At 40.1% G+C, this 115,343-nt stretch carries 91 protein-coding genes (1 of these 91 running past the window's edge); 47 read left to right on the top strand and 44 right to left on the bottom strand.

Translation table 11 applies throughout. The features are described 5' to 3' along the window. The 5 genes from RT138_RS16160 to RT138_RS16140 form a co-directional block, all read right to left on the bottom strand. Positions 1-1,848 carry the 5' portion of a bifunctional aldolase/short-chain dehydrogenase gene (locus RT138_RS16160; RefSeq protein WP_313191499.1) on the bottom strand. The gene continues 261 nt to the left of window position 1, outside the view, so 1,848 of the gene's 2,109 nt are visible here — the first part of the coding sequence; it begins with the start codon at positions 1,846-1,848; its stop codon lies beyond the left edge, outside the window. 20 nt (positions 1,849-1,868) lie between these two features. After that, positions 1,869-2,942 carry an L-rhamnose/proton symporter RhaT gene (rhaT, locus tag RT138_RS16155; RefSeq protein WP_313191498.1) on the bottom strand — a complete coding sequence of 358 codons (1,074 nt, stop codon included), beginning with the start codon at positions 2,940-2,942 and terminating at the stop codon, positions 1,869-1,871. Between the two features lie 578 nt (positions 2,943-3,520). Further along, positions 3,521-4,150: a 3-oxoacid CoA-transferase subunit B gene (locus tag RT138_RS16150; RefSeq protein ID WP_185213420.1), complete on the bottom strand. Its 630-nt coding sequence runs from the start codon at positions 4,148-4,150 to the stop codon at positions 3,521-3,523. 3 nt (positions 4,151-4,153) lie between these two features. Continuing rightward, positions 4,154-5,332, bottom strand: a complete 1,179-nt coding sequence (locus RT138_RS16145) for a thiolase family protein (RefSeq protein ID WP_313191497.1) — start codon at positions 5,330-5,332, stop codon at positions 4,154-4,156. Continuing rightward, positions 5,325-6,047, bottom strand: coding sequence for a CoA transferase subunit A (locus RT138_RS16140; RefSeq protein ID WP_313191496.1), 723 nt, complete (start codon positions 6,045-6,047; stop codon positions 5,325-5,327). The genes RT138_RS16145 and RT138_RS16140 overlap by 8 nt, the downstream gene beginning before the upstream one ends. Positions 6,048-6,503: 456 nt before the next feature. Between RT138_RS16140 and RT138_RS16135 the strand changes: the two genes are divergently transcribed. From RT138_RS16135 to RT138_RS16125, 3 genes are all read left to right on the top strand, one after another. Beyond that, the gene (locus RT138_RS16135) at positions 6,504-7,091 is read left to right on the top strand and encodes a hypothetical protein (RefSeq protein WP_313191495.1); all 588 of its coding nucleotides are present in this window, start codon (positions 6,504-6,506) and stop codon (positions 7,089-7,091) included. Positions 7,092-7,271: 180 nt separating this feature from the next. Continuing rightward, entirely contained in the window at positions 7,272-8,186 is a 915-nt protein-coding gene (locus RT138_RS16130; RefSeq protein WP_313191494.1) for a hypothetical protein, read from the top strand. Then, on the top strand, positions 8,183-8,860 hold the full coding sequence (locus RT138_RS16125; protein WP_313191493.1) for an ATP-binding cassette domain-containing protein: 678 nt from the start codon (positions 8,183-8,185) through the stop codon (positions 8,858-8,860). The genes RT138_RS16130 and RT138_RS16125 overlap by 4 nt, the downstream gene beginning before the upstream one ends. A gap of 1,486 nt (positions 8,861-10,346) precedes the next feature. Here the strand turns inward: RT138_RS16125 and RT138_RS16120 are convergent. Beyond that, positions 10,347-12,128 (bottom strand): M14 family metallopeptidase, encoded by a 1,782-nt coding sequence (locus RT138_RS16120; protein ID WP_313191492.1) that lies wholly within the window; start codon positions 12,126-12,128, stop codon positions 10,347-10,349. 13 nt (positions 12,129-12,141) lie between these two features. Continuing rightward, positions 12,142-13,764: a M14 family zinc carboxypeptidase gene (locus tag RT138_RS16115; RefSeq protein WP_313191491.1), complete on the bottom strand. Its 1,623-nt coding sequence runs from the start codon at positions 13,762-13,764 to the stop codon at positions 12,142-12,144. 555 nt (positions 13,765-14,319) lie between these two features. On the opposite strand from RT138_RS16115, the gene RT138_RS16110 reads away from it, so the two are divergent. Further along, a complete protein-coding gene (locus RT138_RS16110; RefSeq protein WP_313191490.1) occupies positions 14,320-16,785 on the top strand; it encodes an FtsX-like permease family protein in 2,466 nt (821 codons plus the stop codon). Positions 16,786-17,118: 333 nt separating this feature from the next. Here the strand turns inward: RT138_RS16110 and RT138_RS16105 are convergent, their stop codons facing one another. The 7 genes from RT138_RS16105 to RT138_RS16075 all read right to left on the bottom strand — a co-directional run bounded on the left by RT138_RS16105 (position 17,119) and on the right by RT138_RS16075 (position 23,886). Next, the gene (locus RT138_RS16105) at positions 17,119-17,931 is read right to left on the bottom strand and encodes a siderophore-interacting protein (protein ID WP_313191489.1); all 813 of its coding nucleotides are present in this window, start codon (positions 17,929-17,931) and stop codon (positions 17,119-17,121) included. A 6-nt stretch (positions 17,932-17,937) separates the two neighbouring features. Then, complete coding sequence (locus RT138_RS16100) at positions 17,938-18,882, bottom strand: ABC transporter substrate-binding protein (protein ID WP_313191488.1); 945 nt, start codon at positions 18,880-18,882, stop codon at positions 17,938-17,940. Between the two features lie 10 nt (positions 18,883-18,892). Further along, complete coding sequence (locus tag RT138_RS16095) at positions 18,893-19,675, bottom strand: ABC transporter ATP-binding protein (RefSeq protein ID WP_313191487.1); 783 nt, start codon at positions 19,673-19,675, stop codon at positions 18,893-18,895. Beyond that, positions 19,648-20,601, bottom strand: coding sequence for an iron chelate uptake ABC transporter family permease subunit (locus RT138_RS16090; protein WP_313191486.1), 954 nt, complete (start codon positions 20,599-20,601; stop codon positions 19,648-19,650). The genes RT138_RS16095 and RT138_RS16090 overlap by 28 nt, the downstream gene beginning before the upstream one ends. Before the next feature lie 4 nt (positions 20,602-20,605). Further along, entirely contained in the window at positions 20,606-21,595 is a 990-nt protein-coding gene (locus RT138_RS16085) for an iron chelate uptake ABC transporter family permease subunit (protein ID WP_313191485.1), read from the bottom strand. A gap of 93 nt (positions 21,596-21,688) precedes the next feature. Further along, positions 21,689-22,735 (bottom strand): YncE family protein, encoded by a 1,047-nt coding sequence (locus RT138_RS16080; protein ID WP_313191484.1) that lies wholly within the window; start codon positions 22,733-22,735, stop codon positions 21,689-21,691. A 2-nt stretch (positions 22,736-22,737) separates the two neighbouring features. Then, the gene (locus RT138_RS16075) at positions 22,738-23,886 is read right to left on the bottom strand and encodes an alpha/beta hydrolase-fold protein (protein WP_313191483.1); all 1,149 of its coding nucleotides are present in this window, start codon (positions 23,884-23,886) and stop codon (positions 22,738-22,740) included. 133 nt (positions 23,887-24,019) lie between these two features. Here RT138_RS16075 and RT138_RS16070 point away from each other — a divergent pair, with 133 nt between their 5' ends. The 18 genes from RT138_RS16070 (at position 24,020) to RT138_RS15985 (ending at position 45,750) form a co-directional block, all read left to right on the top strand. Then, on the top strand, positions 24,020-26,416 hold the full coding sequence (locus tag RT138_RS16070) for a TonB-dependent receptor (RefSeq protein WP_313191482.1): 2,397 nt from the start codon (positions 24,020-24,022) through the stop codon (positions 26,414-26,416). Between the two features lie 20 nt (positions 26,417-26,436). After that, on the top strand, positions 26,437-27,696 hold the full coding sequence (locus tag RT138_RS16065) for a hypothetical protein (protein ID WP_313191481.1): 1,260 nt from the start codon (positions 26,437-26,439) through the stop codon (positions 27,694-27,696). A gap of 198 nt (positions 27,697-27,894) precedes the next feature. Continuing rightward, positions 27,895-29,397 carry a F0F1 ATP synthase subunit beta gene (gene atpD / locus RT138_RS16060; RefSeq protein ID WP_185213404.1) on the top strand — a complete coding sequence of 501 codons (1,503 nt, stop codon included), beginning with the start codon at positions 27,895-27,897 and terminating at the stop codon, positions 29,395-29,397. A 150-nt stretch (positions 29,398-29,547) separates the two neighbouring features. Further along, a complete protein-coding gene (atpC, locus tag RT138_RS16055; protein WP_094257803.1) occupies positions 29,548-29,796 on the top strand; it encodes an ATP synthase F1 subunit epsilon in 249 nt (82 codons plus the stop codon). A gap of 369 nt (positions 29,797-30,165) precedes the next feature. Next, entirely contained in the window at positions 30,166-31,056 is an 891-nt protein-coding gene (locus tag RT138_RS16050) for a branched-chain amino acid transaminase (RefSeq protein ID WP_313191480.1), read from the top strand. Continuing rightward, positions 31,040-32,740, top strand: coding sequence for a dihydroxy-acid dehydratase (gene ilvD / locus RT138_RS16045; protein WP_313191479.1), 1,701 nt, complete (start codon positions 31,040-31,042; stop codon positions 32,738-32,740). Before RT138_RS16050 ends, ilvD begins: the two co-directional genes overlap by 17 nt. Before the next feature lie 171 nt (positions 32,741-32,911). Next, on the top strand, positions 32,912-34,654 hold the full coding sequence (gene ilvB / locus RT138_RS16040) for a biosynthetic-type acetolactate synthase large subunit (RefSeq protein WP_313191478.1): 1,743 nt from the start codon (positions 32,912-32,914) through the stop codon (positions 34,652-34,654). A gap of 2 nt (positions 34,655-34,656) precedes the next feature. Continuing rightward, entirely contained in the window at positions 34,657-35,247 is a 591-nt protein-coding gene (ilvN, locus tag RT138_RS16035) for an acetolactate synthase small subunit (protein ID WP_313191477.1), read from the top strand. Positions 35,248-35,258: 11 nt separating this feature from the next. After that, positions 35,259-35,630 carry a glyoxalase superfamily protein gene (locus RT138_RS16030; RefSeq protein ID WP_313191476.1) on the top strand — a complete coding sequence of 124 codons (372 nt, stop codon included), beginning with the start codon at positions 35,259-35,261 and terminating at the stop codon, positions 35,628-35,630. A 5-nt stretch (positions 35,631-35,635) separates the two neighbouring features. Next, positions 35,636-36,106, top strand: a complete 471-nt coding sequence (locus RT138_RS16025; protein WP_313191475.1) for a DinB family protein — start codon at positions 35,636-35,638, stop codon at positions 36,104-36,106. A gap of 42 nt (positions 36,107-36,148) precedes the next feature. After that, entirely contained in the window at positions 36,149-37,630 is a 1,482-nt protein-coding gene (gene ilvC / locus RT138_RS16020) for a ketol-acid reductoisomerase (RefSeq protein WP_313191474.1), read from the top strand. Positions 37,631-37,726: 96 nt separating this feature from the next. Continuing rightward, complete coding sequence (leuC, locus tag RT138_RS16015) at positions 37,727-39,124, top strand: 3-isopropylmalate dehydratase large subunit (protein ID WP_313191473.1); 1,398 nt, start codon at positions 37,727-37,729, stop codon at positions 39,122-39,124. A 12-nt stretch (positions 39,125-39,136) separates the two neighbouring features. Beyond that, entirely contained in the window at positions 39,137-39,721 is a 585-nt protein-coding gene (leuD, locus tag RT138_RS16010) for a 3-isopropylmalate dehydratase small subunit (protein WP_313191472.1), read from the top strand. 11 nt (positions 39,722-39,732) lie between these two features. After that, positions 39,733-41,184 carry an ATP-binding cassette domain-containing protein gene (locus RT138_RS16005; protein WP_313191471.1) on the top strand — a complete coding sequence of 484 codons (1,452 nt, stop codon included), beginning with the start codon at positions 39,733-39,735 and terminating at the stop codon, positions 41,182-41,184. Between the two features lie 3 nt (positions 41,185-41,187). Further along, positions 41,188-42,261, top strand: coding sequence for a 3-isopropylmalate dehydrogenase (gene leuB / locus RT138_RS16000; protein WP_093100274.1), 1,074 nt, complete (start codon positions 41,188-41,190; stop codon positions 42,259-42,261). 34 nt (positions 42,262-42,295) lie between these two features. Continuing rightward, positions 42,296-43,456, top strand: coding sequence for a 2-isopropylmalate synthase (locus RT138_RS15995; RefSeq protein ID WP_313191470.1), 1,161 nt, complete (start codon positions 42,296-42,298; stop codon positions 43,454-43,456). Positions 43,457-43,511: 55 nt separating this feature from the next. Next, the gene (gene ilvA, locus RT138_RS15990; protein WP_313191469.1) at positions 43,512-44,765 is read left to right on the top strand and encodes a threonine ammonia-lyase IlvA; all 1,254 of its coding nucleotides are present in this window, start codon (positions 43,512-43,514) and stop codon (positions 44,763-44,765) included. Between the two features lie 463 nt (positions 44,766-45,228). Further along, positions 45,229-45,750 (top strand): DUF2911 domain-containing protein, encoded by a 522-nt coding sequence (locus RT138_RS15985; protein WP_313191468.1) that lies wholly within the window; start codon positions 45,229-45,231, stop codon positions 45,748-45,750. Between the two features lie 182 nt (positions 45,751-45,932). On the opposite strand, the gene RT138_RS15980 is transcribed toward RT138_RS15985, so the two are convergent. Next, complete coding sequence (locus RT138_RS15980) at positions 45,933-48,329, bottom strand: prolyl oligopeptidase family serine peptidase (protein ID WP_313191467.1); 2,397 nt, start codon at positions 48,327-48,329, stop codon at positions 45,933-45,935. 470 nt (positions 48,330-48,799) lie between these two features. Between RT138_RS15980 and RT138_RS15975 the strand changes: the two genes are divergently transcribed. The 4 genes from RT138_RS15975 to nrdF all read left to right on the top strand — a co-directional run bounded on the left by RT138_RS15975 (position 48,800) and on the right by nrdF (position 52,616). Beyond that, the gene (locus tag RT138_RS15975) at positions 48,800-49,033 is read left to right on the top strand and encodes a glutaredoxin family protein (protein WP_313191466.1); all 234 of its coding nucleotides are present in this window, start codon (positions 48,800-48,802) and stop codon (positions 49,031-49,033) included. A 21-nt stretch (positions 49,034-49,054) separates the two neighbouring features. Then, a complete protein-coding gene (nrdI, locus tag RT138_RS15970; protein WP_313191465.1) occupies positions 49,055-49,462 on the top strand; it encodes a class Ib ribonucleoside-diphosphate reductase assembly flavoprotein NrdI in 408 nt (135 codons plus the stop codon). Then, the gene (nrdE, locus tag RT138_RS15965; RefSeq protein WP_313191464.1) at positions 49,422-51,527 is read left to right on the top strand and encodes a class 1b ribonucleoside-diphosphate reductase subunit alpha; all 2,106 of its coding nucleotides are present in this window, start codon (positions 49,422-49,424) and stop codon (positions 51,525-51,527) included. The genes nrdI and nrdE overlap by 41 nt, the downstream gene beginning before the upstream one ends. A 102-nt stretch (positions 51,528-51,629) precedes the next feature. Further along, positions 51,630-52,616, top strand: a complete 987-nt coding sequence (gene nrdF, locus RT138_RS15960) for a class 1b ribonucleoside-diphosphate reductase subunit beta (RefSeq protein ID WP_185213387.1) — start codon at positions 51,630-51,632, stop codon at positions 52,614-52,616. Between the two features lie 259 nt (positions 52,617-52,875). Here the strand turns inward: nrdF and RT138_RS15955 are convergent, their stop codons facing one another. The 6 genes from RT138_RS15955 to RT138_RS15930 form a co-directional block, all read right to left on the bottom strand. Next, a complete protein-coding gene (locus tag RT138_RS15955; RefSeq protein WP_313191463.1) occupies positions 52,876-54,510 on the bottom strand; it encodes a RagB/SusD family nutrient uptake outer membrane protein in 1,635 nt (544 codons plus the stop codon). Between the two features lie 11 nt (positions 54,511-54,521). Beyond that, the gene (locus tag RT138_RS15950) at positions 54,522-57,545 is read right to left on the bottom strand and encodes a TonB-dependent receptor (protein ID WP_313191462.1); all 3,024 of its coding nucleotides are present in this window, start codon (positions 57,543-57,545) and stop codon (positions 54,522-54,524) included. A 262-nt stretch (positions 57,546-57,807) separates the two neighbouring features. After that, positions 57,808-58,986, bottom strand: a complete 1,179-nt coding sequence (locus tag RT138_RS15945; protein WP_313191461.1) for a glycoside hydrolase family 76 protein — start codon at positions 58,984-58,986, stop codon at positions 57,808-57,810. 137 nt (positions 58,987-59,123) lie between these two features. Next, positions 59,124-60,839: a GMC family oxidoreductase gene (locus RT138_RS15940; RefSeq protein ID WP_313191460.1), complete on the bottom strand. Its 1,716-nt coding sequence runs from the start codon at positions 60,837-60,839 to the stop codon at positions 59,124-59,126. Positions 60,840-60,842: 3 nt separating this feature from the next. Then, positions 60,843-61,322, bottom strand: a complete 480-nt coding sequence (locus RT138_RS15935) for a gluconate 2-dehydrogenase subunit 3 family protein (RefSeq protein WP_313191459.1) — start codon at positions 61,320-61,322, stop codon at positions 60,843-60,845. 51 nt (positions 61,323-61,373) lie between these two features. Then, on the bottom strand, positions 61,374-62,033 hold the full coding sequence (locus RT138_RS15930; RefSeq protein ID WP_313191458.1) for an HAD family phosphatase: 660 nt from the start codon (positions 62,031-62,033) through the stop codon (positions 61,374-61,376). A 363-nt stretch (positions 62,034-62,396) separates the two neighbouring features. Between RT138_RS15930 and RT138_RS15925 the strand changes: the two genes are divergently transcribed. Genes RT138_RS15925 through RT138_RS15910 form a run of 4 tightly spaced genes read left to right on the top strand, consistent with a single transcriptional unit; the run spans position 62,397 to position 66,706 of the window. Beyond that, positions 62,397-63,008, top strand: coding sequence for a fumarylacetoacetate hydrolase family protein (locus tag RT138_RS15925; protein WP_313191457.1), 612 nt, complete (start codon positions 62,397-62,399; stop codon positions 63,006-63,008). Between the two features lies 1 nt (position 63,009). Beyond that, positions 63,010-64,731 (top strand): M23 family metallopeptidase, encoded by a 1,722-nt coding sequence (locus tag RT138_RS15920; RefSeq protein WP_313191456.1) that lies wholly within the window; start codon positions 63,010-63,012, stop codon positions 64,729-64,731. 11 nt (positions 64,732-64,742) lie between these two features. Then, the gene (bcp, locus tag RT138_RS15915; protein WP_313191455.1) at positions 64,743-65,207 is read left to right on the top strand and encodes a thioredoxin-dependent thiol peroxidase; all 465 of its coding nucleotides are present in this window, start codon (positions 64,743-64,745) and stop codon (positions 65,205-65,207) included. Between the two features lie 29 nt (positions 65,208-65,236). Further along, a complete protein-coding gene (locus tag RT138_RS15910) occupies positions 65,237-66,706 on the top strand; it encodes a glycine--tRNA ligase (RefSeq protein WP_185213377.1) in 1,470 nt (489 codons plus the stop codon). Between the two features lie 85 nt (positions 66,707-66,791). On the opposite strand, the gene RT138_RS15905 is transcribed toward RT138_RS15910, so the two are convergent. From RT138_RS15905 to RT138_RS15890, 4 genes are all read right to left on the bottom strand, one after another. Beyond that, positions 66,792-67,745, bottom strand: coding sequence for a hypothetical protein (locus RT138_RS15905; RefSeq protein ID WP_313191454.1), 954 nt, complete (start codon positions 67,743-67,745; stop codon positions 66,792-66,794). Positions 67,746-67,980: 235 nt separating this feature from the next. Beyond that, positions 67,981-69,465 carry a hypothetical protein gene (locus RT138_RS15900; protein WP_313191453.1) on the bottom strand — a complete coding sequence of 495 codons (1,485 nt, stop codon included), beginning with the start codon at positions 69,463-69,465 and terminating at the stop codon, positions 67,981-67,983. Between the two features lie 164 nt (positions 69,466-69,629). Next, the gene (locus RT138_RS15895) at positions 69,630-71,954 is read right to left on the bottom strand and encodes a glycoside hydrolase family 95 protein (RefSeq protein WP_313191452.1); all 2,325 of its coding nucleotides are present in this window, start codon (positions 71,952-71,954) and stop codon (positions 69,630-69,632) included. Positions 71,955-71,957: 3 nt separating this feature from the next. Continuing rightward, a complete protein-coding gene (locus RT138_RS15890; RefSeq protein WP_313191451.1) occupies positions 71,958-73,862 on the bottom strand; it encodes an alpha-L-fucosidase in 1,905 nt (634 codons plus the stop codon). Positions 73,863-74,172: 310 nt separating this feature from the next. Between RT138_RS15890 and RT138_RS15885 the strand changes: the two genes are divergently transcribed. After that, positions 74,173-75,345 carry an aminotransferase class I/II-fold pyridoxal phosphate-dependent enzyme gene (locus RT138_RS15885; RefSeq protein ID WP_313191450.1) on the top strand — a complete coding sequence of 391 codons (1,173 nt, stop codon included), beginning with the start codon at positions 74,173-74,175 and terminating at the stop codon, positions 75,343-75,345. Between the two features lie 139 nt (positions 75,346-75,484). Here RT138_RS15885 and tpx read toward each other — a convergent pair whose 3' ends face one another. Then, the gene (gene tpx / locus RT138_RS15880) at positions 75,485-75,982 is read right to left on the bottom strand and encodes a thiol peroxidase (RefSeq protein WP_185213371.1); all 498 of its coding nucleotides are present in this window, start codon (positions 75,980-75,982) and stop codon (positions 75,485-75,487) included. A 194-nt stretch (positions 75,983-76,176) separates the two neighbouring features. Here tpx and RT138_RS15875 point away from each other — a divergent pair, with 194 nt between their 5' ends. The 3 genes from RT138_RS15875 to RT138_RS15865 all read left to right on the top strand — a co-directional run bounded on the left by RT138_RS15875 (position 76,177) and on the right by RT138_RS15865 (position 79,293). Further along, positions 76,177-77,397, top strand: coding sequence for an outer membrane protein transport protein (locus RT138_RS15875; protein ID WP_313191449.1), 1,221 nt, complete (start codon positions 76,177-76,179; stop codon positions 77,395-77,397). A gap of 19 nt (positions 77,398-77,416) precedes the next feature. Continuing rightward, positions 77,417-78,718, top strand: a complete 1,302-nt coding sequence (locus tag RT138_RS15870; protein WP_313191448.1) for an SGNH/GDSL hydrolase family protein — start codon at positions 77,417-77,419, stop codon at positions 78,716-78,718. A 158-nt stretch (positions 78,719-78,876) separates the two neighbouring features. After that, a complete protein-coding gene (locus tag RT138_RS15865; RefSeq protein WP_313191447.1) occupies positions 78,877-79,293 on the top strand; it encodes an OsmC family protein in 417 nt (138 codons plus the stop codon). Positions 79,294-79,299: 6 nt separating this feature from the next. Here the strand turns inward: RT138_RS15865 and RT138_RS15860 are convergent, their stop codons facing one another. From RT138_RS15860 to RT138_RS15835, 6 genes are all read right to left on the bottom strand, one after another. Beyond that, complete coding sequence (locus RT138_RS15860; RefSeq protein ID WP_313191446.1) at positions 79,300-80,310, bottom strand: LacI family DNA-binding transcriptional regulator; 1,011 nt, start codon at positions 80,308-80,310, stop codon at positions 79,300-79,302. A gap of 31 nt (positions 80,311-80,341) precedes the next feature. Beyond that, complete coding sequence (locus RT138_RS15855) at positions 80,342-81,775, bottom strand: S41 family peptidase (protein WP_313191445.1); 1,434 nt, start codon at positions 81,773-81,775, stop codon at positions 80,342-80,344. A gap of 70 nt (positions 81,776-81,845) precedes the next feature. Further along, the gene (locus RT138_RS15850) at positions 81,846-83,339 is read right to left on the bottom strand and encodes a S41 family peptidase (RefSeq protein ID WP_313191444.1); all 1,494 of its coding nucleotides are present in this window, start codon (positions 83,337-83,339) and stop codon (positions 81,846-81,848) included. After that, a complete protein-coding gene (locus RT138_RS15845; protein WP_313191443.1) occupies positions 83,336-83,896 on the bottom strand; it encodes an HAD hydrolase-like protein in 561 nt (186 codons plus the stop codon). Before RT138_RS15845 ends, RT138_RS15850 begins: the two co-directional genes overlap by 4 nt. Before the next feature lies 1 nt (position 83,897). After that, positions 83,898-84,365 carry a hypothetical protein gene (locus tag RT138_RS15840; protein ID WP_313191442.1) on the bottom strand — a complete coding sequence of 156 codons (468 nt, stop codon included), beginning with the start codon at positions 84,363-84,365 and terminating at the stop codon, positions 83,898-83,900. A gap of 1 nt (position 84,366) precedes the next feature. After that, complete coding sequence (locus RT138_RS15835) at positions 84,367-85,017, bottom strand: ABC transporter ATP-binding protein (protein WP_373865682.1); 651 nt, start codon at positions 85,015-85,017, stop codon at positions 84,367-84,369. A gap of 147 nt (positions 85,018-85,164) precedes the next feature. Between RT138_RS15835 and sucC the strand changes: the two genes are divergently transcribed. The 3 genes from sucC to RT138_RS15820 all read left to right on the top strand — a co-directional run bounded on the left by sucC (position 85,165) and on the right by RT138_RS15820 (position 88,841). Then, positions 85,165-86,364, top strand: a complete 1,200-nt coding sequence (gene sucC, locus RT138_RS15830; protein WP_313191441.1) for an ADP-forming succinate--CoA ligase subunit beta — start codon at positions 85,165-85,167, stop codon at positions 86,362-86,364. A 281-nt stretch (positions 86,365-86,645) separates the two neighbouring features. Then, positions 86,646-87,959, top strand: coding sequence for a glutamate-1-semialdehyde 2,1-aminomutase (gene hemL / locus RT138_RS15825; protein ID WP_313191440.1), 1,314 nt, complete (start codon positions 86,646-86,648; stop codon positions 87,957-87,959). Between the two features lie 69 nt (positions 87,960-88,028). After that, positions 88,029-88,841: a hypothetical protein gene (locus RT138_RS15820; RefSeq protein WP_185213482.1), complete on the top strand. Its 813-nt coding sequence runs from the start codon at positions 88,029-88,031 to the stop codon at positions 88,839-88,841. A 55-nt stretch (positions 88,842-88,896) separates the two neighbouring features. Here the strand turns inward: RT138_RS15820 and RT138_RS15815 are convergent, their stop codons facing one another. The 5 genes from RT138_RS15815 to RT138_RS15795 all read right to left on the bottom strand — a co-directional run bounded on the left by RT138_RS15815 (position 88,897) and on the right by RT138_RS15795 (position 94,679). Continuing rightward, positions 88,897-89,478, bottom strand: coding sequence for a hypothetical protein (locus tag RT138_RS15815; protein WP_313191439.1), 582 nt, complete (start codon positions 89,476-89,478; stop codon positions 88,897-88,899). 24 nt (positions 89,479-89,502) lie between these two features. Beyond that, complete coding sequence (locus RT138_RS15810) at positions 89,503-90,144, bottom strand: response regulator transcription factor (RefSeq protein WP_313191438.1); 642 nt, start codon at positions 90,142-90,144, stop codon at positions 89,503-89,505. Between the two features lie 4 nt (positions 90,145-90,148). Next, complete coding sequence (locus tag RT138_RS15805) at positions 90,149-92,089, bottom strand: ATP-binding protein (protein WP_313191437.1); 1,941 nt, start codon at positions 92,087-92,089, stop codon at positions 90,149-90,151. A gap of 61 nt (positions 92,090-92,150) precedes the next feature. Beyond that, positions 92,151-93,113, bottom strand: coding sequence for a hypothetical protein (locus tag RT138_RS15800; protein WP_313191436.1), 963 nt, complete (start codon positions 93,111-93,113; stop codon positions 92,151-92,153). A gap of 6 nt (positions 93,114-93,119) precedes the next feature. Further along, positions 93,120-94,679, bottom strand: coding sequence for an OmpA family protein (locus tag RT138_RS15795; RefSeq protein WP_313191435.1), 1,560 nt, complete (start codon positions 94,677-94,679; stop codon positions 93,120-93,122). Between RT138_RS15795 and RT138_RS15790 the strand changes: the two genes are divergently transcribed. From RT138_RS15790 to RT138_RS15780, 3 genes are read left to right on the top strand one after another with little or no spacing between them, the layout of a single operon-like run. Next, on the top strand, positions 94,660-95,544 hold the full coding sequence (locus tag RT138_RS15790) for a hypothetical protein (protein ID WP_313191434.1): 885 nt from the start codon (positions 94,660-94,662) through the stop codon (positions 95,542-95,544). The two genes, RT138_RS15795 and RT138_RS15790, sit on opposite strands and share 20 nt — an antisense overlap. 5 nt (positions 95,545-95,549) lie before the next feature. Further along, positions 95,550-96,863 carry a hypothetical protein gene (locus tag RT138_RS15785; protein ID WP_313191433.1) on the top strand — a complete coding sequence of 438 codons (1,314 nt, stop codon included), beginning with the start codon at positions 95,550-95,552 and terminating at the stop codon, positions 96,861-96,863. 29 nt (positions 96,864-96,892) lie between these two features. Further along, positions 96,893-97,465 (top strand): hypothetical protein, encoded by a 573-nt coding sequence (locus RT138_RS15780; RefSeq protein WP_313191432.1) that lies wholly within the window; start codon positions 96,893-96,895, stop codon positions 97,463-97,465. A gap of 275 nt (positions 97,466-97,740) precedes the next feature. On the opposite strand, the gene argC is transcribed toward RT138_RS15780, so the two are convergent. The 3 genes from argC to RT138_RS15765 all read right to left on the bottom strand — a co-directional run bounded on the left by argC (position 97,741) and on the right by RT138_RS15765 (position 100,802). Continuing rightward, positions 97,741-98,760 carry an N-acetyl-gamma-glutamyl-phosphate reductase gene (gene argC, locus RT138_RS15775; RefSeq protein WP_313191431.1) on the bottom strand — a complete coding sequence of 340 codons (1,020 nt, stop codon included), beginning with the start codon at positions 98,758-98,760 and terminating at the stop codon, positions 97,741-97,743. A gap of 96 nt (positions 98,761-98,856) precedes the next feature. Next, positions 98,857-100,044: an argininosuccinate synthase gene (argG, locus tag RT138_RS15770; RefSeq protein ID WP_185213358.1), complete on the bottom strand. Its 1,188-nt coding sequence runs from the start codon at positions 100,042-100,044 to the stop codon at positions 98,857-98,859. Between the two features lie 41 nt (positions 100,045-100,085). Further along, the gene (locus tag RT138_RS15765) at positions 100,086-100,802 is read right to left on the bottom strand and encodes a GNAT family N-acetyltransferase (protein ID WP_185213357.1); all 717 of its coding nucleotides are present in this window, start codon (positions 100,800-100,802) and stop codon (positions 100,086-100,088) included. A 506-nt stretch (positions 100,803-101,308) separates the two neighbouring features. On the opposite strand from RT138_RS15765, the gene RT138_RS15760 reads away from it, so the two are divergent. Continuing rightward, complete coding sequence (locus RT138_RS15760; RefSeq protein WP_185213356.1) at positions 101,309-101,557, top strand: hypothetical protein; 249 nt, start codon at positions 101,309-101,311, stop codon at positions 101,555-101,557. 73 nt (positions 101,558-101,630) lie between these two features. On the opposite strand, the gene RT138_RS15755 is transcribed toward RT138_RS15760, so the two are convergent. Continuing rightward, the gene (locus RT138_RS15755) at positions 101,631-103,787 is read right to left on the bottom strand and encodes a S9 family peptidase (RefSeq protein WP_313191430.1); all 2,157 of its coding nucleotides are present in this window, start codon (positions 103,785-103,787) and stop codon (positions 101,631-101,633) included. Between the two features lie 124 nt (positions 103,788-103,911). Between RT138_RS15755 and RT138_RS15750 the strand changes: the two genes are divergently transcribed. From RT138_RS15750 to RT138_RS15735, 4 genes are all read left to right on the top strand, one after another. Beyond that, positions 103,912-105,537 carry a S8 family peptidase gene (locus tag RT138_RS15750; protein ID WP_313191429.1) on the top strand — a complete coding sequence of 542 codons (1,626 nt, stop codon included), beginning with the start codon at positions 103,912-103,914 and terminating at the stop codon, positions 105,535-105,537. Positions 105,538-105,889: 352 nt separating this feature from the next. Further along, positions 105,890-106,552 carry an endonuclease III gene (nth, locus tag RT138_RS15745; protein WP_313191428.1) on the top strand — a complete coding sequence of 221 codons (663 nt, stop codon included), beginning with the start codon at positions 105,890-105,892 and terminating at the stop codon, positions 106,550-106,552. Between the two features lie 138 nt (positions 106,553-106,690). Then, a complete protein-coding gene (recA, locus tag RT138_RS15740) occupies positions 106,691-107,716 on the top strand; it encodes a recombinase RecA (RefSeq protein WP_185213351.1) in 1,026 nt (341 codons plus the stop codon). A gap of 198 nt (positions 107,717-107,914) precedes the next feature. Further along, complete coding sequence (locus RT138_RS15735) at positions 107,915-109,102, top strand: metallophosphoesterase (RefSeq protein ID WP_313191427.1); 1,188 nt, start codon at positions 107,915-107,917, stop codon at positions 109,100-109,102. Positions 109,103-109,227: 125 nt separating this feature from the next. Here RT138_RS15735 and RT138_RS15730 read toward each other — a convergent pair whose 3' ends face one another. Together RT138_RS15730 and RT138_RS15725 are read right to left on the bottom strand one after the other, a co-directional pair. Beyond that, a complete protein-coding gene (locus tag RT138_RS15730; protein WP_313191426.1) occupies positions 109,228-109,926 on the bottom strand; it encodes an ABC transporter ATP-binding protein in 699 nt (232 codons plus the stop codon). Positions 109,927-109,951: 25 nt separating this feature from the next. Next, positions 109,952-111,430 (bottom strand): DUF5687 family protein, encoded by a 1,479-nt coding sequence (locus tag RT138_RS15725; protein ID WP_313191425.1) that lies wholly within the window; start codon positions 111,428-111,430, stop codon positions 109,952-109,954. Positions 111,431-111,636: 206 nt separating this feature from the next. Between RT138_RS15725 and RT138_RS15720 the strand changes: the two genes are divergently transcribed. Both RT138_RS15720 and RT138_RS15715 read left to right on the top strand, forming a co-directional pair. Beyond that, positions 111,637-111,786 carry a hypothetical protein gene (locus RT138_RS15720; protein ID WP_313191424.1) on the top strand — a complete coding sequence of 50 codons (150 nt, stop codon included), beginning with the start codon at positions 111,637-111,639 and terminating at the stop codon, positions 111,784-111,786. Positions 111,787-111,996: 210 nt separating this feature from the next. After that, positions 111,997-112,656: a hypothetical protein gene (locus RT138_RS15715; protein WP_313191423.1), complete on the top strand. Its 660-nt coding sequence runs from the start codon at positions 111,997-111,999 to the stop codon at positions 112,654-112,656. Here the strand turns inward: RT138_RS15715 and pruA are convergent. Next, positions 112,651-114,288: an L-glutamate gamma-semialdehyde dehydrogenase gene (pruA, locus tag RT138_RS15710; RefSeq protein WP_185213346.1), complete on the bottom strand. Its 1,638-nt coding sequence runs from the start codon at positions 114,286-114,288 to the stop codon at positions 112,651-112,653. The two genes, RT138_RS15715 and pruA, sit on opposite strands and share 6 nt — an antisense overlap. Between the last annotated feature and the right edge of the window lie 1,055 nt (positions 114,289-115,343).

Below are 115,343 nucleotides of genomic sequence, written 5' to 3'. Positions count from 1 at the left end.
CCTGATCTTGTCCGGACCTAACTCAGCGGCATTTAAGCGGCTAAGGTGTAACTGGCTGGCCTTGGCACTGCCGTATCCGGCATTGTTTGGACCACTCACCAGCGCATTCTTGCTCACGATATTGAGGATATCCCCACCTATTCCTTGAGCCTTCATGACATGTACCGCTTGTTGGGTGACATAAAACTGCCCCTTCACCAACACATCGTATAATAGATCAAGATCCTTGCTGCTATGGTCCTCAATGGTTTTTGAGATCGACAGCCCGGCATTGTTCACTACGATGTCGATACCTGCGTAATTCAAACATGCTTTTTCAAATGCGACTTTGATCTGCTCTTCATTGGTTACATCTAAAGGTACAGAGACTACATTATCATTTCCAAAGGCAGCTTCAAATTCTTTTTTGGCACCGGCCAATCGTTCCGCATTTAAGTCATTCAGTACAATGACAGCACCTTCTTCAGCAAATTTCTTGGCGATAGCCTTGCCTATTCCGCCCGCACTACCTGTAACCAATGCAATCCTTCCCGATAAGGCTTTCGGTTTTGGCATACGCTGTAATTTTGCTTCCTCAAGCAACCAATATTCAATATTGAAAGCTTCTTGTCTAGGCAAGGATGTATATTCACTTACCGCTTCAGAACCTTTCATCACATTGATCGCATTGGTATAGAACTCTGCAGCTACCCTTGCAGTTTGTTTGTCTTTCGCAAAGGCAAACATCCCTACACCAGGATAAATGATGATTACCGGATTTCTATCCCTGATCGCTGGGCTGTTCGGATGTTTACAAGTTTCATAATATTCCGTGTACATGGCCCTATAATCCTCAAACAGGGGAGCAAGCTTCTCCTTCAATGCTTTAACATCATTCAGGTCTTCATCTTTGTCCAGGTTCAGGATCAATGGCTGTATCTTGGTTCTCAAGAAATGATCTGGACAGCTGGTACCTAATGGTGCCAATTTCTCCAGATCATTGGAGTTGATGTATTCCAGTACACGGTGGTCATCTGTGAAATGACCAATCATGTGGCGTTCACTGGAACAGAACCCTCTTAAAATAGGCGCTATTTTAGCCGCCTGTACCTGTCTTCCTTTGGGATCCAGACTTTCTACTTTCTGCCCTCCAAATATTGCTCTGTTCTTACCATAGTTTTCTTCCAGGTAATTCGCACAAGCCTCAATCACATCCAAGGAATTGATATAGCAATCCTTTGCATTGTCGCCCCAGGTAAAAAGACCATGGGAACCCAACATGATGCCACGGATACCCGGATTTTCTTCCAGACATTCACGCAATTGCAACCCTAGGTCAAAGCCTGGCTTTTGCCAATCCACCCAACCAATCGTCCCGTTAAAGAGCTCTTGCGTAATTTTCTCGCCATCCTTGGCTGCCGCGATGGCAATCGCTGCATCGGGGTGAAGGTGATCAATATGTTTGAATGGTAAAAATCCATGCAATGGGGTATCGATTGAAGGTGCTTTCGACGCTAGATCAAAAATGCAGTGATTGAACAGTTCAACCATCTCATCTTCATGTTCTATCCCTCGGTACACTTTTTCAAGATCCCGTAGCCTATCTACATATAAAGCAGCTAGTCCGGACTTCTTCAATGTTCCTATATCCCCTCCTGAGCCTTTGATCCACATTACCTCTACTTCCTCTCCGGTCAAGGGGTCTTTATCCATTACTTTGCAGGAGGTATTTCCTCCGCCATAATTGGTAATCCTTAGATCCGATCCTAAAATGTTAGAACGGTATAATAACAGAGCTACCTCATCACCCGCAAGCTGTTGAGCGTACTCATCATCCCATAAATAATTAACGTGTTTGTATGTTCTCACAGTTATATATATTTAGTTTATTATTCTAATGTTTTCGCAAATCCCACTATGCATATCGACAGAATGATAGTGGCTATTCCAGCAATGATCGCTGTATATGTTGGTTTACTAACTCCTTTCCATTCCTTGAGGGCAACTCCCCAAGCATTGGATATCAAAATGATAAAGGCCATGTGCAGGATCCATGAACTCGCACCATTGCCCAATCTACTTTCGCCCATCCCATAGAAAAAGAACTGCAGGTACCAAGTCGTCCCAGCTATGGCACAGAGCAAAAAGTTTTTTCCAATTGGCGTATCTCTTTTCGTATAATCTACAAACGAATGGTTCTTGATCAATAGGTACAGACACCATAAAAAATTTGTGCTGAATCCACCCCAGAGGATTACGATATAGGTTACATTGTTTTGGTATAAAAACTCCCCTTGACCTGGATGGGCAGACTTCCATAAACTATTGGCGACTTCTGCCATGGGTTTGCCTGATTCTATTCCAAAATTAAAACAGGCACTCAAAACCCCAGATACGATAGCAACAATGATCCCCAATCCAAAATTATAGTCTGCCTTCGATTCAGACCCCAAGTCTCCCAAACTTCTTTCCTTTAATACTCCTGCCTTCCCACATAAATAGATCCCAACCACACAGACCAACAGTCCAACCATCACACAGATTCCAGCGTTCTCCGTAAAGAAATAATCAATGCCATGCTTTCCCTCGTTCCTGTTGAAGAAATAATATATGGCCGGCATCAAGGATCCAAAGACCATGCTCAGTCCCAGGATCACACTGCTCCCCAAGGAAACCCCTAAATATCTCACTCCTAGACCATAGGTCAACCCTCCTATTCCCCAGAGTATGCCAAACAGAAAAGTATATCCTAAAATATGGTTTCCTGTATTGCTGATGATATCCCAAAAATTAGGGATAGTCAGCCATGCCGCAATCGGAGGAACAATGATCCAAGAGAACAAACCACCTAAAATCCACATTGCCTCCCAGGACCAGCCCTTTACTTTCTTAAACGGAACGTAAAAACTACCAGACGCAAAGCCACCAATAAAATGAAATATTACTCCTGCTAATGCATTCATACGTGATCAAAAAGTGATTTAGGTTTTTAAGTTATTCCGAAGATATTTTATTTCTTTCATTCAACTGTTATGCACTGTCATGCTGTATGTAACTTAAGTCACATATCTTCACTGAAACTTTAAAGAAAAGATTAAAAAGGTTAATATTCTTTCAGCTTTTGTACTGTAAAAACATTTTAGACAATAATCATAATACAGCAGCCAATCTATCTAATAACAAATTAAATGATATAATCTTAATCGAAATTGGGAGGAGTCAGTTACGTACGTTTTGAACCAGGATTCCCCTCGACTTCGCTCGGGGTACAGGGTGAGAGGATGGACCAAGATCATGTTTTGAACCAGGATTCCCCTCGACTTCGACCGGGGTACAGGGTGAGAGGATGGACCAAGATCAGACCGTCTGCCGAAAGGCATGAAACGTATTGGAATATTGCAGAAATATGTTTTTACTGATTTAACATTTTGCATTGCGAACAGTTCCTGAACCTTCGGTCCAAGATGACAGGAACTTTAAAAAAACAGACACAAGACCTTAGCGTGCTGAACGGTCTATTGTCTTGTGTCTTTGTATTATGCTAATAAAAAAGTTTCCCTGCGGTACTTTGTTTTACCATATCCAAAGATACGCCATCATGGAGCTCAAGTACCTTAAATCCGCCAGTTGGCAACACTTCAAATACGCCTAATTCCGTTACGATCTTCTTAACGCATTTCACACCGGTCAAGGGCAATGTACAACTCGGCAGCAGTTTAGACTCGCCGGCTTTGTTGACATGTTGCATGGCCACAATGATATTTTCAGCACTTGCCACTAGATCCATGGCTCCGCCCATGCCTTTTACCATTTTACCGGGAATCTTCCAGTTGGCGATATCACCATTCTCCGAAACCTCCATGGCGCCTAGGATGGTAAGGTCAATCTTTCGGGAACGGATCATTCCAAAGCTCATGGCCGAATCAAAGAAGGCTGAGCCTGGTAAGGTCGTGATGGTCTGTTTTCCGGCATTGATATAGTCTGCATCTTCTTCACCTTCAAAAGGGAAAGGTCCCATACCCAACAAACCATTTTCACTTTGCAGAACTACATTGATATTGTCGGGGATATAATTGGCAACCAAGGTTGGGATTCCAATCCCCAGGTTGACATAATAGCCGTCCTTTATCTCCTTAGCAATTCGTTTTGCTATTCCAAACTTGTCCAACATAGGTTAAATCTTTTTGAGGATCATGGCACTTGCCCCACCGCCTCCATTACAGATTGCGGCAAGTCCTAGCTGACCATTTTCCTGATGTAAAACACTGGTTAAAGTCACGATGATCCGAGCACCGGAACAACCCAATGGATGCCCAAGTGAAACCGCTCCACCGTAAACATTCATCTGGTCTTCGGAAATGTCCAATAGCTTGGCATTGGCCAAGGCAACAACCGAGAAGGCCTCGTTGAATTCAAAATAATCGATATCATCTACTGTCAGCCCAACCTTTTGCAAAACCTTCTGGGTAGCGGCGGTTGGTGTGGTAGTAAACCATTCCGGAGATTGTTCCGCATCTGCATAGGCAATCACCTCTGCTAGGGGCTTAACGCCAAGCTCATTTACCTTTTCTTCACTCATCAAGATTACCGCAGCAGCGCCATCGCTTAATGTCGATGCATTGGCAGCCGTAATCGTTCCATCCGTTTTAAAGGAGGCCTTCAATTGACTGACCTTTTCAAAGTTGATATTCTTGAATTCCTCATCCTCATCAACCATGACCGAACCCTTTCTAGATTTTACCTCTACAGGAACCACTTCATTCTTGAATTTCCCCGTCTCCCAGGCAATCTTGCTTCGGGTATAGGATTGAATGGCATATTCATCTTGATCCGCCCTACTGATCTCATATTTTTCCGCACAGAGTTCACCACAATTCCCCATGGCTTTATCCGAATAGACATCCGTTAGTCCATCTTTTTGGATGCCGTCGGTTAATTTCTGATCGCCATATTTAGCACCCCATCTAGCTGCTGTATCATAAAAAGGAACTTGGCTCATATTCTCCATTCCTCCAGCAATCACCACTTGGGCATCACCCAATAGAATTTGCTGCACACCAATTGAAATTGCTTTCATCCCACTTGCACAGACCTTATTGATGGTTGTTGCTGGCACGTGGTCGGGTATACCGGCAAATTTTGAAGCTTGCCTGGCAGGTGCCTGTCCCAGATTTGCCTGGAGTACGGAACCCATATAGACTTCATCCACATGGTGCTTCTCCAATTTAATTTCGTCCATAACAGCTTTGATGACCGTAGCCCCCAACTCGGTGGAGGAAACAGTGGCCAAGGATGACCCGAAACTTCCCATTGCTGTTCTTTTGGCAGCAACGATATATACTTTTTTACGCATTATCTTCTCTATTTCTTACTGTTCTTTGTTCAATTCTTTTTTCATACTTCGCACCTTGGAATATCTTGTTCACAAAGATGCCAGGAGTATGGATATGGTTTGGATCCAACTCGCCTACTTCCACTAATTCCTCCACTTCTGCGATGGTGATCTTACCACACATGGCGACTGCATGGTTAAAATTCTGCGCCGTACCACGATAAACCAAGTTGCCCGCGGTATCTCCTTTCCATGCTTTGACCAAAGCATAGTCAGGTTCAAAAGCATATTCCATTAGATAATCTTTCTCCACCCCATGGAAGGTAAACCTTCTTACTTCTTTTACCTCTGCTACTTCAGTCCCCACACCTGCAGGGGTATAAATAACGGGCAGTCCGTAACCACCAGCCATTAATCGCGTGGCCAAAGTTCCCTGTGGAACCAAGTCTACTTCCAGCTCCCCACTCAACATCTGTCTTTCAAATTCAGCATTTTCACCGACATAGGATGCGATCATCTTCTTGATCTGCTTGTTCTGAAGCAGGAGGCCCAAACCGAAATCATCCACTCCAGCATTGTTACTGATGCAAGTAAGGTCTTTGACCCGCTTTTCCAACAAAGCCGAAATCAGGTTCTCAGGAATCCCACACAGCCCAAATCCACCTAAGGAAATCGTCATGCCATCCTGAATCCCCTCAATAGCCTGCTGTGCATTAGATACTGTTTTATTAATCATATCTGTACATTGCGTTATTTTCCCTTTCGGGAATGAATAAATCTTTTAGAGCTTAGGACAACCAAATAATCATCTTAAAATCAATGAGTTGATAAAATATTTTTTGGTATAATATTTATTTATGTCCTGAAGTTTATAATCATGATAAATTTAACGAAATTATCTTAAACCTCTAATTATTAAGAACTTTTACAATTCTATAAACCAGAATTGGGTATTATTCAATACTTAGCAGTAAACAAGAAGGTATTTTACAAATGATGAAACAGTTTCAGGTATTGGATTAGATATTACAAAATACCCATTCCAATTTAATCGGAAAGATAAATAATTATTAACCTAAAGTTAATCAAATAGATAGATTAGTGTATTCTTGAATCAATTTTTAGAATTTCTTTTGTAATTCTAATTAAATTGCTAAACTTGACTCTTAAAGCAAGAAATATACCATATACTATGCGATTATTATCACTCTTTTTAATGTTTTGGGCATTTAGTTCACCCCTATTTGGACAAACCCTGCAACAAAAACTAAAAACGGCTCCTCTAGACAGCCAGTTCGTCTATTTGAATTTGCAATCTAGAAACCAAGACAAGGACTTTAAGATTATCAGAAAGACAAATCTTGATATCATCCGTCAAAACGTTAAAGACTCCTTGAGCATTTATAAAAAGCAAATTTCCGGGCTGAAAGGCGATGCGTCTTCTACCGAAGGTAGCCTACAGAGCCTACAAGATTCTGTAACCAACCTATCTGCTGCTTTACAAACTGAACAACAAAAAACCGATAGCATTTCTTTCCTTGGAATCCAATTTTCCAAAAGCTCTTACCATACCATGGTTTGGGTGATCATCATTGTGCTAGCGATTGCTTTATTTGGAATTTTAGCGGCCTTCAGAAAAGCTAAAGTTGACACCGAAGAAAGTAAACATACCGTAGATGAACTTCAGGAAGAACTTCAGACCCTTAGAAAAAAATCTATGGAAAGAGAACAACTTCTAAAACGTCAACTATTGGATGAACAGTTGAAAAGAAATTCTTAATTAGACAACAGACATAAGACAATATTCTTGGTTGTTTGAAGTCTAGAAATAATTAAAAAGCAGTGTTAACCGGCGTTAACACTGCTTTTTTGGTTTTGAATCATATTTTATTCAGATTCCTGTAACATAACAGGCTAATTTCTGACTAATAACACAGGTTAAACCTAATGCCTAAAGCGCATGAAGACATACTTCAATTTGCAGTGGAAGATTATCTGTAGATCGATGAAAGATTTCGGTCTTCCTTGGCTATTGATCTTTCCTGCAATCGCATTGGTTTACATCACCTTTTTCTATTTACTAAGACTGTACCCCTATTGGGCAGCCTACCTCATATTCCTGTTGAATTTTCAAGCTTTATTTAGCCTTGCCGAATACCAGCGAAATGACTTCCTCAAGATGACCTTCAATAACCTGGACTATTATCTCATCAGGATGTTAGAAAACCTGATCCTTAGCCTTGGGACGGTCATTCTATTCATCATATTCGGGAAACTCAATCTTGCCCTTGTGTTATTGGCCATTGTTGTACTTTTCGTATTTGTGTCCACAAACAGCCTATGGTCTAGCACCTTTCCAACTCCGTTCAGGAAATACCCCTTTGAATTTATTATCGGTTTCCGAAGGACCTGGCTTCTTCTGATTATTTTATATGTTTTGGCCTATATTGGTTTAACCTATGATAATCAAAACCTAGCCCTCTTCTGCATGTTTTGCATCTGCATCTGTGCAACCCTCTATTATCAAGTCATAGAGCCAAGGATGATTCTTTGGAACCAAAACAGAAAACCAGTGGCCTTTCTATTCCACAAATTCACGCGAGGAATAATACAATTAAGTCTTTTGTTATTGCCTATTACGGTTCCACTCTGCGTTATCTTTCCAGAGGATATCACGAAAGCACTTATTGTATGGGGTTTAGGTTTATTTCTGATTCCCTTTGCCATCTGCCTCAAATATGCGGTCTTTCCAAGAAAGGTCAGTGTTTCAGAAAGTATCGTTCTAGGATTATGCCTTACCTTTTATCCATTGGTCCTGGTCATCATCCCCTACTATTATTACAAAGCCATCCAAAACTTAAAAACTGCAGTATGATAGAAGTAATTAACCTCAGTAAATTCTATGGCTCCAAGACAGTCCTCAAGCACATCAATGTAGTCTTTGAGCCTGGAAAGGTGTACGGCATTGTCGGAGAGAATGGTGCTGGAAAAACTACTTTCTTCAGGTGCATGGCTGAAATGGAGGACTATGAAGGAATAATCAAGACGGGCTACAAGGAAATCAAGAATCACCTCGGATTTTTAACGGCCGAGCCTTATTTTTTACCCAAGATCACCGGAGAAGAACATATCTATTTGATGACGGATGCTCGGAAAATAAAGCTGGAAAACCTTCAGGAAAAGAATATTTTTAAGCTACCTTTAAAGGAATATATCAGCCAATATTCTACAGGAATGAAAAAGAAATTGGCGATCATGGCCGTTCTCTTTCAACAGAATGATTTCATTATCTTGGATGAACCATTTAATGGTATCGATCTGGAGAGTTCCATTATCCTTGAGGAAATTATCAAGATGCTTAAGAACAAAGGAAATACAATCCTTATATCTTCACATATTTTTTCGACACTGAAAAATAGTTGTGATGTGATTTACCAGATTGAAAATGGACAGTTCTCCAACCCCTATTCTCCATCCACTTTTGGAGACTTGGAAGAAGCTATGAAGAGTAAAATCCTTCAGAATCACTTCAATAATTTTTCATTATAAGTTTTGTTGAAGCCTAAGCAGTACAAAAATTAGAGGTACAGCTTTGACCTTATTCGAGACATATTCCGAAAATTCCGAAAATGGCTAGAATATTATTAAAGGTTTTCTCGAATATGTCTCGAATGATTCTCGAACATGGTCAGAATATCAACCCAAAAAATAGCTGACACATTCAATTTAATCAGTCCTATTTGCAATTGACATCAAATAATGTTTATAATAAGCTGTAATATTCCTCTGTTTCTATTATATTATATGTAATTATAGATCAATAGAAATATAGTAGGATGTCTTATTACAGAAGCCTACTCGTAAATAAGAAATTATGAGAAATTCATTTTTATATACAGCACTTATATGCTGTATATTATTAGAAGTTTTAGTAATCTATTCTTATGTAGTAAAAAACATAAACATAAAAGAGTTCCTTCTTTTGGGATTGGGCAATATTGGTGTTATATATGTATTTATTATAAATATTAGACATAATAACAAAAAGGCAAAAAACATTCTGAATGATAGGTGAAGTGGCTGTACGTTTCTCTCTCATGACCCTGTCATCCTCAATCTTCGATTGAGGACCTGTACGCCAATACACACTTGATATGCTTGGTTCCGAGACCCTTCGTTCCTCGGTGACCCTAGAAAAGAAGAGCTTTTCACCCGATATACTGCCCTAGAAGGGCAGAATTATTTTAGGGCAGAATTATTTTGGCAGATTTAATAAAAGCAACAAATCGTTGATTAGACAACCCCCAGAGGGGGTGAAATATTTGTAGATTTATGATGGATAATTACGGATAACCCCTAGTGGGGGTGAAATATTTTTCAACAAATATTTCTGAATAAAGAAAGTAGTTCCCTCATCTTACAATTTCGGGATGACAAATTCCGCAAAATAAAAACAAAAATAGATTCTTCGTTGCACTCTGAATCCCTCTTTAGCGCATTGTGATTCTGAACAATCCGTGAAGAATCTGTACGGTTCCCCCCTCATGACCCTGTCATCCTCGATCGAAGATTGAGGACCTGTACGCCAATGCAAACTTGATCTGTACGGTTCCGAGACCCTTCGTTCCTCAGGGTGACCCCGGAAAAGGAGAGCTTTCCCCGCGATATACTGCCCTAGAAGGGCAGAATTATTTTAGGGCAGTTTTATTTTAGGCAGATTTAATAAAAGCAATGAATCCTTGATTGGACAATCCCCAGCGGGGGTGAAATGTCTTTCTATACCCTCTCTATGTCACCCTGAGGGCTTCTCCGAAGGGTCTCGGAACTATCCATTCTTCATTTGAAATAGCTCCCTCATCTTACGATTTCGGGATGACAAATTCCGCAAAATAAAAAAAATAGATTCTTCGTTGCACTCTGAATCCCTCTTTAGCACATTTTGATTCTGTCAATTTTTCCCACAAAAAACAAAAGCAGCAATCCGTGGATTGCTGCTTCAAGGTATAAACCGATTTGTAAATTGTTGCTTTTTTGATTAGGACTTGTTCGCGGCGTCCTTCAGATTATATTCAAGGTATCCACCTTTAGGGCTATCCACGATCAGCTTTGCAGAATTTGGATTCCCTTTTACGATCCATCTGACCTTCACGGAGCTCATACCATCAATAGTAGGTACTTCGATCTGCTGTGGCTGATATTTTTGCTCCAGCGTTTCATTGAAGTCAGCGTTCAAGACTTGCATACCTGTAACCACCTGTGCACCTTCTAATCGGATATGGTTAGGGCGTTCTATCTTATGTCTCACATCATGGTCTGAGTGTGTAGGAACTATCCTGGTATTCCAGATCGTTGCATTCACTTCATATAGATTACCACCAAGAGGTTTAATGCTGGATTCCATGACTTCAAGTTTTGGCATGTGGTAGGCATGGTAAATGGTAAATGCTGCATTCCGGTGTGCATCCTCCATCAATAAGAAGCCTGGGTGATTACGAGTATAGTTTTTCTTAGCTCCACCAATCTCGATCTTACCATATTGTGGATGGTCAAACTCCTTCCATGGCACGTAGGCATCTCCGAACATCAATAGTTTATCAAACTCATAATACTCATCGCTGTTCCTCAGGCCACCTTCGGATTTTTCATTGAAAAGCTTATAGGTAGTCATCAATTCATTGGAGAAAGTAAAGATTCCACGAGTCAGGGCCAAGAAATCGATCTCACCCCCAAATACAGTGTAAAGATCTTTATGGATCACGATATAATCATAGCCCGGCAACATCTTTTCTCCGGTCTTGCCTAAGGCATCATATACCTGAACGTCTTTTCTTGAGTAAAACTTCTCATCATCTGCGGCACCTGGACCACGCAGGATCATACCTCCGTAGTTGTGATACGATTGCGCTCCTGCGATATTCGGATGGGCATAGATAAATTTTTTGACAGCTTGCGTTTCAGGCAAGGTTCCTGGATAGTAGAGCGCACCTCCCTGTACATAGTTTGGTTGCCAGTTCCATCCCCAGTCACGGTTAGGGTCATAAGTTCCTGTGATATCCTCATTGACCAATCCATCACCATCATTGTCAATGCCCTCAAAACCCAGCATTTCATATTCGCCCACTTCACCTGGTTTCACCATCAGCATACGGTTAGGGTTTTCAGGATCAGCTTTAAACCTTCCGGTCTTGGACTTGCGACGCATCATGACAATTTCGCCATCGCCATCCAAATCATCGTATAGATCTTCTGCTACCAGTCCATCTCCATCGTTATCAAATGGCCTACGGCCTGTCCTTGAGGAGTGCATGGTATTCGGTTGGTAAATAAAGTATTCACGTGAATCCGGATTGATCGTTGGGGCGATGTAAAACACCTTATCCTTCAATAAATCTTTGATAAACGGGACAGTATTATAGTTTTCTAAGAGATACCATGCGGTGTACATGGATATTTCAGACCCTTGCAGTTCATTGGCATGGATGTTACCATCAATCCACATTGCCGGTTTTCTTTCGGGTTTACCTTCCTTGAAATCCGTTACGGTCAGGACAAAGATGTCCCTACCTTCGTAACTTTTCCCAATAGACTCATATTTAATGAGGTCAGGATAGGCTTTTTGTAGGTCCTTATAGAACTGTTCCATTTGTTTAAGGTCGTGGTAACGGCTCCAATTCATTTGAACTTTAGGATTGGAAGGCGAACCAACAGCCCGTAGACCGGCGATCTCCTTGCTGACATCGTCGTTTTTCTTTTGGGCAAAGGCTGCCGAAACACTCAGTGCTAAGGCAAGTGATAATATTTTATATGATAGTCTCATTTCTTGGCAGATTTTATAGGTTAATATCTAGGGTTTTCTCACCAGCAGTCGGGCAACCAACAGTCAGCTGTACTTTACCTTTTCCTTTGACCAACCAAGAGAAGGTATTGGAAGCCCCCGCTTGAAGGGTTGGATAAAGTTGAAGGCGTTTTCCGCTTAGGAAAGATTGTCCTTTTTGCAATTCCATAATGGATTTCATTTTGGAAACATGCTTGATCTTATCTGCAATTTCCGGATAGACCGGCATGGCACCCGTATTGAAGACTTTCACTTCGATACGGTAGATATCATCGCCAAGATTGGTCACTTTAGGGCTAGAGAATTCCAAGCTGGCCAACGAACGGGTCAATTCAACCACAAAGTTGCTGTGCATTTTTGCTGAAGCATCCAATAATGCTACGGGAGGGTTGTTCACAAAACGTTCCACGACACCACCCACTTCCACATCCTGATTTGGAAAATCTGGATGGTTAACCTTGGCCCATGGAAGGATTGCACCTTGGATCCCTTGGTTTTTAACCCAGTTCACAAAACGATCGGAGTTGTTGGTTGCTGGCACCTTCGGTCCTGCGTTCTTCGTTGTATCCGAAATGGTCGGAATCCACCAAGATGGCGTAACAAAGCTGAATTTACCTGTATGATAGTAAATCGTTGGACTTAGGTTTCCTTTACCAGCAGGCATTTTTGGAGCTTCTCCCATAGGTTTCACGGCATCGTTATAGATCTTGCTCACAAATGCAGAAACTTGTGCATCGTTATTGGTCCAAGACTTCGTAATTCTCTCCGATGCTTTTCTTTGATCGAATTGTTCAGCTACAGATAGGTTGTTCTGCAAGCCAAAGTGCAATACGGCCGCAATTTGTGGATTTTCGAAGATCAGATCGATGATTGCCCTGGTTTCTGGCTCCGAAGCTGCATAATCACCGGTTTCTGGTTCAAAAAATGGATAATCATAGGTAAAGTTTTTGTCCAAGTTGACCCCTGATTTACCATCTTCCGAGATTGCACCATCTTGATCTGCATCACGTCCTTCGGTATATAGTTCATATGTTCCCGATTCACCTTTGTTACGTTCAGCCAAAACCAGGTAATCGGCATTATTGGTATGGGAACGGTAAGGACCTGCAGGCGTTTTGATCCTCATCTGCGAAATCAAACCATCTTTATTTAGGTCTACTTCAGGATCTTCATCGATACGACCATCACGATCATTATCTATGGTCCTGGCATTTCCAGAATACCAAGCTGCAGAACTGGAATTTCTTTTATAAGCATCTACATTTAGAACAGGAATAATCCAAATGGATTTATTGGCCAATAGTTCATTCAGTTGATCGCTAGGAAGAGCTAAGATCTGTTTGGCCACATTTAATGAATTGACCACTCCAGCAGGATGTTTTCCATCTACACCGGCAACAATCAATAATGTGGGTTTTGCAGTTTTTCCATTTTGGATTTTAATTAATGGGATATCTTCAGAACCAACCGACTTTCCGATGGAAGTTCTTTCCACGAGTTTGTTTGAAGATACATCTTGAATTTGTTTTGTCAATGCATCGAAATTGGGATAATTCCACTGTGCATGTACAAAAAACGGCATGCCGCAGGAGAGCAGCAAAATGATCCAGTATTTCATATATTTAGGTATTTAGTCTGTCGCTAAACTACTGAATTAGGTTAATAATTGAAAGGCATTAAGCAGATAATCCCATTTTTAAATGATTATTTAAAAAAATTGGGAATAGAATGAAAGGGAAGCCTGAAAACAGGTTATTAGGCCATCATTTTTATCACAGACCCTTGAATAACAATGTTGTTATAATTGCACTTGGGGCAATTAATCTAAAGGAATCCGCTAAAATGGTTAGAAGGATTTATCATTCCGCCTTTTCTTCCCTTCGATCTTGGGCGGACTTATCTTCAGCGACACCGGCTTTCCAATAGGAGAATGTCGGATTTTCCTCTTGCCCTCCATAAAAAAGGCTAAAAATTTCAGTTATTTGAGAATCATAAACTTAGCTAATCCAGCATTAGTTATGTACAATAACGAACATAAAATGTCCGAAATTGAACAGCTTTCAAAGTAGCAACCCCCTAAATAACTGTCAGTCAACATAGTTATTAAATTGGCAGCTGATTTGGGGAAAGTAAAATAGGGCTAATATTTTGCCAATTTATTAATCAATATGCTATGTTTAGATTATTAATAACCAACAGTATTAGACATTTAAAGAGAAATCCACTCTTTACATTTCTGAATGTTCTGGGACTGACTATCGGAATCAGTTCATGTTGGGTAATTTATAAATACGTCAGCTTTGAACTGAGCTTTGAGAAAGGGCTTCCTCAAAAAGAGAACACCTATAGACTGTTGTCACACTTTAAGACGGAAGATCGAGATGAACTGTTTTCGGGAATTTCAAGACCAATATATTTTGCCCTTCAGGAAGACCCTAAGGGGCTTGACATGGTAGTTCCGTATTTTAGAAAAGACCTGATGAATGTAAGCATTCCCGAAATACCTGGTCAGGAAAAAAAGTATGAAGAACCGACTTGGGATGAAACTTCTCTTATAGAAACCACTCCGGATCTCTTTGAATTGGTTGGATACCACTGGTTGGCGGGTAACAAGGAATTTTCATTGAAAGAGCCCCATCAACTAGTATTAACCGAAGACCGTGCCAAGCATTATTTTCCAAAATTGAGTCCGCAAGAGGTAATTGGAAAGACATTGATATATAACGACAGTGTAAAGCGAATCGTTTCAGGAGTAATACAAAACTTGGAGTTCCCTACAGAGTTTAATGGTCAGGAATATTTTTTAGTCCAAAAGAGTGAAAAAGACAACATGCTCCAAGCCTGGGGTAGTAGCAATGGAGCTGATAAAGTTTATTTATTGGCGAAAAATCAGAAGAACCTATTAGCCTCAAAAGAACAAATACAACGACTTGTTGATTCAAAATGGAGACAGATACAAAATGAAAAACTACTTCCCTTTGATTTCGACCGCACGATGGTCACCATGCCAATCCGAGAATCGCATTTCTCTACTGATATGAGTGAATCAGGTGCCTCAAAAACAAACAAAAAGGTTATTTTTAGTCTTGTAGCGGTGGCTATATTTCTTCTAGGGATGGCATGTATCAATTATGTAAACCTTACTACAGCGCAGATTCCGCAGCGTTCCAAGGAAATTGGCATTCGCAAGACATTAGGGGGATCCAATGGTTCTTTAATTTCTCAATTGATGATTGAGACCAGTTTGATTGTATTATTTTCTTTTATTCTATCCTATTTTATTTCCGATCTCGGGTTTATAGCTCTAGGTGACTTGATCAGCGACCCTGTGAAGAATTATTCCGACCCATTGGTTATTACAATTTTTATCATTATTACTTTTGTTGCAACAGTAATTTTCGCAGGAATATTCCCGTCAATACTTTTCAGCAAAGTCAATTCTGTGGATATCTTTAGGAATAAAGGCCATGTATCCTTGGGCAATCAAAAGATCGATTTCAGAAAAGGTCTCATAATTTTCCAGTTCATTATTGCACAGGTTTTTATTGTCGCAGGAATAATAATCGGACAGCAATTGAATTATGTTATCCGAAAGGACATGGGGTTTAATAAAGATGCTGTGATTTTGACTCATGTACCCTTTAAGGTATTTATGATGGACAATTATCATGAACGAAAAATACTCCTGGCAGATGAATTAAGAAAAATCAACGGAATCGAAAGTGTTACCATGGGAAATGTCCCCATTTCAAACAGCTATAGTTCCAACAAATTTGAAATCCACCCAGAAGATGGGAGTACCGTAATCTCTAAAGAACTATACAGCAAGACGATTGATTCTGCATATTTAAAATTCTATGATATCAAACTGCTTGCGGGTTCAGAACTCTACCAATCCGATACAACCAACGGTTATTTGATAAACGAAACAGCCCTTACTGCATTTGGTTTTAAAAAACCGCAAGATGCAATTGGAAAATTTTTGTTCGAGCAAGGAAAATCATTCCCTATCATGGGAGTAGTAAAGGATTTTCATACCCAAGATTTTTACAGCAAAATTTCGCCTATGGTTTTGATGTATGACAAAAATAATCTTCAGGATTATAGTATCCGCCTGAGCTTGGCTCAAAATAAAAACTGGCCAACAATAATTGAAACCATCAAATATAATTGGGCAAAATATTTTCCAATAGAAACTTTCTCAACATCTTTCTATGATGACAATATTGCATCATTTTATAAGAAAGAACAACATCTCCATAAATTGACCAATATCAGTACCGGTATTGCTATAATCCTAAGTTGTCTTGGCCTGTTTGGACTTTCGACAGTTTCAGCATTCCAGCGGACAAAGGAAATCTGTATCCGCAAAGTACTAGGTGCATCCATTTCTGGTATTGTGGCTATGCTAACAAAGGATTTTGTGAAAATGGTCATTGTGGCCTTCTTTATAGCCTCACCTATTGTTTGGTTGGTCTGTAATGAGTGGTTAAAGGATTTTGTCTATCGCGTCGAGATCTCATGGACAACATTTATCTTGGGAGGTTTGCTGGCCATCATTTCTGCATTGCTGACCGTAGGTTATCAGGCTATAAAAGTAGCAAATTCAAAACCTGTAGAAAACTTGAAAGCTGAATAACATCTTGAAGTTCCAAAATCTGTTACATGATATTTGAACAGGGTTTTATCTACTTCCTCGAGCTTATGAACAAACAACAGTTAAGTATTTGATAAGTACATGCTAAGCTCTTTTCTTTTCATATTAGGTCATAGTAGAGAAAGAAATTAAGCTGATAATCCCATTATTAAATGAATATTATTTAATAATGATCAGATTTTGCCTATTATGCTTGATAAACAACTTAATAGGCTCTGATTTTCAGCACAAACCAATGATTAACAATATTGATATTACTGTGCTTTGGGGCAATTATTCTCTAAGGAAACCGCTTAAAAGGTAGGAATGAATTATTTATTCCGCCTTTTCTTCCCTTCGATCTTGGGCGGACTTATCTTCAGCGACACCGGCTTTCCAATAGGAGAATGCATAAAAATCTTTATTGGACCAACCAAGGTTATCTTTGAAGTAGGCACGGAGCTCTTTTACGGAACTATATTCACATGCTACATAAGCAAATTTTGATTGATTCGTGGGCAGATTCACATCCCTAGTTAAATGAGGAAGTGCACTTCCCTTTTCAGGCTCTGGATTGATGAGCCACTGAAATTCAAATCCATCATGTTTTATTTCTGGATGGAAGTCATTCTCGGATGGGATTTCAATCAAACAATATCCCCTAGCTGATGAAGGCAGGCTCTCTAAAATACAGCTGATTACTGGAATAGCTGTTGCATCTCCGACCAAAAGGTACCAATCCACTTTGGGGTAATGTACGGTTTCCCGAATCTTCATAGCGACCCCTAATTGATCGCCTAAAGTTGCTTTTCTAGCCCATGTTGAGGCAGGCCCGTTATCGCCATGGTTTACAAAATCAATCGTAATTTCTTGCGTTTCGGGATTGTATTTACGGTGGGTGTAGGTACGGACAATAGGTTTCACGTCCTCCTCAGGCATGACCCACTCCCCTCTTTCGGCATCAAAACTGGCAAATTGAACTTCTTTTTTTCCTGATGGCGGAATGAAGATTTTATTGTTTGCACCAGGGCTACATTGATCAAAGTCGATTTCCTCATCTGATTTAAGAATTACGCGAATATAATGTGGGGTAATCGATTGTTTATCCGTTACCTTAAAAACATATTTTGAAATGATTGGCTTTTCCATACTTTATTATTGAATAAGTTTAACAATATCGTCGACCATTAAATCCACTGATGTAATTCCGCCACCGGAGATAAACCATACATTAGGGTCGAGATAAAACAGGTTATTTGATTTAAAGGCTTTGGTCTGTTTGATCAGTTGATTTTCCACTTCCTCTTTACTTGATTTCTTTCCTAAGACCGCAGCATTTCGGTCGACGATAAACAGGTAATCAGGATTGGCTTCAGCAATCAATTCATTGGAGACCCGTTGTCCATGTACAGATTCATCCTGCAATTCAAGGACAGGTTTGATGCCTAGAACATCATGGATAAAACCGAACCTTGATCCTTTGCCAAAGGCACTAAATTTCCCATTGTTATAGATCAAGAACAGCGCTTGATGCGGATCCTGTTGGAATTTGCTTTGAGCGGCAAGAATTTTCCTGTTCAAAGATTCCAGTTTTTCAGTCGCCAACTCCTCTTTACCATATATCCTCCCGATCAGCTTGACATTGTTCTCAAAAGATGGAAGGTAATTTTTATTGTCAGTTCCGATAAAAACCGTTGGGGCAATCTCATTGATTTCTTGGTAAAATCTTTCTAGCCGGGTTGATATAAAAATAATATCGGGTTTTGTTGCAGCAATAGCTTCAAAATCGGGTTCAATCACAGAACCCACGTCTGCCACATCGGGATTGTCATTGATGGTCTTCAGGTAGGAAGGAAGGAATTTCTTGGGCACACCGACAGGCGTAATCCCTAATTCATTCATTGTTTCTAAAGCACCAATATCCAGGACAACGCTGCGTTGGGGATTTTTGGGAATGATCTGTTTGCCCAATTTATGTTCAATATGCAGTGTGTCACTCACGACCTTACTGTCTTGCTTCGTTGAATTAGATTGGCAGGACAGGAATACAAAAGGCAAGATTAACATGACCATGGATTTCCTTAATATATTGATGTACATAGTATTCATTTTATAGATTGAAATAATTACAGATTTTTTTATTGTTGATTTCGATGATATTAAATTCAAGGTCAAATATTTCATGCAGGATTTTCGCATCGATTACCTTATTGGTTTGATCATTATAAAGGATCTCTCCATTTTTCAGCGCAATAATTTGGTCGGAATATTGGGAGGCAAAATTGATTTCATGGATGACCATGATTACCGTTTTTCCCAACTCATCCACGAGCCTCCGCAGTGTTTTCATGACATGGACAGCATGTTTCATGTCCAGGTTATTGAGGGGCTCATCGAGCAAGATAAAATCAGTGTCCTGGGCAATGATCATGGAGATGAACGCCCTTTGTCGTTGGCCACCACTCAATTCATCGATATAGGAATCTTTTAATTCCGTTAGATCCGAAAATGCGATGGCATCATCCACTTTCTTCCAGTCCAATTCGCTCAGTTTACCTTGGCTATAAGGAAACCGACCAAAGGAAACGAGATCCCGTACGGTAAGTTTCAACTCAAGGTGATTGGACTGCTTCAGGATGGATAGCTTTTTTGCCAATTCAGCGCCTTTATACGTGGAAAGCTCCTTCTCATAGAAAGCCACCTGCCCTGCATCCTGCTTAATCAAGCGACTTATTATTGACAGTAAGGTACTTTTCCCAGCACCATTAGGTCCAATCAAGGAGGTGATCTTAGCTTGTGGAAAACCACCGGTAAGATTTTTCAACACTTCCTTTTTGCCATAACGCTTGACTATCGCGTCAAAGCTTAACTTATTTTTTTCCTCGTCAACCATAGTAAATACATAAAATAAACACCGCCGATAAAATTGATAATGATACTGACCGTTGTGGTAAATCCGATGACCTGTTCCACAAGAAACTGCCCCAATACTAAACAGAATGCAGAAATCACGGCACAAATAGGGAGCATATACTGATGTTTTCTGGTTTTAAAAAGTTCATAGGTCAGGTTACAGACCAGAATGCCAAGAAAAGTAATGGGACCGACCAAAGCTGTTGATACTGAAACCAACAGGGTGATACAGATTAGAAATCTTTTGATCATCTTGTTGTAATCTACACCAAGGTTTATGGCATGATCTCTACCCAATGCAATAACATCGAGATATCGTAGGTTAAAACTTATATAGACGATGGCTGCCAACATGGTAATCCCGGCAATGCCCAACAATTTGCTGTTCATCTTGGCGAAGGAGACAAACATGAAATTTTGTACCATCGAAAATTCATTGGGATCAATCAGAACTTGCAGGAATTGGCTCATGGTCAAAAATAAAGTTCCAAATACCATCCCTGTTAGTAGGAGATAGTACATGCTTCTTTTATTCTTACCAAACATCAAAAGGTAGATCAGCAAAGAAAAACCTAGCATCAGGATCACGGCATATAAAAAATTCTCCTGTTGATTGATGACTTGAAAAGTTCGATCCCCATAGATAAAGACGATAACAGTCTGGAACAGGATAAAGATGGCTTCATAGCCCATGATTGAGGGGGTCAGAATCCTGTTATTCGTAATCGTCTGGAATAGGATTGAAGAATAGGCCACCGAACAGCCAACTATCAACATGCTAAAGAGTCGAATCGATCTTTTACTGATTGCATAATTATTGGACAGGTCAATGTTAAAGAACAGGAATAAGGCAATTACAATAAGTAATAGGCCTAGCAATATGGAAAACTTGAGTATTGGCTTCATGGTCTTATTTCTTTTTAAGGATTAAGATCAAGAATACAATTCCACCTATTATGCCCACTGTCATCCCAATTGGCACCTCGTAAGGAAATACAATCAACCGACTGATCAAGTCGCATACAATGAGAAATACTGCACCTACATAAGCTATTATTGGGAGAATTTTTCTAAGGTTATCGCCAAAGACCATGCTCACCAAGTTTGGTATGATCAGACCAAGAAACGGGATAGCTCCAACGGTAAGCACGGAAGAACTCACCACGATAGAGACTGTAAACAACCCTATATAGACAATAGTATTATAGGAAAGCCCCAAATTCTTGGCAAAGCTCTCGCCCATACCTGCAATTGTAAAACGTTCGGCAAACAGATAGACCAAGATCACCGCTGGTAGAATGATATAGATGACTTCATATTGTCCTTGCATCACAGAGGAAAAATCCCCGAGCAGCCACTCTTGCGTACTTTGTACTATACCTTTTTCATAAGCGAAGAAAGTTGAAATGGCACTGAGGATACTTCCAAACATTAATCCTACAAGTGGAATAAATACAGTGCTGCGCAGTTTGATCTTGCTGATAAAATAGATGAACAGGAAAGAGGTAAAGAATGTGAAGAACAAGGCAAAGATCATCCTAATGGTCAAAGAGGATTGCGGAAAAAGGATCAAGGCGGTCAATATCCCCATTTTTGCGGCCTCCAATGACCCAGAAGTAGTTGGCGAAACAAACCTGTTTTGCGATAATTGTTGGAGGATAAAACCAGATATACTCAATCCTGCTCCTACCAATATCAAAGCCAAAGTTCTGGGAATTCGGCTGATCAGAAAGAACAGCATCTTTTCACTATCCGAGGAAAGATCGGAATAATGGATATCCTTCACCCCTGTAAATAGGGATATCCAGATTAATACTAAAACAACCCCTATGGCAATGATCCATAGCAGGTATTTATTCTTCAATAAACTCAATTTCTCCAACTCCTTACAGCATTTCAACGGCTCTCTTTAAACCAAATAAAATGCTATGCTAAAAAATGAAACTATGCCCTGATCCATCAGGTTCAGGACATAGCAATCATCAAGATTTTATTAATTTATTTTTGTGATGGTATCGCCATTTTTGTCGACCTCAACGGGCTGACCTTCCACTGGTCTACCACCTTTGGTTTTGTTGATGACAAAGGCCTCTCCTGATTTAGGATCGATCTTTACATGATTAGGACGAGAACCTGTAGGCAGATCCGCGACAACCTCTAATGTCTTGGCATCGATAATACTGGTGGTACCAGTTTGGCGATTGGCAGAATATATTCTGTTTTTCACTTTATCAAAGGCTATTCCTATGGCACCATCCCCCGTTGGGATGCTCTTGATCAAATTTCCATCAGGACCTAAAACCGTTACTGTGCCGGACTTTTGGTTGGTAACAAATAGGCGCTCTCCATCCGAAGTAATATTTACCGGACCTTCACCAGCAGATGGAAACTGCTTTTCAACTTTTTTACTTTTTACATCGACCACGTAAATGGAGTTATCACCAATAACGGTCAGATAGATCTTGTCCGTTCCTTTTAGGAAAGTCATGCCCGTAGCTGTTTTTCCAAGGTTGTCCAGAGAATGGGAATACGTATTCGTTTTTCCATCAATGACCCAGATATTACTAGGATCCCCTACATCAGATACGTAAATCAGGTTGTTATCTTCATCAACCAATACCTCTCGGGTATGGGATTCTTCGGCTCCATTTTTAATGGTTGCCAATAACTTTCCAGATTTTAGGTCCACGGCACTCACCGAATTCGTTCTTGTATTGGTGGTATAGGCGATCTGGGTCTTATTATTGATTCCAATTCCGAATGGAGGGTTTTCTTTTAGACTGATGCTATCCACAATAGCCAAATCTTTGGGGTTAATTTTATAGATTGCACCGCCTGGATTAGCTCTAGAACCAGCTGAAGTCACATAGATATGTCCATCGTTCGTATTGATTACAGCTTCATAAACGCCAGTTCCAGCATGTGAAGATTTCACTACCTGTTGGCCGAAAGCCAAAGTACTACAAAAGAATAACCCTGTACTGAGGAAGAGAGCTTTTGAAATGATTGAGCACTTGTGATTGAAGTTAATTGTGTTCATAGTTACTTATTTTTATATATGGAGTTAATTCTTGATTTCCAATGCAGGTAAAATTCTTCGAATGCTTTTTGCCAATAATATGCTCCATGTTTACCTTCAGGATTGATATGGAGTGTTAATTTGCCAGGAAAACTATCTTTTATCCAGTTGAAATAGCGATCTAGGTCTATTTTCATGTTATTAAGGGAGTCCATCAACCGAAAGCGCCTTTCCCGATCACCCATATAGAAATAGATTTCTTGGTCAGATCGATCTGTTCCTTTTTTCAGCATGCTTTCTGAATAGCTGTACAGATTTGGCTCGTCCATCCAGATAGATGGGGAAAAAACAGCGGTAGTACCGAACACCTCTGGATATTTCAGCCCTGCATACAGCGTTAATAGGCCTGCTATGGAACTACCCAACATGGCGGTATTCCAAGGGTCGGAAAGAGTCCTATAATTGCTGTCCACAAATGGCTTCAAGGTATGGACAATATCTTCGAGGTACAGCCATCCCAAAGGATTCTTAGTCCCCTGAACGGGATGCACAAGGTATTCTTGTTGTCTTAACTCATAATTCTTTGCATGATCTATGGCGACCACGATTGAAGACGGATCAATTTCATCCAGGAATTCATCTACCATCCATTCTACAGGTCCTGATCTACCAATCGATCGAGCTTCATCGAAAAGATGCTGCCCATCGTGCATATAGATGGTGGGATAATGCTTTTCAGTTTGAAAATAATCTTTGGGTAAGTAGATCATGACCTTTCGATACACATTCAAATCTGGAAAATAGAAATGTTCATCTAGGATATGTACCTGTTTGCTCGCAGTTGATTTGGGAAATAGGTCTCGCCACGATTCTATCTCTAAATTGATTTCTGTGTCTCTTTGTACTTTGAAGACTTGGGGCGATTTCAGTTTGCCGTTTTTTGTAGCTTCAAGTGTTTGCCAGTTGCCACGAGTAATTTTCAGTTCAAGTTCTCCGCTTGGTACTTCGGGCAGTAGGCATTGAACAGACTTCCCCTTTTCAGGAACTGTTCCTACCAATAAATGATCGGTATCCCAATTATTGAAAGTTCCAGCAAGGAACAATGGCTCACCAACAAATTGGTCACAATTGTTCAGAATGTTTACTGTTATCTCAATGATTTTTTTGGGCATAGTTAAATGTTTGCATTTAGCACTTTGACTCGGAGCTAAATTAGATAGATTCTAAATAAATGACAAACTTTATTTAAACTAATTATAAATAAGCCTATATTTACCAGCAAATCAACGCTATTTAGGAGAAAGGATGAGGTTTATTAAGGATACGATTTTAGTTTTACTAACTATTTTTAGTCACAATTTAGTATTTGCCCAACAGGGCAGTTCGATTCAAATCGATGTTGTAGATGATCAAACTAAGGAAAAAATTGATGGAGCAAGCATACATTTTGCAGAATATGCGGGGAGTACGGATAATACGGGTTCCTATTACCTGGAGTCCATAAAATCTGGTCAATATAATATTGAGGTAAAAGCTATTGGGTATACCCCCTACCGAGGATCATTTACAAAAAATAGTTTTGAAGACTTGCATTTAGTGCTTTCCCTACAACAGGAGTCGGCTCAAATTGAAGGAGTGACCATCATTGGGAATTCAGAAAACAAAAAAATCAAGCAAGCGGCAATCCGCAATATATTTATCGATACACGCGCTGTATCCAGCCAAGCCCTATCATTGAGCGACCTGATGAACCGAAGCACGGGAATCAGGGTGAGACAGAATGGAGGCTTAGGAAGCCGTCCGGAGGTATCCGTAAATGGTTTTCAGGGCAAGGCAATCAAATACTTTAAGGATGGAATCCCTTTGGATTTCCTAGGAGATGGCTACAACCTATCTTCTCTACCTATAGAAATGCTGGACCATGTAGAAATATACAAGGGCGTTCTGCCGGTTTCATTAGGTTCGGATGCATTAGGTGGAGCTGTAAATTTGGTGACCAATAAAAATCAGGGAAAACATGCCAAGGTCTATTATGAACTGGGCTCATTTAATACGCATAGACTTGGATTGATGGGCTCCAATCTTTCAAAGAATGAAAAATGGAGTTATGGCGGTGAGTTTTTCTATAATTATTCTTCCAATGATTACGATGCCCTGGTCGATGTCGTAAATCCGGAGACCAAAAACAAGGAACCGCAGAGACTTCCTCTGTTTCACAATGCATATAGACATTATTTGGGTGAGCTGTATGTCGGCATGCGGAACCGATCATGGGCAGATGAACTAAAGTTCAGCTTAACGGGATTCAATCTGTATAAGGAACAACAACATCCCGCTTTAATGACTGATGCTTATGGTGCATTGCATTCTACCCAAGCAACCCTTGCCCCTTCGATACGGTATAAGGCAAACTTCCTGGATAACAAATTGCGTATTGATCAATTCAATTCCTATAATATTCTGCAGACACAACGGATTGACACGCTAAGAGGTACTTATGATTGGTTCGGAAATTTTAAGCCCGGGGTCAATTTAGGGGAAAGCCGACTTCCCTCCCAGTCCAAGATCGACGAGAAGCAATGGGTAAACAGAACGAATTTGAGCTATTTAGTTAGCCCGAATAGCAAGGTTGAATTGAACTATGTATTCAGTTCGGCCAACCGATCTGGAAGGGACCCACTTGGCGTGAAACTTGAAGGTTCGGACATCGATGTCCTGAGTTTGGCATCAACTTACCAGAAACATGTTTTTGGGCTATCCTATGAGCAATCGTTACTCCAAGACCGTTTGACGAATCAGCTAATGGGAAAATACTATGTCTATAAAGCGAATGGATACCAGAACACCTGGTATTCAGTGGATATCACGGAAAAGGACAAGAGAAATACCTCTGGAGATTATTGGGGGATCACTGAAGCTATAAAATATCAGTTCTCTGAAAACAATTTCTTGAGGGCATCCGCAGAATATACCTATAGACTGCCGGAAAGGGAGGAACTCTTTGGAAACAACATCTTCATCGTTCCTAATTTTGAGCTGAACCCAGAACAGAGTTTAAATTTCAACCTTGGCCTCCATACGCAGCTCTTGAAGCCTTTGACGGTTGAACTGAACAGTTTCTATAGAAATACAAAAGGATTGATTTTGTTGGTCCCTATTCAAGCACCGAATGCCCAATATCAAAACCAAGAGAATGTCCGTGGCTATGGAATTGATCTAGACATGAAGTACCAAATCAGTGAGCAATATCAATTGTCGGGGAATGCGACATGGCAGGACTTGAGGTTATTTGGTATCCAAAACGCACAGGACACTTGGAAAAACAAGGCTCGGCTTCGTAATACGCCATATTTCTTTGCCAACCTTGCGGCATCCGCCAAATACCAGGACCTATTTCAACGAGAGAACGAACTACAGATCTATTTGAACTACAATTTCATGCGTGAGTTCTATCTCGAAACCATCCCTAAAGAGGTTGAACCTGGAGGATTCTTAGGGCTATCAGGCAGTGCGGACCTAAGTTCAAATCTTATTATTCCGAACCAGCACCTATTAAATGCAGGTTTTACCTTTCAATTCCAAAAAAATAAAATTGCCATTGGCGCAGAAGCCAGAAACCTGTTAAACCGGGATATATATGACTATTATCGGGTGCAGCGACCAGGCAGGAGCTTTCATTTAAAACTTAGTTATCAAATATAAAAACACAAAAATTAAAGGTTATGAAAATCAATAGATTCAAAGCATCCATTTTGTTTATGTTCAGTATAGGCCTATTTGCCAGTTGCAGTGAAGACAATGGAGGACCAACACCAGTTGAACCAGATGGAAAGGACAAGTATGTGCTGATTACCATGAGTGAGAACAACCTGCAGAAGCCTGGCTTTGCAACCGCATTTGATGCAATACCATCGGGGAATGTGGTCAACAACGGAAGCAATAGCTTTCAAGGGATGGGTTTTGGTGGCTGGCGGCCACATGGCAATCAACTCCTGAAAATGTTCAATAGCAAGACCAATGAGCTTGGTATTGATCAGTTATTGGTTGATGGGACCGGAAAAATCAGTGCTGGGAAATTCATTGCAGCTGATAATAACAGTAATGGTTCGGGTAATTTCGTTATCCATGATCAGGAAAAGGGTTACTATTGGGATGGAGCATCGCCCCTGAAAATCCAGACCTTTAATCCGACCAACATGACAAGGACTGGAGAATTGGACTTTGCATCCGTAGTCAATGAAAGAGGACAAAACGTTCCTGATATCTTGTTTAGGTCTATTGGGCAGAAGTTTTTGGCTATAAAAGCGGGCAAACTCTTTGCAAACATCAGTTATGCAAAGACGAACGGTCCACAAAAAGGATTTTTCGATGATTATTTTCCAGATGTATATATTGCGGTAATCGATATTGCGACCGGAAAATATGAGGAAACCATAAAAATTGAGGATACCGGATCTATTGCCTACATCAATGATAATAATATGTATGACTTTGATTCCAATGGAGACCTCTATATCGTAACACAAGGGAGGAGCGCCGTTGGCGGGAAATCCAAGATCGTGCGTATCAAGGCTAATGAAACAGACATAGATAAGACCTGGAGCCTAAATATGGATGAAATCCAGCAAGGCGGAAAGTTTGTTTCCGTATTTGCGAAGGAAGGTAAGATCATTACGGTGATTCCCAATACCAAGTTGACTGGAGGACCATCAGGTAACATCAATTTTGAGAACGTTTGGGAATTTTACCAGATTGATATTGCCAGTAAACAAAGAACGAAGATCAGTGGAATTCCAGCTGTTACAAATCCGGGTGCAGCATTCTGTGCGATAGATCTGGACGGAAAAACATTATTGAGGGTGAATACCAAAGATGGAAGTCAGAACGGATACTATGAATTGACGGGTACATCTGCGAAATCCTTGTTCAATGTTACTGCTGGGGGTTCAGTATCTGGACTTTACAAGATCATAGCAGACTAGTAAGGTTTTGAAAAACTGACAATAAAAGGCAGAAATAAATAACAAAAAAGGGGTATGCAGGATGATTTGAAAAAAATAAAAATTAAATATGCATATCCCTTTTGCTTTTAATAAGATAAAACTTATTTTTGCATTCCAAAATACAGGCATTCAAACAATCTGTATTTAAATTGATTAATAAATTTTAGTCCCTATAATATGCCCAATATTGGTAAAATAGCGCAGATTATCGGCCCAGTAGTTGACGTCAACTTTGCCGACAATGAAAATCTTCCTAAGATTTATGATGCATTGTACATTGAGAAAGACAATGGACAGCGCATTATATTAGAGGTTCAACAGCACTTAGGTGAGGAACGTGTTCGTACGATTGCAATGGATGCTACCGAAGGTTTAATTCGTGGCATGAAGGTCGTTGATACTGGCGCTCCTATCAAAATGCCGATTGGCGAAGAGATCAAAGGTCGTGTATTCAACGTTGTTGGAGATCCAATTGACGGTATTCAAGCATTAAACAAGGATAACGGTCGTCCTATTCACAACGTACCTCCTAAGTTTGAAGATCTATCGACTGAAACTGAAGTATTGTTTACAGGAATTAAAGTAATCGATTTGTTAGAGCCTTATGCAAAAGGTGGTAAGATCGGTTTGTTCGGTGGTGCTGGTGTTGGTAAAACAGTATTGATTCAGGAATTAATCAACAATATCGCAAAAGGACACGGTGGTCTTTCGGTATTTGCTGGTGTAGGCGAGCGTACTCGTGAAGGAAATGACTTGCTTCGTGAGATGTTGGAGTCAGGCATTATCAAATACGGTGACAAATTCATGGAAGAGATGGAAAAAGGTCAATGGCCTTTGGACACTGTGGATTTGGAATTGATGAAAGAATCTAAATGTACTTTCGTATTCGGACAGATGAATGAGCCTCCAGGTGCTCGTGCTCGTGTTGCCTTATCAGGTTTGACAATTGCGGAATACTTCCGTGATGGAGATGGTGAAGGACAAGGTCGTGATATCTTATTCTTTATTGATAACATCTTCCGTTTTACCCAAGCAGGTTCTGAGGTATCGGCATTATTAGGTCGTATGCCATCAGCAGTAGGTTACCAACCTACCCTAGCAACAGAGATGGGTTTGATGCAAGAGCGTATTACATCCACTAAGAACGGATCAATCACATCGGTACAAGCGGTATACGTACCTGCGGATGACTTGACTGACCCTGCTCCGGCAACAACATTTGCTCACTTAGATGCAACTACAGTATTATCCCGTAAAATTTCTGAGTTAGGTATTTACCCTGCGGTGGATCCATTGGATTCTACTTCACGTATCCTTTCTCCAGCAGTTTTAGGTGATGAGCATTACAATACTGCACAACGCGTAAAAGAAATTCTTCAACGTTATAAAGAACTTCAGGATATCATTGCCATCTTAGGTATGGACGAATTATCTGAAGAAGATAAGTTAACGGTACACCGCGCACGTCGTGTACAACGTTTCTTGTCACAACCATTCCACGTAGCAGAGCAATTTACAGGTCTTAAAGGTTGTCTAGTAGACATCAAGGACACTATCAAAGGATTCAACATGATCATCGATGGTGAAGTAGATGAATACCCAGAAGCATCTTTCAACTTGGTAGGTTCAATCGAAGACGCTATCGAGAAAGGTAAAAAACTATTAGCAGAAGCAGTTTAAAATATTAGTATTTAGTAATTAGTAGTTAGTATTAAGACCTGACTACTAATTACAAAGTATTAGGTACATAATCCTGATTTAAGTAGTAGCAAAATAGTACTTAGAAAGTTCTAAATACTCTATACTAACTACTAAATACTTAAAAAAAGAATGAAATTAACAATCATAACTCCAGACAAATTAGCTTACGAAGGTGATGTAACAGCGGTTACAGTTCCGGGATCGGCGGGTTCTTTTCAGATTCTGAAGGATCACGCGGCTATTGTGTCTACGCTAGAAGATGGTAAAGTCATTATTAAGAATAATAATGATGAACATGTCATTATTATTAAAGGTGGTGTAGTAGAAGTAAAGGACAACAATATCATCGTTTTAGCAGAAGGAATTGCGGAAGAATAGATAAACAAAATATTACGATAAAGTAGCCCTTAAAACTTCAAGTTCTAAGGGCTATTTTTTTGCAAGTTTTTTCGGTCCGAGGCCAGTTTTAGGAAGAATTTCGACCTGTTCACTAAAAATTTGAAAAAATCAAATTTATACCAATTTTAATTTTAGTCTACAGACAACAAAATTTAAAACAGAAAAATGATAGGTTTAACAAAATATAATTTTTAAAATTAGATAACATCGAAATAAAAAACTTTATCAAAAAAAATTCTTAGGCTATTGTAAAGAATTTTAATTCGAGCTAACTTAACAAAACAGAACGAAGGGAATCCTAAACGATATTTTTTCAAACAAGTATTACATCAAATTCGGCAGGTTATTATGCAGTATTACAATCAAGATACACTGATCTATTTAAATGGGGATTTTGTGAAGGCGAGCAATGCTGGAGTTGATATGTTTGGACAGTCATTACATTATGGCTATGGAGCCTTCGAAGGTCTGCGTGCTTACAGCACTCACAATGGAACGAGGATCTTTAAGGCAGAAGAACATTTCGACCGCTTACAACAATCATGTAAAGCCATCGGCTTACCTTATCAGTGGGACAATAGAGAGTTGATCGCAAAGTCATATGAGCTTTTGGAAGCGAACAATCTTCGGGCAGCCTATATACGCCCTCTGATCTATTCGGGCTCCAATATGCACTTGACTGCATCTGATACGGCAAACATCATGATCGCAGCTTGGGAATGGGGTCCTTATTTAGGACAGAACCTATTAAAGGTAAACATCTCCAGGATTGAACGACCGAACCCGAAATCCTTCCCCATCAATGCCAAGGTTTCTGGTCAATATATCAATTCGATATTAGCGACCAGTGATGCTATCCAAAAGGGATTCGACGAAGCTTTATTGTTGGACCAAGATGGTTTTGTGGCACAGGCATCCAGCGAAAACCTGTTCATTGAAAAAGATTTCAAGATCTATACCCCTCCTTTGGGAAACATCTTCCCAGGAATTACAAGGGATACCGTAATCGATATCTGTAAGCGTTTGAATTTTGATATCATCGAGAAGAGAATTACCATAAAAGATATTTACGAAGCTGACAGTGCCTTTTTAAGTGGCACAGCAGCGGGAATAATAGGCATAAAACAAATTGACGATGTGATCTTCCAAGAAGAATGGGAAGACAGCATCGGCGCATCTATCCAAAGAAAATATAAAAATTTAGTATTAGAGCAGAATAATTATGAAGTCATCATCTGATAACCAAAAGGGAATCAACAAGTACAGCCGCATCTTTACACAAGATGAAACTCAACCAGCTGCGAAAGCCATGTTATATGGTATCGGTCTGACCGATGCAGATATGGAGAAGGCACAGGTTGGAATCGCGAGCATGGGCTACGACGGTAACACCTGTAACATGCACCTGAATGACCTAGCTCAGGTCGTCAAAAAAGGTATTTGGAACAGCGATCTGGTCGGCTTGACATTTGGAACGATTGGGGTCAGTGATGGGATGAGTAACGGTACGGATGGAATGCGCTACTCTTTGGTGTCACGTGATGTCATTGCGGACAGTATAGAGACGATCTGTGGTGGTCAGTACTATGATGGTGTTGTGGCTATCCCAGGTTGTGACAAGAACATGCCTGGTGCCATCATGGCAATGGGAAGGTTGAACCGCCCTGCCATTATGGTCTACGGAGGAACAATTGCTCCTGGTCATTATAAAGGGGAAGAATTAAATATTGTTTCAGCATTTGAAGCATTAGGAAAGAAAATAGCTGGAACCATTTCGGATGAAGACTATGATGGTGTTATCCGTCATACCTGTCCAGGTGCCGGTGCATGTGGCGGTATGTATACAGCAAACACGATGGCTTCAGCAATTGAGGCTATGGGAATGAGCTTGCCATACTCCTCTTCTAACCCAGCAGTTTCTGAAGAGAAGAAACAGGAATGCCTGGAAGTCGGTAAATATATGCGCATCCTATTGGAGAAGGACATCAAACCTTCGGATATCATGACACGCAAAGCATTTGAGAATGCCATGCGTATTATCGTAATCCTTGGAGGATCCACCAATGCGGTACTTCACTTTATTGCCATGGGTAAATCCGTGGATGTAGATGTTACGCCGGATGATTTCCAACGCATGTCGGATGAAACTCCAGTATTGGCAGACTTCAAACCATCAGGGAAGTTCTTGATGCAAGATTTACACCAATATGGTGGTATTCCAGCAGTGATGAAATATCTATTGGATGAAGGTTTGTTACATGGTGACTGTTTGACGGTAACTGGTAAAACGGTAGCAGAGAACTTAGCGGATGTAAAATCGATCATTGACTATAATCAACCGATCATTCACAAATTAGATGATCCGATCAAGGCGACTGGTCACTTGCAGATCCTTTACGGAAACCTTGCTGAGGAAGGTTCTGTAGCGAAGATTTCAGGAAAAGAAGGGGAGAAATTCACAGGTCCAGCCCGTGTGTTTGATGGAGAGCATGATTTGGTGAAAGGTCTTGAGACTGGAAGAATCAAGAAAGGTGATGTGGTCGTGATCAAAAATGAAGGGCCTAAGGGAGCTCCAGGAATGCCTGAAATGTTGAAACCAACGTCATTGATTATTGGTGCAGGATTAGGAAGTTCTGTGGCCTTGATTACAGACGGACGCTTCTCAGGAGGAACCCATGGTTTCGTAGTAGGACACATTACACCGGAAGCATACGAAGGTGGATTGATCGGATTGGTGCAGGACGATGACATCATTGAAATCGACGCTGTCAACAACAGCATCAACCTTCAGGTCTCGGACGAAGAGATTGCCGCACGCAGAGCAGCTTGGCAACAGCCTGCACTGAAAGTGAGCAAAGGCGTTCTGTACAAATACGCAAAAAGCGTTGCAAATGCATCACAAGGTTGTGTGACGGATTTGTAATAGAGTAGGAAGTATTAAGTAATTAGTATTTAGACCTATAAATCTTCAAAAATTGTTACGTCTTAAATAAATAAACGCTTAATACTCCCAAATAAAAAAACCAGAAAAAATTAAAGAAAAGTATTAGACCATAAGTCTAATTACTAAATACTTAATACTAAATACTTCAAAATGAGTACACTTGAAAAAACGGAAACAAAGGAAACCACTAGAAAGGCAGCTGGAACGCAGGTAAGCGGTTCACAGGCTGTGATGGAAGCCTTAATCCACGAGGGGGTGGATACCGTATTCGGGTATCCAGGAGGTGCTATTATGCCGATCTATGATGCATTGTATGATTACACTGATCAATTGAAGCATATTTTGGTACGTCACGAACAGGGTGGAATTCATGCTGCACAAGGATATGCACGTACATCGGGACGTGTGGGTGTGGCTTTTGCAACAAGCGGTCCTGGAGCAACAAACCTGGTCACTGGTTTGGCAGATGCGATGATCGATAGTAACCCTATCGTCTGTATTACAGGTCAAGTCTTTGCTTCCCTCCTAGGAACAGATGCATTTCAAGAAACGGACGTCATTAACATCACCACACCTGTGACCAAATGGAACTATCAGGTGACTGATGCGAATGAGATCCCAAGTGTATTAGCTAAAGCATTCTATATTGCTAGAACAGGGAGACCTGGTCCAGTATTAATCGATATTACCAAAAATGCTCAGATCCAATTGTTTGATTACAATGGATACGAGTCCTGCAAGCATGTACGTAGTTACAGACCTGCTCCGATTGTTCGTAAGGAATATGTTGAAGAGGCTGCAAAAGCAATCAATGCGGCAAAGAAACCATTCATTTTATTTGGTCAGGGCGTGATTTTGGGTAAAGCGGAACAAGAGTTCAAGACCTTTATCGAAAAAGCGGGTATCCCTTCGGCAGCTACCGTTATGGGCCTTAGCGCTCTTGAGACTGACCATCCTTTGCATGTGGGTATGTTGGGTATGCACGGAAACTATGCACCCAATGTCATGACGAATGAATGTGATGTGTTGATCGCTATCGGAATGCGTTTCGACGACCGTGTCACCGGACGTTTGGATAAATATGCAAAACAGGCAAAAGTGGTTCACTTGGACATAGATCCTGCTGAAATCGACAAGAACGTGAAAGCCCATTATCCAGTTTGGGGAGATTGTAAGGAAACCCTTCCAATGTTGACCGAATTGGTTGAAAAAGGCGACCATGCAGCTTGGTTGAGCAAATTCAGGGACTTGGAAAAAGAAGAAATCAAGGAAGTAATCCACAATGAACTGAACCCTACTTCTGACATCATGACCATGGGTGAAGTACTAAAGGTATTGAACGAGATCACTGGTGGAGATGCTGTTATTGTTACTGACGTAGGTCAGCACCAAATGGTAACCTGCCGTTATGCGAAATTCAACAGTTCGAAATCCAGCGTTACTTCAGGAGGTTTAGGAACGATGGGATTTGGTCTGCCAGCCGCCATCGGCGCTTGGTATGGTGCTCCGCATCGTGATGTGGTAGCCATTATCGGTGATGGTGGTATACAAATGACCATCCAGGAATTAGGAACCATTATGCAATTCGGCGCCAAGGTGAAGATCTTGATCCTAAACAATGAGTACTTGGGAATGGTTCGCCAATGGCAACAACTATTCCACGACAAGAGATATTCATTCGTTAATATCACAAGCCCTGATTTCGTAGCCGTTGCGAAAGGATATTATATCGATGGAAATAAGATCTCGGAACGTAAGGATTTAAAGGATGCCCTACAGACCATGATGGATCATGATGGCTCTTACCTATTGGAAATCATGGTAGGTAAAGAGAACAATGTATTCCCGATGGTAGCGCAAGGAACAAGTGTGTCAGAAATTAGATTGAAGTAATCATGGAAAAACAAGAATATACCATAACCATATACACAGAAAACTCTATCGGGATGATAGGCCGTATATCGGGGATATTTTCAAGACGTAAAATCAATATCGAGAGCTTAAATACATCCCCATCAGAGGTGGAAGGCATTCACCGCTTCACGATCTTGATTACAGAATCAGAAGAAGTGGTCCGCAAATTATGCCGTCAGATCGAAAAACAGGTTGAGGTATTGAAAGCATACTTCAACACCAATGATGAATTGATTTGGCAAGAACAGGCTTTGTACAAAGTACCTGCAGATGCTATTGCAGAGAAAGTATTGGTAGAACGCTTACTTCGTCAATACGGAGCTAATGTAGTTGTGATCCGTAATGACTATATTGTATTCGAAACAGCAGGTCACCGTGAGGAGATCGACAGGCTTACAGAGGAATTGGGCAAATACAACCTGATAGAATTTGTTCGTGGTGCTCGTATCGCCATCATCAAGGACAGTGCTGGTTTCCATACCAAGCTAAAGCAATTTGAAATCAATGAGCCAGCTCCAGACATCGTTGAAAACGAGTATTTGGATCAGCGCGATGATGTCTTTACCATGTAATTAAACCTTGCATGCAAGTAGAACAGGTCATACCGATATTCAGGATATTTGATTATGCCAAGGCAGTCGAGTTTTACATCGACTGGCTTGGTTTTCACATTGACTGGGAACATCGATTTGATGACAATTCTCCTATTTACATGCAGATTTCCAGAGATGGCATGGCAATGCACCTCAGCGAGCATCATGGAGATGCCACTCCTGGTTCACAGGTTTTTGTGAATTGCACTGGGTTAAAGGCCTATCATGAGCAATTGATTCAAAAGAATTATAAGTACAATAAACCTGGCTACGAGGAAACATTCTATAACTGCCACTGCGTTCAAGTCATTGATCCATTTGGCAACAGGATATCATTCAACGAGCCGATTAAAGAAGCATAAAACAAATGGAAAAAGTATTCCAATTCATTATCGATGGCCGCAAGGCATTCATCCGGTTAATCGATGAATTGTCCCTGGAGCAATTGAACGAGATTCCAACAGGATTCAACAACAATATCATCTGGAATTTTGGACATATCGTAGTGAGTACACAAACATTAAGCTATACCCGCACAGGAATCCGTGAGGGCGTGAGCTGGGTAAAATATGTGGATGCCTATGCAAAGGGCACTAAACCTACCTACTTCGTAAGTCAAGAGGAAGTGAATGAGCTTAAGGAAATCGCATTGAGCTCCATTCGGGAGATCGAAGCTGATTACAATGCCGGGATTTTCAAGACCACGACTGCTTATGAGACGGCAACCTATGGCGCTACGTTAAATAGCATTGAAGATGTCCTGATCACTTCGGTAGGTCATGACAACCTGCACTATGGCTATGCGACGGCACAGAAAAGAATAATCAACAACAAATAATAAGAAACCTTAATCGAAAAAAATATTTAATTCAGTATTACAATGGCAAATTATTTCAACACATTACCTCTTAGAGAGCAATTAGATCAATTAGGCGTTGCAGAATTCATGAATTCATCCGAATTCAACGAAGGAGTGGAAGCTTTAAAAGGTAAAAAAATCGTAATCGTAGGTTGTGGAGCTCAAGGCTTGAACCAAGGTTTAAACTTGAGAGATAGCGGATTGGACGTATCTTATGCATTGCGTAAAGAAGCTATTGAACAAAAAAGAGATTCATGGAAAAATGCAACGGATAACAATTTCAAGGTTGGAACTTACGAAGAATTGATTCCTTCTGCTGACCTAGTTATCAACTTGACTCCAGATAAACAACATACATCTGTTATCAATGCCGTAATGCCATTGATGAAAGAAGGTGCTACCCTATCCTATTCACACGGTTTCAATATCGTTGAGGAAGGTATGCAGATCCGTCCGGATATCACGGTAATCATGGTGGCTCCAAAATGTCCAGGTTCAGAGGTTCGTGCTGAATACCTGAGAGGATTTGGTGTTCCTACCTTGATCGCTGTTCACCCAGAAAATGACCCACAAGGAAAAGGTTGGGCGGAAGCAAAAGCATACTGTGCCGGTACTGGTGGTGACCGCGCTGGGGTATTGAAATCATCTTTCGTAGCAGAGGTAAAATCAGATTTAATGGGTGAGCAAACCATCCTTTGTGGTTTGTTGCAAACAGGTTCTATTCTTTCATTTGATAAAATGGTAGAAAAAGGAATCGATGCTGGCTATGCTTCAAAACTTGTTCAATACGGTGTTGAAGTTATTACTGAAGCGTTAAAACATGGTGGTGTAAGTGGTATGATGGACCGTTTGAGCAACCCTGCGAAAATCAAGGCTTTTGAATTGTCGGAAGAACTGAAAGATATTATGCGTCCATTGTTCCAAAAACACCAAGATGACATCATGTCTGGCGAATTCAGCAAGACCATGATGGAAGACTGGGCCAACGGAGATGCAAACCTATTGAAATGGAGAGCTGAAACTGGAGAAACTGCTTTCGAGAAAACACCAGCAGGCGATGTTAAGATTTCAGAACAGGAATATTTTGACAATTATCTATTGATGGTTGCTTTCGTGAGAGCTGGTGTTGAATTGGCTTTTGAAACGATGGTTGAAGCTGGTATCAAACCAGAATCGGCATATTACGAATCATTGCACGAAACTCCATTGATCGCAAATACAATTGCTCGTAAGAAATTATTCGAGATGAACCGTGTTATTTCTGACACAGCGGAATACGGATGTTATCTATTTGACCAAGCTTGTAAGCCTTTATTGGCAGATTTCATGAAGAAAATTGACACGGATGTCGTTGGTAAAAACTTCAATGAAGGCAAGGATGGTTCTGTGGACAACATCAAATTAGTACAGGTTAACGAGATTTTAAGAAATCATGAAGTAGAAACCGTAGGTAGAAAATTGCGTAAAGCGATGACTGCTATGAAAGCTATTCAAACTGTTTAATTTTTCGTAAATTAGATAGCAAAAATCGGGGTAAAATTACCATATTTTGATTTTACCCCTTTTAAAATTTCAAACCAACAAGAGATAAAGAGAAAAATGGGAAAAACATTAGTAGAAAAAATTTGGGATGCACATGTCGTCAAGCGTCAAGAAGGGTTTCCTGATATCATATATATCGATACCCACCTCATCCATGAAGTGACCTCCCCACAGGCATTTGATGGTTTGCGCAAAAGAGGACTGCCTGTACTCCGTCCGAATCAAACTGTAGCAACGGCTGACCATAATGTCCCAACATTAAACCAGCACTTGCCAATCAAAGAAGAACTTTCTCGCTACCAAGTAGACATGCTGACCAAAAACTGTAAGGAGTTTGGTGTTGAACTTTATGGATTGGGTCACCCATTCCAAGGTATTGTGCATGTTATTGGGCCTGAATTAGGCATCACCCTACCTGGAAAAACCATGGTATGTGGAGATAGCCACACTTCTACGCATGGCGCTTTTGGTGCTATTGCATTTGGAATCGGGACTTCTCAAGTAGAGCAGGTATTTGCTACACAATGTTTATTGCTGCAAAAACCAAAGACCATGAAAATCGAGGTTAATGGTGAACTAGGTAAAGGTGTGGGTGCTAAAGATATCATCCTTTACATCATTTCCAAGATTTCTGCAGCTGGTGGAACAGGCTATTTTGTAGAATATGCTGGTTCTGCTATTCGCTCATTGAGTATGGAAGGTCGTATGACCATCTGTAACATGAGTATTGAAATGGGTGCTCGTGGTGGATTGATTGCACCGGACCAAACAACTTTTGATTATATCAATGGTCGTGAATTTGCTCCAAAAGGAGAAGAATGGGATAAAGCATTGGCTTATTGGAAGACTTTGTATTCCGATGATGATGCAGAATTTGATAAGGTATTGACCTTTGATGCTGCAGATATTCAGCCGATGATTACTTATGGTACCAATCCGGGTATGGGTATCGGAATCACGGAGTCCATCCCTACAACGACTTCTCAACCTGAGAATGAACGTCCTTCTTATCAAAAAGCCTTAAACTACATGGGTTTCCATGATGGCGATCAGGTCATTGGAAAGCCGGTGGATTATGTATTCATCGGAAGTTGTACCAACTCCCGTATTGAAGACTTACGCCAAGTAGCAGCCTTCGTTCAAGGCAAGCATAAAGCAGAGAATGTAGAAGTATGGATCGTTCCAGGCTCAAAACAAGTGGAGGCTCAGGCTAAACTTGAAGGAATCGACAAGATATTTGAAGAGGCAGGTTTTATGCTTCGTGAACCTGGCTGTTCTGCATGCCTAGGAATGAATGAAGATAAGATCCCTGCTGGTAAATACTGTGTTTCTACTTCTAACAGGAATTTTGAAGGTAGACAAGGACCAAATGCACGCACTATGCTGGTAAGCCCGCTTACCGCAGCAGCTGCAGCAGTAACTGGTAAAATTGTAGACGTAAGGGAATTAGTGTAAAGAATTAGAATCATGAAAAAATTTGAAAAATTATCCTCTCGTGTAGTTCCACTACCGATAGAAAATATAGATACAGACCAGATCATCCCTGCCCGTTTCCTTAAAGCAACGACTCGTGAAGGATTTGGAAATAACCTATTCCGCGATTGGCGCTTTGACAGCGAAGATCAGCCTAAAGCGGACTTCGTTATGAATGACCCAACTTATAAAGGCAAGGTTTTGGTTGCCGGTAAGAACTTCGGTTGTGGCTCCTCTCGTGAGCATGCTGCCTGGGCTATTCAAGATTACGGCTTCGATGTGGTAGTTAGCTCTTTCTTTGCAGATATCTTCAAAGGAAATGCCTTGAACAACGGTGTCTTGCCTATCACGGTTCCTGAGGAATTCTTAGAAAAAATCTTTGAAAAGGTTTTTGCTAATCCAGATACGGAAGTGTTAGTTGACCTAGAAGCTCAAACTATCGGCATTGAAGGAACGGATGACAAATTCACATTTGAAATCAATCCTTACAAAAAATCATGTCTGATCAATGGCTATGATGATATTGACTTTATCTTAAGCCAAAAAGCGGAAATTGAAGCTTTCGAACAAAACAGATAATGGCTGCTTTCGTGCAAATATCTAATTTATCGGTTTCATACGGTCTTACTACTGTTTTGAACAATTTGTCCTGGACTATTGAACCCGATGAAAACTATGTATTGGCGGGCAAGAGTGGCTCTGGGAAAACAACTTTGGCAAAAGCAATTGCAGGATTGATAACTGCAGCTGGCGAGGTGAAAGTTGAATTCGATTCCAATTGCCCTCTCCTTCAGCAGGTAATCTACGTTTCTAATTGGTATCAGTTTACCAATTTAGAAGGCGACAGAAACTTCTATTATCAACAACGCTATAACCGTCATCAAGGGAATGATACCCTGACAGTCAAAGCTGAACTGCTTCATTTTGCAAAGAAGGAAAACCTTCGATTAGAAGATATACATGATAAGATTGCTGCCATGGGTTTTGAACATACCATGGATTCGCAATTGATTGAACTCTCAAGTGGAGAGCACAAGAAACTGCAATTGATCAAGTCACTTTGGTTGAAACCTCAGCTTCTGATTATCGACGAACCTTATACAGGTTTGGATAAGCAATCTAGGTTGGAATTGAATGTCTGGTTAGATGAACTTGTTGCTGAAGGTGTACAGCTGATTATTATTTCAAATGATAGGCAGTTACCAGATTCCATCAACCGATATGCACATATTGTAGACGGCCAGGTCGAACCGGTAAGGTCTTTTGATGAGGTTATCCAAGATAAGGAGCGCGTAAAAAAAGAATTGCCTTCCTTTTTGCACAAAATACCAGAAACAAACTACAGCACTGTAGCCGATCTGAAGGATATTATCATCAGATATGGTGAGAAGGTTGTACTGAACAAAGTTTCCTGGAAGGTAGATGTGGGCGAGAAATGGCTGCTGCAAGGACCAAATGGTTCTGGGAAATCCACCTTATTGAGTTTGATCAATGGTGATCATCCACAGTCTTATGGTTTGGATATCGAGCTGTTTGGGAACAAACGCGGATCCGGTGAGAGTATTTGGGACATCAAACAGAAGATTGGAATGATCTCTCCAGAAATGCACTGGTATTTCGACCAAAACGCCACGGTTTGGCATACGCTGGCTTCAGGTTTTTATGACAGTATCGGTTGGTTCATTGATGTCAAGTTCCAAGAAAAGAAACAGATCGAAGAGCTGATGGCTTTCTTTGATTTGACAGAGCATAAGGATCAACTGCTGCATACCCTTCCATTAGGCAAACAGCGTTTGGCGATGTTAGCCAGGAGCATTATCAAAAATCCTCCATTATTGGTATTGGATGAACCCTGCCAAGGCTTGGATTCGCAGCAAGCAAAGTATTTTAATGATGTAGTCGATGAACTTTGCCAGCATGGCAAGACATTAATCTATGTCGGACATTATGAAAGTCAGCTTCCGAGCTGCATTGAAAAAAGAATTGTATTAGAAAAAGGTGAAGTCATCGCCTTGGAAAATAAAGTTGAAAACGTTTTATAACACATGAAGAAAAACATTCTTATTATTCCCGGAGATGGAATTGGACAAGAGGTTACTACCTGGGGAAAAGAAGTTCTGAATAAAATTGCCGAAAAATATAATCACGAATTTATTTTCGACGAGGCAATCATGGGCCACACTGCTATTGAAGCTACAGGAAATCCATTACCAGATGAAACATTAGAGAAAGCAAAAGCTTCTGACGCTATCCTTTTCGGTGCGATCGGTCATGCTAAATATGATAATGACCCTTCTGCCAAGGTGCGTCCTGAACAGGGCCTATTAAAGATCCGTAAGGAATTAGGCTTATATGCCAACTTACGTCCTATCCTATTGTTCGATGAGCTATTGGATGCTTCAAGCCTGAAACCAGAAGTCCTTCGCGGTACTGATATCCTTTTCTTCCGTGAACTAACAGGTGATGTTTATTTCGGTGAAAAGAAACGTAATGAAGACAACACTTTCGCTTCAGATTTGATGAACTACAACCGTTATGAGGTTGATCGCATTGCGCGCAAGGCATTCGATGCAGCAAGAACCAGGAGCAAAAAGCTTTGTTCAGTGGACAAAGCCAATGTATTGGAAACATCAAGGTTGTGGAGAGAGGTTGTCCAAGAAATCGCCAAGGAATATCCTGATGTGGAGACAGAACATATGTTCATCGACAATGCAGCGATGCAATTGGTTAAGAATCCTAAGAAATTTGATGTTGTATTGACGGCAAACCTTTTCGGAGACATCTTAACTGATGAGGCTTCTCAGATTGCCGGTTCAATGGGGATGTTAGCTTCGGCTTCTGTGGGTGATGGAACAGGATTCTTTGAACCTATCCATGGTTCTGCACATGACATCGCGGGACAAAACAAAGCTAATCCTCTAGCTTCTATCCTTTCGGCAGCATTGATGCTGGACATTGCCTTCGGCTTACAAGATGAGGCAAAAGAAGTGACCAATGCCGTTGCCGAAACATTGAAGGCAGGTTGGAGAACTGGTGATATCGCCAATGCGGATACCCCAGCCGACAAGATTTTAGGCACTCAGGAAATGGGCGCTAAAGTTTTAGAGTTTTTGAAATAGAATTAATCAAGGTATAAACATAAATTGAGACAATATGTTACACGATCCTAATCACTTATACATTTTCGATACGACATTACGTGACGGTGAGCAAGTGCCGGGTTGCCAATTGACAACTCCTGAAAAAATCGAAATTGCCAAAGATTTGGAACGCTTAGGGGTAGATATTATCGAGGCAGGATTTCCTGTTTCAAGCCCTGGAGATTTCCAATCGGTAGTCGAACTATCTAAGGCTGTTAATGATGTGATCATCTGTGCACTGACCCGTGCTAACATGAACGATATCGATGTGGCTGCTGAGGCATTGAAATATGCAAAAAGACCCCGTATCCATACAGGAATCGGCTCTTCAGACATGCACATCAAATATAAATTCAACAGTACCCGTGAAGAAATCCTAGAACGTGCTGTTGCAGCTGTAAAACATGCCAAATCTTATGTTGAAGATGTGGAATTCTATGCGGAGGATGCTGGCCGTGCGGACTTAGAGTTTTTGGCAAAAATGATCGAGTCAGTGATTGCCGCTGGTGCAACGGTCGTTAATATTCCAGATACCAATGGATATTGTTTACCGGATCAATATGGCTCCAAAATCAAATACCTGAAAGAAAATGTAAAGAACATTGATCAGGCGATTATTTCTGCACATTGCCATAACGACTTAGGCTTAGCTACTGCCAATTCCATCGCAGCCATCCAAAATGGTGCCCGTCAGGTGGAATGTACCATCAACGGAATCGGTGAACGCGCAGGAAATACTTCCCTTGAAGAAGTTGCCATGATCCTGAAAGTACATAACCAGGCTTTTGGAGGATTATCTTCCAATATTGACAGCAGAATGTTCACTTACCTTTCCAGAAAAGTAAGTGAAATGATGAACATGCCGGTACAGCCGAACAAAGCTATTGTTGGCCGTAATGCTTTCGCACATAGCTCGGGGATCCACCAAGATGGTTTCTTAAAACACCGCGAGAATTACGAGATCATCCGTCCAGAAGATGTAGGCTTGGAAGAAGCAGACATTATCTTAACGGCTCGTTCAGGTCGCCATGCCTTGAAACACCATCTTGAACGACTAGGCTACAACCTAGATAAGGATAAATTAGCAGATTGCTACCAACGATTCTTGGTCTTGGCAGATGCCAAAAAAGAAATCTGCGATGAAGATTTGCTGATCTTGGTAAAAGAAAATTAATACAAAGGCTGGTCACCCAGCCTTTAAAATCACCTAAACAAACGAACGGATTAGAATGAGTTTGGACCTATCAACATTGACCATAGACTCGGTTGCTGCAAAAGAACAGATCAAGGATGTGGTTACCCGTACGCCATTGCAGTACAACCATCATCTTTCTGAAAAATACGGAGCAGAGGTCTATCTTAAAAGGGAAGATCTCCAAGTAGTGAGATCTTATAAATTACGTGGTGCTTTCAACAAAATCTGCAGTCTTTCCCAAGAAGAAAGAGAGCGAGGGGTTGTCTGTGCCAGCGCAGGAAACCATGCCCAAGGCGTGGCCTTATCCTGCAAGAAGTTAGATATCAAAGGCGTAATCTTTATGCCCGGCCCAACCCCAAGACAAAAAATTACCCAAACTGAAATGTGGGGAAATGGAAATATCGAAATCGTGCTGATTGGCGATACGTTCGATGACTGCCAAAAGGCCGCTTTAGAATATACCAAGGAACATAACATGACCTTTATCCCTCCTTTTGATGACCTCAAGGTCATTGAAGGACAAGGTACGGTAGCTGTTGAAATCCTGGAGGACCTACCTGATGTAGACGCTATTTTCATACCTATCGGTGGTGGAGGTTTGTCATCCGGAGTGAGCTATCATATCCGCAAATTTGCTCCCGGAGTGAAATGCTATGGCGTAGAACCAGAAGGGGCTCCATCCATGCAGGCGGCAATCCAGAATGGTAGCCCGATTGAACTGGAGCAAATCAATAAATTCGTTGATGGTGCTGCGGTTAAGAAAGTTGGGGCTCTGACCTTCGATATCAGTTCCCAACTGTTGGACGGCGTCAAATCGATTCCTGAGGGCAAGATCTGTACGACCATTCTCGAATTATATAATAAGGATGCCATTGTAGTAGAACCTGCAGGGGCGCTTTCCATTGCTGCATTGGATTTTCACAAAGATGAAATCAAAGGCAAGAAAGTAGTCTGTATCATTTCTGGAGGAAACAACGATATCGACCGAATGAGCGAGATCAAGGAACTCTCCTTATTGTATGAAGGATTTAAACATTACTTCATCGTTCGCTTCCCACAAAGACCTGGTGCGTTGAAATTATTGGTTACCGAAGTCCTTGGTCCTAAAGATGATATCACGCGTTTTGAATACATCAAAAAAACAGAACGAGAAAGAGGTCCAGCCTTAATTGGTATTGAATTAAATGATCCAAATGATTATATTACATTTATAGAACGCTTAAAGTCTTATAAATTTGACTTTATCGAACTGAACAAAGACCAGACATTATTTGAGTATCTGGTATAAAACGCAACTAACCCTCCAAAATAAAGTAGATGCAACGGCCATTATTTCTTATGGTCGTTGCTTTTTTGTTTTACAGATATTATCAATTTTTTGACTCTTTTGTTACAAAACAACTAAAAAAGTTTAGGTTTAGATAAGGACTATAATTCCTAATTTATTGATCGTCAACAAAAGGCAATCCTAAAAAGAAGAACACCTATCTGCATTAGCTTAATTTTACCCGGTTGCCAATACAAATAGATGTTCTAGAAAATTTTAATCTATCATAACTTTATCTAACTAACAAACCTAAATTCTAGGATAGATTATATTTCAATATTAGAGATATTTAATGTTAAGAAGTGTAAATAAATCCTAATGTTATCTTAAATTTTAAATAACTTATTGATTTTCAACTAAATTATACAACAATTATCGCTAATTTCAGTTTATAATTTAGTCATTAACCAAAATCATACTTACGATGAAAGCATCAACAATTTTATTAATCTTGACCTTGCTGTGCGGTTTTTCCATGGCTCAAGCTCAAGAAAAAAAGCCAAAGGCTAGTCCAGCGGACAGTGCCATGGTAACTACAGACGATGGAGTAACCATCTCAATCAAGTACAGCAGCCCTTCTCTAAAAGGACGTAAGCTCGGTGTAGACCTTGCCAAAATTGGAGAAGTATGGAGAACAGGAGCCAATGAAGCTACTACCGTAGAATTCGACAAAAACGTATTGGTAAACGGTCAAAAACTTCCTGCTGGAAAATACAGCCTGTATTCCATTCCCGGTGAAACCCAATCAACTGTGATCTTTAATAAAACATGGAAACAATGGGGTACCGATTACAACGAAAAGGATGATGCCTTACGCGTGCAAGTCGACAATGAGGAAAACGGTGAAAACCTAGAACGCCTCAAAATCACCGCTGACAAAGATGGAACCATCAAAGTGAAATGGGGCGATTACGGCCTGCCAATTTCGGTTAAAGCGGATAAATAAAATAAAGGAGTCCTTTTTCAAGGACTCCTTTATTTTATTTAGACAATAGACATAAGACATCAGGGTCTTTCAGGCAACAAACCAATGGGAACTTCCTTTTGTTAATAAACCCTTGGTCACATAATAATCTGATCAGCCCTAGCAAGTCTTTTGTCTATTGTCTTATGTCTTAAGTCGATGGCCTACTGTCTATTCTTCACATACTTCTCCAAGAACTGGTCTTGTTCCCACAATAAATGGAAGATATTTTCTTTTGCCGCATAGCCATGAGACTCTCTTGGCAACAATACCATTCTAACTGGGGCGCCCAAGTTTTTCAAGGCTTGGAAATAACGCTCAGTCTGTAGGGTAAAAGTACCAGGGTTATTATCTGCAGCACCATGCACCAATAACATCGGCGTTTTCATTTTATCCGCGCTAAAGAAAGGCGACATGGTGATATATAAGTTTGGATCATCCCAAAGGTTCCTTTGCTCGCTTTGGAAACCAAAAGGAGTCAAGGTACGGTTGTAAGCACCGGAACGCGCAATACCTGCCGCAAACAGCTTAGAATTGCTCAACAAGTGTGCAGTCATGAAGGCACCATACGAGTGACCTCCAACAGCTACCTTATTTCTGTCCACATAGCCCAATTTATCCACCGCATCGATTGCTGCTTCGGCATTGCCAACCAACTGCTCGATGAAATTATCGTTTGGTTCTTGCGTACCTTCACCCACGATAGGGAAAGCCGCATTATCCAATACCGCATAGCCTTTAGCTACCCAATAAATAAAGGAGCCATAACTTGGGAAAGTAAATTCCTTAGGATTGTTGGTGCTCTGACCCGCGGTACTCTTATCCTTATATTCACGAGGGTAAGCCCAAATCAATAAAGGCAATTTCTCTTTCTTGTCATAACCTGCTGGCAGGTATAGCGTACCTGATAGATCGACTCCATCCTTACGCTTGTAGTTCAACACCTCCTTATGCACATTCGCCAAGGACTGGAATGGATTGGCTATTTCAGTTACAGCCTTTTCTTTGCCGGTCTTGATATTTTTGGAATAGTAGTTAGGGAAATCAGTAGGTGATTGCAGAGAAACCAAAATATCTCCTTTGTCCATATCGATTACCGAATAGATACGCTCCTGCATCTTCGACTCTTTCGCCGTGTAAATACGCTTCTTCTTCAATGTCTTGAAGTCATATTCATCGATAAATGGATATTCCCCTTCTTTGGTATAGCCATTACCTATCCAATAAGACTTTCCATTTTTGATATACATGCTATAGGCACCGAAATCATTTTTATCACGGTATGGCGTACCAGGATTTGAATAGATATCCTGAACATTCAGGTCATAGATCACCTGATTTTTACCGGTACTTGGATCCAGCAAGTAGGTCTTTCCATTTCTGGTATCATACCATTGGCTATAAACCAAGGCATAGTCATCATTGCCCCATAGAGTTCCTGCATAGCGGTCTTTGATCTTGATCAATGATTTTGGTTCAGCGTTGAAAGGTGCATCCCAAACAAAGAGCTCATCTCTAAATTCTGCCGGCTTATTGGCATCTCCCCCATCCAATGCCTGTACAAAGGCTAGGGTCGCTGGCTTATCCGTTCTCCATGACAAGGAACGTTTGCCAGGTCGTGTGGAAGAGAATCCCTTCGGCATGATTTCCATCAATGGCGTCTCGTTCACCTTCTTTACCAAGTTCCCCTTTAGGTCATACACATTCGTTTCCATCGGGAAGCTTCCATAAGAAACAACGTAGGAGAAAGGCTTTTTCAGCGTAGTCACCAAAACATATTGACCATCAGGAGATACTGATGAATTCATGTGCAGGTCAGCATTTTTAAAAGGCTCTTCCTTGCCGTCCAGAGCTAACCAAACCAATTTAGACTTCACCAGGTTCTCGAATTGCTGCTCATCTTGCGGGTTTTTCAACAGATCCTGATAGGTACGCAATTGCGAAACCTGTCCTGTCGAACTCGATACCACCGGTCCCGTTGGCAACTCATCTGGATTCCTAACCTTATCTTTTGCGGATCCATCGATCAAACTCAACAGCAAGCGATCTGAAGTCTTGTACCACACATAAGGGTCGTGCATAACAGCATTGAGGTTATACTCCGTTAGTTTTTTCAGTTCTCTCTTTTCGATGTCAAAAACAAAGAGAGCCACTCCATTTTCCTGTGTGTTGGTAAAAGCCAATTTCTTCGAATCTGGTGAAAAGCTCACGTTCGATACCTTTGCCATCTCTGGCAATTGGATTTCGATTACCTCTTTGGATCCAGCTGGACTTAAGCTGAGGGCGTCAAAATAGGTCTCGGTACTCGAGATGTGCGCCTTTGCATTGATCCGTAGGCCAGCAAGTTTCGTTTCTTCCACGCCCAGTTCAGAAAGCGTTTTGTAAGTTGGGCGGTACATAGACAGTACCCAATTCTTGTCGCTGCTCATCTGGATGGTCGGCGGACGCTTGAAATCTGCTAATTGAAGGATTTCTGTGGATGGTTTTTGAAAGGTTACATTCTCTTGAGCAGACACACTCGAAAACAACAAGAGAAATGGTACTAAAAATTTACATTTCATAATTATGGTTTCATAAACATTTAATAAATTCATTAATAGTCACCCTTGGTTCGGGTCGTACTTCCTAACAATTGTTAATAAAGTAGCACATTAGATTTACACAAATCTAACAATATATTATTTTATAATTTACTTTTAAAAATATATAACGATTTTGGTTAATATTAGCAAAAATCGCAAGGTAATTTGACAATAAAAAGAGGAACGATTTCCGCTCTAAAATTATCCCCCATAAGTTATCAACATAGTTATAAAGCTGTAAAACAGACCTTTAACAATAAGTGAATGTTACCAAGCATGTTTTAACCTGATTTTGGAAATCAATGTGGAAAAGTATCGTTACCGCTCCGAGGAAAAATAAGGGATATTTGTTCTACTTAAGAAAATGACCTTCTTAAGTCACAACGTTTTTTTTATTTATCAAAGGACCAAAGCTTATTCAGCTAAAATTCTTTTAAACTTAATATATCATGGCAAGAATCATTAAATTCGAAAAAAATGACTGTGCACCATGCGCACAAGTATCGGCATACCTAGACAGTAAGGGTATTGCCTATGAAACCATTAATCCTTTCGACGAACCTGAATTAGCCGTTAAGTTTAAAGTTCGTACCGTACCGACTGTGATCGTACTGGAGAACGATGAAATCAAAAACCGAATCATTGGATTCAATCCAACTGAACTCGATCAAATCGCATTGTAATAATCATAAACCGGAGGAATTATGATTTATTTATACTATGATTCTCGAACAGGTAATGTGGAACGCTTTATCAATAAAGTGGTTCAGATTACCGGCTGGACAGCCATCCGCATCCAAGAAGACTTGGAAGTTAAGGAAGCTGGCCATCTGATCACTTATACCACCAACTTTGGTAAAGTGCCAGACAAAACCGATGCATTCATGAAAGAAAAAAGTCACCTCATCAGTTCCGTTACTTCAAGTGGTAACCGCAACTGGGGAAGAAACTTTGCCGTGGCTGCAGACAAAATCTCTGAAATATTCGACATCCCTACGGCGATGAAATTCGAACTTTCAGGCACAATGGAAGATATTAATCAATTTATTGACATCATAAAAAATCAGTACTATGATAGCAAACGAGGTAGCGAAAAACTGGATATTGCTTAACAACGAAATCATGATCAAACATGATGACGAGTTCAGCTTGCATAAAGACAAGGAGGCTGTGCGCGCCTATTTCCTGGAATATGTGAACAAGAACACTGTGTTCTTTTATACATTGAAGGAAAAAATCGACTATTTGGTCGAAAACGATTATTACATCGATTTCTACCAATGGTTTACGTTTGAGCAAATGGAAGAGGTGTACAATTATGTATTCGCCAAAAAATTCCGTTTCCAATCCTTTATGGCTGCATTCAAGTTCTTCCAAAGTTACGCCCTACGCGATGACTCTGGCGAGAAGTTCTTGGAACGCTATGAAGACCGCGTCGTAGCTGTATCCCTATTCTTGGCTAGAGAAGAAGGCGTGCAGAAAGCTATCGAGTATGCCGAAATCATGATCAATCAAGAATATCAGCCCGCTACCCCGACTTTCTTGAACGCCGGTAAAAAACGCTCCGGTGAACTGGTGTCATGTTTCTTGGACGAAATCGGCGATAACCTGAATGGTATCGGTTATGCTGTTGATTCGGCCATGAAGCTATCTTCTATCGGTGGGGGGGTTTCTTTCAATATCTCCAAGATCCGTGCCCGAGGCGAAGCCATCAAAGGTGTGGAAGGCCGTGCAGGAGGTGTACTGCCGATCATGAAAATCATGGAAGATACCTTCTCCTATGCTAACCAACTTGGCCAACGCCCAGGTGCTGGTGCTGTATACTTGAACATCTTCCACTCGGATATCGAAGAATTCTTGGATTGTAAAAAAATCAACGTAGACGAGAAAGTGCGTATCAAGTCTCTTTCCATCGGTATTATCGTTCCTGATAAATTCATGGAATTAGCAGAAAAGGATGAGCCTTGCTACCTGATCTACCCGCATACCGTGATGCAAGAGTACGGTCAGTACCTTGATGAAATTGACATGGATGCGATGTACGATGAGTTGATCACCAACCCTAACGTTAAAAAGAAAAAAATCAATGCCCGTCACCTATTGGTGAAAATCGCTCAGACACAAAAAGAGTCGGGATACCCATACATCTTCTTCAAGGAGAACACCAACCGTGCACACGCATTGAACGGAATCGGTAAAGTGAAATTCTCTAACCTGTGTACCGAGATCATGCAAGTATCAGAAGTATCTGATATCAACATCTACGGAAAAGAAGACACCATCCGTTACGGTATTTCCTGTAACCTAGGTTCCTTGAACATTGCAACGGTAATGGACAACAAACGCATCAAAGAAACTGTTAAAACCGCTATGCGTGCCTTAACCGTGGTATCTGATGTCACCAATATCGAAATGGTTCCTTCCATTGCTAAAGCAAACCGCGAACTTCACTCTGTAGGTTTAGGAGCAATGAACCTACATGGCTACCTAGCGAAAAGCTTTATCATGTATGAATCTACCGAAGCATTGGATTTCGCCAATATCTTCTTCATGGCCATGAACTACTATTCTATCGAGGCTTCCATGGAGATTGCAAAAGAACGCCAACAGACTTTCGTGGGATTCGAAAAATCAGCATACGCTGATGGTACTTATTTCGATAAATACCTTTCGCATGAATACATACCTAAAACGGAAAAAGTAAAAGAATTGTTCGAGGGCATCCACATCCCAACATTGGAAGATTGGGCGAACCTAAAAGCTCAAGTGGCTGAACATGGTGTTTACCATGCATACCGCTTAGCGATCGCTCCTAACCAGTCAACTTCATACATCATGAATGCAACTGCTTCTGTCATGCCGATCGTGGACATCATCGAAGTAAGAGAGTACGGTGATAGTACAACTTATTACCCAATGCCTTACTTGACCAATGACAACTACTTCTATTTCAAATCAGCTTACGATATGGACCAGATGAAAGTGTTGAAGTTGATCTCGGTTATCCAACGTCATATTGACCAAGGGGTTTCCACCATCCTTCACACCAATTCAAAGGACTCCACACGTGATCTAGCGAAATATTACATTTACGCCCATAAGTTAGGACTGAAATCATTGTACTACACCCGTACGCGTAAATCTACCATCGAGGAATGTATCTCTTGTTCAGCATAAGACATCCTCGTTAGAACCCAAGACATAAATCACTGAGAAGCTGAACTGGAAATTGAAAAATATCCAGTTCAGCTTCTTCAACTAAAAGATATAAGAAAAGCAATGAGCAAACAATTTACAGCGGTAAACTGGAATACACCGGACAACGATTACGCCTTGATGTTCTGGGAACAGAATATCAGACAATTCTGGATCGATACAGAATACATCCCTTCCAAGGATATAGACAGCTGGAAAGGCCTAAGCTGGGATATGAAAGAATGTTATAAGAAAGCCCTTGGCGGTCTTACATTATTGGATACCCTACAAAGCCATACCGGTATGCCTAAGATCATTGACCACATTGACTCATTGCAGAACAAAGCTGTCCTATCTTATATGTGTATGATGGAAGCGATCCACGCCAAATCATATTCAACCATCTTTACAACGGTTTCCACAACCAATGAAATCAATGACGTATTCGGATGGGTTTCCCAAAACAAATTCTTACAGTACAAAGCTTCTACGATCGACAAGTACTACCGTGCCATCGACAAAGAAAATGTATCTGATGAAGAACTGTTCATGGCTCTAGGCGCTTCTGTCCTTTTGGAATCCTTCCTGTTCTACTCTGGTTTCTTCTTGCCTTTATGGTTATGTGGTCAGGGACAGATGGTAGCTTCTGCCGATATCATCAAAAAGATCATCGCAGATGAATCTATCCACGGTGTATTCGTAGGCCTTATTGGTCAAGAGGTGTTTGCAAGACTGCAGAACAAAGCTGAAGTTAAACAACGCTTCCTAGACTTGTTAAACGAGCTGTACGAGAACGAAATCAAATACACAGAAGAATTGTACACCGTAGTGGGATTAACCGCTGAGGTAAAGGAATACGTACGTTACAACGGAAACAAAGCCCTAATGAACTTAGGTTTCGAACCTATCTTCGAGGTAAAACAAGTAAACCCAATCGTATTGAACGGTCTGAACACAGAAACCACTCAACACGATTTCTTCTCCAAAAAATCTACTAACTACGAAAAAGCAACGGAAATCGTCCACCTAAAAAATGAAGATTTCCTATTAGATGCTACAGTAGAGATTTAATATTCTTTGTTATAAAAAAAACTCCCCTCAAGTAAAATTGAGGGGAGTTTTTTTTATAGATGTGAGTATTAAGATATGAGATTTGAGATATCAACCTTGAACCATTTCTAAAGATATGAGGGTTGAGATATGAGAATGGGGATATCAACCTCAAAATATTTGATTATAGCTATAAGGTATTAATAGCCACGATTTTTCCCTTTCCAATTTCTCATATCTCATATCTCACATCTCATATCTGTCTCAACAAAGGTATCTCTTAATAACCTGGGTTTTGTTTCAGGTTAGGGTTGATGGCCATATGTTGTTGTGGAATTGGGAACAATTCCTTGTTGACATCGTTGGTTGCTTTATGATCCCACCATGTTCCGGTTGTGTATTTTCCGAAACGGATAAGATCAGTTCTGCGTTTTCCTTCGAAGATAAACTCACGGCCACGTTCAGCCAAAAGTTCATCTAGGGTCAAGGTAGCTGTAGTATATTGGTTGGCTGCCCAGTCTGCTGCTGCGAATGAGCGCTTCTTAGACTCATTGATTAAGTTTACAGCTTCTTGGTTTGCCGTTCCTCCATTCTTGCGCATGATGGCTTCAGCCTTATTAAAGTAAACCTCGCTCAGACGGTAGATCAAGTAATCATTCTCTTGGTAGTTATCATCCGATAAACGACCTGATTTATACTTGTTAAACCTTGCTCCTGAGTTTTCTTCTCCTTCTGCCATCGATCCTTGTGAGGTTTTATCGCCTTCACTTTCACGACGGATGGAATTAACAAATACTAAATCTTGCCCTGAATACTCTTCTGTACCTTGAACTGGAGTCTTGGTGCCGTATTTATATTGAGGACCGAACAAGAACCAATCTTTCTTTCTCAAGTCTTTGGCGTTGTAGGCGTCAAACGCAGTAGGAATAACCACGAATGCATTCCAACCTCCGTAACCTACGTTCAAGGCCTCTTTCATATAATCATATCCGAAATAGAATCCGCCCCAATCAAAAGCCCATCCACCTTTACGGCTGAACTGGAATTGGAAAAGGGCTTCTGGATTTGCAGAGTTGGTATTGCTGAAAGCAGCATTGATGTCGGTAGAAAGTTTCGGCGTTCCACCGATTCCACCACCAGCACCTGAAATGACTTTATCCGATGCAGCAATCGCTTGATCCCACATAGCGGTGCCCGACCATTTCTGTGCATTCAGATAAAGCTCCGAAAGCATGGCATATCCTGCCGCTCTGTTCACCTTACCCACTGATTCTGCAGTCAGATCTGGCAACTTCGGAACCTCAGCCTCCAATTCGGTCTTGATAAAATCAAAAACCTCTTTTCTGGTCTTGGTTTCTGGGTTCAATGGCTTGTCAGCTACTTCTACTGCAATCGGCACATTTCCCCACATATCCATGATGCGCATGTAATGGTATGCTCTTAATACCTTCAATTGCGCAATAGCGACATTGATCTCTTCTTGGGTCATATTGATGCTTGCGAAATCCAGTTTCTCAATATCACCGATGGCATTATTGATAAAACCAACACCAGTCCACATCAAATCCCAAGCATTCTTCAGTCTATTTTCATTTACTGTCCAGGTATGGTAATGCATACGGAAGTGGTCTCCCCCATCATAACCGTGGCGACCTTTTTGTGGCCAAGCCACTTGATCAGCAGCCAATTCGGAATGATAGTAAAATCCAGAACCTCCTGTAGGGGCCAACCAAGCCTGCATGTGCGTGAATGGTCTTAATACGGCCTGCTCTACCTCCAATTTATTCTTATAGAAACTTTCCTGTTCTAATTTGCTATATAGATTCTCATCTAAATTGGTACAAGCGGAAAGTCCAGCTGTCGCCATTACCGCAACGGCTGCAAATCGTATCGTACGTTTATTTAATAATCTCATAATTTACTTCTTTAAAAACCAATATTTAATCCCAATGACCATGATTGTGTTCTAGGGTAGAATCCTCTAGAATCGATACCTCCATCAAATCCAGTATCTTGCAATTCTGGATCAATTCCAGAATAAGAAGTAATGGTTGCAAGATTTCTTGCGGTCATATACACATATAAATTCCTCAAATAGTCATTCTTAAGGTTGAAAGTATATCCAAGGGTAATATTGTCGATCTTAACAAATGAACCGTTCTCCAAATAGTAGTCTGAGTACTGCGGGTCATCCTTCAAGGCAGCATGTTTGCCAAATGCAGACTCCAATACGTTGTTCGGCAACCATTTTTGGTTTCCAAAATACATATCTGCAGTGTTCAAGATATCATATTTGAATTTACCTCTTAAGAATACGGTCAGGTCAAATCCTTTATAACTGAATCGGTTACCTAGGGAAGCCTGGAATTTAGGAATACCGTTTCCGATATAGGACAGGTCATCGTTGTTGATTTCGCCAGCATGTGCTGTAGAACCATCAGCTTTGTAGAATAACCATTTTCCTTCATCGTCAAATCCAGCAAATCTCTTGCCGTAGAATGATCCTACCTCGCCACCTTCTTCCAGACGGATAGCATTACCCAAGTTTCCTGGCGAAGGCAATCCTCCGAACTCTAACCAGTTACTCTTGAAGATATCACTGGATAGTTTGGTCAACTTGTTCTTTTGGTAGTTACCGGCAAAATCAACTTGCCATGTAAAGTTATCATTGGCGATCGGCGTACCGGTCAATTGGATCTCGATACCTTTGTTCACTACTTCACCTACGTTGTACCAGATCGATGGCTGTACGTAAGCAGGCAACTGCGCATTGTATTCATACAATAAATCGGTGGTCTTTCTGTGGTACACATCGATAGCACCCGTCAATCGGTTATTGAACATACCAAAGTCAACCCCGATATTGGTTTCTGCTTTTTGCTCCCATTTCAAGTCTGGATTCGGGTTTGTGGAGATACCGTAAGTTTGGTAATAGATTCCGTTCTGCGGATATACACCACCAGTACCTAAGGTAACTAACGATAGGTAATTAGGGATACCTTGGTTACCCGTAACACCATAACCAGCACGTAATTTCAAGTCATTAACCACTTCTTTGTTGGTAAAGAAGTCTTCGTTTGAAATGTTCCAACCTGCTGAAACTGCTGGGAAATTTCCCCATTTGTTGTTGGCACCAAATCTTGAAGATCCTTCACGACGCAAAATTGCAGTAACAAAGTACTTGTCTGCATAATTATAGTTTACACGACCAAAGAATGCGATCAGGGTGTTGTCTTCTTTAAATGAATTCAATCCTGGTCTAGGTAATTTATCATTGGTAATGGCAGTACCGGAGTTAAAGTCCCAATCTAGGAATCCGTCGGTGGTAAAACCATTATTGTTCATGTCAAACCACTCCAAAGTTGAATATTGATAACTATAGCCTAATAATCCCGTAACGGTATGTTTCTCGTTGAAGGTTTTGTTATAGTCAATCGTACTTTCAAAGGTTTTTGTCCAGTTCAGTTCATTGCGTTTATACGCATATCCCATTCCTTGGTAGTTTGAGTCTTCCCTTTGGTCCCAATCTAATTTAGAACGGAATTCACGACCGTTCCAGTTGTCTCTTACATAAGATCCGAATGCCGAAACGCTCAATTCGTCCAAGATCTTGAACTTCAAACGGGCATCACCAGAGAATGTCTGTTGGTTACGCTCATTTAACCTATAAGCCAATCGGCTCATCGGGTTATAGTTATTGTATTCCTGGGTTTGGTAGAAAGTTCCATCGGCATTCACCAATGGAGCTGTCGGGTTACGTTGAATGGCTTGTTCAAAATCCCCAGTCTGTCCACCCAATAGATTAGCTTTATTAAAGTTGGCAGCAATGTTAGCTGACAAGGTCAAACGATCCTTCAATCCTGTCTGGCTGAAGTTGATACGTCCACCAAATTGCTCTTTACCATTTTCCTTCGCCACACCTTTTGCCTGTTCATAGTTGAAGGAAGCACGGTATGTTGAGTTTTCTCCACCACCGCTGGCGATGAAGTTATGGAAATGCGAAAAGTTATCCTTATTGATCAATTCATCATATAGGTCAGTTGTAGCACCCAAATCATATTTTGGTCTATCCAATCCTACGACTACTTTATCTCTAAACTGAGCAGCATCCAACATGGTTGGTCTGCGGTTTACGATTTCAGTCTGTCCATAGGTCAGGTATTCAAACTGAGGTGTTCCGGCTTTCCCTTTTTTCGTGGTAACCAAGATTACACCACCGTTACCGCGGGTACCATAGATTGCTGCAGCAGAACCATCCTTCAAAACGTCGATGGACTCGATGTCCCCTTGTTTGATCAGGTCCAGGTTACCTCCAGGGATACCATCGATAACCACCAATGGGCTATTGGATCCTTTTAGGGATGCCATACCACGTAACTGAATATTGGTTCCCGAGTTGGGGTTACTTCCTTGGGTCCTGGTCACGTTCAGACCTGCAACTTTACCTTGGACCAATTCCATCGGGTTTCTCATTCCCCCTCTGTTAAAGTCCTTTTCCTTTACGGAAGCCACTGCGGAAGTAATCTCCTTACGTTTCTGCGTACCGTAACCAACTACGACTACTTCATCCAATGATTCTTCATCTGGGCTCAGGTTTACATTGGCTGTTGCAGAGGTCACTGGAAATTCTTGGGATTTAAATCCAATGTAACTTACCTGGAGAACATCTCCGTTTTCAGCTGCGATGCTAAAATTACCGGCATCATCGGTTTGGGCCGCTGCTTCTTTTCCCTTCACGCGGACGGTCACTCCTGAAAGTGTTTCCCCCGTGCTTGCATTCTTCACCGTCCCCGTCACTGTCTGTTGAAATTCAACCTTCTCCATCCTTGTCGCTTCAGAATACGGTACCGATGCAGCATAACCATAACTGCAAGCCATCAGCGCAAAGCACAAAATGCTCCCTCTGACAAAGCCTTTCCGATACATTTTTGAACTGTAAATGTTTGGCATGTTAATTAACGTTAATGAATAAATAATTTTTAAAGGTCTATAAAACTGATACTTAATCCTAAAACGATTTAGTTTAATTGGGACACCAATGTGATTCTGAATGACCCAATAAAAGTAACGTGATAATTAGTTAAATATTATCCTCTGTTTTATTGATATTCGGGGAAATTAGAAAATTTATGTTAAAAACCTAAAATTAACCGCACAAAATTTGGTAACACTTGTGTTATATTCTGCTAAAAAAGTTCAGAAATTTTAGTGCCTAAATGGAGGCAATTCGAGCGTACATTTCCACCATGGCCAGCTGGTCCAACAACCATTTTTTGGAGCTCTTTTTTTCACCCGTCCAGTCCTTGTTGAACAAGCCGTGCTCATCCCTTAGATCCGTCCAAGCATAACGTAGATTATCCTTGAAACTATTGATATACAGTGGATTTTTATCGGCATGGTATAACTCCACAAAACCCCTTAACATCACAGCGATAAACCAGGAATCAGAGTTCTTGAAAAGCTTAATTTTTTTTCCAGAATTCAATGCTTTATCTTGGAAGAAATATTCATGCGCAGAAGCTGCAATTTCCTGGGCTTCTTTGAGGTATTTTTGGTCCTTTGTAATTTTATAAAATAAGGCAGCCGATTGTAACATTTGTCCGGAATTATAGGGGAATTTTGTTTTGTTTACTTTACCCGTCAAGGAAATGTTGTCAAAATAGAGATGATCGGCAGGATCTTCCAAATGCTCCTTTGTCCATTGGTACAATTTCTCTGCCTTCTCTAAATATGCTCGATTGTTGGTCGCCTCATACAGCTTTAACAGATAGACCACAGCCGGAGCATTCGAACAGGTATTCTTGGATTCTTTTTTCTGTTCGCACCAATAGATCCCGCCCCCTAGTTTATCATCCATCCCACTTTCCACAAAACGCCAGATCTCCTCCGATTTAGCTAGGAATTTCTTATCCTTGCTGTTCAGGTATAGATCGGCAAAGTCGATTCCCAACCAGACGTTATCATCATAGAATCGATCTGATAAGGGGGCATTTTTCACATAAGAGGCATAGCCATATGGTTCTCTTTTATCATAATAATGTTCCAATCCCGGCAGGACCTTGGTTTTGATCTCTTTAAGGATCTTTGGGTCTTTATGAAGCTCATAACGGGCCACTTGAGCAGAAAGGGAGCCTGAAAATGGCCATAGGTAGGAATAGGCATTTCCCTTTTTCCCTTCATCAGGCCCGGCCAGATAACTGGCTTTGTAGCTATCATCATATGGAAAATTCTCGCGAAGTAAATATTCCCCTTTAATACCATAATGCTTATAGATGGAGTCCAAGCTTATCGCTGCTTGCTCAGCAAAGGATGGTACTGCAGAGTTTGGCTGTGCAAGTACTTGGACAAGCTGCATTAAACAAATTACGGTTAGGATGAATGTTTTTTTCATGATCGCGTTCTTTTCTTCTTAAAGTTTATTTTGGGAAACCAGGTTTCCATAGGTTGATTGATGTCAGATGGCATCAGCGTGATTTACATTTCTTGGGGAACAATAGGATGGTATCCCCAAGATATGTCGGTATTTTCTTAAATATTGCCTTTTTTCAGCTCATTGACGGCATGGTCCACTGCCCGAGCAGAGAAAGCCATATAGGTCAATGAAGGGTTTTGCGTAGAGGTGGATGTCATACTAGCTCCATCCGTAACGAACACATTTGGACAGGCATGAACCTGATGCCAACTGTTCAAAACCGAGGTTTTGGGATCTTTACCCATGCGGGCTCCACCCATTTCATGGATATCCAAACCTGGAGCTTGTGAACTTTCATTTCTATGGATATTCTTGAACCCCGCGGCAATAAACATTTCCTCCATGGTGTCGAGATAATCCTTCTTCATCTTCGCATCGTTATCATCATAATCCACGGATATCTTGAGCAATGGCATTCCCCATTCATCTTTCTGCTTATCATCCAGTGCTACATAATTGCTTTCCTTAGGAATGGTTTCACCCATCATATGCGAACCCACGCCCCAAATTCCATATTTTGGAGTTAAGATCGACCCTTTCAGGTCTGCCCCCAATCCCGACTCGTCCGACCAAGAAGAACGGTATGCTCCAAATCCAGCCGCGTACCCTCTCAAGAATTCGGTCTCCTGTTTATGTAAATTTCTGAAACGCGGAATATAACCACCACCAGCAGGATTCCTGCCATCGGTCTTAAATTCCAGCATCCCTTCGTACTCCGCACCTATCCGTGCACTGTAATTATGGAAAGCCACATACTTTCCTAAGGTACCCGAATCATTGCCTAGGCCATTCTGGAACCTATTGGATTTAGAGTTCAACAGGATCAAGGTAGAATTTAGCGCCGCTGCATTCACGAAGATCACCTTAGCATAGAAATCTATTTCTTCCTTCGTTTCCTTATCGATGACCTTTACCCCTACCGCTTTTCCTTTAGTTTCATCGTATAAGATAGAGTGTACCACCGAATTCGGTCTCATGGTCAGGTTTCCTGTTTTCGCTGCCCAAGGCAGAGTGGACGCATTCGAGCTGAAGTATCCTCCAAATGGACAGCCACGTTGGCATAACGTACGGTTCTGACATTGTACCCTACCTTGATCCAAGTGGATCTGATTAGGTTTAGATAAATGGGCACATCGAGCTGAAATCACTTTTCTTCCCGGATATTTGCTCTCAACCTGTTGTTTGAAATATTTCTCAACCACATTCAAGGGGTAACCTGGCAGAAACTCACCATCCGGTAATTCCGGCAGACCGTCCTTATCACCGGCAATCCCCGCAAAACGTTCCACGTGGTCATACCAAGGTTTAATATCTTTATAACGGATAGGCCAATCTACGGCAAAGCCATCCCTTGCTGGACCTTCAAAATCAAAATCAGACCATCGCTGCGTCTGTCTGGCCCATAATAGGGATTTCCCCCCTACCTGATAGCCACGGATCCAGTCGAAAGGCTTTTCCTGAACATAAGGATGTTCCTTATCTTTCACGAAAAAATGGGCTGCATCCTCATGGAAGGCATAACAACGATTTACAATTGGGTTTTCCTGCTGTACGGCATAAGGCATTTCCCCTCTATGTTCAAATTCCCATGGATATAGATTGGTCGTCGGATAATCCTTTACATGCTGTACATCTCGGCCACGCTCCAGAACCAAGGTCTTGAGACCTTTTTCACAAAGTTCCTTGGCAGACCAGCCGCCGGAAATCCCAGAGCCGATGACGATGGCATCGTAACTACGATCTTTTTCTGAATCAATATTTAAGTTTGCCATGACCTATGCATCTATTTTTGCGGCTCCGTTGTATCTACCCGGAACCAATTCGTAAACTAATTTATTTTTCATCACGTATTCCGAGTTCTTATACCCTTGGATAGTCCTTCTTTTTAATATCTTGAAGAAAACATCATCTTCAGGAAGCGCCTTGAGATAAGCCTGCTGCTCTTCCAAGGTTTTACCTTTCAGTTTTGAGGCAGTTTTCAAGCCTTCGGTAAATTTATGCTGATCTTCGGGACTCGTGCAATCGTCCAGCATTTTCATCACGAAAAGATGGAGGTTTAGCTCTTTGGCACCAGGGCTATCGGTTTTGGGAATAATGGCTTCAACCAATTCAGCCAACAAGTGCTCATCATCAAGATTGAGCTTCACATTGTTTAACTGAATGGTAGGAGCTTTAGAACTAAAGTCGCAGGAAGTAGCAATCATGATACCACCTGCCACGATAAACATTTGTTTTAATGCGGTCCGTCTATCCATAAGATTCATAATCTAGAATCCTAAAATACGAATTATTGGATAGTTAGTTCTTTAATTTAGGGAAAGCAACGATTTTTTTACTTCTGCTAAATCGTTTAATAATTCGTCAGCATGTGTCAAACGAGATTTCTCAACCTCCTGTTTGGTCACCGCGATACAGTAAAGACCGGCGGTTTTAGCCGCTGTACAGCCCGTACTGGTATCTTCTACCACCACGATCTCCTCTTTAGGGATCGACAATTTATTGACTGCCAATAAATATGGTTCAGGGTTGGGTTTTGGATTCTCCACTTGTTCCCTTGTCACAAAGAATTCAAAGTACTTCAGTAAATTATGTTCTCCAAGCACGGTATCGACAGTCGTTTGATAACTGGAAGTTACCAGACCTATGGTCTTTCCGGCATCCTTTACAGCATCTAATAATTCCTTGGCATGGGGCATCAGGCGAATGTTCTTCATATTAGCCTTTGCATACCGTGAACGCGTCGCAAACCACATGTCTTCTTCATCAACTTGCAGCTTATATTCCTCGTTCAACATCTTTACGTTATGACTCAAGGTGTGCCCAGCAAAATTGGAAATCCATTCATCAAAATCAATCTTCAACCCATAATCATTCTCCAAAATTGGAGCCCAATTGCTGAAATAGAAATATTCCGAATCAATCAACGTCCCATCTAAATCAAAAAGTACTGCATTTATATTATTCATGCTGCAAATTTAACCATATTAATATTAAGCCCATGTTAAATAACTAACCCTTAACATAGGCCTTCATCTTTATTTAACAGGGTTCTATGAATAAGGTTCTGTGTTTTTTTAATGAAGGGAACTAGGAATCAGTTTACCCATATTCGAGACATATTGCGAAAATTCCGAATGTGTCTCGAATCAGGTCAAAAGTTCATGAGAAAACACTGGCTTAACAGAAATGTAAATTAGCATTCATGCCTTCCATTGAACTGTAAATTCATTGTTGTTAATGAAGGCTTGATTTGCGATAGCTAGAGGCTTTTATTAAGTTTGCTTAGCCCGCTTTAAAGATATGCGGAAGGTATAAAAACAAAATACTTTATGAAAATAATTGCAGTAGGCAGAAACTATATAGACCACGCCAAAGAATTAAACAATCCTGTCCCAGAAAAGCCAGTTATCTTTCTAAAACCTGATACTGCAGTTTTGAAAGACAATAAGGACTTCTACTACCCCGAATTCAGCAAAGATGTGCACTATGAAGTGGAACTGGTGCTACGGGTATGTAATGAGGGCAAACATGTTTCCAAAAAGTTCGCCCATAAATATTATGATGCGATAGGCTTGGGCATTGATTTTACGGCAAGGGATCTTCAATCAGAACTGAAGGCAAAGGGTTTACCTTGGGAGTTGGCAAAAGCATTTGACCATTCGGCTGTAGTCGGAGAATTGATTGCGAAAGAGCAGTTCAATAACCTAGAAAACCTGAACTTTTCACTTCAGAAAAACGGAGAAATGGTTCAGGAAGGCAATAGCAAGGACATGATTTTTGATTTCGATAGCTTGATCACTTTTGTTTCCCAATACATTACCTTAAGAAAAGGGGATTTGATCTATACGGGTACCCCTGCAGGGGTCGGACCGGTACAAATTGGGGATAAATTGGAAGGATTTTTGGAGGAGAAAAGCATGTTTACATGCCAAATAAAATAAGATGAAGAAAATAACGCTATCCTTATTCGTAGCACTCAGTCTGGCGGGAAGTCTATCCGCTCAAAATAAAGATATTATCAAATCACGGAATTATCCACAGGGCTATTTCCGGAATCCATTGAATATTGCACCAGATGCTTCTGGAACTTTTGGGGAACTCCGTTCGACCCACTTCCATGCGGGTGACGATTACCGTACCCAGCAAAGAATCGGACTGCCATTACATGCCGCTGCCGAAGGTTATGTTTCCCGTGTAAGGGTACAGATCGGTGGTGGTGGAAACTCGGTTTATATAGACCATCCCAATGGTTATACCACGGTTTATCTGCATATGGACAGCTTTAATGATGCCCTGACGAAAATCATCCGTGCCGAGCAGTACAAGCAGCAACGTTTTGATGTGGACATGGAATTAAAACCCGGTCAGGTCAAATTGAGCAAAGGGCAATTTATTGGGAATGCAGGGAATACGGGCGGTTCAGCAGGACCGCATCTCCATCTCGAGATCAGAGATACTAAGTCCCAGCATCCTTTGAACCCGCAGCTTTTTGGTCTGCATTTCACCGATAAGTTTGCCCCAACCATTAACGGCATTATGGTCTATGACCTTATTGATCCACTGTTTAACGAAAATACTGGCCGAAGGTATCAGCAATTAAAGGCACTGGGCTCAGGACGCTATGCGCTGGCTTCTGGAGCACCGATTTCAGTAAACGGCAAATTTGGACTTGGGATAAATACGATTGACAGGCATCGTGCTGGAGGTTTCCAAAACGGGGTGTATTCCATCGAACTGTTCCTTGATGGGAAAGCGGTCTCCACCGTGCTGTTCGAGGAACTCGATTTCAATACATCCAGTGCCATCCATTCTTACCTAGATTTTCCGCATTTTAAGAAAACGAAGGCTAAGGTTCAGAAGAGTTTTAAAGACCCAGGCAATCCTATACAGATCTTTAAGTTCCTGGACAAGGATGGTACGATTGAACTGAAAGATGATGCGGTTCATGATGTGAAATATGTAGTCAAGGACGTTCATGGCAATTGTAGCGAGCTGGATTTTAAAGTCAAGAACAATGCAAGCTATACTGCTAAGCGAAACCCTGCAAAAGGAGAACTGTTTACCTACAGCAAAGACAACAAATTTGAAGCAGACCAAGTGAAATTGGATATTCCGAAAGGAGCTCTATATACTGATTTGGATTTTGTGTATTCCACGAGTGCTCCAAGACCCAACAGTTATTCGGCGGTACATCATGTGCAGAACAACCTAACTCCTTTATTTTCTACATACAAGTTGAGTGTAAAACCAACCAGCCTTCCAAAACACCTGGAGAGCAAAGCCTTATTGGCATCTGTAGAAGGAGGTTCAGTAGGTGGGAAATTTGAAAATGGTTGGGTAACGGTTAACACCAAGATATTTGGCTCATTTTATGTGACGGTAGATACGATTGCACCGACCATTGTTCCACGCAATTTCAGTAATGGCAAGAACGTTAGTGCCCAATCAAAAATTGACTTCACCATTGCCGATAATTACTCGGGGATACAATCATTCAATGCATATATTGATGACAAATGGGTGCTTATGGAGTATGATTCCAAGAACAGGCATGTATGGCATCGACTTGACCCCTCTTTGAGCAAGGGACAACATAAATTCAAATTCGTAGTGAAGGACTGGAAGGATAACGAGAAGGTCTACGAAGCTACATTTACTAGATAGAAAGGACAATTATGGCAGAGTTGAAAGTTGGAGATAAAGCTCCACAGTTTACATCAAAGAACCAGAATGGGGAGGAGATTAAGCTATCGGATTTCAAAGAAAAAAAGGTAATCTTATATTTCTATCCCAAAGATAATACACCAGGTTGTACCACAGAGGCCTGTAATTTCAGGGATAACTACCAGAGTTTGGTGAAAGATGGTTTTGAGGTAATTGGCGTAAGTATTGATAGCGAGCAATCGCATCAGAAGTTCATTTCGAAATTCGAACTCCCATTTAATCTGCTGTCCGATGAGGACAAAAAGATCGTTGAAGATTATGGTGTTTGGGTGGAGAAGAACATGTACGGCAAGAAATACATGGGAACCGCCAGAACCACTTTTATCATTGACGAGAAAGGTATTATTCAGCATATTATCAAAAAAGTTGACAATAAAAATGCGAGTCAACAAATAAGAGATTTATTGGTACAATAAATCAAACGAATACATTATATTTGCCCCTTATGAGCAAGCAAACAGACGATTTTTTCAAGAATATCATTTCGCATGCGAAGGAATATGGATTTGTTTTTCCTTCGAGTGAGATCTATGACGGTCTAAGTGCCGTATATGATTATGGTCAATTGGGTTCTGAACTAAAGAACAACCTTAAGACTTATTGGTGGAAATCCATGGTTCAATTGAACGAGAACATTGTGGGCATTGATGCTGCAATTTTCATGCATCCAACGACCTGGAAAGCATCCGGACACGTAGATGGGTTCAATGACCCGATGATTGACAATAAGGATTCGAAAAAGCGTTACCGTGCAGATCAATTGATCGAAGATAAGATCGATCGTTATGAAAAGGACGGCAAGAATGAAAAAGCTGCCCAACTACAGAAAGATTTAGATGATGCGTTGAATGCGGACGACTTGGTTCGTTTGAAAACCATCATTGAAGAGCACAATATTGTTTGTCCTATCTCTGGAACGAAAAATTGGACGGATGTACGTCAGTTCAACTTAATGTTTGCCACGCAGATGGGTGCTATGGCTGATGGTGCGGAACAGGTTTATCTTCGCCCTGAAACAGCACAAGGTATTTTTGTGAACTTCCTGAATGTTCAAAAAACAGGTAGGATGAAAATTCCTTTTGGTATTGCCCAAATTGGTAAAGCATTCCGTAATGAGGTAATTGCCCGTCAATTCATCATGCGCATGCGTGAATTTGAACAGATGGAAATGCAATTCTTTGTACGCCCTGGCACAGATTCAGAATGGTATGCAAAGTGGAAAGAGAACCGTTTAAAATGGCATTTGGCACTCGGAGCTGATGAAACAAAATATCGCTACCATGATCACGTGAAATTAGCGCATTATGCTAAAGCGGCAGTAGATATTGAATACCAATTTCCTTTTGGGTTTAAAGAGGTAGAAGGTATCCACTCCAGGTCTGATTTCGACCTAAAACAACATCAAGAGTTTTCAGGTAAGAAGATGCAATATTTTGATCCTGAAATCAACCAAAGTTATATTCCATTCGTAATTGAGACCTCAATCGGTTTGGACCGTTTATTCCTGACAGTATTGGCAAATAGCCTGGTTCAGGAAGACCTTTCCACGGAAGACAAACAAGATTCACGTGTGGTATTGAAATTCCACCCTGCAATCGCTCCAGTTAAAGCAGCTATCCTTCCTTTGACCAAGAAAGATGGATTGCCAGAAAAGGCCAGGGAGATTATGTCTAAGTTGAAATTGGACTATAACATCCAGTATGACGAAAAAGATTCCATTGGAAAACGTTATCGCCGTCAGGATGCCATCGGTACACCATTCTGTATTACGGTTGATCACCAGACTTTGGAAGACAATATGGTTACGATCCGTCATCGCGACAGCATGCAACAAGAGCGTGTAAACATTGATGAACTAGAGAACATCATTGGCAACCTTGTGAGCATGAGCAACCTTTTGAAAAAATTGATCTAAGCATCAAAAGAAATAATAAAAATTAAACCTGCTTCGGAAATGAAGCAGGTTTTTTTTATATAGAGGGGTGGTTAGTTCAAAACATTCAAGAGGAGGTTACCCTTGTTTGATCAATAGTATAGTTTTTTCGTTCCAGATACTTCCAAACCGAACAGCCATTTACACGATGGAATACCCTATGAAATTCATAATCGCTTTTAAAGCCCGATTCAAACAGTAATTTATTGATCACCGCCGTATCTTGATCTGCATGCCCTAATTTATCCATAAAATAGGAAATGCGTTTAGAATTGAGATAATAATCAAAATTACCCCGCAAATAAACTTTAGTGATTTCCTTTAATTCACGGTCAGACAATGGCAAAAACTTTGCGATGTCGCCTAGTTTAAATTCAGGATTCATAAAGAGCTTTTCCTGGTCCATTAATTGGTCAATGGCTGTCACATAAAAGATCAGGTCTACGTCCTTCTTAAATGAGTCTTCCAACCTTGGATTTTTTTGCAATCCGTAAAACCGAAACATGTAGGCGAAAAATATTTGCACCGTTTTAAAATACCGATAATAGAGGATAGAAAAGAGAACCAAAAAAGTATAGAGACCATCTGGGAACTTGAGGAACAAACCGTTTTCAAAAATAATCCCATTGAAAATAATGACTGTAAGGACAAGCAGCTTTGACAGTATGAGAGAACAAGCTAATTGTCCATCAATGGAACAAGATAGCTTAGCCAAGTTCTTTCTAAATGGCCAAAGTATATAGATGTCATACACTAGCGTAACGGCGAACAAAATTGTCCTTGACCGTTGATTAAAAAAATCCAGGTAATCGTAGATCATCCCTTCTTTTATCTGTTCTGAAAAGATATTGTAGAGGAAAAAGAAGACATAAAAAAGTAAAAAAGGGAAAAACGCCAATAGCATGAGGTATCCCGAGGTCCTGATTTCTAAGACGATATTGCGGAGATATAACGAAGATAGGGAAACCAAACATAGGCTACTGGTTGCAGTAAAAAGTAGGTCAATATGAGGATCAATCATGGATACCAAATATTTAACTAATAGAACAACAATGGAAGAAAACATTAGGATTCGAATAATCTCCCCTCTTTCATCCCTAATAGTCTTTACCTTAAGATAGAGGATTATGATTAGTACCTGAATAATAGTTAGCGCTAGCAAATAAGCCATATAACAATAATAACACACTATTATTAACAAATTAAAAAGGTCTCGTTAAGTTTAATTTTTTAATCAGTACGATGATTTCGAAATTTTATTTAAAAACAACCACTTTGTTCGCGTCCCAAGTTTCATCGATGATCACTTCAAAAAAGCCTGTAGAGAAACCTGATGGGTACAAAGGCCCTTTGAAAATCAACTTCACATTGTTTTTGATATTTGATTTCAGCCTAAATTTTCGGATGACTTTACTTTTGTCCCAGACCTCAATTTCATATTGAACGGGAAGCTCCTTATCAGATAGTCCTAAAAAATGACTAAATGAAATTTCTCTATTCAGATTAAAATCTTGCTCAAATTCCATTGGTTTTGTAGGTTCTTCCAGAATTTTGGTATCTACTTTTATATTAAATGGTTTCCAAAAATAAGGAGCAGTAATTGGTCTGACGGTGACTTTTTTAATTTCCTTTAGGTCTCGAATATCGGAAAAGTTCAAGGTTACCAAACTATAAAGGCGCTTAAGCTTGACCTGTTTTTCTACATTTTCCTTTAAGTCGAAGGAATCGATTGCGGCGAATGAACGGGCAAATTTATCATCGAAGGAATGGCCTATAAAAATCTGGTCCTTATTTTTGATATCAGCAGGCATCAGTAATTTTTTTGGTGAATCATGGAATAAGATAAGGTTATAATAGCTTCCATAAGGAAGTTCCACTAATTGTTCCTTATTATTCTGGGACAGGTCAAAACTTCCATTTTTCACAAGTTCACCTGTTTTCTTTTTAAAGATAAAATAGGGCAAGTCTGACAAATTAGGTTTACTGCGTTCCTTTGCCCTACCATAAAACTTAATATTATCTATATAATGTGCATGTTTAACTAGTTCCTCAACATAAGGGGTATGGTTTACAGGGTCTTTCATCAAGATTTTAATGGTGGCTTTATCATTTCCTTTTAATTCTTTCGGAATTTGAATGTTATAGGTTTGCAATTGTTTTGAGGCATTAGAATGAGGAACAATGTCAATTAGTCTACTTGAACCTACAATAGAATCATCCTTTTGATCCAAAAATTGTATGTAGAAGTATTTTTGATTTTCATCTGTGGATAACAAATCAAATTCAATTCTATCGAGTTCATGGATTTTCGTCAGATTTATTTTGATTTCAATCCACGCTAATGCTTTCAGAGTAAAGACATAATTATCTTTATCCGCAGGCTTTGAAGGGTTATTTACAAAATGCTTAGTACTATCTAAACTTGTGAAAACGTACATTTTAAATACCTTATCATATTCATAGGTTGGTTCTAGAGATTTTTTATTCATATCGAAGTTACCCAATAGTTCAAATTGATCAGGATGAAGATTTAATAGGGTATCATTTTGAGCAGATTTGGTTGAGGGAGCGGAATGGTAGGATTGGATCTCAGACTGGAAATTTGAAAAATTGAAAGAAACTTGATGTAGGCCATTGTCAGGCTGTGGGGCTTCGTGATCTTTCCTTTTACAGGAGAAACAAAGCAATGTTGGGATTAGGAAGGCTAAAAGAAAACGGAGGGACCGGCAAAATAAATTCATAGTAATTAAAATTTAAAGTAAACTAAAATATTTTATGTTTAAATTAAATGATAGAGTTTAACAGAAAAGAAAAAAGAGATAATCAAAATATTAATTATCTCTTTAATCCTCTGTAAGATAGAATGATATCTAAACTTTACATCAAAAAAACTTAATTAAATGCTTTAAGAAACGCTGTAGCTTATTTTTTCTCCATTTTTGATAACAGGTACTTTTTCACCTTTTTTACCTTTAATTTGAAGATTTGTAACTTTTCCGTCTTTCCATTCAAAATCAACCGTGTAATTCCCTCTGGCTTTTAAACCAGAAACTTTACCATCTTTCCATGCTGATGGTAAAGCAGGCAATAAATGGATATAACCATCATGGCTTTGAATCAGCATTTCAGCGATACCTGCTGAACCGCCAAAGTTTCCATCAATTTGGAAGGGAGGATGGGCACAAAAGAGATTAGGATAGGTGCCTGCTCCAGCGCCTTCATAAGTCGTTCCACTACCATATGCTGGTTGCAACAACTGTCTCAAGATTTCTAGGGAATGGTCACCATCATGCAATCTCGCCCAGAACAAGATTTTCCAAGCTCTGGACCAACCCGTTCCTTCATCTCCACGAACGGCCAAAGTTTTCTTAGCGGCCTCTGCCCATTCCGGACTGCTCACAGGCGATATGAAATTTGCTGGATATAATCCATATAGGTGAGAAACATGTCGATGCTTAGGTTCAACTTCTTCATAATCTTCCAGCCATTCCATTACACGACCTGATTTGCTTACTACCACTGCCGGAGGTAACTGTTTTATGTCGGTCTGCAACTGCTTCGCGAAATCATCATTTAAGCCAAGGATCTCATTACTTTTTATGACCGATTCATATAATTCGCGGACGATTTGGTTATCGATAGTAGGTCCCATGACCACAGCAGCACGCTTTCCATTGGCCAATTTGAAACCATTTTCTGGAGAAACCGAAGGAGAGGTGACTAACCATCCCGTCTTAGGGTCTTTTACCATGGTGGCTTTATAAAAAACAGCAGCTTCTTTTAAAACCGGATATATTTCCTTGAGGTATGCTTCGTCCTTAGTGAATTGGTAGTGCTCCCAAAGGTGATTGCACAACCATCCGGAAGCCGTACTGGATCCCCAAGAAGCGTGTTCACCCGGGGCAGTGTAACCCCATGGGTTCGTCATCATATAGACAACCCATCCAGGTGCATTATAATAAGCCTTTGCTGTTTTTGTCCCTTCTTTCGCAATATTTTTGATCATCTCGATAAAAGGTTTATGGTATTCAGAAAGATTGCTCACTTCTACTCCCCAATGGTTCATCTGAGCGTTGATGTTCAAATGGTAATCTCCGTTCCAAGGGGTCTGGATCTGATGGGCCCAAAGACCTTGAAGGTTAGGTGGCAATGCTTTCGGGGTATGGGGCGATGCGCTTGCTAAGGTTAAATATCTTCCGAACTGATAATATAAAGACGCCAGTCCATTATCTTGGCTTGGATCTTTAAAGAAAGCCTGTAAACGGTCTTTTGTCGGAACATCTGCCTTTGGGGATACATCTGCAAGCTGTAGGGAAACGCGATCGAACAGAGGCTTATATTTTGCAGCATGTGCTTTCCACAGTTTAGCATAATTGCTTTTCTCCACCTTCAACATTTCCTTTGACACATAATCCTTAGGATCATGTCCATAATAACTGGTAGAGCCTGTGAACAACACTAGGGCCTCATCTGCACCCTTGATAATGATCTGATTGTCGTGGTTCTGAAGAGTTCCTCCTTTTGTCAGGACCTTGAACTTGGTGGCAAACTGTATTCCACGGCCTCCCTTTCCATCCGGAAGGCTGCCTGTTACCGTAATTTCATTTCCGTTTATCTTGTAGTCTTCCACATTTTGATCTCTATAGAAATGCATGGCAAATGCTATAGATTTCTTTTTATCTGCAGACAAACGGACAACGCCTACATTCTTGTCAAAAGATGTAAAGTATTCCCTTAGGTAATGAGTGCCATTATTGCTAAAACTGGTAACCGCTTTTGCATCGGCGATATCCAGCCAGCGTTTGTAATCGGTAGTTTCCCCCTGATGAAAGAATAGAAAATTCATGAAACCAAGATTCTGGAATGCGCCATAAGGGGCATCAGCTCCGTTACCTTGTCCTGAACCGGCTCCAACACATACAAAATTCCTATTGACCAATGCTTCTGCTAGGTCATTCTTACCTTCAAACAGCAGTTTCTGGATTTCACCAACAGAATTCATTGCCTTATAGTTGTTGGCATCTTGGGGAGATCCGGACCACATGGATATTTCATTCAATACAATGGATTCATCATTGACCTTGCCATCCGGCATCATTCCAATCAATCCGTTGCCCAATGGCAGGGTCTCTTCCCAAACTTTTGCGGGTTCCTTATACCATAATTTAGAATCCTGCGCACTTAGAAGTCCCGTCCATAGGCACAAACTCATCAACACTACTCTCTTCATTTCTTATTTTAAATAGATATCAAACTCTGCTACTGAAAATTCTTTTCCCTCACTTAAGATCTCTTTCGGGATAAATCGTATATAATGTGCTTCATGGGCGGTATCAAAATTGATATTCTGTTCCGTTGCATTTGCTCGAATATTGGAAAACTCCCCTATTGCTGCCGTCTTCCATTCTTTTCCATCAATACTGGTCTGTACTTCATATTTGGAAGGAATTCCATTGATCTTGCGATCCTGTCTCGGCATATAGCTCATTCCGACAACCTCTTCTGTTTTTGGCAGACGGATTTCAACGAATTTTTGATTGCTCAAGATAGTTTCCCAAACCGTCTTGTCATTGTTGTCTGAGGCCAGTTTTACATTTTTATCCGCAGAAATGATCGTGATCTGATCCTTGGCGATTTTTTTACGGTCGGCATGATCAAATTTAAAATCAGACTTCGCTTCCTTGAACAATGCAAAGTCGCTCAAGGTAGGTGCAACAGGTGCATACAGTTTCAGTCTCAATTTGCTAGCACGGATGGGTTGGTCCAATTTGATCAATCTGGTTGATCCGATACTGGTCGCTGAAGCCAATGGCTTCCAGTTATCTTCCGACCAAACCTCTACCTGAACACTATCCAAACGCTGTCCCAGTTTGATATTTTCGCGCAATCTAATGAGGTCAAACTCTTGATCATGGGCCAGATTGATTTCTATCGTTGGGTTCAGTACATTATCATCCGAGGCATAATAAGAATACCTATCGTTGTCAAATAGATTTTTCTCGGAGAACTTTGCATGGTTTTCTCTTATATTGCTTGCTTTTGCCGTAGCTCCAGCGGCTAAATTATCAGCGAAGGTTGCTTTTAATTTTTCTCCAAAAGCAGCCAGTGATTTCACATCATTATCATGTAGGAGACCATTTGGCATTGGCGCCAATCCAAGGTTCATGTTGCCACCACGTCCCACTGATTTCAAATATATTTCAAACAGTTGATTTGGTGTTTTCACCTTTTCGTTTTGGTCCTCATGATAGAACCAACCTGGTCTTTGGGGAACATCACATTCTGCGGGAATCCAGAATTCACCATTACGGTCACCGGATGGCAAATTGGAATCATCGACTTCACCAGGAACGGCTGGTTTACCTGGGGTTTTGCTCTTCGGAGTCAGGGTTGCCCAACTGGTTTCTGCAGCAAATCCTTTTTCATTTCCTACCCATCTCATATCTGGGCCAACATCTGAGAATATCATGGCCATTGGCTGAAGTTTTCTCACAATTGGCCAAGTCTTTTCATGCCATTCATAGTAGGTGGTACGGTCAATAGTCCGTTTTTCATTTTTTCCACCATAATAGCCATCACCCCCGTTTGCACCATCATGCCAAGAAGTGAACAATGGGCCGTAGTTGGTCATCAATTCTGTAAGCTGCTCACGATAAGCATCTGCATAGGCTTTGGTGCCATATCGCGTATCATTTCTATCCCAAGCCGAAAGGTAAACACCGAATTCAAGGGCATTGTCATGCGAGGCTTGCATAAATTCTTTGACCATATCTCCTTTTCCATCACGCCAAGGTGAACTGGCTACACTGTATTGGGTCGTTTTAGTAGGCCATAGACAAAAGCCGTCATGGTGTTTTGCTACCGATATCAAGCCTTTGAAGCCTCCTGCCGCTGCAGCTTTGGCAATTTGGTTGGCATCGAACTTTGTCGGGTTGAATATTTTAGGGTCGGCATCACCGAAGCCCCATTCTTTATTTTGGAAAGTTGTCGGAGTAAAGTGAATCAAGGTGTACAATTCCATTTCATGCCATTTCAATTGCCTTTCACTAGGCAGTACACCGTAGGGTTTAGGCTCGGTTTGTCCAAAGGAAAGCAAAGGGCATAGTAACACCAAAGAAAGTAGGTTAGATCTTTTCATAAACGCGCTTAAAATAAACCCTCAAGATACAGAAAACTGCATAGATTCATGGGTAAAATTCGTTTTTTGATGTAATTTCTTTAAAACAATAAGGATTTTTCATTAAACAATCGATTTCGTTGATAAACCAACAGAAGCGAATTGTAATCATAATTAATTCATCAAAATATATTTAGAAGGTAGAAATTGAAAAACTTTGGTTCAAAAATCGGCCTACACAAAGGTTTGCATAAAAATATTTTCAATTCAGGCTTAAAATTATCTTATTGACTTAGTGCTTTTTATTGAAAAGTGAATAAATTTGTTAATCATGAATAACGAACAATCCAAAATCATCCGCGAGCAAGCCAAACGTTCTTCATTGAGGGAGCATTCGGTACCATTATACTTAACCTCAAGTTTTATTTTTGACAGTGCTGAGCAAGGCCGTGCGGTCTTTGCTGACGAAGAAGAGGCCATGGTCTACTCTCGATATGCTAATCCTAACACCACTGAGTTTATCAACAAAGTCTGTTTAATGGAAGAGGCTGAAGCTGGATTAGCTTTCGCATCTGGAATGGGTGCAATCTTTGCCACTTTTGCAGCTTTCATCGCACAGGGAGATCATATCGTATCTTCTCGAGCAATATTTGGTTCAACCCATCAGCTGTTTACACAGCTGTTTCCACGTTGGGGAGTAACAACGACCTATGTGGATGCCATTAACCCGGAAGAATGGGAAAAAGCCATACAGCCCAATACAAAATTTATCTTCTTGGAATCTCCCTCTAACCCTGGTCTTGAACTTGTGGACCTGGAATGGCTAGGAGGTCTAAAGAAAAAATATCCACATATCATTTTTGCAATTGATAATTGTTTTGCGACACCTTATCTTCAGAAACCCCTTCCCTATGGTTTCGACCTTTCCATACATTCGGCCACGAAATACATGGACGGACAAGGCCGGGTACTTGGCGGTGTTGTAGTTGGTAAGCAGGAATTAATGGACAAGATGATGTTCTTGATCCGTCATACTGGTCCAGCAATGTCTGCATTTAATGCATGGATTCTTTCAAAAAGCATTGAGACTTTGGGATTACGTATGGACAGGCATTGTTCAAACGCCCTTGCTCTTGCCGAAGAACTGGAGAAAAATGAGGAGGTTTTGGATGTGAAATATCCTTTCTTGCCATCGCACCCTCAATATGAACTTGCAAAAAAACAAATGAAAGCGGGTGGAGGGATTGTGACCATTGAAGTGAAAGGTGGTAAGGAGCGTGCATTTAATTTCTTGGATGCATTAAATATGATCCTTTATACATCCAATTTAGGTGATTCCAGAAGTATAGCGACTCACCCTGCCTCTACTACCCACTCCAAGTTATCTGAGGAAGAAAGGGAAAAATTAGGGATCAAACCGGGAACCGTAAGACTTTCCATTGGAATCGAAGATAAACAGGACATCATCGATGATATCCTTCAAGCCTTAGAGGCTTCGAAATAGACAAAAAAAACGGGAATTAAAGCCCGTTTTTTTGTCTAGTATTGAGAAGTGAGATTTGAGTATTGAGAGAGAAACCGTGTTAAATTTGGTCTTCAGCAGAGATAAAATTTCTCAAATCTCAAATCTCATATCTAACATCTTAAACCGCCGCTAATGCTGCTTCGTAGTTTGGCTCTTCTGTTGTTTCTGCGACCTGTTCAGTGTATTTCACTTTTCCGTCTTCATCTACAACGACTACCGAACGGCTTAAAAGACCTTGAAGAGGTCCATCCGTAAATTTCACATGATACGCATTATTGAAGTTATCGTCTTTAAAATCGGATAAGGTCACTACATTTTCCAATCCTTCAGCTGCGCAGAAGCGACTCTGAGCAAAAGGAAGGTCTTTGGATATACAAAGGACAACGGTATTATCTAAGCCAGAAGCTTTTTCGTTGAATTGACGTACTGACATGGCACAGGTCCCTGTGTCAATACTTGGGAATATATTAAGGATTACTTTCTTTCCTGCAAAGTCTTTCAATGATTTTTGTGATAAATCACCAGCTGTAAGTGTGAAGTCAGGAGCAACCTCACCTACTTTAGGTAGGTCTCCACCGGTATGCACTGCATTACCTTTAAATGATACTTGAGCCATAAATATTTTTTTTATCTGTTTATATTGAAAACCAATATACCTTAATTATGTTTTGATTAAAAACGATATGCACTCTTTTATCGAATCTTGACAATTAGTTTATAAATATTTATCAATTAATTTATAATAATTAATAGAATTTTACTATGTTAGCATATCAAATTAAATTTGAAAAACGCTAATCAATAATTACTATGAAACGATTATTACTCAGTTTGTTATTAGCTTCCCCTACGCTTTTGTTTGCACAGGGCTCCCAAGTTAATACCCAGAGTCAAAAGGCAGTGGGTATGGCTGGTGCAGGATCTGCACTTTTTATCGATGAAACATCCATCGTATACAACCCTGGAGCACTGGTGAAAATGGAGAATAATGGGGTACAAATAGGTGGTAGCGCCATCATGTACAGGTCTGCTTTCCAAGAAGCTGGTAGCCCAGATGTACACCATACGAAATTCCAAATATCCCCTCCCTTTGGTGCTTATGCCACTTTTGGTCCTAAAGGATCTTGGTGGAAAGCGGGCATCGGTGTTTATACTCCCTTTGGTGGTGGAGTTGACTGGGGAACGGAATGGCCAGGTAGATTTTCATTGACGCATCTATCCATGCGTGCAATCTATATCCAACCAACAATTAGTTTTAAACTGACCGATCAGTTCTCTATCGGTGGTGGATTTGTTTACAACATCGGTTTGGTGGATTTAGGAAGGGCTCTTCCTGTTTTCTACCCTGACGGAAGAACAGGTCAGGCTACCCTGAAAGGAACAGGAACGGGTATGGGCTATAATTTAGGTGTTCACTATACGCTTGATGAAACCTTTGCTCTATCCCTAAACTACCGTTCAAAAGTTGTTACAAAACTGAAAGGTGGAGATGCCTCATTTGAAGTGCCAAATGCTTTGGCGGCCAACTTCCCGAATGGCAAATTCGACGCTGAATTACCTCTTCCAGGTTCATTCAATATCGGTATGACTTTCCCATTATCGGATAAAGTGGATGCAGCGATCGATGGATCCATTATCAATTATGACATCTATAAAGAATTGGTATTTGATTATGAAAACAATACCCCAGTATTGCAAGATACCCGTTCAGAGAAAAAATATCAAAATGCCTTTTCAGGAAAAGCTGGTCTGAACTATGAGGTGAATGACAAACTCGATCTACGCCTTGGAGCTGGATATGTCTACACTCCTGTTCAAGCAAAATATGTTTATCCAGAAACACCGGATAACAACCGTGTAATGGCGGCAGGAGGTGTAACCTATAAGTTTTCACCAAACTGGCAGATGTCAGCAGCCTATGTTTTCCAAAAGATCTTGAAGAGAACAACCACGAATGCTGAAACGCAATTGAGAGGAACGTATGAAACCAATATTCATGCTCCAGGTATTTCTGTTTCTTATTACTGGTAGGCCTTAAATTATGAAAACAATGAAAAAGAACTTTAAACTCTATATCGGACTTGCAATTTTAGGATTTGCGAGTTCATGTGCCCCGTCCTTGGATGAACTGGAAGCCAGCAAAGGAACAGCTGATTTCTCGAAATTCATCGCCGTGGGTAACTCTTTGACTTCTGGTTATGCAGACAATGGCCTTTATCTTGAAGGACAAAAAGTGGCATTCCCTAATTTGATGGCTGAGCAGTTTAAAACTGTAGGTGGTGGTGAATTTACTTCCCCATTCTTCAGTCAGGAACAAGCAAATGGTTCAGGTTATATCCAATTGAAGTCTTTGGTTGATGGCAATCCAGTGATGGAGCCTGTGACAACCAATTTGGCAATCCGTGGAAAAAGCCCTAATGGTGGTCCATTATACACAAAACATACAGAGCCTATTCAAAACTTAGGCGTACCAGGCATGCGTTTGGATATGTCCATGGCCCCTGGAATTGGTACTGTTATGGGAAATCCTTATTTCGAAAGGTTATTACCTGATGGCACCCCTCAAACATTGAAATATGTGGAATACGCGGCTTCTCATGAACATACGTTCTTCTCCTTCTGGTTAGGAAATAATGATGTATTAGGCTATGCAACCAATGGTGCAGCTGCATCAACGGATCCAACCAAGAAATTGTTGGATTTGGCAACTTTTGATTTTGCCTACAATACTTTTGTCAATGCACTGACTCAAAATGGCTCAAAAGGCGTTGTGGCGACCATCCCTGACGTTACGACCATTCCTTTCTTGAACACCGTAACTACCGCTCGCTTAAATGCCGCAGTAGAAGCTGCTTCTCAAGGTAAAGCTAAGAATGTATTTATCGCAACTAAAACAGGACCTAGAATGGCAACTGATGCCGATCTATTTGTGCTGACTTTCCCTACTACGCTATTGGGCAAGCCAAATGAGCAACAGATTCCTTACGGTATGCATCCATTGAACCCTATTGAGGATCAATATGTATTGGATAAAGCTGAGGTAACTGAGGTTTCAGGGCGTGTAAAAGCCTTTAATGATAAGATTAAAGCGATCGCTGAATCGAAACAACTTGCTCTTGCTGATGTTCATGCTTTCCTAAACAAGGTGAAAGCAGGATACAACTACAATGGTGTTCACATTTCAGCAGCATTTATTACTGGAAATGCTTTCTCTTTGGATGGTGTTCACCTTACTCCAATGGGTAATGCTATCGTAGCAAACTTATTTATCGACGCCATCAACGCTAAGTACAATTCTAAAGTACCTAAGGTTGATATCAGTCTATATCGAGGTGTAAAATACCCGAACTAATAAAACAAGAAACCCCCAAATCTTTGGGGGTTTCTTGTTTTTTATCCGATCCATAAAGGCATTCAATCCTCTCGAATGTCTATAATATGTAGTCTTTGCGTGTTCCCTTTTCGTCTTGAATGTATTTTGACTACCTTTAAAGCTATAAATCAAAAAACATGAAAGTACATATTAAAAGACAGAATCAAGCGGTACACTTCGAGGCATCCAGCGAACTTTCACCCATAACAGTTCATGTAGACGGGCCAGAATCAATTGGAGGCGAAGGCAAGGGCGTTAGACCGATGGAATTGGTATTGATGGCTTTAGGTTCGTGCAGTGCGTTTGATTTAACGACCATCTTGCAGAAACAGCGTCAAGATATACAGGATATACAAGTGGATGTGGAAGGTGAGCGTAGAGATGAAATCCCTAATATCTTCACTAAAATCCATATTTCCTTCAAATTGAAAGGAGAGATCGATGAAGCTAAGGCCCAAAAGGCAGCCGAACTGGCCGTAAAGAAATACTGCTCGGTACATGACATGCTAGCGAACGGTGGTATTGAAATCACCTATAGCATTCAGATCAACTAATCCTGATTACTTAAGCACCAATTTAGAAGGGAATACCACATCCTGTGGTTTGTTGGTATATTCTTTCTTATCTATACAATCGAACAATATCTCGGAAGCTTTTTGAGCTTGTTTTTCAGGGTATTGTTCGATACTTCCCATTGGCGGATTATCCATATATTTCCATAAAGGATAGTTTGCATAGCTAATGAAAAACATATCTTGATTGAGGACTATGCCTCTTTGTTTGGCATAGCGGATAAGGTCCAAAGTCACGAAGTCATTAAAGGAAACAACGGCCGATGGTCGATCAGCTAGGGAGCATATTTTATCCATTGCATCTTCATTTCCCTGTTCCGTAAGATCAGTATTGACAACAAAGCTTGATTCTGCACCGATACCCTTCTTTTCCAAGGCATTTTGAAAAGCTTCTGCCCTTTCCTTTGATGCTAACAATGATTCAGGGCCATTGATCAGGGCAATTTTTCGGTGCCCGCGGTCTACGAATGCTTCGATGGCTTCGATCATTCCTGAGGCAAGGTCGCTGTATACCTTATGTACATGTTCTAGGTCGGGAACACAGTCAAAAAACACAATTGGGATTTCCGTTTTGGCAAGTAATTCCAAAAAGTCGGTATCACCAGTATTTTTACTCATGGAAATTAGGATACCATCTACCCTATGCTTTTTGAAAGTCTGGATAATATTCAGTTCCCTGTTCTCATCATCCAGCGATTGGCCAAGAAGCACGGTATATTTCTTTTCTTCGGCAACATTTTCGATCACACTGATGGCTTCAGAGAAAAAAGGTTCAGATAGTTTGGGCAGAATGACACCGATCGTAAAGGTCTTGCGTTGTTTAAAGAAAATAGCAGTTTGATTAGGCTCATAAGCCATTTCTTCAGCCATTTTCTTCACGCGCATAGTCGTGACCAACCCAATGCTTGGGTGATCATTCAATGCCCTAGACACAGTAGAAGGAGAAATCTTCAGTTTCCTTGCGATTTCTTTGATCGTGGTTGGTTTATTTCCTGCCATGCATCAAAGTTAATAATTATATAATGATAAATTAGTCCTTTATCATATTACGACGTGGTATTTTGTTCAATTCACGTGTAGTTCTGTTCACTGAACTTCGAACAGTAGCAGTTCTGCTGCTAGCCTTAGATCCAGGACCAATCAGGATATTCAAGGCTTTGCGGGTCATATCCTCGCTCGGATCTCCAAACTGTTTATAGAAGTTATCAAAAACATTCGGATAATCAGCAGGGATACCATCCCAGTAGTCTGTATAGTTAGCTGCATTGATGATTTTGAATGATGCTGCCCAAAGTCCAACTTTTCCTAGGATATCCTCTCTATAAAAGCCAACTGGCTTTCCATAGGTCGAAGCATCATAACCAACAAGTTTAACATCCATATAAGGTTTCAAGGCAGAGATCACAATCTCGCTCGCTGAAGCCGTATAATCACTCACCAAGAATACGACCTGTTGGATTTCAAGATTTCCATTATCCTTTACAAAGATTTCATCTGCAAATTCTGTTTCACCTTGATCACGTTCCTTTTTAAGATTTTTATTCAGGTCATATTTAAACATCAGCTTTCCATTTCCTGATGAATTGATGATTTTATTGAGCAAATGGATAGCGGAACTTACATATCCCCCTCCATTATATCGTAAATCTACAATTAGCTTGGTCACATTTTGGTTTGCGAAAACCGCAAAGGTGGAGTCGATTCCTTTTTTCATTTTACTGTCCGAGACACCTGACGTAAGTTCCTCAAAAGAGGATAGACCGATATAACCAGCTTTTTTTCCATTCTCAGTAAATACCTTACCTAATTGGAAAGGCTGAATATCATAGGAAGTATAATTCAGATTATAGGTTTTTTGTACATGTTGGGCATTTTCAGTCTTAATGCTCAGGGTATTCCCTTCTATGTATTCATCCACCTTGGTTTTGTTGGAATACACCATTTTCTTATCACCTTGCATTTCAAGGACTTTATCTCCCCTTTTGATACCTACAGCTGCCCCTGGGGAACCGCCTTCTACAAAGTAGACAAACAAGCTATCTCCACGATTTCCATCAAACGCCATATATAAGCCATAACCATCCGCTAAATCAGCCATTGCTGAGGCTTTGGAATCTGCGCCGAGATCTTCAATCCAGGAAAAGCGATCTAAAGGTCCATTGTAGGTGGGATGATACTTATAATCATTCTTTTTAGGCGTTAGCCCCATCAGATAACTCAAAAGGTCATCTGCATCAGTATATTTATCTGTTAGACTGGAAATAGGATTTGCAACTGGAATAGAGGACTCCCAATAGGATGAATATTTATATTTAGAGTAAACATTATCTAACACCTCTTGATCAATGGTTCTGTCACCACCAGGTCTTGGTGGAGGAGTAATATCATCAAGATCTTTTTTACAACCGAATATGGAAACTAGGGTCAATAACACCACTAATTTACTGAGAATAGCGTTTTTCATTTATAACATTAAGTAATATCGAAGCATGCAAAGATGATTCCAATAATTGACTTCCAAATTCGGAAAAAGATTAATCAACCTTTGGTATACTTCGAAGTTTCAGGTCCGGAAACTTGTACATATTATTTCGATGGTCGTTCAATTCCGGAACTTTTATCTCTCTAGCTCCTTCAAGCCCAGTTTTTGTAGCCCTGCTGGATGCCCTAGCCCCTGCTCCTGTTCCGGTAATATCCGAGATAGCAGTAGCCAATAATGCTTCTTTCTCATCTCCTAATTCTGTGAAGAAACCATCCGAGGCGTTGGTGATCTTTCCTTTTAATCCATCAAAGTAATCTCCAAAACCGTCCTTATTGAGCATTTGGAAAGATGTAATATAAAGATCTGCATAGCCATGTACCACTGGATATCCAAAAAAGCCAACCGGCTTGCCGTAGGTACCTTTTCCATTGGTTGTGATGATCTGCACATCCATATAAGGTTTCAGCACATTCATGACTAACTCACTGGCAGATGCTGTTCCGGTGGTTCCTAAGAAGTAGATTCTTTGTAGGTTCAGGGCGTTGGTTTTATTAAAGTTCACAGAGCGGAATGGAGCTTCAGGATCAGTTTCATCATCCCAACCCCATGCTTTCAGATTCTTATTGATCTTATAGTCATACATTTTACCTTTTGCTCCAGCGGTAGGCACCAAAAGGTTTGACATCATTTCAGCTGTTGAAGTTGAGCCACCTCCGTTATATCTTAAATCTATGATCAACTCATTCACGTTGGCCGTTTCAAATTCCTTGAATGCATTTATCATGGCTGTATGATAGCTGTTAGGTCCAGATTTACCAAACACATTGACAAAGGAGGTGTAAAAGATGTATCCTATTTTCTTCCCATTGATGGTAAATATCTTTTTGACTAAGATTGGATCGATATTATAAGCTCCTCCAGAAACCGATACGGTTTTTGTCGCCGTTTCTCCAGGTGCTTGAACCACCAAATTCAAGGTCTCCTTGCCTTCTACAACTTTATAGTAGTTTTCGATAGCCTTTTGCTCACTCTTATTATAGTCCAGATTGCTATCACCATTGATGCTCACAATGCGCATTCCACGTTTTAATCCAGCCTTCTCACCGGGAGAATTCTTTTGCACATACTTGACATACATATTGGCTTCGCCATTGTTCTGGTTGCTGACCGTAATAAAAATTGGGACTATTCCTGTTTCTTTGTGCACACCTTGCTGAATTTCCTCACTCACGGTGCCTTCACGATCAACAAAGCTAAAGCGATCTTCGGGAGCATTTCTTTTCAGTGCCGCCAGAACCCCTTCGGCATCCTGATAGGCATTCGTAAATGCTTTAAGGTCAGGTTGGCCTTTCGAATCTACTTTGGGCTGTGGGAGTTGATCTTCCCAGAGGGAAAACGCTAAGGAGTAATAGTAAGTGGAGTCTCTTAAGAGGATTTCTTTGTCAGGATCTCGACCATCATCGGATGGTTGAACCGGGTCTTTTTTACAACTAGCTCCAAAAAGCAATGAAAGCAGTAAAAAAGGAAGAACAAATCTTTTCATCATAACCTAGCTATATTGTCTTCAATGAAAATCAAATCACTCTGTGTTATATGATTTTCTGAAGCAATATAGTTAAATGGTTCAATATTTCTGAAATTTAACTCATCGATAAAATAAATTTTAACATTTCGGTCAAAACCTTGCCAATCAATATGTTTTAGTTTATTTAACTGTAACGCTGGGTTCCCTTTGGTTAATATGGCAATCTGTCCGCCATGCTCAAGAATGGAGGCAAATAACAGCTTGATTTCATTAAACAGGAACAGTTTCAAGGGAAGATGTCCATTCACCATTAAACGTTCAAAGTTTTCCTTATAATCTTTACTGAAATTGAACTTTTTGGCGGTTTGCTCATATAGATGATCCTCTCCATTTTCCAGATATTGATCTTTCATATAGTTCACCAGTTCAGTAGAAATCGCTCTTCCTTCAGTAAACTCAACAAACTGCGAAAAAAGATAATAGATCTGCAATAAATAGTCCTTTTTTGGAAAAAGGACATCGTCTATTTCAAATAGATATAGTTTTTTATCGAGGGGAATATTTGAAAAATCGATCATGTTAAATTGTACAAAGCGCTATATCATCACCATCATCCGAAATGGTAAACAGACCAGAAACTTCCGATTCCAATTGATGGTCAGAAATCAGGCTTTTACCATCTAAAACCAACAATAACTCCACTGCTGAAGGTGGATTCTCCAAAACATACAGCTCTGTCAATGCCTCCTTAGATGGAGAGAGCAATTGAATTCCATATTCTTCAAAAAGGATTTTGGACTCCGCCAACACATTGATTTCGTTGAGGCCTAGAGGCAGTAAAAAATTCACCTCCTTATCAAGACAGCGTTTCAAAAGTTCATGGGCGTATGTTGGATTTGCTGCTGTGGGAATTTTTTTAAAATTAGCTTCTAAAAAGCTGGGCACTTCTTCAGAAGTTGCGAAAATAACCTCAAATTGATTGTTCAACATTTTGGAAAGTCTTTGAGCCAATGGCCTTGTTCCAAAAGTTATCAGGAGCTTTTGCATATTAATAGATTAAACCGTCTCTCATATGGATCGTACGATCCGAAATTCTCGCGAGTTCCTCATTGTGGGTGACAATGACAAAGGTCTGTTGCATTTTATCCCTGAGGTCAAAGAATAATTGATGTAGGGCAGTCGCATTTTCCGAGTCTAGGTTTCCTGAGGGCTCATCAGCAAGGATGAGGGTAGGATTATTGATGAGCGCTCGAGCTACCGACACCCTTTGTTGCTCTCCCCCAGACATGGCCGAAGGTTTATGATGAGCTCTATGGGCAACACCAAGAATATCCAAGAGTTCCAAGGCTCGCTTCTCAACAGCTTTTTTATCCTGACCAGCGATGAAACCAGGTATGGACACATTTTCCAGGGCAGTGAATTCAGGAAGGAGATGATGAAATTGAAAAACAAAGCCTATGTGTTTATTTCTGAAATCACTCAGTTTTTTTTCATTCAAGGCAAAAACGTCCTCACCCTCGATCAGTACAGTCCCTTGATCAGGTTTATCCAAAGTACCGATGATATGGAGCAAGGTACTCTTACCGGCACCAGAAGCCCCCACGATGGAAACAATCTCCCCTTTACGGACAGAAATACTGACACCCTTGAGAATTTCAAGGTCGCCATAAGACTTAAAAATGTTATTTGCCTTTAAGATCATACTGCGAAAATAACAAAAATCAAAAACAACTTGCCGTTCAAGCGATATAATAAATAGTAAGGCGTAACAAAGGACAATTTAATCGTAATAATAACTTGACCCTTACGAATAAATACGCTATTTTTACAGCAAATTTTTTTATCAATGAACATTCACGAATATCAAGGAAAAGAAATACTTAAGAGTTTCGGAGTAAGAGTACAAGAAGGTATTGTTGCTGAAACCCCAGAGCAAGCTGTTGAAGCTGCTAAGAGAATGAAAGAAGAATTCAACTCGGATTGGGTTGTGGTAAAAGCACAGATCCATGCGGGTGGCCGTGGTAAAGGTGGTGGTGTGAAATTAGCGAAGAACCAAGATGAAGTATTGCAACGCGCAACTGACATCATTGGAATGCAGTTAGTAACTCCACAGACTGGTCCAGAAGGTAAAAAAGTTAATAAGGTTTTGATCGCTCAGGATGTTTACTATCCTGGTGACAGCGAAACCAAAGAATTCTACATGTCTGTATTGTTAGACCGTGCTACTGGTCGCAACATCATTATGTACTCTACAGAAGGTGGTATGGACATCGAAGAGGTAGCTGAAAAAACTCCACACCTTATTTTCAAAGAAGAGATCGACCCTAAAGTAGGTCTTCAAGGTTTCCAAGCTCGTAAAATCGCTTTCAACTTAGGCCTTTCTGGTCCTGCGCACAAGGACATGGTTAAGTTTGTTGCTGCATTGTACAAAGCTTACGATTCAATTGACGCATCTATGTTCGAAATCAACCCTGTTTTGAAAACATCTGATGATAAAATCCTAGCGGTTGACGCGAAAGTGAACTTGGATGAAAACGCTTTATACCGTCATCCAGAAATCGCTGCTTTACGTGATATTACGGAAGAAGATCCAACTGAAGTGGAAGCTGGAGAATTCAACCTTAACTACGTAAAACTTGATGGAAACGTAGGATGTATGGTAAATGGTGCTGGTTTAGCAATGGCAACTATGGACATCATTAAAATTGCTGGTGGTGAGCCTGCAAACTTCTTAGATGTTGGTGGTACTGCAAACGCTGAAACTGTAAAAGCTGGTTTCAACATCATCTTAAAAGACCCTAACGTAAAAGCTATTTTGATTAACATCTTCGGTGGTATCGTTCGTTGTGACCGTGTTGCTCAAGGTGTTATCGATGCATATAACGAAATTGGAAACATTCCGGTTCCAATTATCGTACGTCTACAAGGTACAAACGCTAAAGAAGCTAAAGAATTAATCGACAATTCTGGCTTAAAGGTGTACTCTGCAATCTTATTGAAAGAAGCAGCTGAACTTGTAACTAAAGTATTAGAAGAAGGAAAATAATTCTTCCCATAAAAATGCGGGCTTTTCTCAAGAAAGCCCGCTTTTTTTATGGAGTATTTAGTATTAAGTATTTAGTAGTTAGACCTATTGCTTCTTTTCAGATTTGTAGCTTTGAGGTCTATATCAAAGTAAAACTACCGATAACAATACACTAAATGCTTTGACAGGTTATATTATAACATTTCCGTCATAATCCCTCAATATCCAGCCCTCCCCCAATCTAAATACTAAATACTAACTACTAAATACTACTTTTGTACCATACAATAAAACAAAAAACTATGACAACATCTACTTCAGATATTTCTCGCGAAAAGTCAGCGAAGTTATTTGAAAAAGCCAAGGAATTCTTTCCTGGTGGTGTAAACTCTCCTGTTCGTGCATTTAAATCAGTATATGGAACTCCTTTGTTCATTGAGCGTGGCGACAAGGCCCATTTATGGGATGCTGATGGCAATGAATTTATTGACTATTGCTGTTCTTGGGGTCCTTTGATCCTTGGCCACAATACGCCAGAAATCCGTGAAGCTGTGCAAGAGCAATTAGGAAAAGGTTTGAGTTTTGGAGCTCCTACAGCGCTTGAAAATGAATTGGCAGAGCTGATCCTTAGCAACAACAAAAAGATTGAAAAAATCCGTTTTGTAAGCTCAGGTACAGAAGCTGTGATGTCTGCTATCCGACTGGCTCGCGGATACACAAAAAGAGATAAAATCGTAAAATTCGAAGGCTGTTATCATGGCCATTCAGACTCCTTATTGGTTAAAGCAGGCTCAGGTCTTGTCACCTTCGGTGAAACCTCTTCAGCGGGGGTACCTAAAGCTTTTGCAGATGAAACTATCGTCATTGCATTGAATGATAAAGAAGCCCTTAAAAAGGTGTTTGCAGATTTCAAGGATCAAATTGCCGCGGTTATTATTGAAGGTGTTCCTGCAAATAATGGCTTGTTGATACAGGATAAAGATTACATACATTTCTTGAGGGATATTACCCAAGAGAACGGTGCATTATTGATCATGGATGAGGTAATCACTGGATTCCGTCTAGGTTTTGAAGGTGCTTCCAAATATTATGATATCCAACCTGATATTTTGACCTATGGAAAGATTATCGGTGGTGGTATGCCTGTGGGGGCTTATGGAGCTTCCAAGGAACTGATGGGTTGTATATCGCCAGATGGTTCGGTATACCAAGCAGGAACCCTATCAGGTAATCCGGTTGCTATGGCAGCTGGAATTGCAGCTTTGCAGATCCTTGCACAACCTGGTTTCTATGAAAAACTAGAAAAAACAACCCAAGAATTCGTTAATGAGCTTCGTTCCTTCATTAAAGAGAATGATTTTGAGGTTTCCATTACGACCATTGGTTCCATTTTCTGGTTTGCCTTTAATGACAAGGAAAAAATTCAACGTGCAGATGAAATTGATCCGGCATCCATGGAAAAATACAAAGTGATGCATAGGGAATTATTGAACAGAGGAATCTATTTCGGTCCTTCCGGATATGAGGTAGGATTTATCTCGGCTGCACATACAGAAGATGACCTTCAGAAAACACTTCTCGCGATAAAAGAAGCTTTACAGATTGTATTTCAATAAAAAATAAACAATTTACCGTTATATTTGTTTAAGTAACATAACAAATTCGACTAAATTTTAAATTAAGTGATGAGAACATTCAAATCAGCATTAGCAGTATTAGCTGCAACAGCGGTACTCGCTTCATGCAATAACCCGACAAAAAATCAAGAAGGAGAAGTTAAAGATTCTACAGCATTAGCTGACACAGTTGGTGCAATCGCAGTGAACCCGCTTCAACATGCGAAAGACTTCCCAGGAGCAACCTTGAAAATCGCTTCATTAACTTCTGAAAAAGTAGGAACAGACTCTGCAAAGATTACAGTTAAATATGATGTTCAGAACTTTAAATTAACTGAGCAAACTGAACATGAGCACCACATGGCAAATTCACATGATGGTCAACATATCCACTTTATTTTGGATAACACTCCATATGTAGCTTTGTACAAACCAGAACATACATTTACAGTACCAGTTAATTCTGAGCACTATTTGATGTCATTCTTGTCTCGTTCATTCCACGAATCCCTAAAAACTGCTGACGCTTCCAAATTAGTGAAGTTCAAAGTAGAAGCTGACGCTAAAATCGCTGAGCTTCCTACTCCTACTGAACCTTCTTTGTTCTACAGCAGACCAAAAGGTGATTACAAAGGTGAAGAAACTAAAACTTTATTGTTAGACTTCTTCGTATCTAATGCAACATTAGGCGCAGATAGCTATAAAGTAAAAGCAAACATCAATGGTCAAGATTTCACTTTGGACCAATGGGTTCCTTACGAAATCCTTAACCTGCCTCTAGGCGAAGCAACTGTTAAATTGACTTTGGTTGATAAAGACGGTAATGCTGTAACTGGAGACAATGTTTCTGTTGAAAGGAAAATCAACTTATTAGAAAAATAGGTTTTTTCTAAATAAAAAGATAAGGGGCAAAATAATCATTTTGCCCCTTATCTTTTTAACCAAATATTGCAATCATAAATACAAGACTAAAAAATAACAGCATCCCAATTACTTGCCATATGACCGCTGGCTCTCTATAAAAGGTTCTTTCCACAGAACTACCATGAGACCTGACCAACATCACGTACTTATACCAATCCCATATAAATAAAAATATTGAACTCAGCATTAACATTCCTGTAATCACCCATGTCCCTTTAAAATTAAGATCCACAGTTATTATGAAGATATTTGAAATCACTACAAAAAAGATCAAATTCCCTAATGCTGCAAATTTTTGTGTAAAAAGAAGAAACGCTGCTGTCAATTGCATCATCCCAATAAACTTCCAATAATCTGAAGCTTGAAATAAGGCTTCAAAGAAATATCCAATTTTAGTCTCAACCCCCAATCGAGTAAACCGTTCACCTTCAACCTTAACAATGCCAGAAGGAATAAAAGCCATTCCCATCAGAAACCTTAGCCCGATTATACATAATTCAACCTCTCGATTATTCCGAATCCTTTCAAAAAACAATGCCCATTTAGATTTGTTAATTTCACCTGAATCCAGATTTTTGACTACTTCAAGTTTCATAAAACGCTATATTAAGTGTAAAGTTTAATTAATTAGTCCTCGTTTAATAGCTTGTTTGACCAGTCCAGCGGAAGTCTTAACACCCAACTTTTGATTTAGGTTCAAGCGATGGGTTTCAACGGTACGTAAGCCAATAAAAAGCTTATCTGCGATTTCTTGGTTGGTAAATTCTTCTGCAATCAACCTTAAGATTTCCGTCTCCCTATTTGTCAATGGGATATCGTGCATGGATCTTTTATGCCCAAAGATACTCTCTTGCAACAGGGAAGATTTCAATCTTTCATCGATATAATTCTCTCCTTCCGCAACCTGAAATATAGCCTCAATAATGGTTTGTCGATCTGCATTTTTAAGTAAATAGCCCTTTGCCCCATTTCTCAAAATCTGTTTGATATAATGAGATTCATCAAAACTACTGAACGCAATAATTCTTAACGCTGGATAACTTTTCAAAACACTATAGGCCAGATCTATTCCACTTATCCCCGGCATTTGAATATCCATTAGTAAAATATCTGGACTACTTTCCTGTAATTTATTGATAAGTTCATCTGCTGTTTGCACGGCGAGAACTACTTGAATCCTCTGCTCAGAGGATAACATCGATATTAAGCCATCAACAACCACTTTATGGTCATCAATTATCGCGAGCTTTATATTTTCCATAATTTTAAATATGCTGATTGTTGATATTAAATTCTAAATAAACACTTAGACCCTTTCCCGGTCGGTTTTCGTATTCCAATTTACCATCCATGGCTACTGCCTGTTTTTGAAATCGCTGTAAACCTACTCCCTCTTGGTCCACCGCATCAAAATTGATCCCCTTGCCATTATCCTCCACTGTCAAAAATATAATGTCGTTATGCTTGTTGATCTGAACTAATACCACGGAGGCTCCAGCATGTTTCATCGCGTTGTTCAGCAATTCCTGGATCATGCGATATACCGCCAATTCAAATCGCTCATCATAACGGCCAATCTCTCCCCAACTATCAAATTGAACCTCCAAGTTATGGCTGTTTATTTTATTACAATATTTTCTAATTGCTTCAACCAATCCTTTCTGAAGCACAATATCGGGCATAAGGTTATGTGAGGTCTTCCTAATTTCATCGGTAGCATCTGTTAGCAATTGTAGACCTAACTGGTAATTTTCCAGATTACAGGTATATTCCTTACATGTCTTAAAAGATTGAAACTGCATCTTAGATGCTGTCAACATCCCAGCTACTCCATCATGCAACTCTTTTGCTATTCGAATGCGCTCCTTTTCTTCGCCCTCCATAAAGGCCTGCAATTGTTGCACTTCTTTTTCCTTCTCATTGGCAACAGTTTGCAAGGCAAACTGCTTCCTCTTGCTATAAATAAAGAAGACCGCGAAAATCAAGAGCATCAAAAAAATGATGGCTGTAGTGATTGAAATAAAAAAATACTGTCGGTTCTTTTGAATGGTGACTTCCTGTTCTACAAGATCCAATTTCTGCATGGAAAGCTCTTTTTCCTTTTGGGCAGTTTCATACTTGATATGCATTTCATTGGCCTCACGTTTGGTCTTTTCATTCAATGTACTATCATTCAACGAAGCATATTTGATATAGTAATGTAAAGCAGATTTATAATCATCCACCTGACTATAGGCCGATGAAAGGCCCTTATAGATATCATCCAATTGCAGAACGGTTCCACTTTTCAAGGCGATTTTTTCAGCATTTTTGTAAAAATGAATGGCATTTTCTGGATCCTTCTTTAATCTGCATCCATCCGCAACCGCTAGATTACCAATGAGTAAATATTGGGTTTCATTGAGTTGCGCAGCATGGTAGATAATTTGCTGACCGTGATAGATTAATTCATCAGGTTTCTTCCATGCTTGATAAAGTTGTGTAAAGGCATTATGGGCAAGGGAATACTCAAAATGGGCCCCAAATTTCTGCGCCAATGCTAAAGCTGCCTGTGCATGTTTCAACCCCTCTGGAAACCTTTTCAGGGCTGAATAACAATTTGTAAAACCAAGATTCGCTGTGATTAAGTTTGATGTATCTTTCCGAATAACAGCCAAATCCCTAGCTTTTTTAAAATAAATAAGCCCTTTCTCTATCTCTTCCAAATTGTAATATAGGGCACCCATGCTATTATAGGCATTGAGTATGAGGTTGCTTTTATTGCTACCCTCCAACATCTTTATGATTTTTTGCTGCAATTCAATTTCTTTTTCTAACCTCCCTAATCGGCCATTCAATGCTGCGATATTCACGTAACATCGAATGATATTTTCCTTTGCAGCAACTTTTTCAAAATGCTTTATTGCTGTTTCAAAATTTTCAATGGAAAGACTGTCAAATGCGTCCCGAGCATTAATAAAACCAATATTGAACCATGCAATTCCGCTCCAGTATTCATTCTTCAATTTCTTACTGAGGTCCATTTGTTTATAAACTAACCATTTGGATTGAACAGGGTCAGTATAGATTACCTTGTTGATATAATTATCTAATTGAACCATTTTCGTGGTATCATCCTTAAGACCCAAAATCCTATCTAACTCCGAATTTGAGGGTGGGTTATTGTCCTGAAAGATGGAAAGTATCATCCTTAGGACTAGTAGCATGATTTTCATGGTATAATTGGCTGTTTCTCAGACACAAAATTAGTGAGTAGAAATTGAAATTTTATTGATTTCCAACAATTTGAAAATTATTATAGGTAGCAATATGAAAATTTAACTGTTCCTTACTCCATAGTGTGTTTTGAGCAATATTCAATGCCAAATCCGTGTTTACTATATGCTCTTGGATATGCTCCATGATATGGGTTGAAAGGTCGTCAAAAACAGTAAATCCATTTTGGGGTTTTCGTAGTGGGATAAGGGCTTTGTACAACCTTATAGCCTCTTCCAATCGATCTTGTTTTGCCTTCCAATCCAAATAAACCTTCGCATAATTCTGTTTCAGCAATAAGTACCGTTTTCCATCATATCTGATCTGCAGCTCAATGGCTTTCTTTGGGTTTTCCATTTCCATAATAATGCTCGGCTCCTGCTTATGAAACACCCAAACCTTAGGAATAGCATCCAGTTCTTCCCTAAGAGAAGATTCTAATTCCATTAAATTATCGGCATAAAGTGTTGGCAAATCAGAAAGATTATTATCATTACTTTTTAGACTTCCTAGCAACTGCTCAATCGCCTTGACTTGGGCTACACTAATACCAGAATTTTCAAAGTTTATCCAAGAGTAGCTATTACTACTTATGGGACCCCTTTTTTTTATGGCAATCCTAAAAGCCACAATTTGAGAAGCTTCAGATAGTCCCAACCTATGGGTTGCCACTTGTTCCCTTAAATTCTTTTCAGCAAGAGTCATATTCCCATTCAGATTATTGCTTTCAAATTTGGGTATAAGGTCAGCATAAAATAGGTCCAAAGTTTCGTTAATTGCCGCTAGAAGTTTGTTCTTATGTGCCTCGACCAATTCATTATGTGGATGCTGGCTTGCTGTCAAATCAATATCAGGATTTAAAACCAATTGGCTTTCCCAATGATTTATTACGGTCATAGGATCCTTTTCTTGAGAAAAGATCATTTCTGCTCCAAGCCCAAATAAGAAAAATGGCAATAAAATAATAGTTTTCATAGATTACTAGAACTTAATAAATTCAACCCTTCTATTTTTTGCTCTTCCAGCTGAAGTAGCATTATCCTCTATCGGACTTCCTTCGCCTGCACCACTTGTCCTTAACCTAGATCCAGCTATTTTATGCTTTTCTTCTAAATAGTTTTTCACTGATTCTGCCCTTTGGTTTGATAATGTCAGATTCTTTTGTTCATCCCCCTCACTGTCAGTGTGTCCCTTTATCTCTATATTCAGACTTGGATTATCAATAAATATTTTGGCAATAGCATCGATTGTTCCTACACTTTCTGGTTTAATATTCGATGAATTGCTGTCAAATAAAATTCCCTGCGTCACGATCTTGCCTTCTGTCAAAAATTTAGACCTTAGATCTGCCATAGCATCTGCAACCATAACATTACTAATGTAGTAACCAACTTGCTCATCCTGATAGGCAGATCCTTCTACATTAAAGCCCAAATGGTCAAAGACAACGCCCTGTGGAATGGCAACTGGAATATCATATATCTTTTCCTCATTCAGCCAGACCCTAATTCTTTGCCCTTGATTCCAGATGGCAATATGAATTGGTTTGCCGTAAAATGAATCTAGCTTCCGATAACCCTTTTCTTCATTCTGAAAAAACAAACTCCCTTCCTTATTTACTTTTAGGGAGATGTTGGAACTGCCTTCCTCTCCTGGAAGTATTTCAATGATCAATTCCCCCTTGGAATTATTGTTCACCAAATAATCTTTGACATTATTCTTTCCATTCAGTGCCAGCAAATTCAGTTGCAACCCCGGGAAGCGATAACTATTTCCCCCTTTATCAAAATTTAGGATCAAATCAAATTCTATCGTATGGTTTACGGGCAATGAACTGATCATTGGTGATACAAATTTTGAAGATTGATACAAGCGAAGCCATTTATTAGTATTGTTTTTTACATTTACAGCTTCTCCTCTATTATTGGTTGACCATTTCAAGGGGAATTCTCCAATAACATCTTCAGAAAAATCATCCGAAAAACGGATTTGGCTCCCTCTTTCGAAATCATACTTTGAGTAGCTTTGAAAACTTGAATGAGCCTTTGCGGCTTGTTCCGTCTCTCCGATACCTTTTTCCTTATTGCTTGCCTTATTCTCTGACTTTGCCCCTTTGTTCTTTACGGCTTCATTCTTGACAGCTTCAGTCCCTTTTTGCTCTGCTTTATCTATCCCCTTGTCAATACCTTCTTCAATCTTCTGCTCTACTTTGTTCTTCACCTTATCCTTAATTCGATTCAGGATAGATTGACCGTTGCTTATGGTCATTGTTGCCATAAGGCCTACTATTATTACTGATGTCTTTACCATAATATTAAATTTTAACAAAGCTACCAGCGAATAAGCGACACTTTTTCGATACCTGCACGGATATAAAGAAATACGTAGTTCTACGGAAAAGATAGCAAGGGCAGCCAATTTCAGTACATCTACGGAGATATAAATTTCAGGTCTGCTACTTAAAAAATGGGGAATGATTAGGCTCAAATTTGTTCCATAAATTTTAATGAAACCAAAAATCATGAAAAACAATAAAACCACAATTTACCTGGCAAGCCTTCTCTTGATCCTTTCTAGTTGTAAACAGGATCAAGTTGTCGAGCCAACACCTCCCAAAAAAGGATGTACCCTTTCTGTCCTGAAACAATTCGATGGATTCGATTTAAGTACCCTAGGAGGAAACCTTTATAAGGAATCTCAACTATCCTACGAGAACAAAAACCTAAAAGAAGTAATAAACTTCACACGAGGGACAAAAGACCTCATTCGACGTGTAGCGACCATAGATGGATTGGTTAAATCAGTTTCTTTTTATGATTCAAATGAAATCCTTAAAATCAGGTATTCATTTAATTATGCAGCAAATAGCAAAAGGATTGAAAGCGCTGAGGTTCGTTATGACAATATCTCTCCTGCAGTGACTGAAGGCTATTTGTTTACTTACAACCAAGAAAATAAAGTTTCTGAACTGAAATTGTACTCAAACAATCTATTCTTGGAAAAGATCAAATATTTCTATTCCATTGATCAGGGCAAACAAGTCATCAAAACCGAGACCTATGAAGTCAGTACTGCAAATCCTAACCATCACTATTTATCTTCTAAAGATGAGTATCATTATGACGACAAGCATACTGGTGAAATCCACCCTGCTTTTGCCATCAACCTGTACCATCAAACAAGGTTAGATTTACTTCTTCCTGACAGTAGAAATAACATCATCAATTACTACCACTATCACAATACTGCTGAAGTAAATGAAGTACCTGTGCTCAAGTTATCCCAAAGTGTCAGTTTCGATCGAACAATAACCTACAATAAAGAAGAGTACCCAATAAAAATCGTTGAAAACAGATTAAATGGCTACAAGTTAGAGTATGGATTAACCTATAGTGATTGTAAATAATTATCATGAAAAATCATCTAAAAACTGGATTAAAAACCGCAATTATCTTTCATCTTATCCTTGTATTTTCAAGTGTCCTGGCCTGTGAACGGAACGATCTAAGGTTAGAAGAAGAAGAACCTTTTAAAGATACTGTCAAATATGAAAGGCCTATCGGAGAGGCGATAGGTGAACCTGTATTTGAATTCATCGGTCCTGAAGGAGGATCCATACAAAGTACAGATGGTAAAGTAAAAATATTATTCCCTGAAGGTGCCCTGCTCGAGGAACAGGAAATTGGTATCCAGCCGCTTGAAAACAGCAGCCCTGGCGGTAGCGGCTTTTCATATCGCTTTACACCAGAAATTATCGAATTACAAAAAGAGGTAACCATTACCTTCAACTTAGAGGGACAAAGCCAACAGGCCCTCTTATCCAAAACCTTAGAAATTGCGTATCAAAATGAAGCTGGAATCTGGATATGTCCAGGAAAGAATGAAACTGACCTAAACAAAAAGGAATTACGCGTCCTGACAGACCACTTTAGTGATTGGTCAATGATCGAAACCATGCAATTAACACCAAATTTGGCAACCATAGGACTCAGTGAGTCGCTTGATTTGGCAGCTATTCAAAATGTACATCCCGTAGACGGAGACCTTTTGGTCCCCTTAGTGCAACCAACAAATGCCGGAACTCCTATACCATTAAGCCAAACCTATATTAAAAATTGGAAGTTGGACGGCCCAGGAAAACTGGTCGTGAATGGACATAAAGCAAAGTATTTTGCACCTTCTTCCAAACCCACTAAAAATATTGCCACAGTTTCCGTAGAACTAAATGTTAGAGGGCATCAAGTGATTTTAATAAGTGAAATCCACATCATTGAGGATGGCATTATGATTAGTTTAGATGGAGGCGAATGGAGAACATACTTGGGTGCTGCAGGTAATGTCCCTGGAACTAACTTCCATAGCATGAACAACATTGTAGCCAGTAGCACGGACCCTCAAATTACTTTCTTATGGCCTACATCGGCCTTGTCAAGGACAGAAAAAAGATACACATGGTCCATGTTCAATGAAGCTGATCAGCAAGTAACCTTTGCCTATTTTACCCCAGGTCTAAGCCATGTTTACTCTTCCGTATATAAAGATGACCAAGATTTCAAGGATAGTCCTGGATATTTTACGGTCAAAGAAACGGAAGAAAAAGGCAAAAAATATATATCAGGAATCTTCGTCATCGAAAGCTCCGGCTATTTCAGGTCGGCAATAACAAATGAACAGGTGCGAATAGGAAGCGTTAGAGGGATCTACCGAGTACCAAGGGGTTGGTAATTATCAAATTAGAATTATATAAATAGATTATGAAAACTATGTATTATTTATTGGCAATATGTGCATCGATATTATTATCATGTAAAAAAACAAATATTGAAGAGGAAAAGCCTGTTCCTCAGGATAAGCCAGCAACAGAGACCCCTTCCGAATTAAAAAATGGTCTTTGGTTCTGGGGTGGTTTAGGCCCTATATCTTATTATGATAGAGACGGGCATCAATTAGGAAGTGATTGGGAAGCCGCTCGGGAATATTATTTTACGGAACAAAATAAAAAAGGAAAACTGGAATTCTATCAATATTTAGGTACTAGAAGTGCCTCAAATTGTGTCACTGAGATATTCACAAAAAAAACTGGAACAACAGTTTTCGAAGGAAATAAATTCACTTTTCACCCTATATCCGGAACATTTACAACGGTAAAAAAAGGTTGCAGCACGAATGGAACTACAACAAGAAACGCAGAACCAAAAGATTTACAACCAGACACATGGCTATGGAAAATCAAGGATTTTGAGGAAGTAAAACGCCTATATATCTATGATATCAAAGATACCGGAATGGATGACCCTGTTTTCGTCTATAAGTTTGTAGGACTATAAATCAGTAACATCTCTAAAATAATTAAGGTTAAGTTGTTTTATTATATCTTTTATACAGTTAATATGTGTTGTTAGTGAATGTGGGCTTGTACAAGATCTGTGCAAGCCCTTCTATATTTTATGTGGTCGAATATGAGTATTTCAATTTGAGTATTGAGATACCACCTGTGTTATCTCCTAAACCACTTTTAACTATATTTGATGAAAATGAGATAAGTATAAAAACGGTCAACCCCATTTAGGGATGGACATGTCTCACATCTCATATCTCCTCACTAAAAGCCCACCGACTTCAGGTTCAATCCCGCTCTTTCATCCAATCCAAACATCAGGTTCATATTCTGTACAGCTTGTCCGGAAGCACCCTTCAATAGGTTGTCAGTGATATTCAGGATCAACAGCTTATTTCCATGTTTCTCCAGATGGATGATGCTCTTATTGGTATTGACCACCTGTTTGATATCAATATTAGCCCTAGATACATGGGTAAAAGGATGCGAGGCATAATAAGCCTCATAAAGCTCATAAGCTTCCTCTTCCGAAAGACCTGAATCTACATAGATGGCAGAAAAGATACCCCTAGGGAATGCTCCACGTTGAGGGATAAAATTAATTTTTTGGGCAGCTCTTTCAAGCAGGGATCCATCTCCTGCTGGAAGGAACCCATCCTGCAATTGATTGAGCGACTCCGATATCTCTTGTAAGTGCTGATGCTCAAATGACTTATAAGCCGAAAGGTTATTGCTTCTCCAGGAGAAATGCGACGTCGCAGAAGGTTTTTGACCAGCACCGGTCGATCCTGTTGTTGCATTCACATGGATTTGGTCGCCCAACAATCCTTTGCTCGCCAAAGGCAATAATGCCAATTGGATGTTTGTGGCAAAACAGCCCGGATTAGCAATATATTGCGCCGAAACAATCTCAGATTTATTTAGTTCAGGCAAGCCGTAGATAAAATTCTTACCTTGGTATTCCGTATTTGCCTTTAGCCTATAATCCTGAGAAAGGTCAATGATCTTCACGGAAGGATCGATAGGATGGGCATCTAAAAACTTGCGTGCATCGCCATGTCCTACACATAAAAACAGAACATCAATATCAGAATGAAAATCTGAAGAGAACGTTAAGTCTGTATCTCCAAACAAATCATTATGAACGTCAGAAAGTTTATTGCCTGCATTGGAAGCACTGTTAGCAAATATTATATCCACGTTCGGGTGATAGATCAATACCCGAAGCAATTCTCCTCCGGTATAGCCTGCCGACCCTACAATTCCTACTTTAATTTTTTCCATTATGATAAATAATCAGTCAAAATAAAACAAAAAACCAAGGTGCCTAGACAGCTACCTTGGTTTGCAAAAAGATTTTCAATATTTGAAGAAAGGCGATTAGCCTTTGTTATTTACTTTGTGCCAAATGATGGTTTGGTTACCGAAGATTTTCGAGAAACCTTTCACATCATCACCAGTGTAGCCTTTGTTCATTTCACCGTATGAACCAAACTTGTTGGACATCAAATCATGCTCAGACTCAATTCCCAAGATCACAAATCGGTATGGGTGAAGCTCGATAAATACGCGGCCTGAAACAGTATCCTGTGAACTTTGAAGGAAAGCCTCCATATCACGCATTACAGGATCATGCATTTGACCTTCATGCATATAGTTACCATAGAAACCTGCTAATTGATCTTTCCAAGAAAGTTGCCATTTGGTCAAGGTATGTTTTTCCAAAGCATGGTGCGCTTTGATCAGGATAATTGGGCCTGCAGCCTCAAAACCGACGCGACCTTTAATACCGATGATGGTATCACCAACATGGATATCACGTCCGATTCCATAAGGTTGTGCAATCGCTTGCAACTCTTGGATAACCTTAACAGGACTCATTTTCTCACCATCTAAAGCAACTGGTTGACCGTTTTCAAAGTCAACAGTAATCTTACGAGGTTCTGTAGAAGTTACAGGAGTTGGCCAGGCAGATTCTGGAAGGTATTCATTCGAAGTAAGCGTCTCAGCACCTCCTACGGAAGTTCCCCATAATCCTTTATTGATGGAGTATTTTGCTTTATCAGCAGAGTATTCAACACCATGTGAATTTAAATAATCAATTTCCGCCTCACGTGATAACTGCAGATCACGGATTGGCGTAATGATCTCCACCCCTGGAATCAAGGTCTGGAAGATCATATCAAAACGTACCTGATCATTCCCTGCGCCAGTAGAACCATGCGCAACACACTCTGCGCCGATTTTCTTCGCATAGTTTGCTATAGCTGTAGCTTGGCAAACACGCTCGGCTGACACGGAAAGTGGATAGGTAGCATTTTTCAAGACATTACCAAAAATCAAGTACTTGATGGTATCTTGGTAGTAATCTTCAGTTTCATCAATAGTAGTATGCGACTTCACACCTAGATCATAGGCCTTCTTTTCGATATTCTTTAATTCTTCCTCTGAAAAACCTCCGGTATTTACTACTACGGAGTGAACTTCTAATCCTAAGTCACGAGACAGATAGATACAACAGAAGGAAGTATCCAACCCACCACTAAATGCTAAAACTACTTTTTTCATTTGATAACGATTAATATGCTGATGATAACAAAAATAACAAATTAAAAACCTTTAACAGGTCTAATCCCTACGGGAATTACCGCAGCGACCATTTTTTTAGTCGACCTCCAAAGTTTTGCTTCAATTCTCTTCAATAGAGATTGCTTTTTGGAAATACGGTCAAGACGTTCCTTAGCCTCGGCCTTACGAAGGATCTTTTCCTTCAGCTCTTTTTCTTTTTCAACCGGGTCCCATAACATCGCAGTACACATGCAGTTCTTACGATCTTTAGAGACCAAGATATCAAAGTTCACACAGGACTGGCACCCTTTCCAGAATTCCTCATCTTGAGTTAATTCAGAATAGGTAACCGGCTCATAGCCTAGGTCTGAATTGATTTTCATGACAGCCAAACCTGTAGTCAGGCCGAAAATCTTGGCATTCGGATACTTCTCCCTTGACAGATCAAACACGCGCTTCTTGATTGCTTTTGCCAAACCTACTTTACGAAAGAGCGGATTGACAATTAAACCAGAGTTCGCCACATAATCACCATGGCTCCAAGTCTCAATATAACAGAAACCGGCCCAAGTCCCATCCTTATGTAAAGCAATAACAGCCTTACCTTCCTCCATCTTGCGCGCTACGTATTCTGGTTTTCTGCGTGCAATACCCGTCCCACGAGCCTTTGCAGACTCGAACATTTCATTACAGACTTCATCGGCATACTTAACATGGTTTGCCGTCGCGGGAATAATTAAAAAATCTGAGATTGTCATTGAATAATGTCGACCTAAAAAATAAATACCAAAGTATTTGAACTAACTAATCTAATTTGAATATCAATCACCGAGCTGGGCGAATGACAATATATGGGAAGTTTGCCTGCCTCGGTATCAAGCTCGAGGCAGAATAGGTCGTCGGAATCGAAGAACTGGACAATTAAATCTACGCATTGCATAATATGCCCTTATACTAAGCTTGATGCAAGCTTGAGCGAAAGAGTTCATATATAACTTGTTACAATACATATATTTTTGCCTTTGATGCTTAGTGATCAGACAGCGCAAAAGTAAACAATTATTTTTTTCTTTTATGCAATCTGAAAGTAGTTTTTTTATTTATAAAATAAATACGTCCCAAATTCATTGAAAACCTTTCAATCAGACTTTCCAATTATTGAAACGTTTAAAATCTTTCATTGTTTTGTAAGATTTCAATTCAAAATGAAGCATTTGCATCGATATATAAATAAATCCTTAATTTTGCATCAAATTAAAAAATCATGGTTGGTCCAAGTATCTTTTTTTACGCCCTATTCGTTATCCCCTACATCCTTTTCATGTATTGGTTGGTAAAGCAAGACAAAAAGAAATATATGTGGGGAGTAATAGTCGTAACAGTAGTTGCCATTTTTGGCCTGGTCGTTTCTCAACGTGCAAGCAAGATCGCAATGGAAAACTACAAGCAGCATCAAATCGATGCCCGCGAAATTGAAGCAGAAAACAAAGCCGATAGCTTAAATCACAAATAAGAAATTTTTGTAATCATAGAAAAAGGGCAATAGAATCATCTATTGCCCTTTCTTGTATCTTTCTCTTTTCCTCTTATTTGGTTATTCCCTCCAACTTAAATAGGAATGCATAACTCAGTGCAACATCTTTTAAGTAATCAAACCTGCCCGATGCTCCACCATGTCCATAATCCATATCAGTTTTCAAAAGGATAACATTGTTACCTTTCTTGGTTGCGCGCAATTTCGCCACCCATTTTGCAGGCTCAAAATACTGCACCTGACTATCATGGAGACCAGTGGTAACCAATAGGTTTGGATATTCCTTCGCCTCAATGTTTTCATATGGAGAATATGATTTCATATAATCGTATGCTTCTTTATTGTTGGGATTCCCCCACTCATCATATTCATTCGTCGTCAATGGAATGCTTTCATCCAACATGGTGTTCACTACATCGACAAATGGAACCTGGGCAATCACGCCATTCCAGATTTCTGGCGACATATTGATCACGGCACCCATCAACAATCCGCCGGCACTTCCGCCTTGGGCATAAAGATGCTCCGTGGCAGTAAATTTCTGATCGATCAAGTACTTGCCACAGTCAATAAAATCGGTGAACGTATTCTTCTTTTTCATCATTTTCCCATCCTCATACCACTGTCTTCCCATTTCCTCACCACCACGAATATGCGCTAATGCATAGATAAACCCTCGGTCCAATAGAGACAATCTCGAAGAACTGAAGCTTGGATCCATGGAGTTACCATAGGAACCGTATGCATACAACAACAATGGAGCAGTACCATCTTTCTTGGTGCCCTTCTTATAGACGATAGAAATTGGAACTTCTGTACCATCTGTAGACTTGGCCATTACACGCTCCGTCACATAGTTCTTCATATCATAACCGCCAAGAACCTCTTGTTGCTTCATCAAGGTCTTTTCTTTGGTCTTCATATTATAATCAAATGTAGAGGATGGAGTGACCATGGAAGTATATCCATATCGTAATACGTCGGTATTGTATTCTGCATTGGTACTCGGATAAACTGTATAGGCAGCTTCACCAAAATCAAGGTAATGCTGAGAATTATCCTTTAGGTTCCTGATGGCCAATTGCGTCAATCCATTTTTCCTTTCTGATATGGCTACATAATCCGCAAACTCATCGATCCCCTGCACCAAAACATCCTTTCTATGTGGGATATATTCCTTCCAGTTTTCTTTAGACGTTTTATCCAATGGTGTTTCCATCACCTTAAAGTTCTGTGCATTATCGTTGGTAACAATTAAAAACTTATCTGCCAATGGTGTTACATCATAAAGGACATCCTTCATTCTGGCTTGGAAAACCTTGAACTCCGCATTGGGCTCATCAGCTTTAATGTACCTGGTCTCCGAACTTAAGGTACCACCTGAATAGATAAAGATGTATTGATCGTTCTTGGACTTGCTTACCCCGATATAGTTGGTATTATCCTTTTCCTCATAAACCACTGCATCCGATGCAGCATCGGTACCCAAGGCATGACGCTTTATTTTTTCACTCAATAAGGTCACAGGGTTTTTGGAAGTGTAGAAGATCGTTTTATTATCTGATGCCCAAACAGCACCTCCAGAAGTCCTGACAATTTTATCAGCTAAAAGCTCTCCTGTTTCCAGGTTCTTAAACTGAATGACGTACTCTCTTCTGGAAACCGTGTCTACCGAAAAGGCAAGCAGTTTATTGTCCGGACTCACCGTCGCACCACCAATGGCATAATAGGCAAATCCTTCAGCCATCTTATCCACATCCAACAATACTTCTTCTTTGGCATCTAGGCTCCCTTTTTTGCGGCATAGCTTAAAGTATTGCTTCCCCTCTTCCGTTCTTTGATAATAGTAATACCCGTTTCTCAAATATGGGACACTTTCATCGGTTTCCTTGATCCGACCCTTCATTTCCTTGAAAAGGATATCCTGAAAAGATTCCGTATCCTTCATCATGGCCTCTGTATATTTATTCTCTGCTTCCAGATAAGCCACAACCTTCGAAGAATCTGGTCCTTTTTTGAAATAATCAATCATCCAATAATAAGGGTCAGCGACCGTATCTCCGTGGATTATTCTTACATGGGCTATTTCTTCGGCAATAGGTGCCGTTGCGTCGGGCCAACTCAGTGGCTCTTTCTGTATTTTGTTATCTGATGAACAGGATGATATCATGATTGACAATATTAAACCAATTACATATTTATCTTTCATACTATTTAGTTAATAATGGTTAATGAATGCTTAAAAATAAGATAAAATTTTTGTGATTTTAGATTAATTAACAAAAGCATCTAGTTGAAAATATTAAATTTGTCGAATTATAATCTATAAAAATATGATAGGAACAAATAAATTTCTGTGCTATTTAGCTTTAGGAATTCTTCCAACCCTTGGATTTAGCCAAGATAAGACTGCAACTCCCCCAGCAAACTGGTATAATCTTGACTTTCAAAAAGACGGTGTCATGGGTATCAGTACTGAAAAAGCCCAAGAACTTTTAAAAGGCAAAAAAGCAACCCCTGTTGTTGTGGCTGTACTAGATGGTGGTGTGGATATTCAACACGAAGATTTAAAGGATGTATTATGGACCAATCCAAAGGAAATCCCTGGGAATGGCAAAGATGATGATGGCAATGGCTATATCGATGATGTACATGGATGGAACTTTATTGGCGGTAAAGATGGATTGAATGTTAATCAAGATAACTTAGAAGTAACCCGTCTTATCCGTATCTACGAACCTAAATACATTTCCGTATTACCAAGTACGCCTCTTTCTGAAAAGGAAAGAAGAGAGTTCGTGGCCTACCAAAAAATGATCACAGACTATACTTCTAAAATGGAAGAAGCTTCATTCGGCAAGTTGAACTATGGCCGTCTTAAAAATGAAGTAGATGCTGTAGTGAAAAAAATCGGCAAAGCCCCTAAAGATATTACCAAAGCAGATCTGGAAGCATTCCAAGCGGAAGGGGACCAGCAAAAGATGGCCATTAGGATCGCAAAGAAAGAACTTGACAATGGTTCATTCGAGAAATTCTACACGGACATAGAGGATGCTGTAAAATACTTTACCGATCAGGTCGATTCCCATTTAAACAAAGAGTTTGATCCTAGAGACGTTGTAGGCGACGACTATGAAGACGCTTCCCAACGCATTTATGGAAACCCAGATGTAAAAGGTCCAGATGCTGAACACGGAACCCATGTTGCTGGTATCATCGGTGCTAAACGCAATAACAACAAAGGTGTCAACGGTGTTGCGGATCATGTACAGATCATGGCTGTTCGTCTGGTTCCTAATGGTGATGAACGCGACAAGGATGTGGCCAATGGTATCCGCTATGCTGTGGATAATGGAGCAAGGGTAATTAACATGAGTTTCGGAAAAGGCTATGCTTACAATAAAAAAGCAGTGGACGAAGCCATTAAATATGCTGAATCTAAAGATGTATTACTTGTTCATGCAGCTGGTAATGATGCTCAGGATAATGATATAGAGAAAAACTACCCGACCAAATATTTTACCGATAGCGTAGATGCTGTTGTTGGTGAAGCCAAGAACTGGATCACCGTTGGTGCAACAGGCCTGAAACAGGATGCTGATCTATTAGCGAACTTCTCAAACTATGGTTACCGCAGCGTGGATGTTTTTGCGCCAGGAGTAAAAATTAACTCAACGATCCCTGAGTCTAAATATAAAGAGAACCAAGGTACGAGTATGGCAGCACCTGTTGTTGCAGGTTTAGCTGCAATGATCCGTGCCTATTACCCTTCATTGACTGCCGAGCAAGTTAAAGAGGTCATTATGAAGAGCGTAACTAAGGTGGATCAAAAAGTTAAGATCAAAAAAGATGGTAACACGAAACGCGTGTATTTGGATGAAATCAGCGTAAGTGGAGGTATTGTGAATGCCTATAATGCTATTGTAGAGGCTAATAAATTAGTTTCAGAAAAAAAGTAAAAAAATGTTAAATTTTTCACAATATTGCTAAGTATCTTGCGTTTAGATAGAAAACAAGATGCTTATGGTCGAAAACTCTACTAAAACAAAAGAAGTAAATTACGAAGGTCAACTTTCAGGTATCATTCAAGACGTTAATCTTGAATTATCATTCGAGGAAAAAATCAAAAGTTGCATACAACAGTTGTCTAAAGATCCAGAAGACAGAACTATAGAAAATATCCTCAACTATTCTAAGACCTTACGTAACTTATAATAACGAAGCCATTCTAAGAAAGAGTGGCTTCGTCATTTATACCCTATTCCCTCAACAAAGCTTAAATCTTCCCTAGAAATATTATTATCTTTGTTTATGCTGATAAAAGAACGTTACAAGGCTTTTGTTGAATATTTTTCTACCCACAATCCTGACGCACAAACGGAACTGAATTATGGCAATCCATTTGAATTGCTCATTGCGGTTATTCTTTCTGCTCAATGTACGGACAAAAGGATAAATCAGGTGACCCCTGCCCTCTTTGAACGATACCCCGATCCTGAATCCTTAGCGGCTAGCTCCCCTGATGAGGTATTCACTTATATCAGATCGGTAAGCTATCCCAACAACAAAGCGAAACACTTGGTTGGTATGGCTCAAAAACTCCTCAGTGAATTCCAGGGGGAAATTCCGGAGAAGGTCGAAGACTTGGTCAAACTTCCCGGTGTCGGCCGCAAAACAGCCAATGTGATTTCTTCTGTGGTATTCCATAACCCGGCCATGGCTGTAGATACACATGTGTTCCGGGTGGCCGACCGAATAGGATTGACCAATAAGGCAACAACCCCACTGGCAGCAGAAAAACAATTGGTCAAACATTTACCTAAAGATACCATTGCCATGGCACATCATTGGCTAATCTTACATGGTCGATATATATGCCTGGCAAGATCACCAAAATGCGACATTTGCCCCATCTCCTATTTTTGCAGGTATTTTGAACGGAATAAAAAGGCAAAATTGGTTAACAAAGATTAAATCCTTCTTTAAAATCTAGCTTAAAACAACAGAAAACAAACATCTTGAACATATTAAAACAAAATAACTAACTTTTTTAGCATTTTATTTGTAGAATTCAATATTATAAATTATTTTTGACAACGTTATACTAAAAATATGAGCAACTCAGACAAACTAAAAGCCTTACAGCTTACATTAGATAAATTAGAAAAGAACTACGGAAAAGGTACCATCATGAAATTAGGTGATACAGCTGTTGAACCTATCGAGGCTATCTCTACAGGTTCATTAGGCTTAGATATCGCTTTAGGTATTGGTGGAGTTCCAAAAGGACGTATCATCGAGATCTATGGTCCAGAATCTTCTGGTAAGACTACTTTAGCCACTCATATTGTAGCAGAAGCACAGAAAAAAGGTGGTATCGCAGCAATCATTGATGCGGAACACGCTTTCGATAAATATTATGCACAAAAGCTAGGGGTTGATATCGAGAACCTTTTGATCTCTCAACCAGACAATGGTGAGCAAGCATTGGAAATTGCAGATAACTTGATCCGCTCCGGAGCTATCGACGTTATCGTGATTGACTCCGTTGCAGCTTTGGTTCCAAAAGGCGAGATTGAAGGTGAAATGGGTGAATCCAAAATGGGTCTTCAGGCTCGTTTAATGTCTCAGGCTTTACGTAAGTTGACCGGTACCATTTCTAAGACCAACTGTTGTTGTATCTTCATCAACCAATTACGCGAGAAAATCGGTGTGATGTTTGGTAACCCTGAAACGACTACTGGTGGTAATGCATTGAAATTCTATGCTTCCGTACGTTTGGATATCCGTCGTACTTCACAGATCAAAGATTCTGATGAGGTATCTGGTAACCGCGTAAAAGTGAAGATCGTGAAAAATAAAGTTGCCCCTCCTTTCCGTATCGCTGAATTTGACATTATGTTTGGTGAAGGTATCTCCAAAGTTGGTGAGATCATTGACCTAGGTGTGGAATACGGAATCGTTAAAAAATCAGGTTCATGGTTCAGCTATGGTGACACGAAATTGGGACAAGGTCGTGATGCCGTGAAAACCTTACTGTTAGACAATCCAGATTTAATGGATGAACTTGAACACAAAATCAGAGCTGAAGTAAGTGGTCAGGATCTTGATCAAGCCGCTATCAGGGAAGAAGATTAATTAGAATCATTTTTTACAAAACTCCTCTAGGTTTCAAATTAATAGGAGGACATATTGAAACAGCAGCTCATCTGAGCTGCTGTTTTTTTATGGATAAAAATCCGCTATTGTAAAATTAGTCCTACATCATCATTTACCTATCCAATGCTAGGATGTTTTTTATAAATTTATAGAGACAAAATCTAACCTCAATCTAGCATGAACTTTAATAGAAGAAATTTCCTGAAAGGATTAGGATTAATTGGTTTAGGAGCCAGTACCCCTGCCTATGCAGAAAAGCTGATCCCCAATCAGAACGAAGCCTTTTCGCTCGCCTGTCCACCCTACTTACAGAACCTGAATGCCGAGACTGTAACCATCTGCGCGATATTCAACAAACCATGCCTAGCCTGGGTTGAAGTCCTAGATGCCAATAACAAGACCGTCAAATCCATTTATCAGGTAGAGGACGGAATGCGAAACGCAAATACCGACCTTTTCAAATTCAAGGTAAACCATATGAACGGCCAGTTGAAATACAAGGTGGTAGGCAAGGAAATCACTAAATTCGAACCCTATAAAATTGAATATGCTGGCACCATTCAATCGGAACCTTTTGAGATTTCTGTTCCCCTACCCAAACAGGATAGCATACAATGCTTGATCCTGAATGACATCCATGAGGATAAAGACAGCTATGCTTTCCTTTTTGATAAGAGTAAATTGGCAAAAAAGGATTTGGTATTCCTAAATGGCGACTCCTTCCATTATGTGAGCAACCAAGCTGACCTGACCGAAAAACTATTGAAGCCTGTTGGAAACAAATTTGCCAGTACCACCCCTTTCCTCATGATACGAGGTAACCATGAAACTAGAGGAAGCTTCGCCAGAGACTACAAAAAATATTTTGATTACCCAGAAAACAAGTTCTACCAAGCATTCCGCATGGGGCCAATCTATTGGATCATTCTGGACAGTGGAGAGGATAAACCTGATGACCATGAAGTATATGCCGGCACGGTGGATTACGATAATTACCGATTGGAACAAAAGGAATGGTTATCCAAAGTGTTGCACTCCAAAGAACGTAAGGAAGCAAAACATACCCTTGTCGTGACCCATATCCCCTTCCATCATTCGGATGACTGGCATGGAACCAAACATAACTTTGAATGTTTCCACGATATATTGAATGACAATAAGGTAGATGCCGTAATTTCAGGACATACACATAAATACAGTTTCCATCCACCCGATAATTCCCATAATTATTATGTGATAATTGGCGGTGGTCCAAAAGCAGGAAATAGAACCTATGTGGACATCACAGCCCAAGGAAAAGTCCTTCAGGTCTCCTTGAACCTTGATGATGGAAGCACCATCAATAGATTTTCAAAAAATGGATAAGCGCTCTTTTGAGCTAGCTATCAAATAAAAAATCCCAGATTGGAGAATAGCTAAAAGCCATCTCCAATCTGAGATTCTTACTTATATTCTGCTTGGCCATAAACATAGCTTAGCCATCAAGCTTATTATTCAACTGCAAAGAATGTATTCAACTCGGCCAGTGTTTCCTCCGTTTTGATACCATCTTTAACGATCAAGCCCATGCTCAACGCAATGATCCGATCTGCAGTTTCAACCGTATGGGAAAGGTCATGACTGGAAATCAACAGCGTTACATCCTTATTTTCCCTTATTTTAGCAATCAGTTTTTTTAACCTAAACTGTGTAGTAGGATCAAGATTTGCAAAGGGTTCATCCAAAATAATCAATTCAGGATTTCCAATGAGTGTCCCGACAATACCAACCTTTTTTTGGTTACCCTTGGAAAGATCGCGCACATAAACCTTCTTATTCAAAACTTCACCATTAAAAAACTCTGCATACTCCGCTAAAAGCGCATCTACATCACTTTTGTTCATCCCTCGTAATTCACCCAGAAAATAGAAATATTCTTCAGGGGTAAGGTATCCAATCAGGAAGCTATCATCAATAAAGGCGGTGGTAAATTTCTTCCAGCCATCTTGTCCATGGACTGGTATATCATTCAACAATATCTCGCCTGAATCCGGTTGGATCAGATCCAAAATCAAACTAAACAAAGTTGTTTTCCCAGCTCCATTGTTTCCGACCAATCCTATGCTCTCCCCTTTTCTAATATGTAAACTCGGGATATTCAAAACCCGAACTCCATGATAGCTTTTTATTATATCTTTTATCTCGATCATTTATTTTCAATTTCAAAGCCTACAATTAATTATTAACCTCCTTAAACCCTATCAACATTTTGTACTTGTTATCTTCGTACTTTTTAGCGATCCTATTTAATATTTCATTCCGTAAAGCAAATCCAATTAAGCCAATGACAATGAGCGTAATATTGGCTACGTTGATGCCTCCTGCATAATAGACACTTGCCCAAATGATAATTGGTGCAATCAGTAAAGGTATACCGACCAACCATTGAGCTGCACCGGTACCTTGATAGTTAAAGATATTGCCATTGTCCAGATCGATCCTCTTCTTGTTCATGCTGCCAAAATATAGGATAACAGGAACGTTGACTCCTAAATTATAGACTGCACAGGCTATATTAACCCAAACAATCATCCATCCAAAGTAAAGGTATCCTGTACTCAACACGGTCATGATCGCAATGGAGAGATACATCAGCATCGCTTTAGATTCCAAATAAAGTTTGATGGGCATATTTTGAGTCATCAACATGGCAAAATAGGTACTATCCCAAGCCGGAACAAATTGACCAAAATTGATCACAAATATTCCCGTAATAAAAATACCCACAAAGACTAAAGTGGTTGGGTTCCCTTCCTTTTGTGGATAGAAAAGTAGGCCATAGAGGCAAAATATCAAACAAGAGTAAATTACTGTCCTCGCTCTTTTTGACCTCCAGATCAATTTCATATCCAACTGAAGAAAAGGAGCCAATTCTCCAAAACGGTTCGTCCATGAAAGATCATAGTTTTTGACTACCGACCTTTCTTTTTGCAGATAAGCATCCAAAAACAAATTCTTTTTCACATCATGATAGAGCAGAAAATAACTCAATACCGCTAAGACTACCGCAGCTAAACATAAAGCTGGAAATTCTAAAACCAGATTGAAATACTGTCCAAATAATCCTGAAATGGAATATATTTCGAAATAATCCAAGCCAAATATGATTGCGAGTAAGGCAAAAATTGGAAGGGCCTTCAGAACCCCATTATCGAAGTTCTGCTGTACATAGAGATTCAGGTAGTTAACGACATATTCAAATCCCACCACGGCAATGCACCAAGCTAACAATTGAAAATTCGTGAAATCAGTTACCCTTGCGGCAATGATCAAATAGGGAACAACAACGGCCAACAACATCCAATTCCAAAATGAATTAGATGATTTCAAGAGCGTATAATTTACAATGTTACTCCGTGGTATATTTAAGACCAACAAGGGCTTGACATTTTGAATGGGAAGCTTTTGCATCATCAACCGTATCAAGAAACTCAAAAAGAACCAATACAGCAGAAATTTACCCACGAAATAGATCGGTACCTCATTCGGGAACAATTCACTGAGCAAAAAATGTAAGGAAACTCCAAAAGTTACCGCAGAGCCTAGAAAATAAATCCCTAGGAAAGCCAGAAGAAGCCTGACGGACAAACTTCTCCCCAGATCAGCCGACCTAAAAAAAGATCTCCATTCCAATAAAAACAATCTTTTAAACATATACGCAGCTCTAATTGATGATCAGTTTAATAATGGTAAGAAACACAGTGTTGTAACAGCTGTTTTCCCTCCTTCAAAATAAGAAAATTTATGGAAGGACAGAAAAAAAGTTAAACCAGATTGGAAGGGGCTGAGGATGGTTTGAACAAGGATGCCCTCCGACACAGCGCAGTGTACGGGATTAGAGGATCGACCATGATCAGGACATGAACCAGGATACCAAGGATGAGAGGATCGACCAAGATTATGGCAAGAACCAGGATCCATGGGATAGGAGGATCGACCAAGATCGTAACTCATGCCCACTTGAAGGGTTTCCAATTTTCGTAGGCGTACAGTTGTCAGTCTTCGATTGACGAGGACAGGACTTTTTGTTGGAAAACCGTACAGATTCTTCACTGATCATTCAAAATCGGATGTTTCCGAGAGGGATTCAGAGCGTAGCGAAGAATCTATTTTTTATTTTTTTTCGGATTTGGTCATTCAGAAATCGTAAGATGAGGAAACTATTTTTTATTAAGCTCGCCCAATAAAGAGGATTTTTAGAAAAATATTTCACCCCCGCTGTGGGTTCTCCATGGGGAACCCCTTGGATCTACAAAGATTTCACCCCTTCATGGGGTTCCCAAATTTACAAACATCAATCCTTCCGCAGGAAGTCCTTTAGCCCCTGGCTCATTTCCAATGGCGGAAAAAGGGAACGAATGCCGTGGCCCTGTGCGATGGGATTGGGCTTGGATGCTTTCAAGAAATTCTCCAATCTAAAGGGAGAATTTAGAAGAACGGCATCCTCGACATCAAGGCATTCTTTTCATGTGCGATGGATGGTGCGAAAACCCATCTTAAATGAGCCGAAGCGTTACGGATTCGAGTTGTTTATGGTATCCGTGAGCTCCTTCGTCGGTTTTGGTTACTTTTGGGCTTCAAAAGTAATGAAGAGAATTGGTATCCCTGAGCTCCTTCGTCGGTTTGATTACTTTTGCGCTCCAAAAGTAATGAAGAGAATTGGTATCCCTGAGCTCCTTCGTCGGTTTGATTACTTTTGCGCTCCAAAAGTAACGAAGAATCTAAAGTTTGTTTTCTTTCTTAAATTAATGACATTGCCCGCTAGGGGTTGTATTTTGGAATGTAGCTTCGACAGTTATCGGAACCGAAGGGCAGCACAAAAAAAAAGGAGCCACCTTTTCAGAGAGCTCCTCATGACTTATTTTAATAATATTCTATAATTCCTCAGATAAGAAAGGATAACGGTAATCTACATCTGGATTAAAGGTTTCCTTAATCGTTCTTGGAGATACCCAACGCAATAGGTTGATCATAGATCCTGCTTTATCGTTGGTACCTGATCCTCTTGCTCCGCCAAATGGTTGTTGTCCAACCACGGCACCTGTACATTTATCATTGATATAGAAGTTACCAGCTGCATTACGTAAGTAATGAGTTGCTTCTTCGATTGCATAACGATCTTGAGAGATAATGGAACCTGTCAATGCGTAGATTGAAGTAGTATCAACCAATTTCAAGGTTTCAGCCCATTTCTTATCGTCATAAACATAAATTGTCAATACCGGACCGAATAATTCTTCTGACATGGTTTCGTAATCAGCTTTCTCCGCAACGATAACCGTAGGGTTAATGAAGTAACCTTTAGATTTGTCGTACTCACCACCGATTACAACCTCTGCATCTTTAGACTCTTTTGCTCTATCGATATATTTTGTGATCTTATCAAAAGCTTTCTCATCAATAACCGCATTGATAAAGTTGCTGAAATCTTCCGTTCCACCAATTTTGAAGGTTTTGATATCACGCTCCATTTTTTCTTTAAGCTCTTTCCAAAGAGATTTAGGAACGTAAGCACGTGAAGCAGCTGAACATTTCTGTCCTTGGAACTCAAAAGCACCACGAACCAATGCTGTATTCAATACATCTAAATCAGCAGATGGGTGAGCTAAGATAAAGTCCTTACCACCAGTTTCACCTACGATACGAGGGTATGTTTTGTAAAGGTGGATGTTTTCACCAATTGTTTTCCAGATATCTTGGAATACACCGGTTGAACCTGTAAAGTGGATACCAGCGAAATCAGGGTGTTTGAAGATTACATCACCTGCATCAGGTCCTGAAACATATACCAAGTTGATCACACCAGCAGGAACGCCAGCTTCTCTGAAGATCTCCATCAACACATTCGCTGAATAGATCTGTGTATTTGCTGGTTTCCAAACCACCACATTACCCATCATCGCAGCACTTGTAGGTAAATTACCTGCAATAGCTGTAAAGTTGAACGGAGTCAATGCAAATACGAATCCTTCAAGAGGACGTTGCTCTACTCTGTTCCATACATTTTTAGGGTTGATTGGAGGTTGTTGTTGGTAGATTTCACTCATGTACTTCACATTGAAGCGCAAGAAATCTGCGATCTCACATGCTGAATCGATTTCTGCTTGGTACGGGTTTTTTGACTGTCCAAGCATGGTAGCAGCATTCAATTTATAACGATATTTTGTGGAGATCAACTCTGCAGCTTTCAAGAAAATTGCAGCTCTCTGTTCCCATGGAAGATTTTCCCAATCGTTTTTAGCAGCTAAAGCAGCATCGATTGCCTCTTTAACATTCTCTTTCGTACCTTGATTAAAATAACCTAGCACATGTTTGTGGTCATGTGGAGGTGTAATTTTCACTTTCTTACTGGTGCGAACTTCCTCGCCTCCAATGTACATCGGGATATCTATTTCTGTTGCTCTTGCAGCAGCAATAGCTTCTTTTAATAAACTTCTTTCTTTAGTTCCAGGAGCGTATGAGTAAACGGGCTCATTCGTTGGCGTAGGAACTGTAAAAAAACCTTTCAACATAATTAAAAATTATTTTTTTTGATTCATAAAAATACTCAAAACCGGACGGACGATCCGTCCAAAAAATTCCAATAAGATCAATAGAACGATAAATTTTCCCCTCTAAGACTTCCATCAGAATTATTCTTACGAAGATACTCAATTGAGAAACGGAATGAACAACATATCTGAACCGATAATAAACATATTTTGTCCATTTTTATTTAGTTCTTATCAAAGATACAAAATAAATGTTTACTTAAATTAACCCATAAAGGCATTAAATCCGTCCAAACAGCATCATTTTAAGCATATTAGGACCATCAGGCCATAATATATATTTATAATCATCAACTTCGCATTCCTTAGCTATTTGAGCCATTCATTTGCTCGATTAACAATTATCTATTTCTTTTGTTCAGCTCGTTAAAAAATTTAACATAACGAGGACAAAAGGGGTTTAGAAATAATAAATAGACAGAGTTAAAATTTCATTTCCATAAAAACCATAAACTCTGGTTTCATTCGAGGCATATTCGAGAAACATTCGAAGGACAATGCAGAATGCTCCGAATATCAGTGGAGGATTATATTAAACATTTTGCAATTTTTCGGAATGTGTCTCGAATGAGGTCAAGTCCTCCTAAGAATAAAAATTTTGAATTGGAATTTATTAGAAGCTTTTATTTTTTGATTACATCCCTATAGGGGTTCCATTATTTTAGCTGGCATGGCACGTTAGCCTGAAAGTCGCGCAAAACCGATGTTCGATTAATCGAACATCGGTTTTGCATTAGCCCTATACTGTTCAATTTCCTTCATGCTAAAATAATTCATCCCCGCTGGGGATGTATGGCAGGTAGAAATATCTTATGGTAAATAAATATGGGCCTGAAAGGTTATTAACACAGTTCTATCAAACGTGTCATTGGTACGAAGGAAGGATCTCGGAATTTTACAGACATAATCAATTACGGATGCCTTTAGCGTGCAGGCTCTCAATCTTCGCCCCCCCTAGCTGTCGTCCTGACGAAGGAAGGATCTCGGAATTTTACAGACATAATCAATTACGGATG

Source organism: Sphingobacterium sp., assembly GCF_032065005.1.
GTDB lineage: Bacteria > Bacteroidota > Bacteroidia > Sphingobacteriales > Sphingobacteriaceae > Sphingobacterium.
This window is presented reverse-complemented; position numbering and strand designations above follow the sequence as displayed.

Coding starts and splice junctions, on each gene's coding strand:
- RT138_RS15940 (WP_313191460.1), bottom strand. CDS start 60,839: ATGGCAAACTTAAATATTGATTCAGAAAAAGATCGTAGTTACGATGCC.
- ilvC (WP_313191474.1), top strand. CDS start 36,149: ATGGCAAATTATTTCAACACATTACCTCTTAGAGAGCAATTAGATCAA.
- RT138_RS16120 (WP_313191492.1), bottom strand. CDS start 12,128: ATGAGACTATCATATAAAATATTATCACTTGCCTTAGCACTGAGTGTT.
- RT138_RS15780 (WP_313191432.1), top strand. CDS start 96,893: ATGAAAACTATGTATTATTTATTGGCAATATGTGCATCGATATTATTA.
- RT138_RS16115 (WP_313191491.1), bottom strand. CDS start 13,764: ATGAAATACTGGATCATTTTGCTGCTCTCCTGCGGCATGCCGTTTTTT.
- RT138_RS15805 (WP_313191437.1), bottom strand. CDS start 92,089: ATGCTACTAGTCCTAAGGATGATACTTTCCATCTTTCAGGACAATAAC.
- rhaT (WP_313191498.1), bottom strand. CDS start 2,942: ATGAATGCATTAGCAGGAGTAATATTTCATTTTATTGGTGGCTTTGCG.
- RT138_RS15785 (WP_313191433.1), top strand. CDS start 95,550: ATGAAAAATCATCTAAAAACTGGATTAAAAACCGCAATTATCTTTCAT.
- RT138_RS16025 (WP_313191475.1), top strand. CDS start 35,636: ATGGAAAAAGTATTCCAATTCATTATCGATGGCCGCAAGGCATTCATC.
- RT138_RS16140 (WP_313191496.1), bottom strand. CDS start 6,047: ATGATTAATAAAACAGTATCTAATGCACAGCAGGCTATTGAGGGGATT.
- ilvB (WP_313191478.1), top strand. CDS start 32,912: ATGAGTACACTTGAAAAAACGGAAACAAAGGAAACCACTAGAAAGGCA.
- nrdI (WP_313191465.1), top strand. CDS start 49,055: ATGATTTATTTATACTATGATTCTCGAACAGGTAATGTGGAACGCTTT.
- RT138_RS16070 (WP_313191482.1), top strand. CDS start 24,020: ATGAGGTTTATTAAGGATACGATTTTAGTTTTACTAACTATTTTTAGT.
- hemL (WP_313191440.1), top strand. CDS start 86,646: ATGACAACATCTACTTCAGATATTTCTCGCGAAAAGTCAGCGAAGTTA.
- RT138_RS15865 (WP_313191447.1), top strand. CDS start 78,877: ATGAAAGTACATATTAAAAGACAGAATCAAGCGGTACACTTCGAGGCA.
- pruA (WP_185213346.1), bottom strand. CDS start 114,288: ATGTTGAAAGGTTTTTTTACAGTTCCTACGCCAACGAATGAGCCCGTT.
- recA (WP_185213351.1), top strand. CDS start 106,691: ATGAGCAACTCAGACAAACTAAAAGCCTTACAGCTTACATTAGATAAA.
- RT138_RS15930 (WP_313191458.1), bottom strand. CDS start 62,033: ATGAATAATATAAATGCAGTACTTTTTGATTTAGATGGGACGTTGATT.
- ilvN (WP_313191477.1), top strand. CDS start 34,657: ATGGAAAAACAAGAATATACCATAACCATATACACAGAAAACTCTATC.
- RT138_RS16075 (WP_313191483.1), bottom strand. CDS start 23,886: ATGCCCAAAAAAATCATTGAGATAACAGTAAACATTCTGAACAATTGT.
- RT138_RS16095 (WP_313191487.1), bottom strand. CDS start 19,675: ATGGTTGACGAGGAAAAAAATAAGTTAAGCTTTGACGCGATAGTCAAG.
- RT138_RS15935 (WP_313191459.1), bottom strand. CDS start 61,322: ATGGATAGACGGACCGCATTAAAACAAATGTTTATCGTGGCAGGTGGT.
- RT138_RS15950 (WP_313191462.1), bottom strand. CDS start 57,545: ATGCCAAACATTTACAGTTCAAAAATGTATCGGAAAGGCTTTGTCAGA.
- tpx (WP_185213371.1), bottom strand. CDS start 75,982: ATGGCTCAAGTATCATTTAAAGGTAATGCAGTGCATACCGGTGGAGAC.
- ilvD (WP_313191479.1), top strand. CDS start 31,040: ATGAAGTCATCATCTGATAACCAAAAGGGAATCAACAAGTACAGCCGC.
- RT138_RS15810 (WP_313191438.1), bottom strand. CDS start 90,144: ATGGAAAATATAAAGCTCGCGATAATTGATGACCATAAAGTGGTTGTT.
- nth (WP_313191428.1), top strand. CDS start 105,890: ATGCTGATAAAAGAACGTTACAAGGCTTTTGTTGAATATTTTTCTACC.
- nrdF (WP_185213387.1), top strand. CDS start 51,630: ATGAGCAAACAATTTACAGCGGTAAACTGGAATACACCGGACAACGAT.
- RT138_RS15820 (WP_185213482.1), top strand. CDS start 88,029: ATGAGAACATTCAAATCAGCATTAGCAGTATTAGCTGCAACAGCGGTA.
- RT138_RS15765 (WP_185213357.1), bottom strand. CDS start 100,802: ATGACAATCTCAGATTTTTTAATTATTCCCGCGACGGCAAACCATGTT.
- leuD (WP_313191472.1), top strand. CDS start 39,137: ATGAAAAAATTTGAAAAATTATCCTCTCGTGTAGTTCCACTACCGATA.
- RT138_RS16110 (WP_313191490.1), top strand. CDS start 14,320: ATGTTTAGATTATTAATAACCAACAGTATTAGACATTTAAAGAGAAAT.
- RT138_RS15905 (WP_313191454.1), bottom strand. CDS start 67,745: ATGATTGATCCTCATATTGACCTACTTTTTACTGCAACCAGTAGCCTA.
- RT138_RS15725 (WP_313191425.1), bottom strand. CDS start 111,430: ATGTTTAAAAGATTGTTTTTATTGGAATGGAGATCTTTTTTTAGGTCG.
- RT138_RS15945 (WP_313191461.1), bottom strand. CDS start 58,986: ATGAAAAAAACATTCATCCTAACCGTAATTTGTTTAATGCAGCTTGTC.
- RT138_RS15925 (WP_313191457.1), top strand. CDS start 62,397: ATGAAAATAATTGCAGTAGGCAGAAACTATATAGACCACGCCAAAGAA.
- RT138_RS15975 (WP_313191466.1), top strand. CDS start 48,800: ATGGCAAGAATCATTAAATTCGAAAAAAATGACTGTGCACCATGCGCA.
- RT138_RS15730 (WP_313191426.1), bottom strand. CDS start 109,926: ATGATCGAGATAAAAGATATAATAAAAAGCTATCATGGAGTTCGGGTT.
- RT138_RS15980 (WP_313191467.1), bottom strand. CDS start 48,329: ATGAAATGTAAATTTTTAGTACCATTTCTCTTGTTGTTTTCGAGTGTG.
- RT138_RS15900 (WP_313191453.1), bottom strand. CDS start 69,465: ATGAATTTATTTTGCCGGTCCCTCCGTTTTCTTTTAGCCTTCCTAATC.
- nrdE (WP_313191464.1), top strand. CDS start 49,422: ATGATAGCAAACGAGGTAGCGAAAAACTGGATATTGCTTAACAACGAA.
- leuC (WP_313191473.1), top strand. CDS start 37,727: ATGGGAAAAACATTAGTAGAAAAAATTTGGGATGCACATGTCGTCAAG.
- RT138_RS16135 (WP_313191495.1), top strand. CDS start 6,504: ATGCGATTATTATCACTCTTTTTAATGTTTTGGGCATTTAGTTCACCC.
- ilvA (WP_313191469.1), top strand. CDS start 43,512: ATGAGTTTGGACCTATCAACATTGACCATAGACTCGGTTGCTGCAAAA.
- RT138_RS15860 (WP_313191446.1), bottom strand. CDS start 80,310: ATGGCAGGAAATAAACCAACCACGATCAAAGAAATCGCAAGGAAACTG.
- RT138_RS16130 (WP_313191494.1), top strand. CDS start 7,272: ATGAAGACATACTTCAATTTGCAGTGGAAGATTATCTGTAGATCGATG.
- RT138_RS16090 (WP_313191486.1), bottom strand. CDS start 20,601: ATGAAGCCAATACTCAAGTTTTCCATATTGCTAGGCCTATTACTTATT.
- RT138_RS15910 (WP_185213377.1), top strand. CDS start 65,237: ATGAGCAAGCAAACAGACGATTTTTTCAAGAATATCATTTCGCATGCG.
- RT138_RS15750 (WP_313191429.1), top strand. CDS start 103,912: ATGATAGGAACAAATAAATTTCTGTGCTATTTAGCTTTAGGAATTCTT.
- RT138_RS15855 (WP_313191445.1), bottom strand. CDS start 81,775: ATGAAAAACGCTATTCTCAGTAAATTAGTGGTGTTATTGACCCTAGTT.
- RT138_RS15840 (WP_313191442.1), bottom strand. CDS start 84,365: ATGCAAAAGCTCCTGATAACTTTTGGAACAAGGCCATTGGCTCAAAGA.
- RT138_RS15985 (WP_313191468.1), top strand. CDS start 45,229: ATGAAAGCATCAACAATTTTATTAATCTTGACCTTGCTGTGCGGTTTT.
- RT138_RS15850 (WP_313191444.1), bottom strand. CDS start 83,339: ATGATGAAAAGATTTGTTCTTCCTTTTTTACTGCTTTCATTGCTTTTT.
- argC (WP_313191431.1), bottom strand. CDS start 98,760: ATGGAAAAAATTAAAGTAGGAATTGTAGGGTCGGCAGGCTATACCGGA.
- RT138_RS16100 (WP_313191488.1), bottom strand. CDS start 18,882: ATGTACATCAATATATTAAGGAAATCCATGGTCATGTTAATCTTGCCT.
- RT138_RS15720 (WP_313191424.1), top strand. CDS start 111,637: ATGAACCAGGATACCAAGGATGAGAGGATCGACCAAGATTATGGCAAG.
- RT138_RS16145 (WP_313191497.1), bottom strand. CDS start 5,332: ATGCGTAAAAAAGTATATATCGTTGCTGCCAAAAGAACAGCAATGGGA.
- RT138_RS16150 (WP_185213420.1), bottom strand. CDS start 4,150: ATGTTGGACAAGTTTGGAATAGCAAAACGAATTGCTAAGGAGATAAAG.
- RT138_RS15845 (WP_313191443.1), bottom strand. CDS start 83,896: ATGATCGATTTTTCAAATATTCCCCTCGATAAAAAACTATATCTATTT.
- bcp (WP_313191455.1), top strand. CDS start 64,743: ATGGCAGAGTTGAAAGTTGGAGATAAAGCTCCACAGTTTACATCAAAG.
- RT138_RS16105 (WP_313191489.1), bottom strand. CDS start 17,931: ATGGAAAAGCCAATCATTTCAAAATATGTTTTTAAGGTAACGGATAAA.
- RT138_RS15800 (WP_313191436.1), bottom strand. CDS start 93,113: ATGAAAACTATTATTTTATTGCCATTTTTCTTATTTGGGCTTGGAGCA.
- atpC (WP_094257803.1), top strand. CDS start 29,548: ATGAAATTAACAATCATAACTCCAGACAAATTAGCTTACGAAGGTGAT.
- RT138_RS16065 (WP_313191481.1), top strand. CDS start 26,437: ATGAAAATCAATAGATTCAAAGCATCCATTTTGTTTATGTTCAGTATA.
- RT138_RS15790 (WP_313191434.1), top strand. CDS start 94,660: ATGAAAAACAATAAAACCACAATTTACCTGGCAAGCCTTCTCTTGATC.
- RT138_RS16080 (WP_313191484.1), bottom strand. CDS start 22,735: ATGAACACAATTAACTTCAATCACAAGTGCTCAATCATTTCAAAAGCT.
- RT138_RS15995 (WP_313191470.1), top strand. CDS start 42,296: ATGTTACACGATCCTAATCACTTATACATTTTCGATACGACATTACGT.
- RT138_RS15755 (WP_313191430.1), bottom strand. CDS start 103,787: ATGAAAGATAAATATGTAATTGGTTTAATATTGTCAATCATGATATCA.
- atpD (WP_185213404.1), top strand. CDS start 27,895: ATGCCCAATATTGGTAAAATAGCGCAGATTATCGGCCCAGTAGTTGAC.
- RT138_RS15815 (WP_313191439.1), bottom strand. CDS start 89,478: ATGAAACTTGAAGTAGTCAAAAATCTGGATTCAGGTGAAATTAACAAA.
- RT138_RS16050 (WP_313191480.1), top strand. CDS start 30,166: ATGCAGTATTACAATCAAGATACACTGATCTATTTAAATGGGGATTTT.
- RT138_RS15875 (WP_313191449.1), top strand. CDS start 76,177: ATGAAACGATTATTACTCAGTTTGTTATTAGCTTCCCCTACGCTTTTG.
- RT138_RS15895 (WP_313191452.1), bottom strand. CDS start 71,954: ATGAAGAGAGTAGTGTTGATGAGTTTGTGCCTATGGACGGGACTTCTA.
- RT138_RS15760 (WP_185213356.1), top strand. CDS start 101,309: ATGGTTGGTCCAAGTATCTTTTTTTACGCCCTATTCGTTATCCCCTAC.
- RT138_RS16125 (WP_313191493.1), top strand. CDS start 8,183: ATGATAGAAGTAATTAACCTCAGTAAATTCTATGGCTCCAAGACAGTC.
- RT138_RS15885 (WP_313191450.1), top strand. CDS start 74,173: ATGAATAACGAACAATCCAAAATCATCCGCGAGCAAGCCAAACGTTCT.
- argG (WP_185213358.1), bottom strand. CDS start 100,044: ATGAAAAAAGTAGTTTTAGCATTTAGTGGTGGGTTGGATACTTCCTTC.
- RT138_RS15955 (WP_313191463.1), bottom strand. CDS start 54,510: ATGAGATTATTAAATAAACGTACGATACGATTTGCAGCCGTTGCGGTA.
- RT138_RS16030 (WP_313191476.1), top strand. CDS start 35,259: ATGCAAGTAGAACAGGTCATACCGATATTCAGGATATTTGATTATGCC.
- RT138_RS15920 (WP_313191456.1), top strand. CDS start 63,010: ATGAAGAAAATAACGCTATCCTTATTCGTAGCACTCAGTCTGGCGGGA.
- RT138_RS15870 (WP_313191448.1), top strand. CDS start 77,417: ATGAAAAAGAACTTTAAACTCTATATCGGACTTGCAATTTTAGGATTT.
- RT138_RS15890 (WP_313191451.1), bottom strand. CDS start 73,862: ATGAAAAGATCTAACCTACTTTCTTTGGTGTTACTATGCCCTTTGCTT.
- leuB (WP_093100274.1), top strand. CDS start 41,188: ATGAAGAAAAACATTCTTATTATTCCCGGAGATGGAATTGGACAAGAG.
- RT138_RS15735 (WP_313191427.1), top strand. CDS start 107,915: ATGAACTTTAATAGAAGAAATTTCCTGAAAGGATTAGGATTAATTGGT.
- sucC (WP_313191441.1), top strand. CDS start 85,165: ATGAACATTCACGAATATCAAGGAAAAGAAATACTTAAGAGTTTCGGA.